Below are 92,669 nucleotides of genomic sequence, written 5' to 3' on the forward strand. Positions count from 1 at the left end.
CCATCAGTACCGTGGCGGTCGAGGCGCCGCTCAGTGTCAGCTGCCCGTCCGCGTAGCGCAGCTTGCCGTCGCCGATAACCTGGATGCGCAGTGCATAGCGCAAGCCGGCCGGGACGCCGTGCATCGCCTCGTTGCGGCCGGTGACCAGGATGGCATCCGGGCCGTCCGCGACGATGGCGGTATCGGGCGGCAGCGGCCCGGCTTCCTCGACCTGCAGCCAGTCGGTGGCCGGCGCATTGGCAAGATCGGTGGCCAGCCCGGGATGGTTCGACGCGATCGCCTTCACTTTGCGCGGCCCGCGCCAGGCCAGCGTGAAGCCCAGCTTGCCCTTCGGGGCCTGCAGGCGCATCGCGATCACCTGGTCCGGCGCCGAGACGAAGCTTTCCCGCGAGTGCATGCCGGACGGCGTGTGGTAGCGCGTGGCGGCGACGGCGCTGGCCAGGTCGAGCGAGCGCTGGTAGTCGCCCGGCGGCGCGGCATCCTGCATCGTCAGCAGCACGTCGCCCAGCGTGCCGTACGACATCTGGCGGATCGGCTTGCCCATCATGGCGGCCGCCACTTCATCCGTCGCTTCCGCGTACTTGCCGTCGGCGAGCAGTTTGCGCACCCTGGGCAGGGCCTCCCGTGCGGCGGGATTGTCCGGCGTGTATGGCGCGCCGGCCCACAGCGTGTCTTCGTTCAGCTGCAGGCGTTCCTGGCCGACGCGGCCGAACACCATCGCGCCCAGCCGGCCATTCCCCAGCGGCAGTGCCTCTTCCCAGCGCGCGGCGCTCTGGCGGTACCACAGCACGTTGTCGTGCTCACCGGTGCGCGCGGCAGCGCCCGTGCCTGCACGGCTGGCGGCAAGCTGCGCGGTCCAGCCGATGGCCGGCGCGGCAGCCAGGGCGCCCAGGCCCAGCATCAGGTGCCGCCGCTGGCGGTCGGGTACGGTAAATCGCTTCATGCTGTCTCCACGGTTCTGTGTGATGGCCCGGTCTGGGCGAGTGAATTGTATTGTTATATATAAAAAACCGCAACGCGTGGAACCTTGCACGGCGCCTGCGCCCCGCGTGCATTCCTTAGCGGTGGATAGCATGGACGCACGCCGTGACGAATCAACTTTGTGAGCATTTGCAGGTTGATGCAATTTCACAACGTTGATGCATGTTACCCGTGACTTCTCCCGTCCCGTGAGCGCATACTCGCATCAACTGGTCCGGCCAATCCGATGACTGGTCTACCAGTGCGAGCAAGTGATCTAGCCAATTTAAAAAAAGACAGGCGGAGGAGACACATGAAATACGCACCACAACCGGCCATGCGCCAACCCGCGCTGCGGCGCGCCACGATGGCCCTGGCCGTCGCCGTCGCCGTCTGCGAAATGAGTGGACTGGCCCACGCCCAAGACTTAGCCCAGGCCTCAGCCCAGGCCGAACCGGTGCAGTCGGTCGTCGTGACCGGTTCGCTGATCCGGCGCGTCGCCACCGAAGGCGCCACGCCGGTGACCACCATCAAGGCCACCGAACTGGAATCGCGCGGCCACACCGAACTGAAGGACCTGGTACTGGAACAGCCGCAGTCGCTGTCGCTGGGCACCAACTCCGGCGCTGCCGGCCCGATGACGAACCTGCGCGGCCTCGGCCCGATGCGCACCCTGACCCTGCTCAACGGCCGCCGCCTGGCCAACGAGCCGCTGCAGGACCAGTACGTATCCGTCAACGTGATCCCGCGCATGGCACTGGACCGCGTCGAGACCCTGTCCGGCGGCGCATCGTCCACCTATGGCGCCGATGCGATCGGCGGCGTGCAGAACTTCTGGACCAAGCGCGGCTACCAGGGCGTGAACCTGAAGGCCGAATATGCGCGGCCGGAAGAGAGCGGCGGCGGCAAGACCACCAGCTTCGGCGCCATTGCCGGTGTCGGCAACCTGGCCCGCGATGGCTGGAACGCCTACATCGCAGTCGATCACCAGAAAAAGACGCCGCTGTTCCAGGGCGAACGCGCCGAGCAGCACGATCCCGACGTGCTGCGCACGCTGGGCCTGGGCCTGTTGCCGGAAGGCCGCAACCCGAGCCCGACGGCTAACTTCGGCTTCACGCGCGCGGCGAACTCGAACTACAACCCGACCTATGCCAGCGGTTGCGTGGAACCGTACTCGCGCCCCACGCTGGGCAACCAGAGCGCCAACACGCCGCCCGTGTACGCGCCGGGCTGCTACCGCAACCCGCTGTACTACAACTCGGTGACCGACGGCAGCGAGATCCAGACCATCGCCGCGCGCTCCAGCTTCAATATCCCCGGCGGCCACAAGATCGACATCGACGTGCTGCACTCCAAGTTCACGGTGCAGAAGTTCCGCGGCATGCAGGTGCCGGGAACCACCAATCCGTTCACCACGTACTCGCTGCCATCGTCGAGCCGCTTCTATCCGGGCAACGGCATCACGCCGGCGGTGCAGGTGGTGGGCGACAATACCGGCGCCAACGCGCCGGCGATGTACATCGACCCGGCGCGCACGCCGGGCACGGTCAGCGACCTGAACATGAACGGCCGCACGCTGTACTTCCAGTGGGGCCCGGCCGAACTGGGCTCGGCCTACCGGAACGACGAGCAGACCAACGACCGCGTGGTGTTGACGGCCGAAGGCGAAGTGCTGGGCTGGGACTACCGCGCCGGCCTCAACTGGGGCATGAGCAAGCGCGACACGAAGGTGGGCGGCGGCTACATCCTGTATTCGAAGGCGCAGGAAGGCTTCAGCAACGGCACGCTGAATCCGTTCGGGCTGCAGGACGAGGCAGGGCTGGCCTACCTGCGCAGCATCGAGGCGGACAACTATACATACCGCCTGAACAAGGCCTACAACAAGAGCCTGGACGTGACGCTGTCGAAAGGCCTGATGGCACTCGGCGGCGGCGACCTGACGCTGGCGTTGGCGGCCGAACTGCGCCGCGATGCCGCGCGCACCTACGATGCGCCGCGCGATTTCGTCAACCAGAAGGCGGACGGCAGCTACAACCTCGATGCCGCCGGCAACGTGCTGCAGCACGACCTGGTCGGCGAAACGCCGCAGGGCGTGGGCCGCCGCCTGTCGCGCGACATCGCCTCGCTGCTGGCCGAGGTGGAAGCGCCGATCACCGAGACGATCACGGTCAACGGTGCCGTGCGTGCCGACTACTACGAAGACCTGAAGCAGACCACCGTCAATCCGCGCCTGGCGGCCAGCTGGCGCCCGATCGACAGCCTGCTGCTGCGCAGCTCCCTGTCGACCGGCTTCCGCGCGCCGTCGATCATGGATGTCCAGAACCCGACCGCGGAAGTGCGCACGATCGAGATGGACGACCCGGTGCTGTGCCCGAGCGCGCAGCCGACGGTGGCCGGCACCGGCTCGCCGGTGACGGGCTACACGGCGGACCAGGTCTGCAACGTGAACACGGAGTACTGGACCAAGTCGCCGGACAACAGCTTCCTGAAGCCGGAAAAATCGCGCGGCTTCTCGTTCGGCTTCGGCTACGAGCCGATCAGGAACCTGTCGATCACGGTCGACTACTGGGGCCTGAAGATCAAGGACGTACTGGGCGCCCTGACGATCGCCGAAGTGCAGCAGGATCCGGCCAAGTATGCGAGCTCGATCCTGCGGCGCGCGGACGGCACGATCGACCACATCGTGGCGAGCCAGGCGAACCGCGGCATGAGCCGCATCCGCGGTGCCGACGTCTCCGTGAGCTACCGCTTCCCGGCCACCACTTACGGCACGTTCGACACGAAGCTGGACGGCACCTGGTACCACAAGTACGAGTTCCAGTCGGAGAAGGATGGCCCGTGGTTCAGCAACATCGGCATCATCACCAACGATGGCCGCTATGGCGGCGCGGGTCCGAATGCGGGCCTGGCCGGCATGCCGCAGATTAACCCGCGCTGGAAGCACACGGCGTCGTTCAGCTGGGGCCAGGGACCGTGGCGCGCCACGCTGTCGCAGCGCTACCAGCGCGGCGTGACGGACCTGACGCCGCGCGCCGGCTCCACGCTGACGAAGGTGGACGACTACAGCCAGTTCAACGTGAACCTGCGCTACACGGGCATCAAGAACACCACCGTCAGCCTGGGTGTCAACAACATCACGGAAGAATGGCCGCCGCTCACCGCCAACAGCGTCTACGGCGGAGGCTATGTGACGAGCATGGCCGACATGCTGGGGCGCGTGGCGCGCCTGTCGGTCGAGTACAAGTTCTGATGTAGTGTGCGTTCGCGACAAAGCCGGCCGTGTGCCGGCTTTGTCGCATTGCCGATGGCGGCTGGCGCAGTGCGCCGGCTGCCCGATCAACCGAGACCGATATGACAGACAAAAGCTTCCTGCACCGCCGCCAGTGGCTCAAGGGGTCCGCCGCGCTGGGCACCGTGGCGTTGATGGGCCTTCCCGCAGCAGCGCGTGCCCAGGCCGCCGACCCGTGGGCGCGCGCGAAACAGATTGCCGACGTGTTCGCAAAACCGCTGCCGTTCCCGAAACGGGACTTCGTCATCACCGCGCATGGGGGCAAGCCATGCAAGGTGCACCAGGTGGCCGGCTATCCGACCATCCGTGCCAGGGGGCAGGTGACGACGCCGGTGCCGGGCTCGCACGACAGCCATCCGGCGCTGCGCGCCGCGATCGCCGCCGCGCACAAGGCCGGCGGCGGGCGCGTGCTGGTGCCGGCCGGCGACTGGTACCTGAAAGGGCCGATCGTGCTGCTGTCGAACGTGCACGTGCACCTGGCGAAAGGCGCGCACGTGTACTTCAGCGCCAGTCCGGCCGATTACGCGCGCGACTATCCCGAGGCGCAGACGGTCGATTGCGGCGCCAGCGGCAGGCTGGTGCTGTCGCGCTGGCAGGGCAACGACTGCTTCAATTTCGCGCCGCTGGTCTATGCGCGCGGGCAGAACAACATCGCCATCACCGGCGAGGACTGGACCAGCATCCTCGACGGCCAGGCCGGCGTGCCGTACGAAGACGGCAGCGGCCCGGGCTGGTGGAGCATGAACCAGAAAGGGGCGGAGACGGGCGCGCTGCACCAGGGCGTCGACAATCCGGCCAACCCGCCGCTGGCGGCGATGGCGCCGCACCTGGACGCGGCCGCGCTGGCGCGCATCCAGGGCGACCGCCCGAACGGCCGCGCCGACGAAAAATACCTGCCGGCGCTGTCCGAGGCCGGCGTGCCGGTCGACAAGCGCATTTTCGGCCTGGGCCACTACCTTCGTCCGTGCCTTGTCGAATTCATCGATTGCGAGGACGTGCTGATGCAGGGCTACCAGGCCGTCAACGCGCCGTTCTGGATCCACCACCCGGTCAAGTGCCGCAACGTGCATTTTTCAAAGGTGAAGATGGAATCGATCGGCCCGAACTCGGACGGCTTCGATCCGGAATCGTGCGACACCGTGCTGGTCGACGGCTGCTGGTTCAACACCGGCGACGACTGCATCGCCATCAAGGCGGGCAAGAATGCCGACACGGGCTATGGTCCGACGCGCAACGTGGTGATCCAGAATTCGGTGATGAACAGCGGCCACGGCGGCATCACGCTGGGCAGCGAGATGTCGGCCGGGATCGAGCACGTGTACGCCCAGAACATCGACGTGCGCAACATCCATTACGCCACCGATCCGATCAACACCGTGGTGCGGCTGAAAACCAACATGAACCGCGGCGGCTACCTGCGCCACTTCTACATCCGCAACCTGACGCTGCCGAACGGCGTGCGCCTGAAGCCCGGCTTCTACAAGCCGATCCCGGGTGGTCCGGTGCCGGCCGGCACGGTGCCGACCGGCGGCGGCGCCGTGATCACGTTCGACTGCGACTACACGCCGTCGTTCGACCTGGTGCGCAGCCGGCCGCCGGAAGTATCGGACGTGCACATCTCCGGCATCAGGGTGGCCAACGTGAACACGCCGGAAGGCGCGTTCGGCTGCTACCAGGCGTTCGTGGTGCTCGGGCCGGTGGCTCACAGCTACAACGGACCGGCGGACAGGCCGGTGCTGCCGGTGCGCAACGTGACGATCGCCGACTGCGACTTCGGCAACGCGGTGCGCGCCGATGCGCCGTGGTTCATCCACAATGCCCGCGACGTCACGTTGCGCAACGTGACGATCGGCGGCAAACGCTATAACGAAAAGCTGTCCGGCTGACGGCGGCACCGACTGGAGGAAACATGCAAGTCAAGAAGATGGGAATCGCGGTGGCGCTGGGGTTGGGATTGGGATTGGGCCTGGGCCTTGGGCTGCCCGCGGCGCAGGCCACCGTGATCGGCACGATGACGCGCGCGCAGCCGGTGACGGAAGCGCGCATCGACACGCTGGCCGCAACCGAGCGCGCCACGTGGCGCGATTACCTGGCCCGTTCGCGCGCGCTGATGGAGCGCGACAAGGCCGCGCTGGCGGCGGAGCGCAAGAGCGGCGCAGCGCCGGCGGAAGAGCAGGCCCGGCTGCATGGCGATTCGGGCATGCCGCTGAAGCAGCCGCCGGCGTGGTATGCGTCGCCCGAAGCAAGGCACGTGGCCGACAACATCGTCAGTTTCCAGACGCCGGCCGGCGGCTGGGGCAAGAACGTCAACCGCACCGGGCACCTGCGCCGGAAGGGCGAGCATTACGCGCCGATCGACGACGACCCGTCCGGCGGCGTGATCCTGGCCGCGAAAGGCTGGAACTACGTGGGCACGATCGACAACGATGCCACCACCACCGAGCTGGCGTTCCTGGCGCGCGTAGTAACGGCAGTACCGGGTGCCGCCGGGGATGCCGGCAATCCCTACCGCAAGGCCTTCGACCGCGGCGTGAACTACCTGCTCGATGCGCAGTATCCGAACGGCGGCTTCCCGCAGGTGTATCCGCTGCAGGGCGGCTACCACGATGCGGTCACGTACAACGACAATGCATTTGCCCAGGTTGCCGACCTGCTGGCCGCGGTGGCCGCGCGGCAGGGCGACTACGCGTTCGTGGCGCCGGAACTGGCCGCCAGGGCCCGCGCCGCGCATGAGCGGGCGATCAGGGTGCTGGTCGCCAGCCAGATCCGCGTGAACGGCCAGCTCACCGGCTGGTGCCAGCAGCACGATGCGCTGACGCTGGCGCCGGTGGGCGCGCGCAACTTCGAGCCGGTGGCGCTGTCGAGCTCCGAGACGTCGCGTTTGCTGACACTGCTGATGCGCCTGCCGCAGCCATCGCCGGACATCGTGGCGGCCATCGATGCCGGCGCCGCCTGGCTGAAGCGGGTGGCCGTGTACGACGTGGCCTGGACCGCCAAGGGCGAGAACGGCCGCTTCCTGGAAGCCCGGCCGGGTGCCGGGCCGATGTGGGCGCGCATGTACGACATCGGCACGATGAAGCCGATCTTCGGCGACCGCGACGGCACGATCCACACGGACGTCAACGAACTGAGCAAGGAACGGCGCGACGGCTACGGCTGGTACGGCACGGGCCCCGCGTCGGCGCTTGCCGCCTACGCGAAGTGGGCGGAGAAGCGCACCGCGGCGTCAAGGTAGCACTCGCCGGCTAACCGGCAACCAACACCGGTGACAAAAAACCGGTGACAGACACCAGTTATTTTGAAACGAATGTTTCTTCAAAACCGGTGACAGACACCAGTTATTTTGAAACGAATGTTTCTTCAAAACCCGTGTCTGTCACCGGTTTTTTGCATTGGTGCCGAGCCATGGACGCTATTGTTGCGCTTTTATACGATACGTATACAATACGTATATGAAGCGTATAGAGAGCGTGGGTATGGAACAGATGAAGCTGGATCGCATGGGGCAGGTGGTGGTGACGGGGAGCGGCAGGCCATGACGAAGCAACCGCACGAGGTGGCGCTGCTGGCCGAATCGGGCCGCCTGCTGGCGTCCGTGTTCGGTTTGCTGGACCGGACACCGCTGGCCGGCAAGTCGACGCTGGAAATCGATGCGATGGTCGAGCGCTTCATCGTCGACGAGCTGAAGGCGCGGCCGGCCAGCAAGGGCCAGTACGGCTTCCAGTTCGTCCTCAATTCCTCCGTGAACCAGGTGGTCTGCCATGGCGTGCCGTCGCCGTCGGACATCTTGGCGGACGGCGATATCGTCAACCTCGACATCACGCTGGAAAAAAATGGCTACATCGCCGATTCCAGCAAGACTTACCTCGTCGGCAACGTCGATGCGGCGGCCAGGCGGCTGGTGCAGACCACGTACGAAGCGATGTGGAAGGGTATCCGCGCGGTACGTCCCGGTGCCCGGCTCGGCGATATCGGCTGGGCGATCGAGCGCCATGCGAAACGCAACGGCTGCTCGGTGGTGCGCGAGTATTGTGGCCATGGCATCGGCCGCGAGATGCACGAGGCGCCGCAGGTGCGGCACTTCGGCGAGCGGGGCACGGGCCTGGAACTGCGCGAGGGCATGGTGTTCACCATCGAGCCGATGCTCAACCGCGGCGGGCGCAGCGTGAAAACGGAAGCGGATGGCTGGACGGTCGTGACGCGTGACGGCTCGCTTTCCGCGCAGTTCGAGCACACCGTGGCCGTAACGGCCACCGGCGTGGCCGTGCTGACCTTGCGGCCCGACGAACGCGGCATGATCGACAGCCCCGCCGCGCCAGCCTGAGCAGCCGCGGCATCCCGTGCCGCGGTGACCGCCGCTTCGCAGGCCAGTTTCCTACGGCAGCTTGTTACGGCAGCTTCCTGAACCCCTCGGCCTTGACGACCCATTTGCCGTTGTCCGGGAAGCCCGGGGCGGGGCGGTCGGGGCCGTTGTCCCAGCCGCCGGCCATCATGCCGACGGCAGCCAGCAGCGCGCCGTTGCCGGGCAGGTAGACGGGCAGGCCCGTGTTCGGGTTATGGCCGGCGGCCGTGTAGGCGTTGTTCGGGCCATCCGTCTTCAGCAGCACGTCGACCGCCAGTTCGGGCGCTTCGAGGCGGGCGGCGGTCATGGCCACCATCGGGTAATCCCAGCCCCAGATCTTGGTGGCCCAGTCCCAGCTGGCCAGCGTGGCGTCCAGCGTGCGGCGCATGACGGCGCGGTCGACGCCGTCGCCGGGCAGCTGGCCGAACGCCATCAGGAACGATGGATGGTCGTGGCGGCTGGCGATGTTGTCCCAGGTGTCCGGCGTGCTTTCGATGGCCACGTACTTGCCGTCCTTCTGCGGCAGGTCGGAGAGGTGGGTGCGGCGGTGTTCCCAGTCCGCGTCGCGCGGCAGGCCGAGGCGTTCGCGCCATTGCTGGGCGATTTCCAGGCCGCGCGCCCAGTAGCTCAGTTCATACGTGGGGTTCATGCTGGTGGCCTGGTCGTAGATCTCCTGGGCGATCCACATCGGCGGTCCCAGCACGTAGCGCTGGCGCGCCGCTTCCCAGTGCAGCATCGATGCCATGCCGGCCGCCGTCTCCATCACCAGCTCGCGGTAGCGTTCCAGCGTGGCCGGCGTCGGGTCCGCCCGGTACAGCATTTCGGCCAGGTGGATCGGATGCGGCTGGTTCCACATGATCATCGGGTTGCCGCCGGGGCTTTCGCGGCCTTCCGGGCCCGTCATCTTCATCCAGCGCGCACCCTTCAGCCCCCGTTCGGCAGCGACGGCGCGGGCCGAGGGCAGCGTGCGCTGGAACCAGGTGAGCGTGCGCGCGGTGTATTCCGGGCGGCCCCACAGAGCGAAGTGCGCCGTGTGCCACCACACCATTTCCGTGTGGTGCTTGCCGTACCAGGTGGACGTCGTCAGGCCGCTTTCCTGCGCGGGCAGCGTGTCGCCCAGCTGGATGCCGGCCAGGTACTGCGACAGCACCACGCGCCGTTCCAGTTCCTTGGCGCGCGGGTCCGTGCTGCCGGCGAAGTCGATCGCCGCACCGCTCTGCCAGTAGTTTTTCCAGTGTGCCGCGCTGGCGTCGAACACGTCGGCGCTGCGCGGGGCGGGGGCCCGGCCCTGCTGCGCGAACGACACCGTGATGTCCAGCGTATCGCCGCGCGCCGGGGCGATCACGAAGGCGTGCGGGTCGGGCCGGGTGATCGTCAGCGGCGCCGCGCTGGCCACCGTCATCGCATAGCGCGATGAATTGTGCAATCCGTCGCGCAGGTGCTCGACGGCCAGCAGCGCGGGCTTTTGTTCGAGCACATTGGTGCGGTGCGCCGCCGGCTGCGTCCAGTCCAGCGGCGGGTTGTGCTTGACCTTCAGGTCGTAGCCCAGCGGCAGCGCGATGCGCACCGCCAGCGCGCCGCGCGCCAGCAGGGGAGAGCGGATGCGCAGTGCCACGGTATCGGTGTTCGGATCGGCGGCGCTGGTCACCGACACCGGCTGGCCTTGCAGCGTGACGCGGCTGGACAGTTCGCCTTTCCACAAATCGAGGCGCTGGTCGACCGCGCCGACGTCGGCGGGCACCAGCGGCCGGGCGCCGGCGCCGGCCAGCACGAAGCCGATGCGCGGCAACGGCTGCGTGTGCGGATTCTCGCGCAGCCACTGGCCGGCCGGCGAGTTCTGGTTGGTGGGATAGCCGAGCGTGCGGCCGTGCGCGGTGTACGGGCGGTTGGCGTCGGCCAGCTTGTAGTTGTTGGGATTGGGGTTCGTATGCCAGCTCCAGCGCGCCTGCGTCTCGGTGGCGGTGCCGTGCCGCCAGTAATGGTCGGCGAAGGTCTGCAGGCCCGTCACGTCGGCCGTGAAGGCGAAGCGGCCGTTGCCGACCGACAGCGGGGACCATGCATCGACCTGCGTCAGCTGCGGGTTATGGCGGGAAACCACCGCCTGGCGATCGATCGGCGCGGCATGGGCCGCGCCGGCCAGCACGGCGGCGATTACAAAGTAAAAGGCATGGCGATGCGCGGTGCGTGGATGCGGCATGGGTGTCCCCGTTATTGGTATCGGGCCATGGTAAGTCGCAACCGCGAAGGCTGCCATCGCCGCCGGCCATTCGCTCAACAGGATGAGCGGTCGTGCCCGGCGGCGTTCCTTCGGCGTACACTGGCGCCATGAAAAAATACCTGTCCATTCTTGCCTGTGCGCTGCCATTGCATGCGCTGGCCGCCGCCTGCCTGCCCACCGATGCGCTGGTCGAGCGCGACCGCCAGTACGAGGCGGCGCTCGGCACCGGCAACGCGGCGTTCCTGCGCGAGGCGCTGGCCGACGACTATGTGTGGGTGCACACGCTGGGTTCGGAGATCGAAACCAAGCCGGTGCTGCTGGCCAGGATGGCGAAGCCCTCGCGGTTCAAGTCGCGCACGACGAGCGACGTGCAGGCGCGCACGCTGGGCGAGACGACCGTGCTGCACGGCATATCGACCGTCGAGCAGTGGAATGCGGATGGCCAGACGTTCAAGACCAACCGCTACCAGTTCATGCGCACCTGGGTAAACGTGGACGGGCAGTGCAGGCTGCTGGCGGTACAGACGATGAACCTGTCATCGAAATAGGAGGAGGCGATGCTGAGAGGAAGCTGCCTGTGCGGCGGCGTGGCCTACCGGGCCGACGGTCCGGTCCACCACGCCAGCCACTGTTATTGCACGATGTGCCAGAAGCAGCATGGCGCCGGAGCCGGGTCGTACGCGAACGTGCCCGCGGCCGGCTATGCGGTCGAGCGGGGACAGGAACTGGTGGTGGAATATGCGTCGTCCGAAGATGGCCGGCGCGGCTTTTGCCGTGTCTGCGGTTCGACGCTGACCTGGCGCAGCACGGCGTCGCCGGATACGATCGCGGTCACGCTGGGCACGCTGGAACCGCCATACGACGGCCCCGTCGAGCGTGAGTTGTATACGGAGACAAAACCGGCCTGGCTGCCGGTTCGGTAGGAAACCAAACCGCCATGGCTGCCGGTCCGGTAGAGACTAACCCGGCATGGCTGCCGGTGACAGGCGGGGCTTCGTCGGTCAGCGGTAGAACGCTTCGACCTTGCCCTTCAGCTTGATCAGCATCGGCTGGCCCTTGCGGTCCAGCGACTTGCCGGCCGGGACCTTGATCCAGCCTTCGCTGATGCAGTATTCGGACACGTCGAAACGTTCCTTGTCGTTGAAGCGGATGCCGATGTCGTGTTCGAACACGGCAGGCACGTGGAAGGAGCTGCGCGGGTCCGTGGACAGGTGGTCCGGCAGTTCTGGGCGTTGAGTGGTATCGTTCATGGGCGCCAATTATCCTTCAGATGGCGGCGCACGACAACACCATACCGCTGGAGAACCGCCACCGTGGCACATCAGTCCGTCCTTCACTTTTCCACCACCGGTCGCGGCACGCGCGACATCACCGATGCCGTCGCGGCGGCCGTGCGCGAGTCCGGTGTCACGTGCGGCGTGGCGCACGTCTTCGTCCAGCACACCAGCTGTTCGCTGACGATCACGGAAAACGCCGATCCGGACGTGCGGCGCGACCTGGAAACGGTCGTGGCGCGGCTGGCGCCGGACGGCGACCCGGCCTACCGGCACGATACGGAGGGGCCGGACGACATGGCGGCCCACGCCCGCACCATGCTGACCGACACGGCGCTGACGGTGCCGGTGGGCGGCGGCCGCCTGCTGCTGGGAACTTGGCAGGGCATCTACCTGTGGGAACACCGCACGGCGCCGCACCGGCGCAGCGTGGTCGTCACGGTGCTGGGCTGACTTCTCGCGCCTCTCCCGAATGGGGCGCTGCCATGGCGCCCGCGCGGCAGTAAGCTGGTGCATCGTTGAACGGAGAATGCGATGAGCAAGCAGTGCGAACATTTCAGCCAGATCCATACCCACCAGCCGCGCACCGACGGCTGCGAGGAATGCCTCAGGATGGGCGACACGTGGGTGCACCTGCGCACCTGCCTGGTCTGCGGCCACGTGGGCTGCTGCGACCAGTCGAAGAACCGGCACGCGACGAAGCATTTCCATGAGACGCGGCACGCGATGATGCGCTCGCAGCAGCCGGGCGAGACGTGGGGCTGGTGCTACGTCGACAAGCGGATGTTCGACCCGATCTGAGGTCCGGGCGTCAGGCTGTCAGGCGGTCCAGCGGCTGAACTGTTCGGCGTCGACGCCGTTCGGCACGTACCACTTCTTGCGCGTGGGGTCCCAGCGCGCACCGAGGCGCTTGGCTTCGTCCTTTTCCGCGAACGGCACGTTCAGGAAGACCTGCGCCTTGGCGGGCGCGCCGCCATTGCCGCCGCCACCATTACCGCCGCGTGGCGCGTTGTCCACGCGCGTGCCGGGCGGCGGCAGCGTGGTGGCCGGCGGGGTGGTGTCGACCCGGCTGCCGTCGGCCCGCACTTCGACCCAGCGTTTGCCTGCCGGCGAATCGATGGCGAGCTTGTAGGGCGGGTCGAAGGGGAGATCGGAAGACATGGCTGGACGGTTGAATGTAGCTGGGCCTGGATTATAGCAGCCGGGGCAGGCGGGCCGCGGTGGCGATGCGATGCGTTGACGGGGCAAGCAATGGAATGAATAAGGCTGAATTCCACATGGAATCTCACCGAATATCACCGAATTTCGCTTGAAAATATCGGATCAATATCACATCAGCCGGCGCTCACTATTTTATTGTCAATAAAATATCTTTGCGCATAAAATCCCGTATTCGACCAACTCCACCGGGATTACCATGCGCGTCCGAGCCATTTCCGCCCTGTTGTGCTGTGCCGCTGTTTCGCAAGCCGCTTTCGCCGAACTGAATTTCCGCGAAGTGAAGGGCGCGGAAGACCACCCGCTGCTGTCGCGGTTCGAGGGATCGAAGCTGATCGCCTACGACGTCAAGCAGTACGAGCAGGCGGAGCTGCCCGCAAGCGCGCCGTACCGCAAGAACAGCGCCCTGCAGGTCGATAACCTCTTGAAACCGGAGGGGAAATACACGCGCATCGGCTACGTTTTCGCAAAAGACCGTTCCGGTCTTGAAGTATTCCGTAATTACCAGGCGGCCATTGCGAAAGCGGGCCTGAAGGTTATTTATACGTGCGAAAAGGAGGCATGCGGCAATCTGCAGTCGTTTTACAACGCCAGCTACCTGCGGCGCGACGGTTTCCTGAAAGGCGCCGATTTCCAGAACGCCTTCAACGCGGGTCTGCGCGAGCCGCGCTACCTGGTGGCAAAGGGAACGCAGCCGGACGGCACCGCGATCCACGTCGCCGTGCTGGTTGCTGCGCCGTTGCGCAACTATTTCGGTGGCGTATCGCTGCAGATCGTCGAAGGCAAGCCGATGGAAACCGACAAGGTCAGCGCCGCGCTGAACGCCGGCGACATGGCGAAGAGCCTCGCCGCGGAAGGCAAGGTGGCCGTGTATGGCGTGTATTTCGACACGGACAAGACCACGGTCAAGCCCGAATCGAAGGAAGCGCTGGCCGAGATGGCCAAGCTGCTGCAGCAGGACAGGAACCTGAAGGTGCATATCGTCGGTCACACCGACAACCAGGGCTCCGCTGCCCACAATCTCGACCTGTCGCAGAAGCGCGCCGAATCCGTCGTGAAGACGCTGTCCACCGACTACAGGATCGATGCCAGGCGGCTGAGCGCGAAGGGCGTCGGCGCGTATGCCCCGGTGGCCTCGAACGATGCCGAGCCGGGCCGCGAGAAGAACCGGCGCGTGGAGCTGGTGAAACAATAGGCGCTGTTCGCGTAAAGTCGGTTTTGCCAGCAGGCATGGAACTTCCTCTTTTGTCGCTGTCGCGTGACGTTGGTACGCCAGCGATTTACACCACGGCAACTCGAAGCCAATCTCCGGGAGCTCTCAACGCAGCGGCGTCGAGCACCCTCTGCCACCCCGTGTAATTGGCAAGATAGCGGCTGGCGACGCCATTGAACCGGCGCAGCCAGGTCTTGAAGCGGCTATGCCATCCATTCACACCCTGGATATGGATCGCGCCGCGCGCCCTGATACCGGCCCGGACGTTGACCGCTTCGTGTGTGACGCCGGCCTGCCGTGCAAACGTTTTATAGGCATTGGCCCCATCGGTGACGAGCAGCACGTCCTTTGCCAGTACGGGCAGCAAGTGCCTGGCCAACTGGCTGGCGGTCACCGGGCCGCGGCCGGTAACGAAGTCGCAGGTTTGCCGATTGCGGTCGCGGGCGACAAGGATGCAGTCCAGTTCCGCGCTGACGCCGCGCCGGCGGGCCTTGCCGCCGCGCTTGCGGGGCGGGCGGTCCAGGTTTCGCGAGCCCTTTTGCGATTCGAGATGGTAGGTTTCATCCGCCTCGACGATGCCCGATAACCGCGGGTCCGGCGCTCGCCGGACGGCGGCGATGAAGCGGTGGCGCCACCGGAAGCTCGTCGACTTTGCCACCGCGACGCGCGCGGCGGCTTTTCGAACCGTGATCGAATCGATCAGGCATTGGAGGTAGGGCAGCCACTTGTCGCGCAGCCGCAGGCGCGCTAGCGGTGTGCCGGTCAAGGCATTGAAGCTGCGCCGGCAGGCGACGCAGCGGTACCGTTGCAGGCCGTTTGCCTGGCCAGAGCGATGGCACCGGTTGCCACCGCACTCAGGGCACGAGCGTTTCCCGGCGGCCTCCTCGATCAGGCGCAGGCTCTGGCCGGGCTGTACCAAGTTGGCGAGCAAGCCCTGCACGAGGGCGATTTCGTCATCGGAAAGCTGGACCTGTTCCAGCACCTTCAACACCACGCTGACATCGGCTGTGCCCATCGTGCCTCCCGATATACATGACGTATCACAACAGGAAGTCAGACAATGGTTCTGGAAGGAAGTTCACCCAGTTGCCGCGAACAGCGCCAAACAATAACGGAAGTCTGGTTCCGCAGCCGCGCGGCCGGTACGCCGCGCTTGCCGGGAATCGCCGATAATCCGCTCACCGGCACAGCGGATATTCCATGGAACTGCAATTTCTCGGCACCTCCTCGGGCACCCCCACCAGAACACGCAACGTGGCCGGCCTGGCTTTGCGCACGGCCGGCGGGTGGGTGCTGGTCGATTGCGGCGAGGGCACGCAGCACCGCATCCTGCGCACCAACCATTCGCCGCACGACCTGCGCGCCATCTTCATCACCCACCTGCACGGCGACCATTGCTATGGCTTGCCGGGATTGCTGGCCAGCGCGGGCCTGCTGAACCGCACGGCGCCGCTGGCCATCGTCGGACCCGCACCGCTGGAGCGCTACGTGCGCGGCGTGATGGAGACCACGGCATTGCAGCTGCCGTATCCGGTCGAGTTCATCGACGTGGAAGACGCCGCCCGGGATGGCCTGCTGTCCGACTTGGCCGTCTCCGCCACCCCGCTGTCGCACCGCATCCCGTCGTACGCCTACGGCTTCACCGAGAAAGCCGTCGAACGCCGGCTCGATGCGGACCGGCTGGCGGCGGCCGGCGTGCCGCGCGGCCCGCTGTGGGGGGCGCTGCAGGCCGGCAACGAGGTGACGCTGCCCGATGGCCGCGCGATACGTCCGGCCGACGTGCTGCAGCCGCCGCGCCGCCCGCGCCGCATCGTCATCGCCGGCGACAACGATACGCCGGCGCTGCTGGCCGACGCGGTGCGCGATGCCCACGTGCTGGTGCACGAAGCCACGTACACGGAGGCGATCCTGGCGAAGGTCGGTCCCGGCCCGCAGCACAGTTCCGCGCTGCGGGTGGCGCGCTTTGCCCGCGAGGCGGCCATCCCGAACCTGGTACTGACCCATTTCAGCCCCCGCTACCAGGATACGGCCGGGCCGCTGACGCTGGCCGACATCGAAGCCGAGGCCCGCACCGAGTACACGGGAAACCTATTCCTGGCACGCGACCTGGCCCGCCATGCGCTGGACCGGGAAGGAATGTTGTCGGAATCGCCGCGCAGCCAGGCTCCTGGTGCATAATGCCGGCTCAACCGCCAACGCCACCATGTCGCCGAACCTCCAGACCCGCTACAGCGTCATCGCTTCCTACCTGCTCATCGCCCTGTTCCTGCTGCTCGTGCTGAAGAACGGCCTGCTGGGTGCCCTGTTTGCCGGCCTGCTGATGTTCTCGCTGATCCATGCGATCGCGCCGGCGCTGGGCCGGCGCATCAGCGACGTGCGGGCGCGCATGGTGGCCGCGGCCGTCATCGGTGCGCTGATCGTCGGCCTGATCGGGCTCGCCGCCTGGGGCCTGGTGGTGCTGCTGCGCCTCGATTCGTACAGCGTGACCCACCTGTTCGTGAAGATGGCCGACATCATCGATGCGTCGCGCGACCAGATCCCGCCGTGGATCATGGAACACCTGCCCGTCGACGCCCACTCGCTGCGCGAAGCCGTCACCGCGTGGCTGCGCGAACATGCCGGCGCCGCGCAGGCGGCCGGTGCCGAAGTGGGCAAGACGCTGACGCGCATCCTGCTCGGCATGGTGATCGGGCTGATGGCGTCGCTGCACGATACCAACGAGGATGGCGCGCCACACCGCCCGTTCATGGAAGCGCTGCTGCAGCGCGCCCGGTTCCTTTCCTGCGCATTCCGCAACATCGTCTTCGCCCAGGTGTGGATCTCCGGGATCAACACGGTGATCACGGCGATCTTCGTGTTCGTCGTGCTGCCGCTGGCCGGCGTGCACCTGCCGCTGTCGAAGACGGTGGTGGCGATCACCTTCCTGGCCGGCCTGCTGCCGGTGATCGGCAACCTGATCTCGAACACGGTGCTGGTCGTCGTCAGCCTGTCCCATTCGCTGCACGTGGCCATTGCCGGGCTGGCGTTCATGGTCGTCGTGCACAAGCTCGAATACTTCCTGAACGCGCGCATCATCGGTTCGCACATCAATGCGCGCGCCTGGGAACTGCTGGCGGCCATGCTGTTCGCCGAGGCCGTGTTCGGCATCCCCGGCGTGATCGCCGCGCCGGTGTTCTATGCCTACATCAAGGATGAACTGAGGGCCCGCGAGCTGATCTGAAAAGGCGGTCGTAACGCTACAATACGGGGATGACCAAGACCATTCCCATCGTCCCCTACGACAAGCCGGCCGGCGGCTTCGGTTCGCTGCACGGCACGGCCAAGGCGCTGATCGGCAATCCCGGCGCCCAGGCATTGGCCACGCTGCCCCGGCTGAACCAGCCGCAGGGCGTCGATTGCCCCGGCTGCGCCTATCCCGATTCGCCGGACAGCAAATCGGTCGACTTCTGCGAGCAGGGCGCCTGGGCCATCGCCCATGAATCCGGCAAGGCCCGCGCCACGCCCGGGTTCTTCGCCGCCAATACGGTGACGGCGCTGCGCACGAAGGACCACGCGGAGCTGGAAGCGGCGGGACGCCTGACGGCGCCGATGCTGTACGACGCGGCCAGCGACACCTACCGGGAAATCGGCTGGGATGCCGCGTTCGCACTGGCCGGCGCGGAACTGCGCGCCCTCGGCGACCCGGACCGCGCCGTGTTCTACACCTCCGGCCGCAGCAGCAATGAAGCGGCCTTTGCCTACCAGCTGTTGGCCCGCGCGTTCGGCACCAACAACCTGCCGGATTCGTCCAACCTGTGCCACGAATCGTCCGGCCAGGCGCTGACCGAATCGATCGGCGTCGGCAAGTCCACCGTCACGCGCGCCGATTTCGCCCACGCGCAGCTGATCATGAGCTTCGGCCACAACCCCGGCTCGAACCACCCGCGCATGCTGGGCGACCTGCGCGAGGCGAAGAAGCGCGGCTGCCGCATCATCGTCTTCAACCCGCTGCGCGAGCGCGGACTGGAAGCGTTCGCCGATCCGCAATCGCCCGGAGAACTGCTGGGTGGCGGCGGCACGCAACTGGCCGACGCGTACTACCAGGTGCGCGTCGGCGGCGACCTGGCGGCCATTACCGGCATCGCCAGGGCGGTGGTGGAGCGCGGCGCCGTCGACCGCGCCTTCATCGACGCGCACACCGACGGCTACGCCGCCTTCCGCGACCTGGTCACCGGCCAGGCCTGGCCGGACATCGAGGAAGCCAGCGGCCTGACCCGCGCGCAGATGGAAGAGGCGGCCGGCTATTACATCGCTTCGCCGGCCACGATCGCCGCATGGTGCATGGGGCTGACGCAGAACGAATTCGCCATCGAAACGATCCAGTCGCTCGTCAACCTGATGCTGTTGCGCGGTAACGTCGGCAAGCCCGGCGCCGGCCTGATGCCGGTGCGCGGCCATTCGAACGTGCAGGGCGACCGCACGGTGGGCATCACCAGCCGGCCGAAAGCGGCCTGGCTGGCCGGCCTGCGGCGCGTGTTCGGCTTCACGCCGCCGGCGGCGCCGGGGCGCGATGCGGTCGGCACGATCGACGGCCTGCTGGACGGCAGCGTGCAGGCCTTCGTCGCGCTGGGCGGCAATTTCGCGGTGGCCGCGCCGGACACGCCGCGCGTGCTGGCAGCCCTGTCGGGCACGCGCCTGACGGTGCATGTCGCTACCAAGCTCAATCGCACGCACCTGTATCCCGGCAAGACCGGCCTGCTGTTGCCGTGCCTGGGCCGCACCGAGCTGGACCTGCAGCCGGCGGGGCCGCAATTCGTCAGCGTCGAGGATACGGCGTCGATGGTGCACGCGTCGATGGGCAGGAACCCGCCGGCCGGCGAACTGCTGCGCTCCGAGCCGTTCATCGTCAGCCGGCTGGCCAGGCACACCTTGCCTGAATCGGCGATCGACTGGGAAACCATCGGCACCGACTACGATGCCACGCGCCTGCTGATCGAGCGCGTGGCCGACGACGCGGTCGAGGGCTTCGCCGGTTATAACGAACAGATTCGCAGCGACAAGGGCTTCCACCTGCCGAACAGCGCGGCGCGGCGCGAGTGGCGCACTATAGCCGGCAAGGCGCGCTTCGTCGCGCACGCGCTGCCGGCGGACACCATCATGGCGCGAGCCCGGGCCCGATACGGCGACCGGGTACTGTGCCTGGCCACGATCCGCGCGCACCGGCAGTACAACACCACCGTCTACCGCGATCCGAAAGGGGAAGTGGACCGCTACCGCGGCGTGCACGGCACGCGGCACCTGCTGTTCGTGGGGCGCGGCACGCTCGACAGGCTGGGTTTGGCGGACGGCGAGACGGTGCGCGTGCGCGCGGCCTCGCCCGACGGCATCGAGCGGCATGTCGACGGCATCCGGCTGGTGGCGACCGCGCAACGGGGCGACGACGTGTTCGGCTACTTCCCCGAACTGACGCCGCTGCTGTCGCCGGCGCTGGTGGCGCGCGGGTCGAATACGCCCGCGTTCAAGCAGATTCCCGTGCTGCTGGAGCGGGCCGGCGCGGCCGGGTAAAGTCAGGCCGGTTCGCGCAAGGCCGCTCGCGGTGATTCAGGGCAGGCGGCGCAGCCGCCGCGCCTCGAACGCCTTGTCGAAGAACGTGGCCAGCATCTGTTCGAGGCGCTCGGCCGTCAGCTGGGCGCACGGGATCGTGCCGCCTTCCTTGCCGGATCCGTCGCGGGCGTGGCGGTCGAACGCGCTTTCCCATTCCAGCAGGCAGCTGTTTTCCAGCGCGGTGAAGGTCAGCGTGCAGGCATCGCGGCCGGCGTGCGCGGCCAGCCGGTTCTTGTCGGGCACGAACGTGAGGCGCACGAAATCGTTCCAGCCGTCGTTGCCTTCCTCGATCTTGCCGTCGTAGTCGTGTTCGTACATCTGCTTGCGCATCGCGGCAAGCTGCGGACGGATCACGTTCTCCAGCGTGTTGCGGTACTGTTCGCGAAAGTCGAGCCGGGCCTGGCGCGCAGCCTGTTCCTGCACGGCCTGCTGGGCGGCGGCCACGTCCGCCTCGTGCTTGATCGCGGCTTTGGAAAAGATGGACATCGGTAGCATGGTCGAAAAAATACCAGTGTACACGGGCCGCCACGCAAGCGATGCACGACCGTGCTTGTCCTGGGCAGCCGTAGCCCCGTCAGTTATAATGTTGGCTTCCGGCATCAACTCGACAGCCGATATCGATCTCTTCCGCAATCAACGACCGTCCTGGTCGCAACCCGCCGCCATGAAACTCTCCAACCTCAAAATAGGCGTTCGCCTGACGCTGCTGGCCGCCTTCTTCCTGCTGACCCTGCTGCTGGTAGGACTGACCGGCTGGAACGCGCTGCGCGACATGAACAGCCGCAACGCCGCCGGCTTCACCGAGGCCGAAGGATTGATGCGCGCGGTGGACGGCGCCCGCTCGGCCCAGGTCGACTTCAAGATCCAGGTGCAGGAATGGAAGAACATCCTGCTGCGCGGCCAGGATCCGGCGCAACGCGACAAATACACGAAAGCGTTCAACGCCGGCGGCAGGGCCACGGCGGCAAAGTTGACCGAACTGAAAGGTACCCTGGGGACGCTGGGCCTGGAGACGGGCGCCGTCGACGAAGCGCTGCGGCTACATGCCGAGCTGGTGGGACGCTACCTGGACGCACTGCGCCAGTTCGACGCCGCCGATCCGGCCGGGGCGCAGAAAGTCGATGTGCTGGTGCGCGGCATGGACCGCGCCGCCACCGAACGCATCGACGCCATCGTCGACACGATCCGCAAGGAAGCGGCGAGCCGGGTTGCCGCCGTGGCGGAGCGCAACGGCGAAATCTACCGCAACTCCGTGCTGACACTGCTGGCACTGCTGCTGGCGGCCGTGGCGATCGGCGCGCTGATCGTCGTGACGCTGGTGCGCGGCATTACCGTGCCGCTGTCGCACGCACTGGGCATCGCCAGGGACGTGGCGGCCGGCGACCTGCGCCACGACGTGCACAGCACCCGTGCCGACGAGATCGGCGACCTGCTGCGCGCGCTGGGCACGATGAGCGGCAACCTGTCGCGCATCGTGGCGCAGGTGCGTACCGGCACGCAGGCCATCGCCGTGGCGTCCGCCCAGATTGCCGCCGGCAATGCCGACCTGTCGGCCCGTACCGAGTCGCAGGCCGGCTCGCTGGAGGAAACGGCGGCATCGATGAGCGAACTGACGGGAACCGTGCGGCAAAACCGCGACAATGCCGAGGCCGCCGCCGGGCTGGCCGGCCAGGCCACCAGTGTCACCAACCGCGGCAGCCAGACCGTAGCCGAGGTGGTGCGCACGATGGGCACGATCGACGGCACGTCGGCCAGGATCGCCGACATCATCGGCGTCATCGACGGCATCGCCTTCCAGACCAATATCCTGGCGCTGAATGCGGCGGTCGAGGCGGCGCGCGCGGGCGAACAGGGCAGGGGATTTGCCGTCGTCGCCAGCGAGGTGCGTGGCCTGGCGCAGCGCTCGGCTGTCGCGGCGGCGGAAATCCGCGGGCTGATCACCGAGTCGCTGGCGGAAGTGGCCGAGGGCCGCGCGCTGGTGGACCGCGCCGGCGCCACGATGCGCGAAGTGCTGGACAGCGTGGCGCAGGTGGCGGAAATGGTGCAGCAGATTTCCCTCGCCAGCGGCGAGCAGCAGCAGGGCATCGAGCAGATCGACGAGGCGATCGCCCATATCGACAGCACCACCCAGCAGAATGCCGCGTTGGTCGAGCAGGCCGCCGCGGCCGCCGAGTCGCTGCGCCGGCAGGCCGGCCAGCTCGATGCATCGGTGGCCGTGTTCAAGCTGCGCGCCGCGTGACGGGCTGCCGCGGCCGCGCCGCCGATGCGCATCGCGCCGTCGTTGCTTTCGTTATTCCGATTAGCTAAAGTATCGGAATTGACCCATCGATAATAAACGAATGCCGGCCAGCGTCACCGCGGCGGCATCCGCGCTACGGCGCAGGAAAGCACACAAATGAATCCATCGGGACGTGCCGCCGTGGTGACCGGCGCCGCCAGCGGTTTGCGCCCTGGCCCGGGCTTCGGCCCCGGCCAGGGCCGCGCCATGGGCGAGGCGGAGTACTGATGCCGACGCTCGCGACGATCGCGGCCGCGGCGGCCGGGCTGGCCGTGCCCGCCGTCGCGGGCGGACTGGCGCTGTTTACCCGTCACGTGGAACGCAAGGTCGAGGCGGCGCTGCCGCCCCAGGGTATTTTCATCGACGTGCGCGGCGCCCGGCTGCACGTGCGCGAACAGGGGCAGGGGCCGGCGCTGCTGATGATCCACGGGCTGGGCGGGCACATGGCGCATTTCACCTACGAGGTGGCGCGGCAACTGGCACATCACCACCGCGTGGTGACGGTCGACCGGCCCGGTTCCGGTTATTCCGCGCGGCGGCACGGCACGCCGGCCGGATTGCGCGAACAGGCCGCCGCACTGGCCGAGCTGATCGACCGCCTGGAGCTGGAATGTCCACTCGTCGTCGGGCATTCGTTCGGCGGCGCCGTGGCTCTGGCGCTGGCGCTCGATTACCCGGAACGCGTGGCCGGCCTGTCGCTGCTGGCTCCGCTCACCCACCTGCCCGACGAAACCCCTGCCGCATTCCGTGTATTGGCGACGCAGTCGCCGCTGCTGCGCCGGCTGGTCGCCTGGACGGTGGCCACGCCGGGTGCGATCGCGCGTGGCGGCGCCGTCCTCGAGGACGTGTTCGGGCCGGATCCCGTGCCGCATGATTTCTCGACCCGGGGCGGCGGCCTGCTTGGTCTGCGGCCGAGCCAGTTCCTGGCGGCCGCCGATGACCTGGGAGCGCTACCTGGGCAACTGCCGGCCTACAGCAGCCGTTATGGGGAACTGCGCATGCCGGTCGCCGTGCTGTTCGGGCGCGACGACAGGATCCTGGGGTGGCGCGAGCATGGCGAGGCGCTGGCCTGCAAGGTGCCGCATGCGGTGCTCGAAGTGGTGGAGGGCGGGCATATGCTGCCCGTCGCGCAGCCGGACTTGACAGTGCAGTTCATCCGGGCAGCGGCGGCCCGGTAGGAATCCCCGAACGCCGGGCGTGGCGGCGGCGCAAACTTCCAGGCGTAAAAAAAGCCGGGCAATTGCCCGGCCAGACTGTAGGTTCCCACAGTGCGGTGGCGAACAGCCGCCGGCCGTGGCCGGCGGCAGGTTCATCAACGCTGCTTGCGGCGACGCAGTGCAGCCAGCGTCAGCAGGCCAGCACCCATCATCATGTACGTGCCTGGTTCCGGTACCGGCGACGTCATGCCGTAGAAGTTGCCCGTGCCGACGACGTGGTTCGTGGTGCCCGGGAACGGCTGCGTGAAGCTCGACGAGAACGACAGGTCCGAGCCATCGACTTGCGCGTTGGTGTCGAAGTAGGCAGCGGCAACGCCACCGACGACGTCCAGCTGGCCCAGGCCGCTCAGGTTCGGCGGCAGCGTCGAGTTGACCGTACCGCGCAGGGTAGCGCCTTCGTATTCGTGGCCAGCCAGGCTCAGCCACAGCGTGCCCAGACCGACGTTACCGTCGTTCATGCTCAGCGGGTCGGCCGGGTTGATCGTCGACGGGCCGTTGTTGACGAAGATGTTCACGAAACCGCCCGTGTACAGCGTGGTGTTGCCGGTCACGGTCGAAGGGGTGTAGCCGCCGTAGACGATGGTCAGTTCGCAGCCGGCGCAGAACTTGTCTTGCGCGGTGCCGTTCATCGTCGAGATGATGCCGTAGCCGCGTGCCGTACCGTCCTGCTCGAAGATCTGGTGCATCTGTACCGACGACGAGGAGAAGTCCAGGCCATACTCTGGATCCCAGGTGACGCCACCCACGGTTTGTGGGGCAGCGTAGGCGGCACCGATCGACGACATTGCTACTGCCAGGCCCAGCAGGGTAGTTTTCATTTTGCTCACGTATGGCTCCAAGTTGTTAAGGTTAAAAAGGTTCGCGTTTTTATTTTTTTCATAAGCATATGCAACTTGCATGCCAGCACTCGACCGTAGCAGCTAACGTGTTGATTTTGCTCAAATTGGCAATCTTATAAATTGGTTAAGGAAACATGACTTAATGTTACTGTAAAGATTTCCGACAGCCGTTGAGTGCCTTTTTTGCGTAGGCTTATGAATTCATTAAGAAAAGCAGCGCGCGTCACTGTAAAGTTTTCCGACAGTGCATCGGCCGGTGACGACGATTCTTATGAATTCGTTAAGCAAATACGCCACCGCGGACTGTAAGAATTTCCGACAGTCGAGCAAGCCGGCGCCTTTGCTCATGCGGCGACCAGGCCCGCGCCCGGCCTGCCGCCATCCGGAGCCGTGACCCCGCCGCCGGCGTCATCGTCCCCGGCGTCGCGCGCGCCGCTCTGCGCTTCGCCTTGCGCCATCGCCTGCGGCGACCCGTGAGCTTTTCCCGGTGCGCCATCCTGCGCTGCGTTTCGCGCAGCGCGACGCGGCAAGCCGGCTTGCAACAGGCCGCGGTCGTCCAGCACGCCGCCAGCCGTCCAGCGGGCCGTGCGGCCGGTGCGGAACATTCGCCCGTCCGGCGCCAGCGGGTGCCGGACGAAGCGGGCGGCCGTCATCTCGGGCCGGTGCAGGTAGCCGCGCGCCAGTCCGGGTCCACCAATGTAGAGTTCGCCCGGCACGCCGAGCGGTGCCGGCTGGCCCCAGGCATCCAGCACGTATGCCGACATGTCGGGCAGCGGATGGCCGATCATGCCTGCCGCCGCATCGCGACCCGCGCCGCCGCGGGCCGGGGCAAAGCAGGTGGCGTGCACGCCGGTTTCGGCGCTGCCGCGCGTCGCCAGCAGCCGCGGCCCTTCGGCATGCGCCGCCAGACTATCCAGCCGCGCTGCCACCCCCGGCGATTCGCCCCGCACGACGACATGACGCAGGCACGGTGCCAGGGTGGGCCAGGCGGCGTCCGCGAACGCCTGTGCCGGCAGTGTCAGGAGCGTCACCCGTTCGTCGCGCACCAGGCGGGCCAGCGCGTCCGGCGTCCGTTTCCCCGCCGGCACCACGACGGCACGGGCACCCGCCAGCAGCGCGCCCCACAGCTCCCACAGGAACAGGTCGGTGGCAGGGGAGGCGCAGACGGTCCACGCGTCGGCCGCGCCGCCATCGATCCAGGCGCCGGCGGCATCGAACAGCCGCGTGACGTTGCGGTGTTCCAGGGCCACGCCGGTCGTGCCGTCGCCATACACGATCCAGGCCAGGTCCGATGGGGACACGGCCGACGCGGGATTGGCGCGCGGCATCGCCTGCCAGGGGCCGGGTCCGTCCAGGTGCAGCACGGTGGCGATGCCGGCCGGCGCCTGCACCGTCCGCACCGTCAACAGCATCGATGCGCCGGCATCGGCCAGCACGGCGCCGATGCGGCCGGGGCCGGCCGCGGCGTCGAGCGGAAGGCAGGCGCCGCCAGCTTTCAGCACACCCAGCGCGGCCACCACCAGCGCGGTGCCGGCCGGCATGCACAGCCCCACCGGCACGTCCGGACCGATGCCGACCGATTGCAGGTAATGGGCCAGGCGGTTGGCCGCGTCGTTCAAAGTGCCATAGGTGACGGCGGCGCCGTCGTCCGACAGGGCGATGGCGTCGGGCGAGCGTGCGGCGACCGCTTCGACCAGGCGGTGCAGGCAGCCGCGCCCCGGCACTGGCGCCGTGGCCGACCAGCCGAGGAGCTGCGCCCGTTCGGCCGGCGGCAGCACGTCGAGCGCCGTGACGGGCGTGCCGGGGGCCTGCTCCAGCGCGTCCGCCAGCGCCGCCAGCGCGCACAGCATGAAGTCGCAGATCCGCGCCGGGCCGGCGGTCGCGGCGCATTGCGCGGTCAGCCGGAAACCATCGCCGAGGTCATCCACGGTCAGGGCCAGCGGGTGGTCGCGCCGTGGCGGTGCTTCGGCGCCGGCATGGCGGTAGTGCAGCAGGGCGGTGGTGCCGGCGGCCGCCCCGTGCGGCACGTGCCGGTGATCGACCAGCGTGGCGATCGCCAGGTGCGTGCGGTGCAGGGCGTCTTCGGTGCCGGTGCCTTCCAGCGCGATCCGCAGCGGCAGCAGGCACTCGCCGATACCGGTGGCGGTGTGCCAGGCCGGCAGCGCGGTGGCGAACAGGACGTCGCGACGGCCGGTGCCGCGCGCCAGCACGCAGGCCCATGCCAGGTGGAACAGGCTGGCCGGCATCAGGCCGCGCTGGCGCGCCGCGGCGCGCAGGCGCAGCGCCAGCGCCGGGTCGACGTGGCGCCGCGCCAGTTCCGGCATGCCCGTGCCATCGAGGCCGAACGGCGCGGGCAGGTCATCCGCACCATCGAGCATCGCGCGGAAGAATGCCTGGCCGCTTGCCACGGGAGCCGTCGCGGATGGGGTGGCAGGGAGGGCAGGAAGTGCAGGCAGCGCGGCCAGCGCAGCCACGGTCGGCCGCTCGCAGAAGGTGCGCATGTCGATACCCTGGCCGCGCTCGCGCAGCAGTTCCACCAGTCCGAGCGCCGTGGGCGCATCGCCGCCCAGCGCGAAGAAATCCTCGTGCCGGCCCACACGGGGCAGCTTCAGCAGCGCGCACCACAGCGCGGCCAGCTCGCGTTCCGCTTCGTCCTGCGGCGCGGCGTAGTCCTGCGCCGGGAAGGCCGCGGCATCGGGCGCCGGCAGCGCGTTCCGGTCGAGCTTGCCGTTCGCCATCAGCGGCAGCGTTTCGAGTCCCACGTAGGCGGCCGGCACCATATAGGGCGGCAGCGCGGCGCGCGCCAGCGCCTGCAGTTCGGCCGGGTCGGGTGCGTTTGCGCCATCGGCCGGCGTCACGTAGGCCAGCAGATGCCCGCCCGCTGCATCGGCCACCACCAGCGCGGCCGCCACGCCGGCGTGGCGCACCAGGCACGCTTCCACGTCGCCCGGCTCGACGCGCTGGCCATGGACCTTCAGCTGCCCGTCGATGCGGCCGAGGAAATCGAGGCTGCCGTCCGGCAGTTGCGCGACCAGGTCGCCGGTGCGGTACAGGCGCTCGCCGTTCACCTGCACGAAGCGCTCGGCCGTCAGGTCGGGGCGGTTCAGGTAGCCGCGCGCCAGGCGCGTGCCGCCGATATACAGCTCGCCCGGCTCGCCAGGCGCCACTGGCTCCCAGCCCGCATCGAGCACGCGCACCACCGAGCCGGCAAGCGGCCGGCCGATCGGCACGCGTGCCGCCCCGGGCGGCAGCATCGGCAACTGTTCCGCGGTGGCGGTGACCGTCGCTTCGGTCGGGCCGTAGGCATTGGCGATGGCGATCCGCATGCCGAAGCGGGCCTCCCACGCGCGCACGCTGCCCGGCTGCACGACTTCGCTGCCGACGACCAGCTGGCGCAGTGCCGGCAGCCGCACGTCGCCGCCGGCCGCCAGCACGTGGTCGCACCACGGATGCCAGAACGACGCCGGCAGGTTCAGCACCGTGATGCGGCGTGCCTCGACCTGGCTCGTGAAGGCCGCCAGCGCGTCGGCCGGGCCGGGGTCGCGCAGCACCAGCGTGGCGCCGTGCAGCAGCGTGGGCCAGACTTCCTCCGCCAGCACGTCGAACGCGGGAGCCGCGAATTGCAGCACCCGGTCGCGCGGCGACAGGCCGGCCAGCGCGCCGAACGCCTCGACGTGGCAGGCCAGCTGGCGGTGCTCGACCAGCACGCCCTTCGGCTCGCCGGTGGAGCCGGACGTGTAGATCACGTAGGCCAGGCTGCCGCCGTCGACGTCGCGCGGCAGGTTCGCGTCGTCCTCCGCAGCCCAGGGCGCGCCGTCCAGGCACAGCGCCGCGGTCCGCGGGCCCAGCATGCCGGCGCAGTCCTGCCGCGTGACCGTCACCGCCGGATCGGCATCGGCCAGCATGAACGCGATGCGTGCTGCCGGATAGGCCGGATCGACGGGCACGTAGGCGGCACCCGTCTTCAGCACGGCGAGCATTGCCATCACCAGCGGCGCGCCGCGCTCCAGGCACAGCGCCACCAGCGCGCCGGGCCGCGCGCCGCGCCGCTGCAGGTGCCGCGCCAGCCGGTTCGCCGCGGCGTTCAGGTCCGCGTACGTTACGCTGCCTTCCGGCCCCTGCAGTGCGATGGCATGCGGCGTCAGCGCGGCCTGGCGTTCGAATCGGCGGTGGATGCATGGCGGAAGGGAATGGGTCATCGTCCTGTCGGCGGCTACTCATGAGGAAGCGACGTATATTGCCTTCCATTTAATTCTTATATGTGAAGAAATTGTAAGAAAGTGTCAGCCGTCCTAGAATGGCCGTTCGTTCACTCATGAATAAATCTGCATGAAACCGGAAATCCTCGTGATGGCGGCCAGCCCGTCGGCGTCCGTGATGGCGCAGCTGGAACAGCATTTCACCTGCCACCACGTGTGGCAGGTTGCGCCGGAAGGCCGCGCCGCCTTCATTGCCGGCGTGGCGCCCGGCGTGCGCGGCGTGGCCACCACCGGCATGGCCGGCATCGGTGCCGCGCTGGCGGCGCAGTTGCCGCGGCTCGAGATCGTGGCCGTGAACGGCATCGGCGTCGATGCGGTGGATTTCGCCGCGCTGCGCCCGCGCGGCATCGCGGTGACGAATACGCCCGGCGTGCTGACGGACGACGTGGCCGACCTGGCGGTGGCGTTGCTGCTGGCGGTGTCGCGCCGCATCCCCGCGCTGGATACCTATGTGCGCGCCGGCCAGTGGCAGGCCGGCGTGCCGGTCAGGCCGGCGCGCGCATTGCGCGGCAAGGTCGCCGGCATCTATGGATTCGGCCGCATCGGCCAGGCGGTTGCCGCGCGGCTGGCGGCGTTCGGGCTGCAACTGCGCTACTGGCAGCCGAATGTGAAGGCGGGCGTGACGGTGCCGCGCGCCGCGTCGCTGCTGGAACTCGCGCGCGACAGCGATTACCTCGTCGTCTGCGCGCCGGGCGGCGCGGCCACGCGCAATACCGTGGATGTGGCGGTGCTGGAGGCGCTGGGGCCGGAAGGTACGCTGGTCAACATCGCGCGCGGCTCGCTGGTCGACGAGCCGGCGCTGGGCGCCGCGCTGGCCGACGGCCGCCTCGGCGCCGCCGCGCTGGACGTGTTCGCCGACGAGCCGTCGGTCCCCGCCGCGCTGGCCGCGCTGCCGAACGTGGTGCTGACGCCGCACGTGGGCAGCCTCACCGTCGAAACGCGCCACGCGATGGGGCAGCTGGTCGTCGACAACCTGCTCGCCCATTTCAGCGGGCAGCCGCTGCTGACGCGGGTGGAGTAACGCTGGCTGAAGTGTTGCTCCAAAACCGGTGGCGAAGCAGGGGTTTCGGGGAGCTTGCTCCTCGCCTGCGTAGCGGAGATAGCTTGCAAGCTATCTCTCCTTCCAGACACCAGTTAGTTTGAAATGTTTCTCTAAAACCCCTGCCACGTTTTTTGCAACTTATTGCTTGCCCGGATCCTTCAGGTCGGGGAACTTGTCGAACTCGATGTTGTAGACCTCGTTGCCGACCTTCTTCACTTCGCGCACATACACGGTCTGCACGATGTCGCGCGTGGCCGGGTCGATGGCGATCGGACCGCGCGGGCTGTTCAGCTTCATCGTCTTCAGCACGGCCATCGCCTGGTCGCCGTCGATCTTGCCGTTCAGCTTGCGCGACACGTCGTAGATCGCGGCCATGCCGTCATACGCGGCGACGGCCATGAAGTTGGGCCGGCCGCCCTTCGGATTGGCGGCGGCAAAGCTCTTCAGGAACGCCTTGTTCTCGGCCGAGTCGTGCGCGGCCGAGTAGTGGAACGTGGTGATCACGCCCAGCGTCGCATCGCCCATCGCCGGCAGCACGTGGTCGTCGGTCAGGTCGCCGGTGGCGATCACCTTGATGCCGGCCGCGGCCAGCCCCCGTTCGCGGTAGCCCTTCATGAACGCGATGCTTTGTTCGCCGGCCGGCACGAACACGAAGATCGCATCCGGCCTGGCATCCTTGATGCGCTGGATGTACGGGGCGAATTCCGGATTGCGCAGCGGCACGCGGATCGATTCCGTCACCTTGCCGCCGGCGCCTTCCAGCGTCTTCTTGAACGCCGCTTCGGCATCCAGGCCGGGGCCGTAGTCCGCCACCAGCGTGACGACCTTATTGAGCTTGTTCTTTGCCGCCCAGGTGCCCATCGGCGCCGAGATCTGCGGCAGCGTCATCGAGAAGCGCACGATGTAGTTCGATTTCGTCGTGATCGCCGACGTGGCCGCGTTCATGATGATCATCGGCTTCTTCGCCTGCTGTGCGATCGGCGCGACGGCCAGCGCTTCCGGTGTCAGGCCGAAACCGGCCAGGAAATCGACCTTGTCGCGCACCACCAGTTCCTGGGCCAGGCGCTTGGCGATTTCCGGCGAAGGGCCGGTGGTGTCCTTGAGGATCAGCTGGATCTTCTTGCCGGCCACCGTGTCGCCATGCTGCGCCATATAGGCCTTGATGCCGCCTTCCATCTGCTTGCCGTAGTCGGCGAACGGGCCGGAAAACGCGGCGATCACGCCGACCTTGATGGTGTCCTGCGCGTGAGCCGCCGGCAGGACGAAAAGCTGGGCGCCGGCCAGTACCGCGGCGATCGTGTATTTCATGGTTGTCTCCTTTGTTATGAACACCGCGCCAATCATCAGGCTCCTTGAGATTCTTGACAAGGCCCGGTAACGGTCATAGTATCGATTCAGCGTTCGATAAGCAATCTATTGTTCGATCACCGAACGACGAACCGAACCACCATAAAATCTACAGGAGACAGCATGAACGGAATCACTGGCGAACGGGCGCGCGGCCGCAGCATCGGCAACGGCGCGGGCAAGGGCGGGAGCATGGGGTTGGCGACGGCGGTGGCAGGCGCGCTGGCGCTGCTGGCGGCGGGCGCGGCGCAGGCGCAAAGCAACGTCACGATCTACGGCATCATCGATACGGCGGTGGCGCACGTGGACAACACGAACGCCGCCGGCGATTCGGTGACCAAGGTGGCATCGCTGACGGGATCGTTCCCATCGCGCATCGGCTTCCGCGGCACGGAAGACCTGGGCGGCGGCCTGTCCGCCATCTTCACGCTGGAAAGCGGCTTCGGGCCCGATACCGGCGCGATGGGGCAGGGCAACCGCCTGTTCGGCCGCGCCGCCAATGTGGGCCTGAAGGGCAAGTGGGGCACGCTGACGCTGGGCCGCCAGGTCAACATGACGTACATCGCCGGCCTGAAGGCCGACGTGCTGGGCCCGAACCTGTTCGCCATTGGCAGCATCGACCCTTACCTGCCGAACGCGCGCAGCGACAACGCGATCGGCTACCTCGGCAACTTCAACGGCATCGTGGCGGGTGCCACGTACAGCTTCGGGCGCGACACGTCGACCTCCGGCGGCCCGGCCGCCACCGGCTGCGCGGGCGAATCGCCGGCCGACTCGAAGGCCTGCCGCCAGGTCACCGCACTGCTCGGATATGAAGTCAAGGACTACGGCATCAACGCGTCGTTCGACAAGCTGTACGGGAACACCGGCGCGGCCAATGGCCTGACCAGCAGCAGCAACTACGACCGGCGCGTGACCGTCAACGGCTACTGGATGATCAAGGGCACCAAGCTGGGCGCCGGCGTCATCGACCGCAAGACCGATGCCGTCACCGGCATCACCGAATCGGCGCTGTACTACCTGGGCGTGAGCCACCCGGTCACCCCGCTGCTGACCTTCGATGCGCAGGTGGCGCGCAAGAACGTCAAGCGCAGCGACGACGACACCGACATGGTGGTCGCCAGGCTGACGTATTTCCTGTCGACGCGCACCGCCATCTACGGCGCGCTGGGGCTGATGAACAACGATGGCGTCGCCGCCGTCGCGCTCGATGCCGGCGGCAGTGTCGGCGCCGGCAAGCCGCAGCGGGGCCTGATGGCGGGGCTGCGGCACCACTTCTGATCGCGCTTCACGGCCGAGACCGTGGTCGAAGTTGACACGGACTCGGCAGTAGCGGGGCGATGCTTACGGCAGCAGCACGGCCAGTTCGCGGGCACCCTGCTGCAGCACGGGCAGGAACTGCTCTTCCATCTGCCGTGCGCTGACGCGGCCGGCCTGGGCGCCGACGTTCAGCGCGGCGAGCACGGTGCCGGAGGCGCCGCGCACGGGAACCGCGATGGAGCGCAGGCCCACTTCGAGTTCCTCGTTGTTGATCGCGAAGCCCTGCTCGCGCACCTGGGCCAGCACGGCGCGCAACTGTTTCTGGGTGGTGACCGTGTGCTCGGTCAGCGGTTTCAGCCGCACCTTGTCGAGGTAGGCCTGCAGCTCGGCTTCCGGCAGGTAGGCCAGCATCACGCGGCCCAGCGACGTGCAGTACGCGGGCAGCCGGCTGCCGGTGTTCAGCGCGACGGACATCACGCGGGAGGTGGCCGAGCGGGCCACGTACAGGATCTCGTTATCGTCGAGCACCGCCAGCGAGCACGATTCGTTCAGCGTGCGGCTGATCTGGTTCAGGTAAGGCTGGGCCGATACGGTGAGCGGCGTCGACGACAGGTAGGAATAGCCGAGCGTCAGCACCTTCGGCCGCAGCGAGTAATTGTTGACGTCCGATTCGGCATAGCCGAGCTGCTTCAGCGTGTACAGGCAGCGGCTGACGGCGGCGCGCGGAATGCCGGTCTTCTGGCTGATCTGCGCGATCGTCAGGCTGCGGCGCGAATCGGAAAACGCCTGCAGCACGGCAAGCCCGCGCGCCAGCGACGTCATGAAGCTGGGGTCGGCCAGCGCCTCGATCTGCTCGGCGATCGTGGCTTCGCGCTCGGCAGGGATGGTTTTATTGGTGGTTGTGGTCATCACGGTCTCTTGGAAGTGGAGCGAGTGTAAATGAACTGCGTGAACTGCGTGAACTGCGAAGGAACAGCCTGGGTCGACGGATTTTTCCTTGACCTCGGCGACCGGCGGTGCCACACTTAGGCTGTTCGATTAACAGATTATAGTTCGATTATCGAACACATGGTAACTAATTGAAGGCAGGAGGAAACACCCCGTGATTGACAAGACTATCGACACCATGGCGCAGGCCGTGGCCGGCATTCATGACGGCGCGACCGTGATGATCGGCGGCTTCGGCAACGCCGGCATGCCGGCGGCGCTGATCGACGCGCTGATCGCGCAGGGCGCGCGCGACCTCACCATCGTCAACAACAATGCCGGCAACGGCGAAACCGGCCTGGCCGCGCTGCTGAAGGCGAAGCGGGTGAGGAAGATCATCTGCTCGTTCCCGCGCCAGGCCGATTCGCAGGTGTTCGATGCGCTGTACCGCGCCGGCGAGATCGAGCTGGAACTGACGCCGCAGGGCAACCTGGCCGAGCGCATCCGCGCCGCCGGTGCCGGCATCGGCGGCTTCTTCTCGCCGACCGGCTACGGCACGCTGCTGGCCGAAGGCAAGGAAACGCGTACCATCAACGGCAAGAACTACGTGCTGGAGTCGCCGATCCACGCCGACTTCGCACTGATCAAGGCATTGCACGGCGACCGATGGGGCAACCTGGTCTACCGTAAAACGGCGCGCAACTTCGGCCCGATCATGGCCACCGCCGCCAAGGTCACCATCGCGCAGGTCACGCGCATCGTCGAACTGGGCGAGCTGGATCCCGAACACATCGTCACCCCGGGCATCTTCGTGCAGCGCGTGGTGCAGGAGGAAGCACAATGACTATTCAAAAGATGAGCCGCGACGCCATGGCGAAACGCGTCGCACAGGACATCCACGAAGGCGCCTACGTCAACCTGGGCATCGGCCTGCCGACGATGGTGGCGAACTACCTGCCGGCCGACCGCGAGATCTTCCTGCACAGCGAGAACGGCCTGCTGGGCATGGGCCCGGCCCCGGCGCCCGGCGAGGAAGACGAAGACCTGATCAACGCCGGCAAGCAGCCGGTCACCCTGCTGACGGGCGGTGCCTACTTCCACCATGGCGACTCGTTCGCGATGATGCGCGGCGGCCACCTGGACATCTGCGTGCTCGGCGCGTTCCAGGTGTCGGCGATCGGCGACCTGGCCAACTGGCATACTGGCGCTCCGGATGCGATCCCCGCCGTGGGCGGTGCGATGGACCTGGCCATCGGCGCGCGCCAGGTCTTCGTGATGACCGATCACCAGACCAAGTCCGGCGAGAGCAAGATCGTCGAACAGTGCAGCTACCCGCTGACGGGCATCGGCTGCGTCAACCGCATCTACACGGACCTCGCCGTGATCGACGTCACCTCCGACGGCCTCGTCGTGCGTGAAATGGTCGACGGCCTGACGTTCGAGGAACTGCAACAACGCACGGCGGCGCCCCTGATCGCTGCTTTCACTGGCGCCAACAAGGAGAACACGAAATGACCGAAGCATTCATCTGCGACGCGATCCGCACCCCGATCGGCCGCTACGGCGGTGCCCTGAAGGACCTGCGCGCCGACGACCTGGGCGCGCTGCCGCTGGCCGAACTGGTGCGCCGCAACCCCACCGTCGACTGGGAAGCGATCGACGACGTCATCTACGGCTGCGCCAACCAGGCCGGCGAGGACAACCGCAACGTGGCGCGCATGTCGACGCTGCTGGCCGGCCTGCCGCAGGGCGTGCCCGGCACCACCGTCAACCGGCTGTGCGGCTCCGGCATGGATGCCGTGGGCATCGCCGCGCGCTCGATCCGCTCCGGCGACACGTCGCTGATGCTGGCCGGCGGCGTCGAATCGATGACGCGCGCGCCGTTCGTGATGGGCAAGGCCGACAGCGCCTTCTCGCGCAACGCCGCCATCTACGACACGACGATCGGCTGGCGTTTCCCCAATCCGCTGATGAAGAAGCTGTACGGCACCGACTCGATGCCGGAAACGGCGGAGAACGTCGCCACGGACTACAACATCAGCCGGGAGGACCAGGACCGTTTCGCGCTGGCCAGCCAGCAGCGCGTGGCGGCGGCCCAGGACGCGGGCTGGTTCGATGCCGAGATCATGGCGGTGACGATCCCCGTCAAGAAAGGCGAGCCGATCGTGTTCGCGCGCGACGAACATCCGCGCGCCACGACCATCGAAGCGCTGGCCAAGCTGAAAGGCGTGGTCCGTCCGGACGGTACCGTCACGGCGGGTAACGCGTCCGGCGTCAACGACGGCGCCTGCGCCCTGTTGCTGGCCAATGAAAAGTCGGCGGCCGCGCATGGCCTGGTGCCGAAGGCCCGCATCGTCGGCATGGCCACGGCCGGCGTGGCGCCGCGCGTGATGGGCATCGGCCCGGCCCCGGCCACGAAGAAGCTGCTGGCCAACCTGGGCATGACGCTGGACCAGTTCGACGTGATCGAACTGAACGAAGCGTTCGCGTCGCAGGGCATCGCCGTGCTGCGCGAACTGGGCCTGTCGCAGGACGATCCGCGGGTGAACCCGTGGGGCGGCGGGATCGCGCTGGGCCACCCGCTCGGCATGAGCGGCGCGCGCCTGGTGACCACGGCCATGAACCAGTTGCACCGTGGCGGCGGGCGCTTTGCCCTGTGCACCATGTGCATCGGCGTGGGGCAGGGCATCGCCATCGTCATCGAGCGTGTGTAAATGCGCGTGTGTGATGAACGCGTAAAGCGCCTGTAAGCAAGCGGTAGTATCAGTAGCATGGCCAGCCGACAAAGAGCGGCGGCCTTGCGATCGATCTTGGAGAATCGAGGAGACAATTATGCATTTCCATGACGGAGGCCGGCGATGATCGGCGTCCTTTTCGACGGCGTGGCGTACGGCAGCCTGCTGTTCATGATCAGTGTCGGCCTGTCGGTAACGATGGGCATGATGAACTTCATTAACCTGGCCCACGGCGCGTTCGCGATGCTGGGCGGCTACGTCTGCGTGATGCTGCTCGATCGCGCCGGCGTGCCATTCCTGGCCACGCTGCCGCTGGCCTTCCTGGCCGCGGCATTCGTCGGCTTCATCCTCGAGCGCACGCTGTACCGCCGGCTGTACAAGGCCAGCCACCTGGACCAGGTGCTGTTCTCGATCGGCCTGACCTTCATGGCGGTCGCCGGCGCCACCTACTTCTTCGGCCCCACGCAGCAACCCGTCAGCCTGCCCGAATGGCTGCGCGGGCAGGTCTCGCTGTTCGGACTGGAAGTGGGCACGTACCGGCTGTTCCTGATCGGCGTCGTCATCGTCGTCACGGCACTGCTCGGGCTGCTGATCGAGCGCACCCGCTTCGGCGCGCAGATCCGCGCATCGGTCGACAACCATACCGCTTCCGAAGGGCTGGGCATCAACGTCAGCCGCGTGTTCAGCCTGACGTTCGCGCTGGGCTCCGGCCTGGCCGGCCTGGGCGGTGGCCTCGGCATCGACGTGCTGGGGCTGGACCCCAGCTTCCCCGTCAAGTACATGGTGTACTTCCTGCTGGTCGTCGCCGTCGGCGGCGCGGGCACGATCACCGGTCCGCTGCTGGCCGCCATCGTGCTGGGCGTGTTCGACGTGGCCGGCAAATACTATGTGCCGGAGATCGGCGCGTTCGTCATCTATGCGCTGATGGTGGTATTGCTGCTGGCATTCCCCGCAGGCCTGATCAGGAGGAAAGCATGAGTGCGATATCGAAACCGGCCATGTCGAAAATGGAAGTCGCCGACAAGGCGCCGGTACGTCCGGCAGCGGCGCTGCCCGTGCCGCGCCTGCCCGATGGCCGCTGGCACCCGCTGGAAATCGTCTTCTGGCTGCTGCCGGTCGCCAGCTGGTTCCTGTTCCCGCAGTACCTGGTGCTGACCAGCCAGATCATGATCGTCGGCCTGTTCGCGCTGTCGCTGGACCTGATCCTGGGTTACGCAGGCATCGTGTCGCTGGGGCATGCGGCGTTCTTCGGACTGGGTGCCTACACGGCCGGGCTGCTGTCCGTGCACGGCTGGGGCGAGCCGGTCACCGGGCTGCTGGCCGGTGCGGCCGTGGCCGGCATCTTCGGCTGGATCGTCAGCTTCCTCGTCGTGCGCGGCCAGGACCTGACGCGCCTGATGGTCACGCTGGGCATCGGCCTGATGCTGTTCGAAGCGGCCAACAAGGCATCGTGGCTGACCGGCGGCGTTGACGGCCTGTCCGGCATGATGGTCGGTAACCTGCTGGGCGTGTTCGAGTTCGACCTGGAAGGCAAAACCGGCTTCGTCTACAGCTACGTGGTGCTGTTCCTCGTGTTCCTCGTGCTGCGCCGGCTGGTGAACTCGCCGTTCGGCCTGGGCCTGCGCGGCATCCGCGAGGGCGGGCGCCGCATGCCGGCCATCGGCGCGGACGTCAATTCCCGGCTGCGCGCCATCTTCACGGTGGGCGCCGTGGTGGCGGGCATCGCCGGTGCGCTGCTGGCGCAGACCACGCAGTTCGTCGGCCTCGACATGCTGGGCTTCCCCCGCTCGGCGGAGCTGCTGATCATGCTGGTGCTGGGCGGTACCGGGCGGCTGTACGGCGCGCTGATCGGCGCGGCGGTCTTCATGATCGCCCAGGACAAGATCGCCGGCATCAATCCCACCTACTGGCAATTCTGGATCGGCCTGCTGCTGGTGTGCATCGTGATGTTCGCCAAGGGCGGCATCGTCGGCGGCTTCGCCAATCTGCTGGAACGCCTGCGCGAACGGAAGGAGAACAAATGAGCGGCATGGATACCACCTTGCGAACCGAGGGGCTGTCGAAAAGCTGGGGCGCCTTCAAGGCCAACAGCGACGTCTCGCTGACATTCACGCCGGGCGCCCGGCATGCGCTGATCGGCCCGAACGGGGCCGGCAAGACCACCTTCATCAACCTGCTGACGGGCGGCTTCGCGCCGACCAGTGGCCGCGTGTTCCTGGGCGGCGAAGACATCACCGGCCTGCCGCAGCACCAGCGTGTAAAACGCGGCATGACGCGCACGTTCCAGATCAACACGCTGTTCGCCGGCCTGACCGTGCTGGAATCGGTGGTGCTGGCCATCGGCGAGCGGCGCGGCGTGCAGAACGTGTGGTGGAAAACCGTCGCGCGGCATCACGACATGGTCGACGAGGCGATGGCGCTGCTGCATTCGCTGCGCCTGGCCGACCAGGCCAACAGCATCACGCGCAGCATGGCCTACGGCAAGCAGCGGCTCGTCGAGATCGCGCTGGCGCTGGCCACGCAGCCGAAGATCCTGCTGCTCGACGAACCGGCCGCCGGCATCCCGCAGGCGGAAAGCCGCGAGCTGTTCGAAGTGATCGCCGGCCTGCCGCGCGACGTGACGATCCTGTTCATCGAGCACGACATGGGCCTGGTGTTCAAGTTCGCCGAGCGCATCACGGTGCTGGTCGGCGGCAAGGTGCTGACCGAAGGAACGCCGGCGGAAATCGCCGCCGATCCGCGCGTGAAGGAAGTGTACCTGGGGGAGGGCGGCCATGACTGAACTGCTGGCGGTAGACCGCGTGACGGCAGGCTACGGCGAATCCATCGTGCTGGAAGACGTGTCGTTCGCCCTGAACGAGGGGGACAGCCTGGCGCTGCTGGGCCGCAACGGCGTCGGCAAGACCAGCCTGCTGACCACGCTGATGGGCCTGACGCGCCTGCACAAGGGCGCGATCCGGTGGGCCGGCAAGGACATCGCCCGCGTCGCACCGTACAAGCGGGCGCGCGCGGGGCTGGGCTGGGTACCGCAGGAGCGGCACATGTACCCGTCGCTGACGGTCGAGGAGCACCTGACGGTGGTCGCGCGGCCGGGGCGGTGGGACGTGAAGAAGATCTACGAGGTCTTCCCGCGGCTGCAGGAACGGCGCTCGAACATGGGCAACCAGCTGTCCGGCGGCGAGCAGCAGATGGTCGCCATCGCCCGGGCCCTGATGACGAACCCGCGCATGCTGCTGCTCGACGAGCCGATGGAAGGCCTGGCGCCGATCATCGTGCAGGAACTGCTGGCGGTGATCCGCAAGCTGGTGCGGGACGAAGGCCTGTCGGTGATCGTCGTCGAGCAGCATGCGCGGCTGGCCCTGTCGCTGACGCAGCGCGCCATCGTGCTGGACCGCGGATGCATCGTGCATGATTCGGACAGCCGCGAGCTGCTGGACGATGGCGCGAAGCTGGACCGGCTGGTGGCGGTGGCCTGAACGCGGCCAACAAGGCTGAGCTCGTGTTGCCGGACTATAGTCCGGCTGCCTGGCACCGGGACACGGGCTGAACCACGGCTAGCAAGGCTGAGCCCGTGTTGCCGGACTATAGTCCGGCTGCCTGGCACCGGGACACGAGCTGAACCACGGCTAGCAGGGCCGAGCTCGTGTTGCCGGACTATAGTCCGGCTGCCTGGCACCGGGACACGAGCTGAACCACGGCCAGCAAGGCCGAGCTCGTGTCAGCGTGCCTGGCACCGGGACACGAGCTGAACCACGGCCAGCAAGGCTGAGCTCGTGTCAGCGTGCCTGGCACCGAGACACGGGCTGAACCACGGCTAGCAAGGCTGAGCTCGGGTCAGCGTTCCCTGCACCCGGACACGAGCTGGGCAGTTGGCTCAGGCGGCATCCGGCCTTGCCAGCGGCGCCCGGCTCTGGGCGTTGTTCTCCAGTACGAGCTTGTCCAGCAGCCGCATGAACTGCGCCTGCTCGCGTGCCGTCAACGGTGCGAGCAGGCGGTCGCGCAGGCGGTGTACGGCCGGGTCGAGACGCTTCAGCAGGGCGGTGCCGCTGGCGGTGATCGTCAGCGCGCGCTGGCGGCGGTTGTGCGGGATGACCTTGCGCTCCAATAAGCCTTTTTCTTCCAGCCGCGCGCACACGCTGGCGCCGGTCGAGGTGTCGATCGCCACCAGGCCGGCCAGCGTCACCTGGTCGATGCCCGGGCTGGCCGCGAGGGTGCGCAGCAGCGCATACTGCACCGGCGTCAGCTCGCCCTGGATTTCATCGTGAAAGATCGATACCGAGATCTGCTGCGCGCGGCGCAGCAGGTGGCCCGGATGTTCGTGCAGGTCCAGCAGGTCGTGGTTGTCGTTGTCCATGGAGATCGATAAATATTTGTCGTGCCTAGTTTACTTCGGACGCCGTGTGCGCGAATATTCAGTGTACTGAATATCGAAGTTCAGCACCAAAAAAAAGGAGACCATATGAACGCCCCCGCACCTTCCGCCATCTACCCGAAGAATGCCTGGTATGTCGCCGCCACGCCGGACGAGATCGCCGACAAGCCCTTGGGCCGCCAAATCTGCGGCGAGAAGATCGTGTTCTACCGCGCCGCCCAGGGCGTGGCCGCCGTCGAGGATTTCTGCCCGCACCGCGGCGCGCCGCTGTCGCTGGGCTTCGTGCGCGACGGCACGCTGGTCTGCGGCTACCACGGCCTGCAGATGGGCTGCGACGGCAAGACGGTGGCGATGCCCGGCCAGCGCGTGCGCGGCTTCCCGTGCATCCGCAGCTATCCTGCCGTCGAGCGCTACGGCTTCATCTGGGTCTGGCCGGGCGATGCGGCACTGGCCGATGCCGCCACGATCCCGCACCTGCACTGGGCCGTGGACGAAGGCTGGGCCTACGGCGGGGGCCTGTATCACATCGGCTGCGAATACCGGCTGATGGTCGACAACCTGATGGACCTGACGCACGAGACCTATGTGCACGCGTCGTCGATCGGCCAGAAGGAAATCGACGAGGCGCCCGTCACCACGAAGACCGTCGGCGACGAGGTGATCACCAGCCGTTTCATGGAAAACGTGATGCCGCCGCCGTTCTGGCAGGCGGCGCTGCGCGGCAACGGCCTGCCCGACGACGTGCCGGTCGACCGCTGGCAGATCTGCCACTTCACGCCGCCCAGCCACGTGCTGATCGAGGTGGGCGTGGCGCTGGCGGGCAAGGGCGGGTACGACGCGCCGGCCGGGTTCAAGGCATCGTCGATCGTGGTCGACTTCATCACGCCGGAAACCGAGACCACGCACTGGTACTTCTGGGGCATGGCACGCAACTTCAAGGCCGACGACAAGGCGCTGACCGACACGATCCGCACCGGCCAGGGCAAGATCTTCAGCGAGGACCGCGCGATGCTGGAACAGCAGCAGGCGAACATCCTGCGCCATCCGGAGCGGCGCCTGCTGATGCTCAACATCGATGCGGGCGGCGTACAGTCGCGCAAGGTGATCGACCGCTGGCTGGCGCGCGAAGCACCAGCACCGGCACCGGCACCGGCACCAGCACCGGCACTAGCGCAGCCGCAGACGCAGGCAGGGCAGGTGGCGGCATGAGCACGCTGCGTGTGAAAGTCGCCCGGCGCGCCTGCGAGGCCGACGATGTGTGCAGCTACGAACTGGTCGCCGTGGATGGCGCAACTCTGCCGCCGTTCACGGCCGGGGCGCACATCGACGTCCACGTCGGCGGCGGCATCGTCCGCCAGTATTCGCTGTGCAATGCGCCGCATGAGACGCACCGCTACCTGATCGGCGTGCTGCGCGAGCCAACCTCGCGCGGCGGCTCCAGTGCGATGCACGAGCGGATCGCCGAGGGCATGGAACTGGACGTCAGCGTGCCGCGCAATCATTTCGGCCTGGCCGGCGGGACGCATCACAGCGTGCTGTTCGCCGGCGGCATCGGCATCACGCCGCTGCTGGCAATGGCCGAACACCTGCACGCGCAAGGCCTGCCGTTCACGCTGCACTACAGCGTGCGCAGCGCGGCGCGGGCCGCGTTTCGCGCACGGCTGGACGAAGCGCCGTTCGCCTCTGGCGTGCGCCTGCACCTCGACGAAGAAGGCACGCGCCTCGACGTGGCGGCCGCGCTGTCGGAATGTCCGCCGGGGACGCACCTGTACGTGTGCGGCCCGGCCGGCTACATCGACCACGTGCTGCGCGCGGCGCGCGCGCTGGGCTGGGGCGACGACCGCCTGCACCGCGAGTACTTCGGCGCCGCGCCCGTCGTGGAAGAGGCGGGCGAGCGGGCTTTCGACGTGCGCATCGCCAGCAGCGGCAATACCTATGCGATACCGCCCGGCCGCACGGTGGTGCAGGTGCTGGCCGAGCACGGGATCGACGTGCCGGTATCGTGCGAGCAGGGCGTCTGCGGCACCTGCCTGACGCGCGTGCTGGAGGGCATACCCGAGCACCGCGACCTGTACCAGACGGAGGAAGAGCAGGCAGCCAACGACCAGTTCACGCCGTGCTGCTCGCGTGCGAAGAGCGCGCTGCTGGTGCTCGATCTGTAGTGCAGTAGGTTTGTAGTCCCGTAGTTTACAACGACAAGGAGGAGACATGACACACCAACCGAAACGCCGTACCCTGCTGGCCGGTGCGGCCGCCGCCGCAGCGACGGCCTCGCTGCCATCGTTCGCATTCGCCGCCGAGCCGCTGAAGGTCGGGCTGATCGTACCGATGTCCGGCCCGTTCGCCTCGACCGGGCGGCAGATCGAGGCGGCCGTCAAGCTGTACCAGCAGAAGCATGGCGACAGCGTGGCGGGCCGCAGGATCGAGGTCGTGCTGAAGGATGACGGCGGCGTGGCGCCGGACGTGACGAAACGCATCGCGCAGGAGCTGGTGGCGCGCGACAAGGTGCGCGTGCTGGCCGGCTTCGGCCTGACGCCGCTGGCGCTGGCCGCGGCGCCGATCGCCACGCAGGCGAAGGTGCCGATGATCGTGATGGCCGCCGCCACGTCGATCATCCCACAGCGTTCGCCGTACATCGTGCGCACCGGCTTCACGCTGGCGCAGGTGACGGCGCCGCTGGCCGACTGGGCGGCGAAGAACAGGATCGGCCGCGTGATGACCTTCGTGGCCGATTACGGGCCGGGGCTCGATGCCGAGAAAGTGTTCGTGAAACGCTTCAGCGCCGGCGGCGGCAAGGTGGTCGATTCGCTGCGCGTGCCGCTGCGCAATCCCGACTACGCGCCTTTCCTCGCACGGGTGAAGGACGCCAAGCCGGATGCGCTGTTCGTGTTCGTGCCGTCCGGCGAGGGGCAGGCCGTGCTGAAACAGTTCAACGAGCGCGGCCTGGCCGCCGCTGGCATCCGGCTGATCTGCACCGGCGACGTGCTGGACGACGACCTGATGACCGGCATCGGCAGCGCCGCCAACGGCGTCGTCAGCAGCCACCATTACTCGGCCGCGCACCCGTCGGCCGACAACCAGGCCTACGTGCGCGCCTTCATGGCCGCCAACAAGGGCATGCGGCCGAACTTCCATTCGGTCGGCGCGTATGACGGCATGCACCTGCTGTACCAGGCGCTGGCGAAGACCGGGGGCGACGCCGATGGCGCAAAGCTGCTGGCGGCGATGAAGGGACTGGCATGGAACAGCGTGCGCGGCCCCGTCAGGATCGACGCCGCCAGCCGCGACATCGTGCAGACCGTGTACATCCGCAAGGCCCAGCAGGCCGACGGCGGCATGTTCAACGTCGAATTCGACCAGGTCGCCAACTTCGCCGACCCGGGCGTCTAGCCAAGTCACCGTCGGCAGAGACCTGGTGTCGGACACCGCAGGTGTCGGACACCGGTTTTTAGCGATATTCACGCAGAAACCGGTGTCTGACACCATTTCCGGTGGAAATAGTGTCAGACACCAGGGGCGTTTTGAAACATTCCAGGTTAATGGGTGTCTGTCACCGGTTTTCGAGAAACGCCTGTATCGCTCGGGCAAACGCGGCGGGCTGTTCGATGGCGGCGATGTGCGAGGCGTCCGGCAGCACGACCAGCTGCGCGCCGGGGATGGCGTCGGCGATGGTTTGCGACATCGCCACCGGTGCGCCCTGGTCGAGTTCGCCGGCGATGACCAGCACGGGAGCCGCGATCGCAGAGAGGCGCGCGGTCGTGTCGACGTTGCCGACCGCATGGCAGCAACCCGCATAGCCGACCGGGTCGGTGCTGGTCAGCCGCCGCCGCCAGCGGGCGACGGTGCCGCCGTGCGTGGCGCGGAAGGCGTCGTGGAAGTAGCGGCCCATGACGGTGTCGGCAATCGCCTCGATGCCCTGTTCGCGCACGGTGGCGATGCGCTGCTTCCAGGCGTCGCGCGCCGCTTCCGGGTAGCCGGACGACGAGTTGGCGATGACCAGCGCCTGCACCAGCGCCGGGTGGCGCAGCGCCAGTTCCTGGCCCACCATGCCGCCCATCGACAGGCCGATCCACGTGACGGGGCCGGTGTCCAGTTCCAGCAGCAGCCGGGCGGCGTCGTCGGCCAGCGCCGCCATGTCGTACGCGCCTTCGGGCGCCTCGGAACCGCCGTGGCCGCGATGGTCGTAGGCGATCACGCGGCTGTCCCCGGCCAGCAGCGTGGCCAGGCCGTCCCACATCGACAGGTCCATGCCCAGCGCATGGCTGAGTACCACGGTGCGGCGCGGCGGCTGGCCGTTGCGCGGCTCGCGGATCGTGTAGTGCAGGGCAGGGCGGCTGGCGGTACGGCGCTCGTGGCCGACGCCCGGATGGGGCACCGTGCCCGGCTGGGTCGGCGACAGTGGATGGTTCATCTCGCGCAGGATCGCCTGCGTGTGCGCGAACGCGGTGTTCGCGGCCGGCACGCCGGCATAGATGGCCGACTGCATCAGCACTTCCTTCAGTTCGTCCGGGGTCATGCCGCCGTCGGCGCCGGGGCGCAGCGCGGCGCGCACGTGCAGTTCGAATTCTTCCCAGCGGCCCAGCGCGATCGTGATCGACAGCACGATGGCGCGGCGCGTCTTGTACTCGAGGCCCGGGCGGCCCCAGATCTCGTTCCACGCGAAGCGCGTGATCAGGTTCTGGAAGTCGGCGTTGAAGGCGTTGGCGTTGTTCAGCGAACGGTCCACCCAGTCGTCGCCGAGAATGGTGCGGCGGTTCTGCAGGCCGCGTTCGAAATCGTGGTCGAAAGGATCGTAGGTCATGGGAGTCCGGGTTAATGGTCCTTGGTCAGTGAGGCGGCCTGCTCGCGGAGCTGGGGCAGGCGGCGGGCGGCCAGCCGGCGCGCGGCACCGGCGGCGGCGACGGGATCGAACAGCGCCTGCAGGCCGGACAGGGCCGCTGCATCGCAGCGTTCGCGCAGCGTGTCGTGCGATTGCACCGCCTCGGGCAACAGGTCGGCCAGGTGGCGGCCTTCCGCCACCGCGCGGCGCGTCAGGCCTTCGACGAATTCGTGGGCGGCCGGGCGGCCGATGAATTCGGCCAGCCGGATCGACAGCGCCTCGGCAAAGATCAGGCCCTGCAGCGCATCGATGTTGCGGCCCATGCGGCCCGTATCGACGGCCAGCGCGCCGAATGCGTCGTTCAGCGCCTGCAGCGCACCGTGCGCGCTGATGAACAGCTGCGGCCACTCGGCCAGTTCGGCCTGCCAGTTGCCGAGGCCCCGTTCGTGCTGCTGGCCCATCGTGTTCAGCAGCGACGCGGCATGCTGCGGCGTGCGCGCGGCGGCCGCCAGCGCGATCATCGCCGAGACGGGATTGCGCTTGTGCGGCATGGCCGACGAACCGCCGCGGCCGTTGCCGGACGGTTCGGCCAGTTCGCCGATCTCGCCCTGTGCCATCAGCGAAAGGTCGGTGGCGATCTTGCCCAGGCTGCCCGCCAGCACGGCCACTTCGAGGCCCAGGCGCACCCACTCGTCGCGCTGGGTATGCCATGGCGCGTCGGCCACCTTCAGGCCCAGGTCGTCCGCCAGGCGCTGCGCCACGGCGTCGGCATCGTCGCCCATCACGGCCAGCGTGCCGACCGCGCCGCCCAGCTGCAGCTGCAATGCGCGGCCGGCCGCCTCGCGCAGCCGTTCGCGGGCGCGCAGCAGCGGCGCCGTCCAGCCCAGCACTTTCCAGCCGAAGCTCGTCACCTGCGCCGGCTGCATCAGCGTGCGGGCCAGCACCGGCGTGTCGATGTGGGCTTCGGCCAGCGCCAGCAGCGTCTGCGCAAGCTGCGCCAGGCCGCTGTCGATCAGTTGCAAGGCCTCGCGCGTGGCCAGCACCAGCGCGGTGTCGACCACGTCCTGGCTGGTGCTGCCCCAGTGGACGAAGGCGGCGCTGTCCTTGTCGTACAGCGCGACGGTCCTGGTGAGCTCCTTGACCAGCGGAATGGCCAGGCTGCCGGCGCGGCGGCTCGCGGCGATCAGCGCCGGGATGTCATACAGCTGCGCGTTGCAGACGCCGGCAATGGCGCGTGCCGCCGCCGCCGGGATCAGGCCTTCCCCGGCCTGCGCGGCGGCCAGCGCCTGCTCGAAGCGGAACATGCCCTGGACGATCGCGGCATCGTCGAACACCGCGATCATGTCGGTCGTCGTGAGGAAGCTGTCGAAGATCGATACACTCATCCGTTTCTTCTCCCGTTTTTCCCGTTTTTCCCGTTCGTCACGTGTAGTCGAAGAAGACGGTCTCGCCTTCGCCCTGCATGTGGATGTCCCAGCGGTAGCTGCCGTCCGGCTGGCGGCGTGCCAGCAGCGTGCCGCGGCGCTCTTCCGGCACTTGCGCCAGCAGCGGCGACGGCGGCGCGTCGTCCAGGAACACGGCCGTGAACTGGTGTTTGACCAGGCCGCGCGCAAAGATCGTCACGAAGGCGGCGGGCGCGTCGGCCGGCGCATCGGCGGGGCGGGACAGCCGGAACTGGAATTCGCCCGCTTCGCCGCTGGGAATGCGGCGGAAGCCGGGGATGGCCTGCTGCGCCTCGGCCTGCGAGGCGTGCGGGTTCCAGGCTTCCAGCTGGGCGTCGTTGATGGGCGCGCCGTCGCCGTCGCAGATCACGCCGCGCACGGTCACGGTAGGCGCCGTCGTCTCGACGTTGGCGGTGGCATCGACGCTCCATTGCCACGCTTCGTGGGAGAACGGGCCGATGGTCTGCGAGGTGGTGATTTTGCTCGATTCGTTGCTCGAATTGGTCGTCATTATGGTCTCCTTACAGGCCCATCGGGGTGGCGTCGCGTCCGCGCAGGACGATGTCGAATTCATAGCCCAGCAGGTGTTCGTGCATGGTTTCCTCGATCGAGAACCGCGAGACCAGGCGCTGGCGCGCGGCGGCGTCGGGCACGCTGTTGAAGATCGGATCGTAGTCGAACAGCGGGTCGTTCGGGAAATACATCTGCGTCACCAGGCGCTGGGCATACACGTTGCCGAACAGCGAGAAGTGGATGTGCGCGGGGCGGAACGCCTTGTGGTGGTTGCCCCACGGGTAAGGGCCCGGACGGACCGTCACGAAGCGGTAGCGGCCTTCGTCGTCGGTCAGCATCTTGCCCCAGCCGTTGAAGTTCGGGTCGAGCGGGGCGTTGTGCTGGTCCTTCTTGTGGCGGTAGCGGCCCGCCGAGTTGCATTGCCAGACTTCGACCAGCGAGTTGCGCACGGGCTTGCCATCCTCGTCCGTCACGCGGCCGGTGACGACGATGCGTTCGCCGATCGCCTCGCCGGTGCAGCCTTCCGGCCGGGTCAGGTCGATCTCGCCCGGCAGCACCAGGCTCGACGGGGTGGCGATGTTGTCGCTGACGGGCAGCGCCGCGTCGAGGCGCAGCAGCGGCTGCAGGGGGCCGCGCTTGACGGTGGATTTGTATTCGGGATAAACGAGTTCCGGATACACGCCGGATGGGACGGAATCGAATTTCACTAAAGTCTCCTGGTGCGCTGTGCGCAGTGTTGTCGGATGCAGGCCATGGTAGGCGCCTCGCGCGTCCCCCTCAACGGGGTAATGTCGAGCTGCATCCGCAGTGCGCACACTTTGTGCGATACTCGCACAAACGGGAGGATTTCGCATGGAACAGGCAGAGCAGGTCGAAACGCATCCGCGCGACCTCGTCGCCGGGCTGGAAAAAGGCTTGCAGGTGATCGAGGCATTCGACCAGGAGCGTTCGCGCCTGACGATCGCCGAGGTGGCCGAGCGCACCGGCCTGACACGGGCGGCAGCGCGGCGCTACCTGATCACGCTGACGCACCTGGGCTATATGCGGCATGAAAACAAGCAGTTTTCGCTGACGCCGGCCGTGCTGCGGCTGGGGCAGTCGTACCTGCATTCGGCGCGCCTGCCGCGCATTGCCCAGCCTTTGCTGTACCGCCTCGCGTACTCGCTGGGCGAGGCGGCGTCGTGCGGCGTGCTGGACGACCGGGAGCTCGTCTGCGTGGCCGCGGTCAGCGCCGGGCGCCTGGTATCGACGACGCTGCAGCCCGGCACCCGGGTACCGGCCTACTGCACCGCCAACGGGCGCGTGCTGCTGGCGCACCTGCCGGCCGCCGCGGTGGAGCGCTACCTGGCCAGCGTGGAGCCGGAGCGCATCACCGCGCATACCATCGTGCACCGCGAGCGGCTGGCGCTGGAAATCGCCCGGGCGCGCGAGCAGGGCTATGCGCTGGTCGACCAGGAGCTGGAACTGGGGCTGCGGGCCATCGCCGTGCCGCTGCGCAATTTCCGCGGCGATATCGTGGCGGCGCTGAACGTCAGCGTCCACGAGGGCCGGATGCCGATCGAGGCGATGGTGGAGCGCTGCCTGCCGGCGATGGTAAAGATCCAGGCGGAACTGTCGGCATTATTATGAAACCGCGGATATTACCCGGCCGTGAGCGAATAATTGTTTTAATCGCGCTGCGGCTGCCGATAGAGTTTCAAATTTCAATAGCAGCATATAACCTTCGCGGATATTCATTCGATTGCGCGGAGATTGTCCGATCATTGTAGAAGTGTGACCCGGCAATCGACAATTGGCCCGGTCTTTCACGACAAACAAGTGACGGGCAATGACATCTTCCCCCGGAGCGCCGCCCTGGTGCTGCCAGCGGTATTTCCTGCGCGGCCCATCCATCCGGACCACTGATTCCTGTCGAATAAAAAGCCGCTTGTATTCGGACGTACGTTGTCTATGTTGAATAGCCATGACGGCGCCGATTGCCACTTCATAAAAAATCCAGCCGGCTCCGGCGCGTCATGTCTTCCGGTCGGATAACCGGCCGGGTTTATCACGCATGTCCAAGGAGATAATCGATGACCACCAATCTCATTCACCGCCCCGGCGCGTCCGGGGCCGGCCAGGAAGGCGACACGATGCTCGCTTCGTCGGCCAGGTCCGGCCCGTATGCGGAAGCGATCCACGAGGCCGACGGGCGGGCCGTCCAGCAGCTGTTCGGTGCCGCCGCCGATGGCGGGGGACCGCGCCAGGACGCCGGGTCGGGCAGCGGCCGCGGCGCGCCGTTCGGTATCAGCGAGCAGGAAGTGGACAAGGAAGCGGTGCGCCAGGTCATGGCAGCCGGGATGCCGGAGCCGGAACTGAGCGGCACGGGCTTCACGTACCGCCATAACTGGGGACCGCGGCGCGGCCAGTGGACGCTGCGCCTGAACTGGGGTTCCGTCAATCCGCGCTCGCGCATCCTGGTCTCGATCGGCGAAGGCACGCCGGCGGGGCCGGACGCCGGCAAGTTCCTGGGCTCGGCCCGGTACACCGTGCATAACGTGGCGCCGCGCGCGGGTGGCGTCGACATCTGGGTCAATATCGAGTGGGGTGCGGACATCCTGCTGTTCGCCGACTACATGGTGGTCAATCCGTAAGCACAACATGCACACGCGTGCAAAGGAGATCGGCCATGTCGTCAGATAACGTTATCGAAAACGATCCGGTGGAAGACACCGCCGGGTTGCGCAGCGAGAAGACGGGTACCCACCCGAACCGGAGTGCCGGGAAACCGGTCAACGAAGAACGTGCCGGGGCGGGCGCGCCGTCGCCCGCGCTGAGCGGAACGGGCTTCAGCTATCGCCACGACTGGGGCCCCCGTCGCGGCCAGTGGACGCTGCGGCTCAACTGGCCGGCCGTCGGCCCGCAGTCCCACGTGTTCGTGTCGATCGGCGAGGGCGCGGCCGGCGGGCCGGATGCGGGCAAGTTCCTCGGCGCGGCGCGCTACACGCTGCACAACGTCGCGCCGCGTCCCGGCGGTGTCGACATCTGGGTCAACGTCGACTGGAGCGCGGACATTCCGCTGTACGTCGACTACCTGGTGGTCAATCCGCCGTTCCTGGGCACCAGGACGGTGAGCGTGACGGTGCACCGCCACAGCGCCGTCGCGCTGACGGATGCCGAAGCGGATCGCATCCTGCGCGACATGGGCACCGTGCTGCAGGGCGCCGATTCGGGCAGCGATATCGCGACCCGGGTGCAGTTCGTCCGCAACGGGCCGGTGCGGCTGCTGCCCGCCACCGTGCCCGCCACGATCCAGACAGAGGCCGAGTGGAATACGCTGATGGGCGCCGGCACCGGCATCAAGGTCGTGCAGGCGATCCGCTGGTGCGGCGGACCTGGCGGCTCGATCATCGGCTGCGCTCCCGTCGGCAACGCGGTCACCAACTTGGCCGTGGTGCGCTTCACCGCCAACCAGGAAGGCATCCTGTGGGTGCACGAGTATGGCCACAACGCGGGCAACGGCCACCGCACGGATGACGCGAGGGCTGTCATGTTCCCCAGCATCGGTGCCGATCACAACGTCGTCGACGCCACCGAGTCGGGCCGCTACCTGGCCGGTCCGCTGGCCGGCACCGGCGCGCTGATGGCGGCGGGCGGCTGCTCGTGCCAGGGCCCGGCGTTCCAGCCGCCGGCCGACGTGCGGGCGTTCGTCTCGCAGCACTGGATCGAAGGCATTCCCTATGGCGCCGCTTCGCAGTACAAGGAGGACGATGCGCGCAAGCTGCTCGAATGGCTGGTCCAGGAGCCCGACAGGCACGAGGAATTCCTGCCGGAGATCGTCACCACGCTGTGCTTCATCGGCAGCGAGATCGCCGTGCAGCCGCTGATCGACTTCGTCGAAAGCCGGCACGCCGGGCAGGCGGCTTTCAATGCGAAGAATGCCGCGCTGATCCACCTCGGCGACCTGGTCAACGCTTCCGGCAGCCGGGCCGCACTGGACTTCCTGGTCGCCGTGGCCAGCGACATGGACAAGGCAAAGATGCTTGCGTCGCCCCAGGCATCGGCGGCGGCGGTCGATGCGACGATTGCCGGCGCTGCCGTGCCGACCGTCGAGGCGCTGGGAGCCGAACTGGCGGTGTCGGCCACGTTCGGGCTGTCGCTGGCGGGCCGGCCGGAAGCGGAGCAGGCGCTTGGCCGCCTCAGGAGCCATCCGGATGCCTATGCTGCCGTCAACCAGGCGGCGGTCGAGGCGGTGGAACTGGCCCGGACGGTGCGCGCCCGCGGCCAGAAGGAGTACTACCGGCTGAAGGCGGAACACGGCAGCGGGCGCTAGTGTCCGCGTAACGCAACAGCGGCAAGCATGTGCCGGCGGCACCCCCGCCGGCTGTCACGCCGCCTGCTGTTACTCCACCTGCTGTTACTCCACCATGCTGGCCGGCTGCGCGGCGCCGTTGCGCGACTGTTCGCGGTAGGCCTTCGGCGTCAGGCCGACGCGCTTGCGGAACAGCCGGCTGAAGTAGGCCGGGTCCTGGAAGCCCAGTTCGTAGCCGATGGTCGCGATCGGGGTCGGCACGTAGGTCAGCTTGCGGCAGGCTTCCAGCATCAGGCGGTCCTGGGCCATTTCAAAGGCCGACTTGCCGGCCAGTTTCACGCACAGGCGGTTCAGCCGCACCGGCGTCAGGCGCAGCTCTTCCGCGTACCGGCCCACCAGCCACTGTTCGCGGAAATGTTCCTCGACCAGCGCGCGGAAGCGGCTGAACAGTTCGAACTCGACATGGCCGGACTGGTCGGCCATGCGCCGCTCCGTTTCCAGCCGCACCAGCAGCAGCAGCACGCTGCGCGCCAGCCACTCGACCATCAGCGCCTGACCGTAGCGCGGACCGGCGGCCTCCTGTATCAGCTGGTGCAGCAGCGCGCCCAGGCGGTCCCGCACGATGGCATTCTCATGCAGCCGCAGCGCCTGCGGGCGCAGGAACAGCGGCGCGAACAGGTCGACCGACAGCACCACGTTCTGGTCCATCGTCAGCACGTAGCCCTGCGCTTCCTGGGAAAAATCAAATGCGTGCACGACGCTGGGGTGGATCGTGATGACGGTCGGCCCATCGCATTCCCACAGCATGTTTTCCACCTGCGCGCTGACATGGCCGGCCATCAGGAACAGTACCTGGAACAGCCCGCAGTGCGTGTGCGGGCCGATGTGCCAGTCGTGCAGGCGGCTGCGCGTTTCGATCAGCTCGATATGCACGAACTCGGCATTGTCGATCGGCGTATTCTCGCCATACAGCGCGAAGCGGGGAATTTCGTTGGGCAGGGTCTTCATGATGCGCGGAATCTGTGATGCACGGGATTTGTGACGCTCAGGACAAGGCGTTTGTAAAATAGTACAAGTCTTTTCACGCTTCATCCATTTTTTTATCGTGACCGCGGCATTACGATCCGTCTATCAAATCGAATTAATACCAGACGGAGACTCATCATGCGTACCCAGGCAGCCATCATCGGCGCCGGCCCAGCGGGCCTGCTGCTTTCCCACCTGCTGCACCTGCAGGGCATCGAATCGGTCGTGCTTGAAACGCGCAGCCGCGAAGACATCGAATCGACGATCCGCGCCGGCGTGCTCGAGCAGGGCACGATGGACATCCTCAACGATACCGGCGTGGGCGAACGGATGCGCCAGCTCGGCGCGCTGCACCACGGCATCGAGCTGGCATTCGGCGGCCGGCGTCACCGCATCGACCTCACCGAACTGACGGGCAAGGCGATCACCGTCTACCCGCAACACGAAGTGATCAAGGACCTCGTCGCGGCGCGGCTGGCCGCGCAGGGCCAGATCCTGTTCGAGGTGTCGGACACGCGCATCGGCGGCATCGACGGCGATGCGCCGTCGGTCACGTTTACGCACCGCGGCGAGCAGGTGCGCATCGATGCCGACTTCGTGATCGGCTGCGACGGCTTCCATGGCGTGTCGCGGAAGGCGTTGCCGGAAGCGTCGCGCACCGAGTTCCAGCGCACCTATCCGTTCGGCTGGTTCGGCATCCTCGTCGAATCGGCGCCGTCGTCGGAAGAACTGATCTATGCGCAGCACGAACGGGGCTTCGCGCTGATCTCGACGCGCACGCCGCAGGTGCAGCGGCTGTACTTCCAGTGCGACCCGGCCGACCACGTGGACAACTGGTCCGACGACCGCATCTGGGCCGAGCTGCACGCCCGCGTGGAAACCAGCGATGGCTGGCGGGTCAACGAAGGCCGCATCTTCCAGAAGGGCATCATCGGCATGCGCAGCTTCGTCTGCACGACGATGCGCCACAACCGGCTGTTCCTGGCCGGCGATGCGTCGCACATCGTGCCGCCCACCGGCGCGAAGGGCATGAACCTGGCCGTATCGGACGTCAAGTTCCTGGCCGAAGGGCTGGATGCGTTCTACCGGAAGGGCAGCAGCGAACTGCTGGACGGCTATGCCGAACGTGCGCTGAAACGCATCTGGCGCGCCGAGTATTTCTCGTGGTGGATGACGCGGATGCTGCACACCTTCGCCGAGGCCACGCCGTTCGAGCGGGAGATGCAGCGGGCGGAGCTGGAAAACGTGGTGGGTTCGCGCGCACTGGCGCAGGCGCTGGCGGAGAACTACGTCGGCGCGTTCTGAGGCACACGCCGGAACGAGTTTGTAAAAAAAGCCCTGTAGCGCATTGGCGTTGCAGGGCTTTTTTCAGTGACGCATCCTTGGAATCCGATGCGTCGAGCGGCGCTTGCGTTCCGGTGTCGGACACCGGCTGGTTGGTGTCGGACACCGGTTTTCCGCGGCGTTCATGACTTCTGTGCTTGAAAACCGGTGTCCGACACCTGGAAAGCGGTGTCCGACACCGGAACGCTGCTGCCTGCGACTGCATCGGACATCGCTGGCTGAACGGCATCAGGGCGGCTTCCTGTCCTTCACGCCGCCTGCTCGTGATGCCGGCCCTTCACCGGCGCGGCACTGGCCTTGCGCAGCCGCAGGTACTCGTCCTTCGGCATCGGCACGGCGTCCGGATTGCCCAGGTCTTCCATCCTGACCCGGTAGGTCTCGCGGGCCGACATGGCGGCCAGCGCGGCGATGACGGTGACGCCGAACGTGATTGCGCCGATCTTCAGCGGAATATCGTTGGCGCCGGGCGGTGCCACGAAGGCGAAGACGGCCGGCAGCATCGCGCTGACCAGCGTGCCGAGATTCTGCGAGATGGCCATCGCCGAGACGCGCGTGCGGGTCGGGAACAGCTCCGGGTAGAAGCTGGGGAACACGGCGTTGTAGCCCTGGTAGACAATGCCCCACATCAGCAGCGACATGGCGATCGCCAGCGGCACGTTGTGGATGCTGATCGCATACAGGTAGACGAACGACAGCAGGCCGGAAAGCAGGGCGCCGACGACGATCGGCGGCTTGCGCCCGACCTTGTCGGCCAGCGTGCCGACCAGCGGGATCACGAGCACGGCCAGGCAGTTGCCCAGCACGGGAATCCACAGGTACACGTCCTTCGAGAAGCCGATGCCATAGCCGGCCTGCACCGCGTAGGCGGCGCCGAAGACCGACGTCACCACCGGGATCACGTTCATGAAGGCCATGCACACCACGCGCAGCATGTCGCGCCAGCTTTCGGTGACCGCCTGGACCATCGGCGCCTTGGCGCGCTGGTTCTCCTGCGCGAACGCCGGCGTCTCGTGCACGTTGCGGCGGATCAGGTAGCCGGCCAGGATGACGAAGGCGCTGAGCAGGAACGGAATGCGCCAGCCCCAGGAGATGAACTGCTCCTCGGGCATGAAGTGGGCCAGTGGCAGGAACACGGCGGCGGCGAGGATCTGGCCGGCCTGCACGCCCTGCAGCGTGAAGCTGGCATAGAAGCCGCGGCGGCCGAACGGCGCATGCTCGAGGATCATCGAGCTGGCGCCGGAAATCTCGCCGGCCACGGCGAAGCCCTGCACCAGCCGCAGCACCACCAGCATGGCCGGCGCCAGCACGCCCACCTGTTCATAGGTGGGCAGCAGGCCGACGGCCATCGTCGAGATCCCCATCAGGAACATGCACATCAGCAGCACGTACTTGCGGCCGCGCGTGTCGCCCCAGTGGCCCAGCATGAACGCGCCGATCGGGCGCGCGATGTAGCCCACGCCGTAGGTGGCCAGCGACGCGACGATCGCCGTCTTCGGATCGGTGGACGGGAAGAAGATCTGCGGGAACACCAGCGTGGCGGCGGTGGCATAGATGAAGAAGTCGTAGTACTCCAGCACCGAGCCGATCCAGCCGCTCAGCGTGGCTTTGCGGGCTTGCGATTTCATGGCTGCCCTCCGTGGGTCCGGGCATTCTGCGTGTTCAAGGCTGTCGACATATCATCTCCGAGTATAGTTTGCGCCCCGAGGCGCGTTGTGGAAAACGTTCTCTTGGTGGAACTGGATGTGAAAAAAGGTGGTTAGAAGCGCGGGTGGCCAGAAGCGAAAGTGGCCATAACCGACGGTGGTCAGAACCTGTGCAAAATGCCCAGCTGCAGGCCGGTCAGGCGGCGGCCGTTGACGTCGTCGCCGGCCAGGTTGGCCGACGGTCCCGCCGAACTGCTGAAGCGGAAGCCGGCGGCCGGATCGTTCTTCAGCCAGGCGGCGAACCCGTACAGCAAGGTGCGCCGCGACAGGTCGTAGTAGCCGCCCACGCTGGCGCCGCGAGCGCCGCCCTGCGCGGCGCTGCCGAGCGTAACTCCATCCGACCTGGCTCCGTCCGACCTGGCGTCGATCACGCCGTACAGCGCGCCCACGCGCAGCCGCGCATCGATGCGGTAGTCGGCCGACACCTGCCAGATGTGGTAGTAGCGCCCGGCGTTCAGGTCGGTGCCGGGGAAGTGGTTGTTCGGCGTCGACACGTTGCTGAGGATCGTGCCGGCGTTGTTGCCGTTGGCATTCGCCGTCGAGTTATTGCTGCGCACGAATGCCGCGTACAGCGTGCCCTGGCCGTAGCGGTAGTTGGCATAAAGGTTGTGGTAGCGGATCTTCTCGCGCACCGTGGCCGTGGCGTCGTTCGGGCTGGCCTGCAGGCCCACGTAGCCGAAGCGGAATGGCGCGCGCGTGTAGTCCAGCGCCAGCTGCCAGATCGGATGATTGCCGCGGGCGGTGCCACCGTTTTCCGGCAGCGCGTAGTGCACCGTCGCTTCCACGCCGCCGATGCGCGGCGAGCGCCAGGACAGGTCGTTGTCGTAGCGCGAAGGAATGCCGAACGAGTTGATGACGGAGCCGAACGTGGTGCGCTCCGTGTAGTCGATGGCGCCGCCGATCATGAAGATCTCGGTGTTCTGCCGGCCGGCGCGCAATTCGCCGGCCTTGGTGGCCAGGCCGATCCAGGACTGGCGGTCGAACAGCCGGCTGCTGTCGGCGGCGGTGCCGGAATCGGCGTTCAGGCCCAGCTCCAGCAGGTACTTCAGCTGCAGGCCGCCGCCGAGGTCCTCGGCACCGCGCACGCCGAGGCGGCTGCGCAGAATCGCGCCGTCGTTCAGGCCCGTGACATGCGCGCCGCTGCTGCTGCGCACGTAACCGATGTACTCGTCGAAGTTGCCGTACAGCGTGACGCCTTGCGCGGCCGCGAAGGCAGGGCAGGCAACGGCCACGCAGGCGAACAGGTATTTCACTTTCATAGGTCTCCTTGGTTTTATTTGAACTGGATGTTCTGCATTACTTGTTCTGGACTACGGGTTCTGGACTACAGGTTCTGGATTACAGGTTCCGATTGGCGGCGTGTCCGGGCAGCGCTCTCTCGCGGCAGGCGAACGGCACGCACACCAGGGCGACCACCGCCAGCAGTGCCGTGATGCAGCCCATCGCCGCCACCAGCGTGTCCGATGCGGCGGCGCCGCTGGCGGTGGCCAGCTGGCCGCTGACGAAGCCGGTGCCCGTCAGCACGAAGCCGGAGACGGCCGCTGCGCGTCCGGCATGGGCCGGGAACGGCGCCACGGCGCCGGCCTGGCCGCACGGGTTGTGGAAACCGTGCCCCAGCATGTACACGCATTGCGGAATCACCAGCGCCCACACGGTGTGCACGCCGCCATGCCACAGCAGCACCTGGCCGCCGCCGCCGAGCAGCGACAGGCAGGCGCCCAGCCGCACCACGCCGGGCACGCTCCAGTGCCGCAGCAGCCGGCCGCACAGCACGGTGCCGAGCAGGAAGGCCAGCGAGCACAGGGCCGGCAGCGCGCCGTAGGCCATGCGCGACATGCCGAATTCGCCGATGAAGACGAAGGGCGACAGGATCAGGAAGCACAGCGCGCCCGAGAACGACAGGCCGGCCAGCAGAGCGCAGGCGACGAACTGGGGATGCGACAGGAAGGTCCACAGCCCCGCGCGGGCGGGCGATTCCGGCCGGCGCCAGGTTTCGCGGTAGCCGGTGTACACGGCCAGCCAGGCCAGCACGCCGAAACCGGCCACCATGGCCAGCGTGGCCTGCCAGCCCAGGTACTGGGCGGCGACACCGCCCGCCAGCGGGCAGGCCACGCCGATCGCGCTCTGCCCCGTCAGGCTGCGCGCCATGATGCGCATGCCGGCCGGGCCGGCGTGCTGGTCGCGGATGATGGCGCGCGCGGCGATCACCGCGGCCGCCGTGGCCACGCCCTGCACGGCGCGCGCGGCCAGCAATTGCGGCAGTGCCGTGGCCAGCGTGCCCGCCAGCGCGGCCAGCACGTACAGCGCCAGACCCCACAGCAGTACGCGGCGCCGGCCGTAATGGTCGACCAGCGGCCCGGCCGCCAGTTGCGCGATGCCGAACGCGAGGATGAATACCGTCAATGTCGCCTGCACCTGTCCCGCCCCCTTGCCGAGGCTTGCGGCGATGTGCGGCAGGGCGGGCAGGTACAGGTCGGTCGCGACCGGCTGCGCCGCCAGCAGCAGCATCAGGGCAACGGACAGCGGCGCGCGCGGCATCGTCAGGCGTCCTGCGGACAGGCCAGGGCCAGGTGTTCGATCGCCAGCGCATAGCCGCGCACGCCCAGGCCGGCGATCACGCCGATCGCCGCCGGGGCGATGAACGAGTGGTGCCGGAACGGCTCGCGGGCATGCACGTTCGAGATGTGCAGCTCGATCACGCGCACCGACGCGCCCTTGATCGCGTCGTGCAGCGCCACCGACGTGTGCGTGTAGGCGCCGGCATTGAGCACCACGCCGGCCAGCGTGCCGGCCGCCTGCGCGGCACCCGCTTCATGCAGCGCGTCGAGCAGCACGCCTTCGTGGTTCGACTGGCGGAAGTCGAGCGCGAAGCCGCGCCTTGCGCAGGCCTCGCGGCACAGGCCTTCCACGTCGGCCAGCGTGTGCGCGCCGTAGATGCCCGGTTCGCGCTTGCCCAGCAGGTTCAGGTTCGGGCCGTTCAGCACCATGATCGATTTCATCGATTGTTCCATCGGTCCGCGGTGCTCATGCCATGGCCGGGTGGCAGGGCGTGGCCTGGCGCACCGGCAGGCTGCGGCGCAGCACCTGGTCGGTCACCCACTTGGCGCCGGCGTGCGCGCGCCGGGCCACGAAAGCCTGGGGCAGCTGCACGTAATCGTCGTTGAACACCTCGAAGCTGTAGTCGCCCCGGTAGCCGGCGCGGTCGAGGCGGCGCAGCATGTCCGACAGTTCCTTCGAATGCGCGCCTTCGCCGGGGAACACGCGCAGGTGGCGCGCCGTTTCCAGCCGCTCCTCGGCGCTGCGCAGGTCGCGCCACATGTAGTCGGACAGCTGCACCAGTGCGATCTTGTCGCTGGGGATCTCGTCGAGCGCGTCGAGATCGGCGCCGTTGGCCAGCATGTGGTACGAGTCGAGGATCACGCCGAGGTTGGCATGATCGGCCAGCGCGACCGCATCCCACGACTGCGTGTAGCCGTTCACGTGCCGGCCCCACGACAGCGCCTCGTAGCCGATCCGCACGCCGAGCGGCACGGCCAGCGTGGCCAGCCTGGCCAGGTCGCGGGCGATGTGCGCCATGTCGCCGGTGGCGTGCTTGGACGTGCTGGAGCACACCATCAGCAGCGGCGCGCCGACCGCTCGCGCCACCAGCAGCATCTGCTTGGCGATCTCCAGCTTGTAGTCGTGCAGCGCGCCCGACAGGCCTTCGTAGTCGCGCATCACCTGGATGCCGGTGACGCGCACGCCGCTGCTTTTCACCAGCGCCACCGCGGCTTCCAGGCCGCCCGGATAATTGGCCAGGTCGCGTGCCCACAGCATCATCTGCGTGAAGCCGGCGGCGCGCGAGGCGGCCAGTTTCGATTCCAGCGATCCGCCCAGCGTGATCGTGTCCATGCCGAAGTTCGACAGATTCATAGTGCCCCCAGTGTGCGGAATGCATCCGCCGATATGCCGTGCCAGCCGAACAGTTCGAGGTACAGCGGCGATTGTTCGATCATCATTTCCTTGCCCTTCTGGATGCGGCAGCCCAGTTCCCGTGCCGCGTGCAGCAGCCGCGTCGTTTCGATCTTCATGCCGCAGTCGGCCACGATGGCAGTGGGCGCAATGCCGGCCAGGTCGACCGGCAGCGGATCGTCGGCGTGCATGCCGAGCGGCGTGCAGTTGACCACCAGGTCGTGGCCCGCCGCGTGCGGCGTGCCGACGGTCACCGCGACGGCGGGGAAGGCGGCCTGCAGCCGTTCGCGCAACGCCTCGGCCTGTGCCGGCCGCGTATCGCAGATGGCCAGCCGGGCGATGCCGCGCGACGCCAGCGCTTCGGCGACCGCGCAGCCGACGCCGCCGCTGCCGACCACCAGCGCACTGGCGCGCTGCCAGGGGAACGGCGTGTCGCCGCAGGTGCGGTCGAACGCGCGGATGAAGCCTTCGCCGTCGATCAGGTCGCCCAGGATGCGGCCGTCGGCGCCCTTGTAGATCGCGTTGCAGGCGCCGGCCAGCACGGCGCGCGGGCTGGCTTCGTCGACCGCCGTCACGCTCATCGGCTTGTGCGGGATCGACACGAAGATGCCGCCCACGTTCTCCATCGCCATCAGCGTGCGCACCGCCGCCGTGTACTGCTCGGGCCGGACTTTCAGCGGGATCACGCGCGCATCGATGCCATGGCGCTGGAAGAACGCGTTGAACAGCGTCGGCGCCTTGACCTGTTCGACGGGCCAGCCGATCACCGGGAAGATGCGGGTGGTGCCGGAGATCTCGATCATTGCGCCGCTCCTTCCTTGCCCTGGCTGGCGACCAGCTCGAAGCTGACGCCGCCCTTGTACAGCTGGGTGAGAGCGCCGCGCTGCGACGGCTCGCGGTCGAGGAAGACGATGCCGCGCTCCCTGAGCGCCTGCACCGCCGCGGCCACGTCCGGCACGCCGAGGCCGACGCGGATCATCTGCTCTTCCCACTGCAGGCCGCCGGCGCCTTCCGGCGGCTCGACCAGTTGCAGGTAGAAGCGGCGGCACGGGCTTTCCAGCAGCGTGCCTTTCGGTACCACGCCGAACCAGGTCCCTTCGGCCAGCGGCTGGAAGCCCAGCATCTGGCGGTAGAAATCGGTCCATTCCGGCGCGCGGCCGGCGCCGATCGCCTGCACGACACCGAAGAAATGCAGGCCGGCGATCGCCGGTACTTGCTGCGGCGCGTTGGGGATCGGCTTGAAGTCGACGTCGTAGATCGAGAAGTCGCCGACCCTGTCGACGAAGTACAGGATCGAATCGCCGGCGCAGTGCACGCCGGGGATATTCAGTTCCATCACGCCGGCGCGGGTGGGGATCGGCCAGGCGCCCATGTCGACGGCGCGGCGGTAGGCCGCATCGGCATCGCGCACCCGCAGGGCGATGGCGCCGATCACCGTGGCCTGCGGCTCGGTGTCGAGCAGGGGCATGGTGCGCGGGTCGGCGTTGACGATCACGTTCATGCCGCCTTGGGCGTACAGCGTGACTTCGCGCGAGCGGTGGCGGGCGATGGCGGCAAAGCCCAGCGATTCCAGCAGGGCGCCAAGGGCCTGCGGCTGGGTGGTGGCGTATTCGATGAATTCGATGCCGTCGATGCCCAGCGGATTGGGCTCGGCGGGCGATTGGGGCTGGTTCATGGCGTTCCTCGGGTGTGAATCAGTGCACTGAGTATAGGAAGAGCCCTCCAGCAAAAAAACACCGCGAAACCGCTGAAAATGCGACAATCGCTCAGGTTGCGCGATTAGCGCACAAAATGAAGTGTTTATGACATGAAAAAGCCTCCGCTGACCGACCTCGCCGTGGCCCCGCGCGACATCATCGAAGGGCTCGTCACAGGCATTGCCGTGATCACGGCGTTCAACGACGAGACCGCGCGCCTGACACCCAGCCTGCTTTCCGAACGGATCGGCATCAGCCGCAGCGCGGCGCGCCGTTACCTGCTGACGCTGGTCCATACCGGCATGGCGGCCACCGACGGGCGCCAGTTCTGGCTGACGCCGAAGGTGCTGACGCTGGGCCATTCGTACCTGGACTCGGCGCGCATGCCGCGCGCGATCGTGCCGTACCTGCAGCACCTGACGGCGCAGTTGCAGGAGTCGACGAACTATTCGGTGCTCGACGGCGACGACGTGGTGTACGTCAGCCGCGTCAATGCGCCGCGCCACCTGACGCCCGGCTTCGAACCCGGCACCCGGCTGCCGGCCTATACGTCGACGGCGGGCCGCGTGCTGCTGGCCGGCCTGCCCGACGCGGCGCTCGACGATTACCTGGCCCGCGTCGAGCTGGTGCCGTACACGCACCTGACGGTGCAGGACAAGGACGAGCTGCGGCGCGAGCTGCGCGCGATCCGCGAGCAGGGCTTCGGCGTCACCGAAAACCAGTACGAGATCGGCATGCGCGGCATTTCGGTGCCGCTGAAGAGCCGGCACGGCATGGTGATCGGCGCGCTGTCCGTTTCGATGATGATCTCGGGCAGTTCGCGCGCCGAGGTGATGGCGCGCTGCGTACCGGCACTGCAGGCCAGCGCGAACACGCTGATGCTGTGGGTGTGACGGTGCGCCGGGCCTGGCGGCACCGCGCTACACTGGCCTCCAACGTTTTCTTCACGAAGCAAACCTGAACGACGATGCGACAGCTGCTGATCATTCTCGGTGCCATCCTGCTGCTGGCCGGCCTGGCCTGGCCGTGGCTGAGCAAGCTGCCGCTGGGCCGGTTGCCCGGCGATGTGCACGTGGTGCGCGAAGGATTCAGTTTCCATTTTCCGATCGTCACCTGCGTCGTCATCTCGATCGTGGTGTCGCTGCTGGTCTGGTGGTTCCGCCGCTGACGGCTGGAAATGTTTTCAATTTGCTTGGGGCAGTTCCGACTGCCGCACGGCGTGTTCTCCTACGCGTCATGCATCGGCGCGGTGCCAGAATGGCAATTCACCGATTGCACCCACAAGCAAAAAAGGAGAGATGACATGAAGAGCAAACTCGCGGTAATCCTTGCAGCCCTGTTCGTCAGCGCGGGCGTCGCGGCCCAGACGACCAGCTCGCCCACCTCGGGCAGCGACCAGCACAAGTCGAGCGATACCAAGAAAGACAAATCCGCCAAGTCGAAGCAGCGCAGCACCGGCAGCCAGGACACCAGCACCTCCGGCGCCAGCGGCACGGCCGGTTCCAGCTCGACCGAAATGCGCACCAGCAGCGGAAGTAGCGGAACGAGTGGCAGCACGGGCGGCACCAGCACCAGCACCGGCACCGATACCTGGCGCGGGGCGAGCGGCACTGCCGGCATGAACAGCACGCCGCCAGGCTCATCCACGTCGGGCACCAGCGGCTCGGGCTCGACATCAGGTTCGTCGATGGGCACCAGCGGCTCGTCCTCGTCCGGCACGTCCGGCAGCAGCGCCACCGGCACCAGCGGCTCCAGCATGAGCGGTTCGGACACCTCCGGCACGGGCACCACGCGCTCGGGCGCGGGCTCGACCGGTACCGGCACCACCGGCACCACCGGTTCGGGCACCACGGGCACGACCACGCCGCCGCTGCCGACCCGCTAACGGGGTCACCGAAGCCGCCCGAGGGCGGCTTCTTGCATTATTGCTCGTCCACGGCATTGCCCGTCCACCGTGCGGGGCCCTGTCGGGCGAGCGCCACAACTCAACCATGCCGGCGCCCTGACGCGGGGCGCTGCGGCCCAACGACAGGAGTCACCATGCTGGCAATGAACTACCGCGGACCGTTCCGCGTCCGCGCTGACCACAAGCCCGATCCGGTCATCGAACATCCCGGCGACGCCATCGTGCGCGTCACCCGGTCCTGCATCTGCGGTTCCGACCTGCACCTGTATCACGGCCTGGTGCCGGATACGCGCGTGGGCACCACCTTCGGCCACGAATTCGTCGGCATCGTCGAGGAAGTCGGCTCGCAGGTCACGCGGCTGAAGGTCGGCGACCACGTGCTGGTACCGTTCAACGTGTTTTGTGGTTCATGCTTCTTTTGCCAGAAGGAGTTGTACGGCAATTGCCACAACACGAATCCCCAGGCGTCCGCCGTCGGCGGCATCTACGGCTACTCGCACACGGCGGGCGGCTATGACGGCGGCCAGGCCGAGTTCGTGCGCGTGCCGATGGCCGACGTGGGGCCCACCGTGATCCCGGCCGACATCCACGAGGATGATGCCGTTCTGCTGACGGACGCGCTGCCCACCGGCTACCAGGCCGCCGAGATGGGCGACATTTCGGAAGGCGACACGGTGGTGGTGTTCGGCGCCGGCCCGGTCGGCATCTTCGCCGCCAAGTCCGCGTGGCTGTTCGGCGCGGGACGCGTGATCGTCGTCGACCACGTCGATTACCGGCTCGATTTCGTGCGCCGCTATGCGCAGTGCGAGGTCGTCAATTTCCGCGAAGTGGACGACATGGCGCTGCACATCAAGAAGATGACGGACTGGCTGGGCGCCGACGTGTGCATCGACGCCGTCGGCTGCGAGGCCGCCGGCAGCGCGGCGCAGACCATCACCGGCGTGTATACGATGATGCAGGCCGGTTCGGCCACCGCGCTGCACTGGTGCATCAACTCGGTGCGCAAGGGCGGCAATGTGTCGATCGTCGGCGTGTACGGTCCCACATTCAACGCGGTGCCGATCGGCAATGCGCTGAACAAGGGGCTGACCTTGCGGATGAACCAGGCCAGCGTCAAGCGCCACCTGCCGCGGCTGATCGAGCACATCCAGGCCGGCCGCATCGATCCGAAACAGATCATCACGCACCGCGTGCCGCTGGAAGAGGTGTCGGACGCGTATCACATCTTCTCGTCGAAGCTGGACAACTGCATCAAGACGGTCCTGATCCCGCCATCGGCGAACCAGGTGCGCGCCATCGCGTCCACCGCGAACCATTGAGGAGAACAGCATGGCCCACCATCACGACCATGACCACACCCACGATCATACCCACGATCTGGCCGTGTTCCAGCACGGCCGCCCGCCGGTGGACCGCTCGGCGATCCAGGGCTGGGGCGCGGACCTCGACCGCAAGAACCGCCCCGGCGTGCCGATGGAACGCACGCCGCCCCGCATCGATGCGCCACTGACGCAGCCCGAGCCGCAGCGCCAGGACGTCGAAGTGCTGGTGTCGCCGGAACGGCCGGGTATCACGCCGCTGTTCGGCAGTCCCAACCCGCCGCGCGGCGTGTCGGGCATGGTGCGGCGCGCCGCCTTCAAGGAAACCGAGAACGACATCCGGCACTGGCTGCTGCTGCTGCTGGCCGACCGCATCGACGTGGTCGAAGGCCTGGTCGACGACCTGGCCCGCGGCCATGTGCCGAACATCCTCGGCGAGATGGGTATCAAGGCCGAGTGGCAGCACAACAAGAAGGGCCTGGCGCAGAAGGTCGCCATCGGCGCGGCCGTGGCCGGTGTCGCGTGGTACCTGCTGTCCCGCCGCGAAGACCGCTGACCGGAAAGGCCATGCTGTCGAACGCCGCCACGGTGTCGCTGTGGACGGACACCGCCCAGGTGCCGGCCTTTGCGCCCCTGGCCGGCGATACGTCGGCCGACGTGTGCGTGGTCGGCGGCGGCATCGCCGGCCTCACTTCGGCATGGCTGCTGCTCAGGGAGGGCAGGTCGGTGGTGCTGGTCGATGCGCTGCAGCCCGGCGCCGGCGAAACAGGCCGCACCACGGCGCACTTCTTTCCTCCCGACGAGCGCTATTTCAACATCGCCAGGCGCTTCGGCGACGGCCGCGCCCACCTGCTGCACGACAGCTACGAACGGGCCACCAGCCTGGTCGAATCCATCGTCCACGAAGAGCGGATCGCCTGCGATTTCCGCCGGCTGGACGGCTACCTGGTGCCGGCCGGCGCGCGTGGCGCGCGCGTGATCGCGTGCGAGCACGAATGCACGGGGCGCCTCGGCATCCCGACGACGCGCGTGCCGCGCGTGCCGGGCCTTGCCTGGGACACCGGCCAGGCGCTGTGCTTTCACAACCAGGCGCAGTTCCACCCGGTGAAGTACATGGCGGGGCTGGTACGCGCGATCGAGCGCCTTGGTGGGCGCATCCACGGCGACACGCGGGCGCGCGACGTCGACGGGTCGAATGTCGTCACGGAGAAAGGGACCGTGCATGCCGCCGCGGTGGTGGTGGCGACGAACACGCCGTTCAACAACCGTTTCGTGCTGCACACCAAGGTGGCGCCGTACCACAGCTACGTGGTCGGCCTGCAGGTGCCGCGCGGCGCGCTCGAGCCATTCCTGCTGTGGGATACCGGCGACCCCTATTACTATGTACGGCTCGACGATGCGCGGGCGGCGCGGCCGTTCGACATCCTCGTGGTGGGCGGCCAGGACCACAAGACGGGCCAGGAAAGCATGCCCCGGCACCGCTGGGACACGATCGAGGCATGGACGCGGGAGCGCTTTCCGCAGGCAGGGGAAGCGATGTACCGCTGGTCCGGCGAGGTGATGGAACCGGCCGACGGCGTGGCATACCTGGGCCGCAACCCGGCCGACCGCGGCAACGTGTTCGTCATCACGGGCGACTCCGGCAACGGCATGACGCATTGCACGGCCGGCGCGATGCTGATCGCCGACCTGGTCGCGGGCCGCGCCAATCCGTGGGTGCCGCTGTATGATCCGGGCCGCATGCCGCTGCACGGCCTCGGCGAATTCACCAGGGAACAGGCCAACGTGATGGCCCAGTACACGGACTGGCTGCAGGGCGGCGAACTCGCTTCGCCGGACCGCATACCGCCCGGCGAGGGGGCGCTGATCCGCGAGGGCCTGAAGCTGATGGCCGTGCACCGCGCCGAAGACGGCAAATTGACCTTCCTGTCGGCGGCCTGTCCGCACATGGGTTGCGCGGTGCACTGGAATTCGGCCGAGAAGTCGTGGGATTGCCCGTGCCACGGCTCGCGCTTCGACATTGCCGGGCAGGTGCTGCACGGACCGTCGAACGCGCCGCTGCCGCCGGCGCAGTTGGGCAGCAGCAAATAAGCGCTGCAATCAGGGGATGCAATCAGGAGCTGCAAACCGGGCTGCAAACCGGGCCGCAGACAAGGCGCGACCGCCAGCCGCGCGCTACCAGTCCAGCGCGAGCAGGCGCTCGGCCATCCTTGGCCAGCACAGCGTGCGCACGTCGTCGCGCGTGGCCCAGCGGTACCCGTCCGCTTCCGGTGTCGGCGCGCCCGTCACGTGGTGCGGGAAGAAGCTGGTGCAGGCGAGGTGGTCGAGCGTGCACAGTTCGTCGCCGGCATCGACGCGGAACAGGTGCAGCCGTTTGTCGCGGCGATAGTCGAACACGCCGAGGTCGGTGAACCGCGCCGCATCGATGCGCAGCCCGGCCTCCTCGAACAGCTCGCGCCGCGCCGCCTGCAGCGGCGACTCGCCGGCGTCCTGCAGGCCTTTCGGTATGTCCCAATGCCTCGTCCCGGTCACGTGGCACAGCAGCAGCCGGCCCGCCGCGTCGACGATCAAGGTGCCGCATGAGGTATCCATTCGGTTTTCCTTCCTGTACCCATATTGTCCAGCATGTCCTTCGGCGGGTTTCGACGGCCTGCATCGAGCGTCCGCGCGGTGCCTTGCGGTCCCTGCGCTCGTGCATCCGGCGGCTGCATTGTAGCCGCCACTGCCCGCACAATACGAAAGGGTGATACGATAAAAATTGCATCTTGTTAAAATATGCGGGCCGTAGGAGCGGCCTTCAACTATAAGAAAGATAGGGAAGATGAATTTTCAGCAGCAGAATTTTCTCGAGCCGCCGGCCACGCGCGGCGTGTCGAAGCGGATCGCCGCGGCCCGGCCGCTGGCCACCGCCGCGATGCACGAGCGCGTCGACCTGCTGAAGCTGCAGGGTGTCGAGGTGATCGACTTTTCGATCGCGATCTCGCACTTCCCGGCACCGGCGCCGGTGCGCGCCGCGGTGCGTGCCGCGCTCGACGAACCGCTGCTGCCCTATACCGCCGTCGGCGGCCTGCCGGTGCTGCGCGACAGGCTGGCCGCCAAGCTGCGCGATGAAAACCGCATCGGTGCCGCCGGGCGGCACGTGATCGTCACCAACGGCGCCAAGCAGGCGCTGTACCAGGCGCTGTACGTGATGACCGATCCGGGCGATACCGTGATCGTGCTGCGGCCGCACTGGCCCGCCTATGTGGCCACCGCGCAGTTGCTGGGACTGCACATCGTGCTGGCGGACCAGCCGGAGGTGGTCGACGAAGCGTTCCTCGCTGCGTTGCCGCCCGCGAAGCTGCTGATGCTCAACAATCCGCACAACCCCTCCGGCAAGGTGTACACCGCGGCCGAACTGGCGGCCATCCGCACCTGGCTGCGTGCGCGCGGCAGCGCGTGCATCGTCGACGAGAGTTACGAAAAGCTGATTTTCGATGGCGAGCACTGCAGCCTGGCGGCATGCCCGGACTGGGAAGCGCTGGGCATCGCGACGATCTTCTCGGCCTCGCAGAGTTACGCGATGATGGGCTGGCGCGCCGGTTTCGCCTGCGCCCCGGCGCCATGGATCAAGGCGATGGAGGCGTTGCAGGGACCGATCACGGCCGCGGTACCGGCGCTGACCCAGGTCGCGGCCGCGGCGGCGTTCGCGATCGGCGCGGTGCCCGACCTGCTGGCCGACTACCGCGCGCGGCGCGACCTGGTGGTGGCGCTGTTCGCGCCGGTGCCATGGATCGCCATGGCGGCGCCGGCTTCCGGCCCCTACCTGTGGGGCGACGTGTCGGCGTTGACGGTCGACACGGTGGCCTTTGCCGAGCGGCTGATCGATGAATACCGCGTGGCGGTGATGCCGGGCGAGGCGCTCGGCTGCCCCGGCTTCATCCGCATCGGCTACATCGCCGACGACGAAGCCACGCTGCGGCGCGGCGTGGCCGCCATCATCGCGCTGGGCGACCGGCTGGCGGCCGCCGGCGCCGCGGGCTGAGGGCAGCTTCGTGCCACGCCTGAACAGCCTGCGTGCGCGGTTGATCCTGCTGGTCGCGCTGGCGATCACGCCGATGGCGGCGATGACGGTGCTGACCGGCGTGCGCGAGCGCGAGCATGCGATCGACGTGGCGCGCGAGAACCTGCAGCGGCTGGCCAACCTGGCCGCGGCCAACGAGGCGCAGTCGCTGGAGGGCGCGCGGCAGATCCTGCGCGACCTGTCCAGCATCCCGGACCTGCTGGACAACCAGGACGACTGCAGCGTGCTGCTGTCGGACATCCTGTCGAAGAACACCGATTACGTCAATTTCGGCCTGATCCAGCTGAACGGCGACGTCACCTGCAGCGCGGTGGCCGCGACGCGGCTCGTCAACCTGAGCGACCGCGCGCATTTCCGGCGGGCGATCGCGGAGCGCCGCTTCATCGCCAGCAACTACGTGTTCGGCCGCGTGATCGGCAAGCACACGATCAACCTGACCTTCCCGGTGATCAAGAACGGCGAAGTCCGTGCGGTGCTGTTCGCCGCGATGGACCTGGCGGAACTGGACAAGTTCGTGCTCGACGTGCACCTGTCGCCCGGCTCCGTGCTGTGGACGGTCGATGGCCAGGGCACGGCCATTTCGCGCCGGCCCGATCCAGCCAGCTGGTTCGGCAAGCCGATCGCGCCGCACCTGCGGCAGGCGGTGGCGGCGCGGCCGGAAGTGCCGGTGCTGCTGACCGATACCGACGGCGTCGAGCGCCTGTATGCGTTCGCGCGCGTGGGCAAGCCCGACATTTCCGACTACACGGTGATCATCGGCATGCCCTACGACGAAATCGTCGCGAACGCCACGCGCGACCAACTGATCGCCGTCGTGGGCTTGGTCGCGACGGTCACGCTGGCCCTGCTGGCGGCATGGTTCGGTGGCGACATGCTGATCGTGCGGCGCGTGCAGGCCCTGGCGCGCACCGCCAACCGCATCGCCGGCGGCTCGCTCGACACGCGCACCGGGCTGCGCTACGAGGACGAGGAAATCGGCGCGCTGGCGCGCTCGCTGGACGAGATGGCGCAGGCGCTGCAGAAGAAGGAACAGGAACGCGACGTGGCGTCCGCTTCGCTGCAGGCGGCGGACCGGCGCAAGGACGAATTCCTGGCGATGCTGGCCCATGAGCTGCGCAACCCGCTGGCGCCGATCAGCTCCGGTGCCCAGGTGCTGAAGATGGCGCACGCGGACAATCCGGCGGTCGCCCGCACGGCCGACATCATCGCGCGCCAGGTCGAGCACATGACGCGGCTGATCGACGACCTGCTGGACGTCTCGCGCGTCACCCGCGGGCTGGTCAAGCTGAACCGGCAGCCGCTGGACCTGCGCACCGTGGTGGAGGACGCGGTGGAGCAGGCCTACCCGCTGTTCAAGTCGAAGCGCCAGCAGCTGGAACTGGACATTCCGCATGTGCCGATCGGGATCAACGCCGACCACAAGCGCATGGTGCAGGTGATCGTCAACCTGCTCAACAACGCGGCCAAGTACACGCAGGAATACGGTCACATCCGCGTAAAACTGCAGCGCGACGGCGCGCTCGTGCGGGTGGAGGTGGCGGACGACGGCATCGGCATGGCGCCGGAACTGGTGGCGCGCGTGTTCGAGCTGTTCACGCAGGCCGAGCGCACGTCCGACCGCTCGCAGGGCGGGCTGGGCCTCGGGCTGGCGCTGGCGCGCACGCTGGTGACGCTGCACGGCGGTACCGTGCGCGCCGCCAGCGCGGGGCCGCAGCAGGGCAGTACATTCACCGTGGAGCTGCCGTACGTGGAAGCGCCGGCGCTGCCGGACGCGGCCGGCATGCCCGCCGCCGGCAGCAAGGCGGCCCGGCCCGGCGCACTGCGCTGCCTGGTCGTCGACGACAACGTCGATGCGGCGCAGACCCTGGCACTGTTCCTCGAGGCGGCCGGCCATGCGGTGCAGGTGGCGCACCGCGCCGGCGAGGCGCTGGAACTGGCGCGCCGCCACGCGCCGGAGCTGTGCTTCCTCGACATCGGCCTGCCCGACATCGACGGCAACCAGCTGGCGCGGCAGCTGCGGGCGCTGCCGCAGACGAGCGGCGCGCAGCTGGTGGCGGTGACCGGCTACGGCCGCAAGGAAGACCAGGAAAAATCGATCGCCGCCGGTTTCGACCAGTATTTCGTCAAGCCGATGGATACCGCGAAGCTGGTGCAGCTGCTGTCGATGATGCGGCCGGAGGTCGTGAAATAGGCCGGCAGCCGCGCCGCAGCCGTGCGCGCGGGCGCGCGCCAGGCCACTATACTGGCGCCATGAAACGCTATCGCAATCTCGAAGGCCATTCCGGCGTGGTTGCCTACGACATCCTGCCGGAAGCGATCGCCGTGAAATTCGCCGGAGGCGACGTGTACGACTACACGTACCGCGCTACCGGCCGGGCCCGCGTGGAAACGATGAAGGCGCTGGCCGAGGCGGGCAGGGGACTGTCGACGTTCATCGCACGCTACGTGCGCGACGAATACGAGCGCAAGCACGAAGGCGGAGGCCGGAGCAAGCATTGAGCAGGCAATGAGCTGGTACTGAGCAGGTACAGGCGCAGGGGCAGGTACAGGGGCAGGTACAGGGGCAGGCAGCGGGCCGCCCCGCGGCATCGTTGCCGCGCGGGGGCTATAATTGGCGCTGCCGTTCTCCCCAGCGTTCGCCCCGCGTCCGCTTCCATTCGCCATGAGACTCACCACCTTCACCGACTACACGCTGCGTTCCCTGATGTACCTGGGCATGCATCGCGACCGCCTGGCCACGATCCAGGATATCGCGGACCTGCACGGCATTTCAAAGAACCACCTCACCAAGGTCATCCACCAGCTCGGCATGTCCGGCCTGGTCGAGACGGTGCGCGGCCGCAACGGCGGCCTGCGGCTGAAGGGCGAACCCGGCGACATCAATATCGGCGCCGTGGTGCGCGCCAGCGAATCGGACTTCCACATGGCCGAATGCTTCGATCCGGACGCGCGCGGCTGCGCGTTTGCCGGCGCCTGCGGCCTGCAGGGCAAGCTGCGCGAAGCCACCGAGGCCTTCCTGGGCGTGCTGGACGGCGTCACGCTGGCCGACCTGCTGCCCGGCGCACGCCGCCAGGAACAGGCGATCCTGCTGCACCTGCCGGAGCGCCGCCCGGGTTCCTGACCGGCACATCCATTGCTTCCATGACAGCTGGGACATTTTGTCCAGTTCTGCGGCCGGGTTTAAAGATGCAAAATGAATGCATCTTTAAACGAACACCGAAGCCAAAGGAGAACATCATGCTGTCCGCCGAACACCGCGCCATCGTTACCGCCACCGTGCCCATCCTCGAACAGGGCGGCGAGGCACTGACCCGCCATTTCTATCCGATCCTGTTCCGCGACTATCCGCAGGTGAAGCCCTACTTCAACCAGGCGCACCAGGCCGACGGCGCGCAACCGCGCGCGCTGGCGAACGCGGTGCTGATGTACGCCAAGAATATCGACCGGCTCGAGGCGCTGGGCCCGCTGGTGGGCCAGATCGTGGCCAAGCACGTGGCGTTGAACATCCTGCCAGAGCACTATCCGATGGTGGGCGTGAGCCTGCTGCAGGCGATCCGCGAGGTGCTGGGTGCCGAGGTGGCGACCGATGCCGTGATCGACGCCTGGGGCGCCGCGTATGGCCAGCTGGCCGACATCCTGATCGGTGCGGAAGGCAAGACCTACGCGGCGATGAAGGCCGCGCCGGGCGGCTGGAACGGCCTGCGCCGCTTCGTGGTGGCGGAAAAACGGCGCGAAAGCGACGAGATCACCACGTTCGTATTCCGCCCCGAGGATGGCGGCACCGTGCTGGACTTCCAGCCGGGCCAGTACATCGGCCTGCGCGCGGTGGTCGGCGGCATCGACCAGCGCCGCAACTATTCGCTGTCGGCCGCGCCGAACGGCAGCACTTACCAGATCAGCGTGAAGCGCGAGCCCGGCGGGGCCATGTCGAACCACCTGCACGACGCGGTGGGCGAAGGGCACGTGGTCGAGCTGCTGCCGCCGTCCGGCGTGTTCACGCTGGCGCCGCACGACAGCCGGCCGGTCGTGTTCATCAGCGGCGGTGTCGGTATCACGCCCACGCTGGCGATGCTGCCGGCGGCACTGGCAAGCGGGCGCGAGGTGCACTTCATCCATGCCGCGCGCCACGGCGGCGTGCATGCATTCCGCGCCCACGTCGACGAGCTGGCCAGCCGCCACCCGCAGCTGCGCCGCCGCTACGTGTATGCCGACGATGCCAACCGGGATGCAAGTCACCCCGCGCCGGACGCGGTGGGCCTGCTCGACAGCGCCACGCTGGCGGCGTGGCTGCCGGAGACGCGCGACGTGGACGCGTATTTCCTCGGCCCGCAGCCGTTCATGAAAGCGGTGAAGCGTTCGCTGCGCGAACTGGGCGTGCCGGAGCACCAGACGTACTACGAGTTCTTCGGGCCGGCTGCCACGCTGGAATAAGGGACGCTGGAGAACCAGCACGCTGAAACAGGGAAGCGGCCAGGCCGGCCGGCTGGCCGGGACGCGGCAGTCAGACCAGCAGCGCGGCGGTCATCGCCGTGGCGTCGCGCTCGGCCTCGTCCAGCATGCCGGCCGCCATTTCCTCGTCGATGAACAGATCGACGACGGATTCGGACTGCGGCATGTCTTCGCGCGGCTGCGCCAGCGGCGAGTCGACGGGAGCGAAGTGGTTCGCGAGCAGCAGCGTGTCGAGCAGGCTTTCCGGCGGCACGCCGAGGAAGCCGTCGCGCAGGCCTTCGATCGCGGCAGCCACTTCTTCCGGGATGGCCAGCTTGGTCATCACCTCGCGCGTGATGATTTCCTCGCTTGCAGGCTGCCAGTTATCGGGATCCGGATCGAGCAGGCCGGGAAATTCGTCGGCGCGCGACAACAGGTAGAAGCCGCCCACCTCGTGCACGATGCCGGCGAACAGCGCGGTATCGCCATTCACCTCGGTCACGTCGCGCGCGATGATGCGCGCCAGGCATGCCACGTAGACGCAGTGCTGCCACAGCTGCTCGGCCTTGGCGCGCACGCCGGGGTCGACGATCTTGCTGCCGAACTGGCGCACCACCATCGCGGCGGCCAGCGCATACAGGTTGTGGTAACCCACGCGCGTGATCGCCGCGCGCACATTGGTGACGGTACTGCCGGAGCGGTTGAACATGGCCGAGTTGGCGAGCGCAACGGTGCGAGCCGCCAGCTGCGGCTCGGCCAGGACGAGGCGGATCGCCTCGTCGATCGGTGTATCGGGGTTATCGAGGGCCAGCTGCACCCGCAACGCTGCGTTGACGCTTGTCGGGAAGACCAGGTCTCCCCGGATCGCCAGCGCGGCGATATGCCCGAAGGCTTCCAGTTTGTTCATGGCGGAATTATACGCACGCGCTACATCCCGCACAATCGAGCCCGGGAGTGTTGCGTTCCCGCCGTTCGCTTGTATGCCCGCTTATAAGCCCGCTCATGTGCTCGCTTATGTGCTCGCTTATGTGCTTGCGTATGTGCCCGTTTATGTGCCCGCCTATCTCCCGCGTATATTCCGCTGATGTGCCCGCTGATGTGCCCGCTTATATCCCACTATCCCGCTCATGCGCCGGCGAGTTGCGGCTGGCGCATGCCGCCGGCGCGCTGGTAGCGCTCCACCGACAGGTCGCCGGCACGGATCGCCGGGCGCCTGGCCGACATGATGTCGGCCAGCAGTTGCGCCGACCCGCAGGACATGGTCCAGCCCAGCGTGCCATGGCCCGTGTTGACGAACAGGTTCGGCAGGGGCGTGCGGCCGACCACCGGCGTGCCGTCCGGCGTCATCGGGCGCAGGCCGGTCCAGAACGAGGCGCGGGCCGTGTCGCCGGCGCCCGGGAACAGGTCGTTCACCACCATCTCCAGCGTGGCGCGGCGGCGCGGGTTCAGGCGCTTGTCGTAGCCCGCGATCTCGGCCATGCCGCCGACGCGGATCCGGTCGTCGAAACGGGTCACGGCGATCTTGTAGGTTTCATCCAGGATGGTCGACGCAGGAGCCCGCTCCGCGTCGACGATCGGTACCGTGATCGAGTAACCCTTCAGCGGATAGACGGGAATGTCGAGGATGCCGCGCAGCAGCGGCGTCGAGTACGCGCCCAGCGCGACCACGTACGAATCGGCCGTCACTGTTTCCGTACCGCAGCGTACCCCGCGGATTTCGCCGCCGGCCACGTCGAGGCCGTCGATGTCGACGTTATAGCGGAATTGCACGCCCAGCTCGCGCGCCATGTCGGTCAGCCGCGTGGTGAACAGCTGGCAGTCGCCCGTCTCGTCGTTCGGCAGTCGCAGGCCGCCCACCAGCCGTTCGCTGGCGATGCCCGGCTCGGCCGACAGCAGCTGGCGCGCATCCAGCAGTTCGTAGGGCACGCCGGTTTCTTCGAGCACGGCGATATCCTTGGCCGCGTCGTCCAGCTGCCGCTGGGTGCGGAACAGCTGGGTCGTGCCCTGCTGGCGGCCTTCGTAGGCGATGCCGGTGGCGCTCCGAAGGGCCTTGAAACAGTCGCGGCTGTATTCGGCCAGCCGCACCATGCGTTCCTTGTTGACGGCATAACTGTCGGCATTGCAGTTCCTCAGCATCTGCCACATCCACTGCAGCTGGAACAGCGTACCGTCGGGCGAGACCGACAGCGGCGCATGGCGCTGCATCATCCATTTCAAGGCCTTCAGCGGAATGCCGGGGGCGGCCCACGGCGAGGCATAGCCGGGCGAAATCTGCCCCGCGTTGGCGAAGCTCGTTTCCAGGGCGGGACCGGGCTGGCGGTCCAGCACGGTCACGGAATGGCCGGCCTGCGCCAGGTAATACGCCGTGGTGACGCCGATGACGCCGCTACCGAGAATGACTACGCGCATGCTTGCCTCGAATATAAAAATAGGTATGGATATTTGCTTGGGTGTTTCGCCTATGGTAAGTTTTGTTCCGTAGTGGTTGTTACTGTATATGCCGGCAAAAACAGGAAAAAATAATGCGAACCCAAATACAGTCCGTGCGTGCCCTGGACAAGCTCGACCGCAAGATCCTGCAGATCCTGCAACACGATGGCCGTATTTCGATGAAGGACCTGTCGGAACAGGTGGGCCTGTCGGTCACGCCCGCCATCGAGCGCGTCAAGCGCATGGAGCGCGATGGCGTCATCACCGGCTACCATGCCCGGCTCGATCCGGCCGCCATCGGCGCCACGCTGCTGGTGTTCGTGGAAATCACGCTGAACCAGAAATCGGCCAGTCACTTCGAGCAGTTCCGGCGCGAAGTGCTGCGCATTCCGGAGGTGCAGGAGTGCCATCTGGTGTCGGGCGATTTCGACTACCTGATCAAGGCGCGCATCCACCAGATGGCCGAGTACCGCAAGCTGCTGGGCGACATGCTGCTGAATTTGCCCGGTGCCGCCCAGTCGAAGAGCTATGTGGTGATGGAAGAGATCAAGGAAACGCTGGTGCTGGCCACCGACGCCGCCTGACCGGTCTCGCCCGCGGGCAGCCTGCCGGTGGACGCGCTGGCGAATCTGCTTCCATCTTGCCCTTCGCAGATAATGTTCTGAGGAAACTCAACTTTCTGTTTGACGCGACGCAAGCGTGCCGGGCGCGGCTGGCTTCCGCTAAAATGCCGAAAAGGCATCGCAGACCACCAGGGGAGTACCGTGAATCACATTGCAACGTCGCAAGTCACGGCCGCCGCGCCGGCGTACACGCTGAAATTGCGCACCCTCGACGAGCATTTGTGCACGGACCAGAGCTTTGCCTCCGGGCTGGCGCGCCTGCTCGGCGCGCTGGCGGTGGACGAGGAAGGCGCGATGACGCTGGCGCAGTTCGCCGCGGTGACCGATCTTTCCGGTGAAGGCAAGGCATCGGCCGTGTTCACCGCACTGGTGCTGAATGCGATCGAGTCCGGCGTCACGGTCGACTGGGCCGTCAATGCGCTGTCGCGCAGCAGCGGGTCGGTCGAGCCTTCCGCGCGGGAAGCGGCATTCGCGATGATGAAACCGCTGCTGGCGCTGCAGGGCCGGCGCGCCCGTCCGCTGGCCGTGAAGGCGGCGCGCGCGCTCGGTATCCGCCTCGTGCCGGACCATTATTACGGCCTGCCGCCGGAAGAGGAGCGCCGGCTGCTGAACAACCTGGGTACCCAGGCGCGCAAGCTGGTCAGGGGCAGGGGCCTGGTCGACGCGGTGGCCGATTTCGGCCGCAGCACCGGCCAGGTCGAGCTGCTGAACCATGCGCGCGGCTTCAATGGCGGCCTGATGACGCAGGAGCAGCTGCGCGACGTGGTGCAGGGCGCCGTGGACACGATCGCGCAGGGCATCGCCGCGTACCAGGAGAAGTCGGCACCTGCCCAGCAGGTCGATGCGGAAGCGGGGGCGCTGTCGGCCACCGCCGAGCAGTTGCGCCAGCAGGTGCTGCAGCGCCTGGCGCTGGTCGATGCGCGCATCGCCTACGAGCGCCGCATGCTGTGGCAGGACATCGACGATGCCGTGCACGATGCCGGCAACGCCATCGAGGTGGCGATCGCCGAGCGGCTCGACAGCGAGCCGTGGAAGGACGAACAGGTCTGGTCCGGCATCGCGCGCGACCAGTTCGCCCGCGAGATGGAGCACCGGCTCGACCGGGTCGCACGGCGCAAGCAGGAAGCGCTGGACCTGCTGCACCACGACCTGAAACTGTTCCAGGCCGACATGCGGATCACCCAGGCGGACGCCTTCAAGCGCCAGCACCATGCGGCGCTGGCCCGGCTGATGCCGCGGCTGCGGCTCGGCACGCGGCTGGTCAACGGCGTCGACACGGCCGCCAATTTCACGCTGATGGGCAGCGCGGTGGCGGCCGCCGGCACCAGCACCGCGGTGTACCTGTTCGGCGTGGCCGTCGTGGTGCCGGTGGTGGCGCCGGTAGTGCCGTTCGTCGGCGGTGCCGTGCTGCTGGCATCCGCGTTCAAGTGGGCCACCGATACCAACAAGCGCAAGCGCGAGGAGATCCGCGACAAGCGCCGCGTGTTCGAGGGACAGTTGCGCCAGCGGCTGAAGGAGGCGGAAGAAGGTTTCGTCGTGCAGCTTGATCGCATCGGCAGCGCGTTCTACGAATCGGCCAGCGCGCTGCTGACACCGCTGATGCTGGAAGCCGAGGCGGCCGCCCGCATCCAGGGCGTACGCAAGCGCATCGCCGACAAGGTGATCGCGCAGGCGCAGGGCGCCATCGGGCAGTTGCAGGCCGCACTGACGGCCGCGGCGTGATCCGGCATGCTGACGAACGTAGTGCTGCCGGTCGCACCGGGTAGAATGGCCCCGGCCGCGAATCTCTTGCGGCGCTTCTCTTGCCGGTAACGTATCCATGATTAACACGACCAAGTCACTTCTCGCCGCCAGCCTGCTGTCCTGCTGCGGTTTCGCCTCTTCCCAGGTATCGATCACCGTGGGCCAGCCCGGCTTCTACGGCCGCATCGATATCGGCCACGCCGCCCCGCCGCCCCTGCTTTACGACGAGCCGATCATCGTCGAGCGTCCCGTCCGCGTGATCCGCGAGCCGCTGTACCTGCGCGTGCCGCCCGGCCATGCGAAGAACTGGCGCAAGCATTGCAGCAAGTACCGCGCATGCGGCCGCCGCGTGCTGTTCGTGCGCGACGACTGGTATCTGAACGACTACGCGCCGCGCTATCGTGCGGAACACCGCGACCGCCAGGACCGCCACGACGGCCGCGATCGCAACGACAGCCATCAGCGCCATGAGCGCCAGGACCATGACCGCGGCCATCCCGGCAAGGGACATGGCCACGGCAACGGCAACGGAAACGGAAACGGAAACGGCAAGGGGCACGGCCGCGACTGACGTACTTGCCCGGCCCATGCCATTCATTTCAAGGAGAACCATTTGCAGAGCAAATACGTGATCGTCGGAGGTGGGGCAGGTGGCCTGGAGCTGGCCTGCAAACTGGGCCGCAAGCTGGGGCCGGGCAAGGTGGCGCTGGTGGACAGCCGGTTGTACCACATCTGGAAGCCGTCGCTGCACGAGGTGGCGGCCGGCACGCTGGACATCCACGCCGAAGGCCTGTCGTACCAGATGCTGGCGCACGACAACGGCTTTACATTCGTGTACGGCACACTGGAAGCGCTCGATGCGCAGGCGCGCACGATCACCGTGGGGCCGATCGAGACCGCGGCCGGCGAGACCGTGCTGCCGGCGCGCGCGATCGGCTATGGCACGCTGGTGCTGGCGGTGGGCAGCACGTCGAACTATTTCGGCGTGCCAGGGGCTGCCGAGCACACGATTTCGCTGAACGGCACCGAGGACGCGGAACGCTTCCGCCTCACGCTGCTGAAACTGCTGGCCAAGGCGGCCACGGAAAAGGCCGGGGAGGGCGTGGATATCGTCATCATCGGCGGTGGTGCCACCGGCGTCGAACTGGCGGCCGAATTGCGCGAGGCCAGCGGCGTGTACGCGGCCTATGGCTTCGGCGACCTGAAGCCGCTGCGCGACGTGCGCATCACGATCATCGAAGGGGCGCCGCGCATCCTGGCGCCGCTGCCGGAACGGGTATCGGCCGCCGCCGCGGGCCTGCTGGCCGAGCGGGGCGTGCGCGTGCTGACGGACACGCGCGTGACGCAGATCGACCCGGACAAGGTCACGGTGCTGAAGGGCGACGTCTACCCGTCCGACATCGTGGTCTGGGCGGCCGGCATCAAGGCACCGGATCTGCTGAAGAACCTGGGCTTGCCGACCGTGAAGGGCGGCCAGCTCGACGTGACCGGCGAACTGGCCGTCAAAGGTTTTTCCGATATATATGCGCTGGGCGACTGTGCGCTGTGCATCGGCGCCGACGGCAAACCGGTGCCGCCGCGCGCGCAGGCCGCGCACCAGCAGGCCGACTACCTGCTCGCGGCGCTGCTGCGGCGCGAGCGCGGCCAGCCGCCGCTGGGCAAGCCCTACGAGTACCGCGACTACGGCTCGCTGGTGTCGTTCGGCCAGCGCGACTCGGTCGGCAGCCTGATGGGCTCGCTGCAGGGCAGGAACTGGTTCGTGGAAGGCTTTTTCGCACGCATGATGTACACCAGCCTGCACCTGATGCACCACCAGGCGATCATGGGCACGCTGCGCACCGGCGTGCTGGCGCTGGCGCGCTTCCTGATCAAGCGCACCACGCCGATGGTCAAGCTGCATTGAGGGCGCCGCAGGGCGAAGCCTTGCTGGCCGCCGCCTTCCGCATCGTGGTTGCCGACGGCCTGGCGGGGCTGACGCTGCGCCCGCTGGCACAGGCGCTGGGGGTTTCCGTCACCGTGCTGACCAATCGTTACGGCGGACGTGCCGACATCATGGCGGCCATCTGCGGCGCGGCCGCCGCGCACGATGCGGTGCTGCTCGATGGCTGGCGCGAAACGCTGGCGGCGCTGGGGCCGCTGCCGCCGGTCGTCGCCGCCGGCCTGGCCGAGGCCATCCTGGAAGAACAATCGACGAGCGGGCGTGCACTGTCGGCGCTGTACCTGGAATTCCTGCATGCCTGCACGTGGGACGAGACGCTGCGGCCGGCGTTCGCCGGATGGGCGGGACAGCGGCGTGCTTTCTGGGATGACTTTGCCGGCCGCGCCGCCCTGGCGCCGCCACTGGTGGCGTGCGGCTGGTGGAGCGGCTACGTGATCGCGGAACTGGCCTACGGCCTGGCGCTCGAAGGTGATGCGTCGTACCGGATGCTGCGCCGCCTCGGCGTGCAGCGCCTGTTTGCCGGCGCCGTGGCGGGGCTGGAGGCGGCGGATTCCATCCTGTTCGGACTGCTGCGCGAACGGATGGGCGCTGCCGAGGAAGCGGACACGGAAGCAGGCGCAGAGGCAGAGGCGGGAGCGGAGACGGGAACAAGCAAGGGGCGGGCGCCGGCCTGGTCCGCACAGGCGGCGCGGGCCTGCGGCCTGCGGCTGGCGGCGCGCGGCATCGATGGCCTGACGCACCGCGCCATTGCCGCCGATATCGGTATCGCGCACACGACTCTCAGCTACCGGTTCCCCACGCAGCGCGACCTGGTGATCGCGGGCCTCGCGTGCATCGCCGGCCATATCCGCGCCGCGGTGGAGGCCGACAGCCTGGCCGGGCTGCAGCGGCGGCGCGCCGAGGCGGACGGGCTCGATCCGGCGCGGGCCAGCTTCGCCGTGGCGCTTGCCGCGGTACGCCTGCCGGAACTGGCGCGGCAGACGGCCTACATGCGGGCCTGGCGCGGCAGCAACCTGGTGAACGTGTTTGCCCGCTACCTGCCGGAGGCACGCGGCATCGACGCGCTGTGCGCCCAGGTGATTTCCCTGGGCCTTACCGGCCTGACGAACACGATGCCGCCCGGCGCCGATGCGGAAGAGGCGGTCGCCACGGCCTACGCCGCCGCCGGCAGGTGGCTGCGCGGCGCAGGCTGACCTCACGCCGCGGCCAGGCCGGTCGCCTGGGCCACGGTGGCGCGCCTTACTCCCGGAACGCCCACAGGTCGACCGGCGCCGCCTTGCCGGGTACGACGAGGCGGAAGGCGGCAGGCGCGTGGTCGGCGTCCGCTACCAGATAGCCGTCCGACTGCGCCGGCAGGTCGGCGCAGCCCGCCGTGGCCAGCGCCAGCTTCAGCGTGTTGGGCAATGCCGCAGGCGCCACCTTGCCGGTCAGCCTGCAGCCGGTGCTTCCGGCCACGATGTCGCCGGCGGCGTTCACCGAGAACAGCGCGACCGACCGGTCGGCCAGGCGCACCGCATAGTTGCCGGCGAAGGGCGCCACGGCGAGCGTCGTCGCCGCGACGGCATTGCTGCCCAGCAGAGCCACCGACGTGGCCGTGGTGGCGCCGGGTGCGGCTTGCCAGGCACCGTTGCCGTCGCGCCGGTACATGGCGGCAGCCTGGCCGGCGCTGTCGTCGAGCACGAGCAGGCGGCTGCCGTCGGCTGCCGCGTAGTACGTGCCACTGGACGGGTTGGCCGCGTCGCCTGCGGCGACGGCGTACGCGCCCGGTGCCAGCTCGGTGACCGTGATGGCGGGCGAGCCGTTGCCACTGCCGTTGTCGTCGTTGTCGTTGCTGCCGCACGCGGCCAGCAGCAATGGCAACAGCAGGGCCGGCAGCAGCGCCGTCAGGTTCGTGTGTGGGCGAGTCATGGCGCGCCTCATTGCGCGAACAGGTCGCGCAGGCGCAGGCGCAGCCACTGCTGGCCGGCCGGACGCTGCTCGTAACCCACCTGCATCGCGGTGACGGCGATTCTGCTCTTGTAGACCAGCGCTTCGTCCTCTGCCTGGTCGGCCGTCGGCGCGCCCGGGGCGGCACCGGACAGGCCCCATGGCGCGGCCTTGCTGAATTTCAGCTGGTACGTGTCGTAGGTTCCCTGCCGTGCAAACGCCCAGCCGGTGCTGGCCGTCGGCGTGTCCGGGAAGTTGACGTTCAGCGCAACGCCCGCGGGCAGCAGCGCGGCGCTGCCGGCCTTGGCCTGCAATGTGGCGAGCAGCCTGGTGGCCAGCTGGGCGACGACGCGCGACGCGGGGTTGGCAAGCCCGGTGTTATCGGCGGTATTGCTGCCGGCGCTGAGCGCGATCGCCGGCAGGCCACGGCCCGCGGCAAACTGCACATTGCCGATCGTGCCGGAATTGATCACCACCTTGCCGACATTCTGGCCCTCGTTGGGGCCGGACAGCACCAGGTCCGGCGCCTTGCCCCAGCGCGCCGGCGCCAGCACGTCGAGGCCGTACATCAGGGCCATCACCGGGGTGCCGTGCACGTAGTGGTAGTCGCCATTGGTATAGCCATTTTTGGTGAACGGGCCCACGGCCGGCGCGCCCAGCGGCGCGGCGCCGTTATGGCAGCCGCCTTCGGCTTCGATCTGCGTCTTGTCGTTGTCGGCCACGATGGTGGTCGTGCTGTACATGACGATGGCGGAGCTGCGGCCGCTCTGGCCGGTGCACGGCACCGACACGATGACGGAATGGCCGGCCGCCTTCAGTTCATCGTAGAGCGCTTTCAGGTTGCTGGTGAGTCCATCGTCGTTGGCGAGCACGATGTTGAGAGCCAGCGCGGGGCTGGCGCAGAGGGCGAGGGCGGCGCCGATGGTGAAACGGTTCATGACTTCCTTTTCCATGATTGGCTGATGTAGGAAGCCGCGATGCTAACGGTCGTTTGTGACGGGGTAATGACAGTTGTACGAACGATTGATATCAGGAGGGGCGATTTTTGGGTGAAAAATTCGTTTGGCGTCTCGTGGAAAAACACCTGTACGAATCAAAGCCCGCGTGTTGGCCTGCCTTGCGCCGCCGGCCGCCGGCCGCTCGGGCGAAGTGGCCAAGGACGAAAAGTGCCGCGGACGCGGGTCAGGCGGCGGGCGGCTTCGGCAGCACGACCGTCAGGACGGCGCCGCCTTCGGGGTGGGTTGCCAGCGTCAGCACGCCGCCGAGCAGGCGGGCCCGTTCGCGCAGCAGGCGCAGGCCGTACTGGCCGGTACCGGCCGGCGCATCGGGGGCCAGGCCCCGGCCGCCGCCCTTGCCGTTGTCCCTGACCGTCAGCATGATCTCGTCTTCGTTGTCGTCGACGATCACGTCGACTTCCGTCGCGCCGGAGTGCGCCGTGACGTTCGACAGGCCCTGTTCCAGCACCCGCAGCAGTACCACGCCGTACTCGCGCGGGCATACCGGTTCTTCCTCGGGCAGGCTGCAGCGGGCGACCAGCGCATATTGCTGGGCAAACTGCGTGACGAGTTCGGCGAACGCGACCTTCATGCCGAGGAACTCGAGCTTGTCGTTCCACAGCTTGTGCTGCATCTGCCGGTTGTTTTCGATGATCGTGTGCAGCAGGTTCTTCATCTGGGCCGCGCGGTCGCGCAGCGGCTGCTGGTCCGGCTGCAGCTTGGCCGTCAGCAGGCCGAGGTGCATCGTCAGCGCCGTCAGCGACGAGCCCAGGCTGTCGTGCAGCTGCCGCGCCAGGGCACGGCGGTCGTTGTCCCAGTTGGTGACCACGTGGCCCAGCAGGTCGGACAGTTCGGCGGCGCGCTCGTCGCCAGGGGTGATTTTGTCGGGCATGATTGGTATAGGTATTGGCCGCTTTAACAGCCGGATCATACCTGAGGTTTTCTGGAAATGTCGCACAGGCATTATCGTGTGTTGTCGCACAGTCAGCAGCCGCGGCACAGGGCAAACTGGCTTCACGTTGTCAAACCATTACAAGGAGCAGCCATGAGTGCCACAGCCAAGCCGCGTGATGCAGTCGCCCTGTTGAAGCAGGACCACGACGAAGTCAAGGCCATGTTCAAGCAATATGAAGAGCTGGGCGACCGCGCGTTCGCCAGCAAGCAGAAACTGGCCGAGAAGATCTGCCTGGAGCTGACGAAGCACGCGATCGCCGAGGAAGAGATTTTCTATCCGGCCGTGCGCGCCGACGTGGAAGACGCGGATGACCTGGTCGACGAAGCAACCGTCGAGCATGCTTCGGCAAAGGACCTGATCGCGCAGATCCATGCGATGGATCCGCACGACGACCTGTACGACGCCAAGGTCAAGGTGCTGGGCGAGTATATCGACCACCACGTCAAGGAAGAGGAAGAGGAAATGTTCCCTGCCGCTAAGGAAGCGGCGAAGGACAGCAAGCTGGACCTCGTGGCGCTGGGCGAGCGGATCCAGGCCCGCAAGGACGAGATCGAGGAAATCCCGCCGATGCCGGTACCGGGCAAGGTGCTGTATTCGAACCAGCCGGCGGCCTGACGGGGCGCCGGCCCGGGACATGATCGCGAGGCATTGCCGCAGCGATCAGGTCTCCGGAACGCCCGCTACGATCGCACTGCGGCCGTAGTGGCTGCTGTGGCCGTCGCGGGCGCGGCGGCGGCGCCGGCTGTCAGGCTGGCGATCGCCTTCATCAGGCTGTCGATGTCGACCGGTTTCACCAGGTGCATGTCGAATCCCGCTTCCAGCACGCGGCGCTGGTCTTCGGCCAGGCCGTAGCCGGTCAGCGCGATGAGCCGGATGTTCTGCATGTCCGGGTCGGCGCGCAGGCGGCGCGCCACTTCGTAGCCGTCGATGCCTGGCAGGCCGATGTCGACCAGTGCCACGCCGGGACGGTATTCGCGCGCCACGGCAAGACCTTCGAGTCCGTCGGCGGCATGGCGCACCTCGTAGCCGTAGCAGGAGAGCATCATCGCCATCATTTCGCGGCCGTCGTCGTTATCTTCGATCAGCAAAACATTGGGCTTGGCCTGTTCGTTTGTTTCCATGATTTGCAAGGTTGGTTCAGTGATTCGTTCGGTGCGCGGGAGGCGGATCAGGAAGGTGCTGCCTTCGCCGGGGCCGGCGCTGTCGGCTTCCACGCCGCCGCCATGCAATTCGACCAGGCGCCGCACCAGCGCCAGGCCGATGCCGAGCCCACCCTGGGCCCGGTCAAGCGTGCTCGTGCCCTGCACGAACACGTCGAACACGTGCGGCAGCAGGTCGGCATTGATGCCGACACCGGTATCGTGCACGGTCAGTATGACGTCTTCCTCGTCCACTTCGAGCAGCACGTCGATCGCGCCGCCGGGCGGCGTGTATTTGAGGGCATTGTCGAGCAGGTTCGAGAAGATCTGTTCCAGCCGTGTCACGTCGCCGTCGACCCAGCCGGTTTCCAGTTCCACATGGACTTCGTAGTCGGCCGTGCGCCCCGTGGTGCGATAGGTTTCCAGGCAGTTGCGGATCAGCGCGGCCATGTCCACCGGCGCGCGGTTCAGCAGGATCTTGCCGGACATTGCGCGCGACAGGTCGAGCAGGTCGTCGACGATGCGGCCCAGGTGCTGGCTCTGGCGCTGGATGATCTTCCTGGCGCGGATGGTCGCATCGGCCCCCACCGCCGGCAGCCCCAGCAGCGAAGCGGCGCTGCTGATCGCCGACAGCGGATTGCGCAGCTCGTGACCCAGCATCGCCAGGAACTCGTCCTTGGCATGGTTCTGCCGCTCCGCCACCTTGCGTTCCTCGATCTCCTGCAGCAACCGCCGGTTGCTGCTGATGAGATCCGTGGTGCGCTGGTTCAGCTGGCGAGCCTGCCGCTTCAGTTCCTCGTTCTTCATCGCCAGTGCCACGAACACGGAAATCTTCGCGTGCAGGATCTGCGGGATGACCGGTGTGAACAGGAAGTCGGCCGCGCCCCGCTGGTAAGCCTTCAGGCGATCGAGCTCGTCCGCTACAAAGGCGGTGATGAAAATGATCGGGATGTTGGCCGAACGGGCCCGCTGGTGGATCGCCTCGGCGGTCTCGAAGCCGTCCATGCCCGGCATGTTCACGTCCAGCAGGATGACGGCGAAGTCGTGCATCAGGACCTGCCGCAACGCTTCTTCGCCACTGCGCGCGGCGATGACCTCGTACGACTCCTGCTCGGCCCACTGCGCCAGCAAACTCGTCAGTGCAAACAGGCTGTTGGCGTCGTCGTTCACGACGAGAATTTTTGGTTTGTCTACTTTGGCCACGGGTGCGTATCGTTGGGATGCACTGCTGAAAATAATTCTGTTAGACAAACATCTGATCGATGATATCAACAGCCCTATGCGCTGTCAAAAGTCCTGCGTGCAACAGGACGGAGGGTCGAATTGTTCGATTGCGCACATACATCGGTAAGCCGCCATGCCATAGTGAAAGCGTTGAACGAGCTATCAAAAAACGAAAGGATGCAAACATGAATATCGATACCGTCGTAGGTAAGGATTATCTGGGCAAATGTTTCCGCGACCTGGCCGATGCGCCGGTCAGCGCGCTGAACGGTGTCGGTGACGAGGGCGCCAAAGCCCTGCAGCAGGCATTCGGCGTGACCACCGTGCGCGAGCTGGCCAACCTGAACTTCATCAAGTGGGCCTCGGCCATCGCCACGCTGGCTGCGGAAGAGCAGATGCTGCCCCACGACAAAGCCAAGGAAGAGCTGCTGGACGACGCCGTCGAAATGACCTTCCCCGCCAGCGATCCGATTTCGGTCGATGCCGGCATCACGCGCATCGAGGTGTCGCCGGACAAGGTGGACGCGCACTCCGACCACCAGCACGCCAACAAGGTCGACGAATGCACGGCCACCGGCAAGGAAAAGGAAACCGCCCAGTAAGCCCGCCGCTCCGGTCCGCAGTTGGTGGACCGGCTCAGCCGCTACGATAGCGTTTCCTGCCTCGGTGATCGCTGCGGTGATCACTGAGGCTTCTCATCGTAGGTTATCACTGCGGCCGTCATTGCGGTCATCACTGCGCTCGTCACTACGGTTATCGCCGGGCTCGTCGCCGCGATCATCACTGCGCTTGTTACTGCGACTGTTACTGCGACTATTACTGCGATCATCATTGCGGGTGTCTGTGCTGAGGTCAACGCACGGCGACGTGTCGATGCCGATATCGCAGCAGGCATCAGGCACGAGGCATCGGGCATCAGGCATCAGGCACAAGGCATCAGGCGCCATTCCCGGGCTGTGGGTATTCCCAAGCTGCCGGCATGGTGCCTGCCGCCTTTTTTTGCCGTTGCGCGCGCCATGCGCACGCTCCAGCAATCACATGGTGGTTGCCACGCTCTTGAGCTGGTGGGGCATTGCGGCGGCGGCAGCGGCCAGGGCCGTACTGTCCGGCGCGGAGCAGAAGCGGTTCTTGCCCGAGCGCTTTGCGTCGTACAAGGCATTGTCGGCCGCGTGGATCAGGTCGCCAACGGAGCCGGCGTCGTCCGGGAACAGCGCAATGCCGATCGACGTGGACAGCCGCAGTGTGATGCCATTGACGACGTAGGGTTCGGACACCACGTCGATCAGTTTCGATGCCGGTTCGCGCGCGTCGTTCAGGCCGTTCACGTCGCCCAGCACGATGACGAATTCGTCGCCGCCCACGCGCGCGACCGTATCTTCCTTGCGCGACGAGCCGACCAGCCGCTGGGCAGCCAGTTTCAGGATCTCGTCGCCATAGGCGTGGCCGTGGGTATCGTTGATGGGCTTGAAACCGTCGAGGTCGAGGTACATCACAGCGGCCTTGCGGCCATTGCGCAGCGCGTGCTGGACGGTGGTTTCGATACGGTCCTCGAGCAGGCGGCGGTTCGGCAGGCCCGTCAGCGGGTCGTGCAGCGCCAGTTCCTGCTGCCGCTTGCTGTACTGCGCCAGTTCCTTGTAGAGCAGGCGCACTTCCAGCATGTTGTGGATGCGCTTGTGCACTTCGAGCAGGTCGAACGGTTTGCTGATGAAGTCGCGGGCGCCCGCTTCCAGCGCGGCGATCTTGAAGCTCGGCTGGGCCGTCAGCGCCAGTACGGGCAGATAGCCTTCCTGTTCGATTTCCTTCAGGCCTTTCATGACCTGGAAACCATTCAGGCCCGGCATCTGCAGGTCCAGCAGGATCAGATCGTAATTATGTTGCCGGTGCAAGGCGCAGACCTGGTCGGGCAGCATGGTGGCCGTCACGTTGGCGTAGCCGGCTTCGCGGAGGATCTCGAGCATCAGATCGACGTTATCCGCACAGTCGTCTACGACCAGTATCTTGGCATTCAGGATCTCATCCGGGCTGGGCATAGTTGTCTCGCAATACTGGGCTTCGGCAAATTCGTGGCCAAAGCGGAATACTCAGTGTAGCGCCGAAGAATTTGCTGCGGCGCACGTCAAGGAAAATTCTTATCCTGAGGAAGAATTTTCAAGCTTCGCAGTGTACCAAACCGCAGACATGTTTCTTGTAGGACATTGCCGCGTCATGCAGTAGGACACTTTTTTTTGCATTATAAATTAATTAATACGCATCGACTATTTTCTTGAGCAAATGTGTGGCATACACACACGTAGTTGATGTATATGCGAAAAACGTATATGGATCACGATTGCATGCTGCGGCTTCGCGCTGCCGCCAACGCCACCGCGGCCACCAGCTCGGGCGGCTCGACCGGCTTGGCGATGTGATCCGTAAAGCCGGCCGCCAGCGTGCGCAACCGGTCTTCCGAGCGGGCGAAGGCGGTCAGTGCAATCGCCGGGACGTTACCGCCCGCTTCCGGCCCCAGCGCGCGCACCCGGGCCAGCAATTCGAAGCCATCCATTTCGGGCATGCCGATGTCGGACAGCAGCAGGTCGGGCAGCCAGCGCGGCAGCAGCGACAGCGCGGCCGGCGCACTGTCGGCGGTGACGACGTCGGCATTGCAATCCGACAATACCCGCTTGATCAGCTCGCGCGTGTCCGGCTCGTCGTCGACGATCAGCACGCGCAGGCCGCCCAGGTCGCGGAGGTCGTCCGTGACGGCTGCGCGCGGCTCGCCGTCCGGCAGCGCCGGGCGGGCAGGGCGCTCGGCACCGGGCACGCGTGCCGCCAGCGGCAGCCGCACGGTGAACGTGGCGCCGCGGCCTTCGCCGGCGCTGTCGACCGTGACGGTGCCGCCGTGCTGCTCGACCAGGTGCTTGACGATCGACAGGCCAAGCCCCAGCCCGCCGTGACGGCGCGTCGACGAGGCATCGGCCTGGCGGAAATGCTCGAACACGTGGGCCAGGAAGCTGGCACCGATGCCGATGCCGGTATCGGCGACCACGAGTTCGGCCTGGCCGTCCGCCTCGCGCACGCCGATGCGCACCGAGCCGTCCTGCGGCGTGAACTTGATCGCGTTCGAGAGCAGGTTCCACACCACCTGCTGCAGGCGGCCCTGGTCCGCCGCGACCAGGCCGCAGGGCTGGAAGTCGCGCTCGATGCGGATATTCCTGGCCGCCGCGGCCGGACGGACCGTCTCGATCGCCGCCTCGGCCACGGCGGCGGGCGCGATGGCTTCGATGTCCAGCAGGACCTTGCCGGACATGATGCGGCTCATGTCCAGCAAGTCTTCGATCAGCTGGGCCTGGGCGCGGGCGTTGCGCTCGATCGTCTGCAGCCCCTTCTGCAGGTCCGCCTCGCCGCGGCCGCCGCGCCGCAGGACCTGCGACCAGCCGAGGATCGCCGTCAGCGGCGTGCGCAGTTCATGCGACAGCGTGGCCAGGAATTCATCCTTCATCTGGCTCGTGCGCTCGGCTTCGGCGCGCGCATTGCGTTCGCTGTCGAGCAGAGCGATGCGCTCTTCGGCGGCACGGCGCGCCGCTTCGTTCAGGCGCGCATTGTCGATCGCCACGCCGGCCTGGGCGGCAATGCCGCCGATGATGCGCTCGGTGCGGTCGCTGAACATGCCCGGTTCCGGGTGGCCGAACAGCAGCGTGCCGATGACGCTGCCGTCGCGCGACATCACGGGCGCGGCCAGGTAGCTGCGCAGCAGCGTTGCATGCTGGGCCGGCAGCACCGGCGCGCATTCCGGCTGGCGCAGCAGGTCGCTGCAGCGCGTGATGCCGGTGCCCCTCAGCGTATCGCCGAACAGCGCGGCGGCATCGGCCAGCGCCAGCGCCTCGAACTGCGGCGGTACCTGGCCGGACAGCGTAAACGGCGTCAGCGCATGGTTGCCCTGGCTGCTGCCTGCCGCATCGTCGCCGGTGGCGCTGCGCGAGCCATGGTAGAAAAAGGCGCCAAAGCGTGCGCCGCTGATCCGGGTGGCCGCATCGGTCACTTCCTGCAGCAGCGGCTGCAGGTCACGGTGCCGGGCCAGCGCGTTGCCGGTACTGTTCAACAGTTCCAGCACGGCCGTTTCGTCGCGCAGCGCTTCCTGGGCGCGCTTGACCTGGTCGACGTCCGTGCTGGTGCCGAACCAGCGCAGCGTGCGGCCATCGGCGCCACGCACCGGATTGGCGCGGGTCAGGAACCAGCGGTACTGGCCGTCCACGCCGCGGATCGGAAATTCCATTTCGAATGGCCGGCCCGATTCGATCGCCCGCTTCCAGTGCTGCGTCATCGCCGGAATGCATTCGGGGTCGTAGACCTCGCTCCACGCGTCGCCGCGCAGGGCGTCGCTCGTCAGGCCGGTGTACTCGAACCAGCGCCGGTTGTACCAGGTCATGCGGCCATCGTGGTGGGCGATCCATGCCAGCTGCGGGATCGAATCGGCCAGCGCACGCAACTGGGCTTCGCTGTCCTTCAGCGCTTCCTCGGTGGCGCGCCGCGTCGTGATGTCCTGCACCATGCCGGTCATGCCGAGCAGGCGGTCGCCATCGCCATAGTTGCCGTGGCCAACGACGGAGATCCAGCGCACGGTGCCGCTGCCACCATCGGCGGCATTGCCGGCGTCGATGCGGCATTCGATATCGAAGTCGCGCTGCGCCGTGAAGGCGTCGATGAATGCCTGCCGCGCCGCCGCGCGGTCCTCGGGGGCGATGCGCTCCTGCAGTGCGTGCCGCGAGATGGGCGAACTATCCGGCAGTTCGAGGATGTCGGCGGCGCGGCGGCCCAGCGTGACGAGATCGGTGGCGGCATCCCACGTCCAGTCGCCCAGCCTGCCGGCCGCCATCGCCACCTGGAGCCGGTTGCTGCTTTCGCGCAGCGCCCGTTCGCCGCGCTTGCGCCCGTCGATATCGAACAGCGTGCAGGTTAGGCCCTGCGGCGACGGGCAGGCCCGCACTTCGATCCAGCGGCGGCAGGGCGCGTGGAACAGTTCGCTGACGACGGCCGTGCGATCGGCCATCGCCTGGCGCAACTGCGCTTCGAGCGCGCTGCCCGGCAGGCCCGGGAATGCCTGCCACAGGTTGCGGCCCGCGGCGGCCTCGGCGGTGCCCAGCAAAACGGCAGCGCGGCTGTTGATATACGTGATCGTCCAGTCGCTGCCGATGATGGCCAGGCCGTCGGCAATGCTCTCCAGCACGTCGTCCGTCCACGCGCGCGTGCGGCGCAACTCTTCCTGCGCTTCCAGCATGGCGCGCCGCAGGTCGGCTTCGGAAGGGGCAGCCCCGTTGGAAGGAATCATTGGTGGAGGTTCAGGACAGTTGTTTGTAGCCGGCTTACCGTGCGGACACCGCAGCGGATTGTAGCGCTGCGACAGCGCATGTGCCCGCACCGTTGGCCCATCGGTGCCAGCCGGTCAGCCGCGTGGAATGCGCTCAAGGATCGCTTGCAACTGTTCGATATCGTAAGGTTTCTGGATCGCGTCGGCGGGGAAGTCGAGCTGCTGGGTCAGCGTGCCGCTGTAGCCGGACGCGAAGATCACGCGCAGCCCGGGCCGGAGCGCCACGGCGCGGCGGGCTACCTCGACACCGGAAATGCCGGGCAGGCTGACATCGGTGAACAGCACGTCGTATGCACGGGCGTCCAGGTACTGCAGCGCACGTTCGCCGTCGGCCACCGCATCGACGTCGTGGCCGATCGCGCGCAGCATTTCGCAGACCAGGTATTGCGCGTCGAGATTGTCCTCGACCACCAGCATCTTCAGTGCGCGCGCGCTGTCGGCGGCGGGCGCGGCCACGGCGCTCGGCGGGGCCAGCGTGCACAGGATGCCGAGCACGACGCCGTCGCCGTCGCACAGCGGCGTGTAGTACAGGTCGAATCGCTGCTCGCTGACACCGTCGGCGCGCCACATCTGCAATGCCTGGCCGGGGAAGGCCAGCGATTCGCCGCTCCATGCCCGTTCCAGCGCGGCCGGGTTCCAGCTCCAGGCGGAAGGCTGCATTGCCGGGATGCGGCCGCCGGGCGGTTGCGTGGGCAGGCCGGACAGGGCCGTGTAGGCGCCATTGAGCAGCATGACTTGCCGGCGCCCCCACATCACCAGGGTAGGCAGCGGCGAGTTCAGCATGAGGTCGGCCGCGACGCGCAGTGTCAGCGGCCAGCTGTCCGGGTGGCCCACATCGGTGCGGGACCAGTCGACCTCCAGCGTGGACAGGCTGTTCGCGGGGCAAGCACTCATGCAGGGGTCTCCATTGTCATGTGTATAGGTGGAAGCATGCTACACCAAACGGCCATCGATGGCGGACCCTCCTGGCGCTGGACAAACGGAAAACTTATACCTATAATCCTGCCTCCTTCGCAACGAACGCTGCGGAGGGCGGCGGAAGACAGGGCCTTTACGGCTGCGGGAAGCCAGGCAGCAGGATGAAGTAAAGACGGCGAAGTAATCAGGTGAAGTAATACCGGACTGAGCTGTACGAAAAATCAAGCTTTCCCAATCGTAATGAGTTGTGTAAAATGCCGAACGCTGTAGATTGCGGCTGTAGCTCAGCTGGATAGAGTACTTGGCTACGAACCAAGGGGTCGTGGGTTCGATTCCTGCCAGCCGCACCAGATTTTCGTACCGATGGCCGGAAGGTCGGCGGGAGCAGTAAAGAAGTACACAGCAGGCGTGCGCTCGGCGTTGCGCCGGTTGTTATAATGCAGTAAGAAGATGCATTGAATGAGTTTTGCGGCTGTAGCTCAGCTGGATAGAGTACTTGGCTACGAACCAAGGGGTCGTGGGTTCGATTCCTGCCAGCCGCACCAGTTTTACCGGTGG

General features: G+C 67.4%; 83 protein-coding genes and 2 tRNA genes (1 of these 85 only partly in view). 50 read left to right on the top strand and 35 right to left on the bottom strand.

The window, feature by feature from the left end; translation table 11 throughout:
• Positions 1-943, bottom strand: partial view of a glycoside hydrolase family 95 protein gene (locus tag FHS02_RS31285; RefSeq protein WP_217496883.1) — the start only. The gene continues 1,547 nt to the left of window position 1, outside the view; 943 of the gene's 2,490 nt are visible here — the first part of the coding sequence; its start codon is at positions 941-943; its stop codon lies beyond the left edge, outside the window.
• Between the two features lie 330 nt (positions 944-1,273).
• On the opposite strand from FHS02_RS31285, the gene FHS02_RS00210 reads away from it, so the two are divergent.
• From FHS02_RS00210 to map, 4 genes are all read left to right on the top strand, one after another.
• Entirely contained in the window at positions 1,274-4,210 is a 2,937-nt protein-coding gene (locus FHS02_RS00210) for a TonB-dependent receptor domain-containing protein (protein WP_175424683.1), read from the top strand.
• Between the two features lie 101 nt (positions 4,211-4,311).
• Positions 4,312-6,135 carry a glycoside hydrolase family 28 protein gene (locus tag FHS02_RS00215; RefSeq protein ID WP_137312258.1) on the top strand — a complete coding sequence of 608 codons (1,824 nt, stop codon included), beginning with the start codon at positions 4,312-4,314 and terminating at the stop codon, positions 6,133-6,135.
• A gap of 23 nt (positions 6,136-6,158) precedes the next feature.
• Complete coding sequence (gene pelA, locus FHS02_RS00220; protein ID WP_229422481.1) at positions 6,159-7,484, top strand: pectate lyase; 1,326 nt, start codon at positions 6,159-6,161, stop codon at positions 7,482-7,484.
• Between the two features lie 300 nt (positions 7,485-7,784).
• Entirely contained in the window at positions 7,785-8,573 is a 789-nt protein-coding gene (gene map, locus FHS02_RS00225) for a type I methionyl aminopeptidase (protein ID WP_137312259.1), read from the top strand.
• A 64-nt stretch (positions 8,574-8,637) separates the two neighbouring features.
• Here map and FHS02_RS00230 read toward each other — a convergent pair whose 3' ends face one another.
• On the bottom strand, positions 8,638-10,788 hold the full coding sequence (locus FHS02_RS00230; protein ID WP_217496884.1) for a hypothetical protein: 2,151 nt from the start codon (positions 10,786-10,788) through the stop codon (positions 8,638-8,640).
• Between the two features lie 128 nt (positions 10,789-10,916).
• Between FHS02_RS00230 and FHS02_RS00235 the strand changes: the two genes are divergently transcribed.
• On the top strand, positions 10,917-11,357 hold the full coding sequence (locus FHS02_RS00235; protein WP_137312260.1) for a nuclear transport factor 2 family protein: 441 nt from the start codon (positions 10,917-10,919) through the stop codon (positions 11,355-11,357).
• 9 nt (positions 11,358-11,366) lie between these two features.
• Complete coding sequence (locus FHS02_RS00240) at positions 11,367-11,732, top strand: GFA family protein (RefSeq protein WP_137312261.1); 366 nt, start codon at positions 11,367-11,369, stop codon at positions 11,730-11,732.
• A 78-nt stretch (positions 11,733-11,810) separates the two neighbouring features.
• On the opposite strand, the gene FHS02_RS00245 is transcribed toward FHS02_RS00240, so the two are convergent.
• Positions 11,811-12,059, bottom strand: a complete 249-nt coding sequence (locus FHS02_RS00245; protein ID WP_131146330.1) for a DUF3297 family protein — start codon at positions 12,057-12,059, stop codon at positions 11,811-11,813.
• Positions 12,060-12,122: 63 nt separating this feature from the next.
• Here FHS02_RS00245 and FHS02_RS00250 point away from each other — a divergent pair, with 63 nt between their 5' ends.
• Positions 12,123-12,536 (top strand): secondary thiamine-phosphate synthase enzyme YjbQ, encoded by a 414-nt coding sequence (locus FHS02_RS00250; protein ID WP_137312262.1) that lies wholly within the window; start codon positions 12,123-12,125, stop codon positions 12,534-12,536.
• Positions 12,537-12,617: 81 nt separating this feature from the next.
• Positions 12,618-12,884, top strand: coding sequence for a UBP-type zinc finger domain-containing protein (locus tag FHS02_RS00255; RefSeq protein WP_137312263.1), 267 nt, complete (start codon positions 12,618-12,620; stop codon positions 12,882-12,884).
• Between the two features lie 18 nt (positions 12,885-12,902).
• On the opposite strand, the gene FHS02_RS31165 is transcribed toward FHS02_RS00255, so the two are convergent.
• Positions 12,903-13,244: a DUF5710 domain-containing protein gene (locus tag FHS02_RS31165; RefSeq protein ID WP_217497010.1), complete on the bottom strand. Its 342-nt coding sequence runs from the start codon at positions 13,242-13,244 to the stop codon at positions 12,903-12,905.
• Positions 13,245-13,500: 256 nt separating this feature from the next.
• Between FHS02_RS31165 and FHS02_RS00265 the strand changes: the two genes are divergently transcribed.
• Complete coding sequence (locus FHS02_RS00265; protein WP_137312264.1) at positions 13,501-14,496, top strand: OmpA family protein; 996 nt, start codon at positions 13,501-13,503, stop codon at positions 14,494-14,496.
• A gap of 85 nt (positions 14,497-14,581) precedes the next feature.
• On the opposite strand, the gene FHS02_RS00270 is transcribed toward FHS02_RS00265, so the two are convergent.
• Positions 14,582-15,529 (bottom strand): IS1595 family transposase, encoded by a 948-nt coding sequence (locus FHS02_RS00270; RefSeq protein ID WP_137312265.1) that lies wholly within the window; start codon positions 15,527-15,529, stop codon positions 14,582-14,584.
• Between the two features lie 185 nt (positions 15,530-15,714).
• Here FHS02_RS00270 and FHS02_RS00275 point away from each other — a divergent pair, with 185 nt between their 5' ends.
• Genes FHS02_RS00275 through FHS02_RS00285 form a run of 3 tightly spaced genes read left to right on the top strand, consistent with a single transcriptional unit; the run spans position 15,715 to position 20,058 of the window.
• Positions 15,715-16,692: a ribonuclease Z gene (locus FHS02_RS00275; protein ID WP_137312266.1), complete on the top strand. Its 978-nt coding sequence runs from the start codon at positions 15,715-15,717 to the stop codon at positions 16,690-16,692.
• 25 nt (positions 16,693-16,717) lie between these two features.
• Positions 16,718-17,734 (top strand): AI-2E family transporter, encoded by a 1,017-nt coding sequence (locus tag FHS02_RS00280; protein ID WP_137312267.1) that lies wholly within the window; start codon positions 16,718-16,720, stop codon positions 17,732-17,734.
• 29 nt (positions 17,735-17,763) lie between these two features.
• Complete coding sequence (locus FHS02_RS00285) at positions 17,764-20,058, top strand: FdhF/YdeP family oxidoreductase (protein ID WP_137312268.1); 2,295 nt, start codon at positions 17,764-17,766, stop codon at positions 20,056-20,058.
• A 36-nt stretch (positions 20,059-20,094) separates the two neighbouring features.
• Here FHS02_RS00285 and FHS02_RS00290 read toward each other — a convergent pair whose 3' ends face one another.
• Positions 20,095-20,583, bottom strand: a complete 489-nt coding sequence (locus tag FHS02_RS00290) for a hypothetical protein (RefSeq protein ID WP_137312269.1) — start codon at positions 20,581-20,583, stop codon at positions 20,095-20,097.
• 178 nt (positions 20,584-20,761) lie between these two features.
• Between FHS02_RS00290 and FHS02_RS00295 the strand changes: the two genes are divergently transcribed.
• Together FHS02_RS00295 and FHS02_RS00300 are read left to right on the top strand one after the other, a co-directional pair.
• Positions 20,762-22,336 carry a methyl-accepting chemotaxis protein gene (locus FHS02_RS00295; RefSeq protein WP_137312270.1) on the top strand — a complete coding sequence of 525 codons (1,575 nt, stop codon included), beginning with the start codon at positions 20,762-20,764 and terminating at the stop codon, positions 22,334-22,336.
• Positions 22,337-22,602: 266 nt separating this feature from the next.
• Entirely contained in the window at positions 22,603-23,553 is a 951-nt protein-coding gene (locus FHS02_RS00300; RefSeq protein ID WP_137312271.1) for an alpha/beta fold hydrolase, read from the top strand.
• A 134-nt stretch (positions 23,554-23,687) separates the two neighbouring features.
• Here FHS02_RS00300 and FHS02_RS00305 read toward each other — a convergent pair whose 3' ends face one another.
• Positions 23,688-24,410, bottom strand: coding sequence for a PEP-CTERM sorting domain-containing protein (locus FHS02_RS00305; RefSeq protein ID WP_175424684.1), 723 nt, complete (start codon positions 24,408-24,410; stop codon positions 23,688-23,690).
• A 365-nt stretch (positions 24,411-24,775) separates the two neighbouring features.
• Positions 24,776-28,630, bottom strand: coding sequence for an amino acid adenylation domain-containing protein (locus tag FHS02_RS00310; RefSeq protein WP_137312273.1), 3,855 nt, complete (start codon positions 28,628-28,630; stop codon positions 24,776-24,778).
• A 130-nt stretch (positions 28,631-28,760) separates the two neighbouring features.
• Between FHS02_RS00310 and FHS02_RS00315 the strand changes: the two genes are divergently transcribed.
• Complete coding sequence (locus FHS02_RS00315) at positions 28,761-29,711, top strand: 2-hydroxyacid dehydrogenase (RefSeq protein WP_137312274.1); 951 nt, start codon at positions 28,761-28,763, stop codon at positions 29,709-29,711.
• A gap of 159 nt (positions 29,712-29,870) precedes the next feature.
• Here the strand turns inward: FHS02_RS00315 and FHS02_RS00320 are convergent, their stop codons facing one another.
• Positions 29,871-31,040 carry an ABC transporter substrate-binding protein gene (locus tag FHS02_RS00320; RefSeq protein ID WP_137312275.1) on the bottom strand — a complete coding sequence of 390 codons (1,170 nt, stop codon included), beginning with the start codon at positions 31,038-31,040 and terminating at the stop codon, positions 29,871-29,873.
• 231 nt (positions 31,041-31,271) lie between these two features.
• On the opposite strand from FHS02_RS00320, the gene FHS02_RS00325 reads away from it, so the two are divergent.
• Positions 31,272-32,360: a porin gene (locus FHS02_RS00325; RefSeq protein ID WP_137317219.1), complete on the top strand. Its 1,089-nt coding sequence runs from the start codon at positions 31,272-31,274 to the stop codon at positions 32,358-32,360.
• A gap of 63 nt (positions 32,361-32,423) precedes the next feature.
• Here the strand turns inward: FHS02_RS00325 and FHS02_RS00330 are convergent, their stop codons facing one another.
• Positions 32,424-33,248, bottom strand: coding sequence for an IclR family transcriptional regulator domain-containing protein (locus tag FHS02_RS00330; protein ID WP_137312276.1), 825 nt, complete (start codon positions 33,246-33,248; stop codon positions 32,424-32,426).
• 193 nt (positions 33,249-33,441) lie between these two features.
• Here FHS02_RS00330 and FHS02_RS00335 point away from each other — a divergent pair, with 193 nt between their 5' ends.
• The 7 genes from FHS02_RS00335 (at position 33,442) to FHS02_RS00365 (ending at position 39,477) form a co-directional block, all read left to right on the top strand.
• Positions 33,442-34,110, top strand: coding sequence for a 3-oxoacid CoA-transferase subunit A (locus FHS02_RS00335; RefSeq protein ID WP_137312277.1), 669 nt, complete (start codon positions 33,442-33,444; stop codon positions 34,108-34,110).
• Complete coding sequence (locus tag FHS02_RS00340; protein WP_217496885.1) at positions 34,107-34,781, top strand: CoA transferase subunit B; 675 nt, start codon at positions 34,107-34,109, stop codon at positions 34,779-34,781. Before FHS02_RS00335 ends, FHS02_RS00340 begins: the two co-directional genes overlap by 4 nt.
• Positions 34,778-35,980, top strand: a complete 1,203-nt coding sequence (gene pcaF, locus FHS02_RS00345; RefSeq protein WP_137312278.1) for a 3-oxoadipyl-CoA thiolase — start codon at positions 34,778-34,780, stop codon at positions 35,978-35,980. The genes FHS02_RS00340 and pcaF overlap by 4 nt, the downstream gene beginning before the upstream one ends.
• A gap of 144 nt (positions 35,981-36,124) precedes the next feature.
• Entirely contained in the window at positions 36,125-36,979 is an 855-nt protein-coding gene (locus tag FHS02_RS00350) for a branched-chain amino acid ABC transporter permease (RefSeq protein WP_137312279.1), read from the top strand.
• A gap of 29 nt (positions 36,980-37,008) precedes the next feature.
• Positions 37,009-38,025: a branched-chain amino acid ABC transporter permease gene (locus tag FHS02_RS00355; RefSeq protein ID WP_137317221.1), complete on the top strand. Its 1,017-nt coding sequence runs from the start codon at positions 37,009-37,011 to the stop codon at positions 38,023-38,025.
• A gap of 5 nt (positions 38,026-38,030) precedes the next feature.
• On the top strand, positions 38,031-38,783 hold the full coding sequence (locus FHS02_RS00360; protein ID WP_175424971.1) for an ABC transporter ATP-binding protein: 753 nt from the start codon (positions 38,031-38,033) through the stop codon (positions 38,781-38,783).
• Positions 38,776-39,477 (top strand): ABC transporter ATP-binding protein, encoded by a 702-nt coding sequence (locus FHS02_RS00365; protein ID WP_137312281.1) that lies wholly within the window; start codon positions 38,776-38,778, stop codon positions 39,475-39,477. Before FHS02_RS00360 ends, FHS02_RS00365 begins: the two co-directional genes overlap by 8 nt.
• Positions 39,478-39,875: 398 nt before the next feature.
• On the opposite strand, the gene FHS02_RS00370 is transcribed toward FHS02_RS00365, so the two are convergent.
• Positions 39,876-40,355, bottom strand: coding sequence for a MarR family winged helix-turn-helix transcriptional regulator (locus FHS02_RS00370; protein ID WP_137312282.1), 480 nt, complete (start codon positions 40,353-40,355; stop codon positions 39,876-39,878).
• Between the two features lie 129 nt (positions 40,356-40,484).
• Between FHS02_RS00370 and FHS02_RS00375 the strand changes: the two genes are divergently transcribed.
• From FHS02_RS00375 to FHS02_RS00385, 3 genes are read left to right on the top strand one after another with little or no spacing between them, the layout of a single operon-like run.
• On the top strand, positions 40,485-41,582 hold the full coding sequence (locus FHS02_RS00375; protein WP_137317222.1) for a Rieske 2Fe-2S domain-containing protein: 1,098 nt from the start codon (positions 40,485-40,487) through the stop codon (positions 41,580-41,582).
• Positions 41,579-42,535, top strand: coding sequence for a PDR/VanB family oxidoreductase (locus FHS02_RS00380; protein ID WP_137312283.1), 957 nt, complete (start codon positions 41,579-41,581; stop codon positions 42,533-42,535). The genes FHS02_RS00375 and FHS02_RS00380 overlap by 4 nt, the downstream gene beginning before the upstream one ends.
• 46 nt (positions 42,536-42,581) lie before the next feature.
• Complete coding sequence (locus FHS02_RS00385; protein ID WP_137312284.1) at positions 42,582-43,763, top strand: ABC transporter substrate-binding protein; 1,182 nt, start codon at positions 42,582-42,584, stop codon at positions 43,761-43,763.
• A gap of 160 nt (positions 43,764-43,923) precedes the next feature.
• Here the strand turns inward: FHS02_RS00385 and pcaCD are convergent, their stop codons facing one another.
• From pcaCD to pcaH, 4 genes are read right to left on the bottom strand one after another with little or no spacing between them, the layout of a single operon-like run.
• A complete protein-coding gene (gene pcaCD / locus FHS02_RS00390) occupies positions 43,924-45,174 on the bottom strand; it encodes a bifunctional 4-carboxymuconolactone decarboxylase/3-oxoadipate enol-lactonase PcaCD (protein WP_137312285.1) in 1,251 nt (416 codons plus the stop codon).
• Positions 45,175-45,185: 11 nt separating this feature from the next.
• Positions 45,186-46,577 (bottom strand): 3-carboxy-cis,cis-muconate cycloisomerase, encoded by a 1,392-nt coding sequence (gene pcaB, locus FHS02_RS00395; RefSeq protein WP_137312286.1) that lies wholly within the window; start codon positions 46,575-46,577, stop codon positions 45,186-45,188.
• 37 nt (positions 46,578-46,614) lie between these two features.
• Positions 46,615-47,145: a peptidase associated/transthyretin-like domain-containing protein gene (locus tag FHS02_RS00400; protein WP_137312287.1), complete on the bottom strand. Its 531-nt coding sequence runs from the start codon at positions 47,143-47,145 to the stop codon at positions 46,615-46,617.
• 10 nt (positions 47,146-47,155) lie between these two features.
• The gene (pcaH, locus tag FHS02_RS00405) at positions 47,156-47,854 is read right to left on the bottom strand and encodes a protocatechuate 3,4-dioxygenase subunit beta (RefSeq protein ID WP_229422482.1); all 699 of its coding nucleotides are present in this window, start codon (positions 47,852-47,854) and stop codon (positions 47,156-47,158) included.
• A 145-nt stretch (positions 47,855-47,999) separates the two neighbouring features.
• Between pcaH and FHS02_RS00410 the strand changes: the two genes are divergently transcribed.
• Positions 48,000-48,776: an IclR family transcriptional regulator domain-containing protein gene (locus FHS02_RS00410; RefSeq protein ID WP_137312289.1), complete on the top strand. Its 777-nt coding sequence runs from the start codon at positions 48,000-48,002 to the stop codon at positions 48,774-48,776.
• On the opposite strand, the gene FHS02_RS00415 is transcribed toward FHS02_RS00410, so the two are convergent.
• On the bottom strand, positions 48,771-49,112 hold the full coding sequence (locus FHS02_RS00415) for a hypothetical protein (RefSeq protein ID WP_137312290.1): 342 nt from the start codon (positions 49,110-49,112) through the stop codon (positions 48,771-48,773). The genes FHS02_RS00410 and FHS02_RS00415 overlap by 6 nt on opposite strands.
• Before the next feature lie 107 nt (positions 49,113-49,219).
• On the opposite strand from FHS02_RS00415, the gene FHS02_RS00420 reads away from it, so the two are divergent.
• Both FHS02_RS00420 and FHS02_RS00425 read left to right on the top strand, forming a co-directional pair.
• Positions 49,220-49,780 (top strand): hypothetical protein, encoded by a 561-nt coding sequence (locus FHS02_RS00420; protein ID WP_137312291.1) that lies wholly within the window; start codon positions 49,220-49,222, stop codon positions 49,778-49,780.
• Positions 49,781-49,815: 35 nt separating this feature from the next.
• On the top strand, positions 49,816-51,459 hold the full coding sequence (locus FHS02_RS00425) for a hypothetical protein (protein ID WP_137312292.1): 1,644 nt from the start codon (positions 49,816-49,818) through the stop codon (positions 51,457-51,459).
• 84 nt (positions 51,460-51,543) lie between these two features.
• Here the strand turns inward: FHS02_RS00425 and FHS02_RS00430 are convergent, their stop codons facing one another.
• Complete coding sequence (locus FHS02_RS00430) at positions 51,544-52,446, bottom strand: helix-turn-helix domain-containing protein (protein WP_137312293.1); 903 nt, start codon at positions 52,444-52,446, stop codon at positions 51,544-51,546.
• Between the two features lie 156 nt (positions 52,447-52,602).
• Here FHS02_RS00430 and FHS02_RS00435 point away from each other — a divergent pair, with 156 nt between their 5' ends.
• Positions 52,603-53,769: a 4-hydroxybenzoate 3-monooxygenase gene (locus FHS02_RS00435; RefSeq protein WP_137312294.1), complete on the top strand. Its 1,167-nt coding sequence runs from the start codon at positions 52,603-52,605 to the stop codon at positions 53,767-53,769.
• 287 nt (positions 53,770-54,056) lie between these two features.
• On the opposite strand, the gene FHS02_RS00440 is transcribed toward FHS02_RS00435, so the two are convergent.
• The 7 genes from FHS02_RS00440 to FHS02_RS00470 all read right to left on the bottom strand — a co-directional run bounded on the left by FHS02_RS00440 (position 54,057) and on the right by FHS02_RS00470 (position 61,137).
• On the bottom strand, positions 54,057-55,433 hold the full coding sequence (locus FHS02_RS00440; RefSeq protein WP_137312295.1) for an MFS transporter: 1,377 nt from the start codon (positions 55,431-55,433) through the stop codon (positions 54,057-54,059).
• Positions 55,434-55,612: 179 nt separating this feature from the next.
• Positions 55,613-56,770 carry a porin gene (locus FHS02_RS00445; RefSeq protein ID WP_137312296.1) on the bottom strand — a complete coding sequence of 386 codons (1,158 nt, stop codon included), beginning with the start codon at positions 56,768-56,770 and terminating at the stop codon, positions 55,613-55,615.
• A gap of 79 nt (positions 56,771-56,849) precedes the next feature.
• Positions 56,850-58,049 (bottom strand): MFS transporter, encoded by a 1,200-nt coding sequence (locus tag FHS02_RS00450; RefSeq protein WP_137312297.1) that lies wholly within the window; start codon positions 58,047-58,049, stop codon positions 56,850-56,852.
• 2 nt (positions 58,050-58,051) lie between these two features.
• Complete coding sequence (aroQ, locus tag FHS02_RS00455; protein ID WP_137312298.1) at positions 58,052-58,510, bottom strand: type II 3-dehydroquinate dehydratase; 459 nt, start codon at positions 58,508-58,510, stop codon at positions 58,052-58,054.
• A gap of 25 nt (positions 58,511-58,535) precedes the next feature.
• On the bottom strand, positions 58,536-59,423 hold the full coding sequence (locus tag FHS02_RS00460) for a sugar phosphate isomerase/epimerase family protein (protein ID WP_137312299.1): 888 nt from the start codon (positions 59,421-59,423) through the stop codon (positions 58,536-58,538).
• Positions 59,420-60,265: a shikimate dehydrogenase family protein gene (locus FHS02_RS00465; RefSeq protein ID WP_137312300.1), complete on the bottom strand. Its 846-nt coding sequence runs from the start codon at positions 60,263-60,265 to the stop codon at positions 59,420-59,422. Before FHS02_RS00465 ends, FHS02_RS00460 begins: the two co-directional genes overlap by 4 nt.
• On the bottom strand, positions 60,262-61,137 hold the full coding sequence (locus FHS02_RS00470; RefSeq protein WP_137312301.1) for a VOC family protein: 876 nt from the start codon (positions 61,135-61,137) through the stop codon (positions 60,262-60,264). The genes FHS02_RS00465 and FHS02_RS00470 overlap by 4 nt, the downstream gene beginning before the upstream one ends.
• A 132-nt stretch (positions 61,138-61,269) precedes the next feature.
• On the opposite strand from FHS02_RS00470, the gene FHS02_RS00475 reads away from it, so the two are divergent.
• Both FHS02_RS00475 and FHS02_RS00480 read left to right on the top strand, forming a co-directional pair.
• Positions 61,270-62,052 (top strand): IclR family transcriptional regulator domain-containing protein, encoded by a 783-nt coding sequence (locus FHS02_RS00475; protein ID WP_137312302.1) that lies wholly within the window; start codon positions 61,270-61,272, stop codon positions 62,050-62,052.
• Positions 62,053-62,126: 74 nt separating this feature from the next.
• Positions 62,127-62,327 (top strand): DUF2905 domain-containing protein, encoded by a 201-nt coding sequence (locus FHS02_RS00480; protein ID WP_137312303.1) that lies wholly within the window; start codon positions 62,127-62,129, stop codon positions 62,325-62,327.
• A 59-nt stretch (positions 62,328-62,386) separates the two neighbouring features.
• Here FHS02_RS00480 and FHS02_RS00485 read toward each other — a convergent pair whose 3' ends face one another.
• The gene (locus tag FHS02_RS00485; protein ID WP_183444242.1) at positions 62,387-62,917 is read right to left on the bottom strand and encodes a hypothetical protein; all 531 of its coding nucleotides are present in this window, start codon (positions 62,915-62,917) and stop codon (positions 62,387-62,389) included.
• Between FHS02_RS00485 and FHS02_RS31780 the strand changes: the two genes are divergently transcribed.
• From FHS02_RS31780 to FHS02_RS00500, 4 genes are all read left to right on the top strand, one after another.
• Positions 62,916-63,044 carry a hypothetical protein gene (locus tag FHS02_RS31780; protein WP_260115616.1) on the top strand — a complete coding sequence of 43 codons (129 nt, stop codon included), beginning with the start codon at positions 62,916-62,918 and terminating at the stop codon, positions 63,042-63,044. The two genes, FHS02_RS00485 and FHS02_RS31780, sit on opposite strands and share 2 nt — an antisense overlap.
• A gap of 155 nt (positions 63,045-63,199) precedes the next feature.
• On the top strand, positions 63,200-64,384 hold the full coding sequence (locus FHS02_RS00490) for a zinc-dependent alcohol dehydrogenase (RefSeq protein WP_137312305.1): 1,185 nt from the start codon (positions 63,200-63,202) through the stop codon (positions 64,382-64,384).
• Between the two features lie 10 nt (positions 64,385-64,394).
• Positions 64,395-64,940 (top strand): hypothetical protein, encoded by a 546-nt coding sequence (locus tag FHS02_RS00495; RefSeq protein WP_229422483.1) that lies wholly within the window; start codon positions 64,395-64,397, stop codon positions 64,938-64,940.
• Between the two features lie 11 nt (positions 64,941-64,951).
• Positions 64,952-66,475 (top strand): FAD-dependent oxidoreductase, encoded by a 1,524-nt coding sequence (locus FHS02_RS00500; protein ID WP_137312306.1) that lies wholly within the window; start codon positions 64,952-64,954, stop codon positions 66,473-66,475.
• Between the two features lie 84 nt (positions 66,476-66,559).
• On the opposite strand, the gene FHS02_RS00505 is transcribed toward FHS02_RS00500, so the two are convergent.
• Complete coding sequence (locus tag FHS02_RS00505; RefSeq protein ID WP_137312307.1) at positions 66,560-66,976, bottom strand: NUDIX hydrolase; 417 nt, start codon at positions 66,974-66,976, stop codon at positions 66,560-66,562.
• Between the two features lie 229 nt (positions 66,977-67,205).
• Here FHS02_RS00505 and FHS02_RS00510 point away from each other — a divergent pair, with 229 nt between their 5' ends.
• From FHS02_RS00510 to hmpA, 5 genes are all read left to right on the top strand, one after another.
• The gene (locus tag FHS02_RS00510) at positions 67,206-68,408 is read left to right on the top strand and encodes a pyridoxal phosphate-dependent aminotransferase (RefSeq protein WP_229422484.1); all 1,203 of its coding nucleotides are present in this window, start codon (positions 67,206-67,208) and stop codon (positions 68,406-68,408) included.
• 10 nt (positions 68,409-68,418) lie between these two features.
• The gene (locus FHS02_RS00515) at positions 68,419-70,638 is read left to right on the top strand and encodes a hybrid sensor histidine kinase/response regulator (protein WP_229422485.1); all 2,220 of its coding nucleotides are present in this window, start codon (positions 68,419-68,421) and stop codon (positions 70,636-70,638) included.
• 59 nt (positions 70,639-70,697) lie between these two features.
• Positions 70,698-70,946 carry a hypothetical protein gene (locus FHS02_RS00520; RefSeq protein WP_137312308.1) on the top strand — a complete coding sequence of 83 codons (249 nt, stop codon included), beginning with the start codon at positions 70,698-70,700 and terminating at the stop codon, positions 70,944-70,946.
• 163 nt (positions 70,947-71,109) lie between these two features.
• Complete coding sequence (locus FHS02_RS00525) at positions 71,110-71,568, top strand: RrF2 family transcriptional regulator (protein WP_137312309.1); 459 nt, start codon at positions 71,110-71,112, stop codon at positions 71,566-71,568.
• A 116-nt stretch (positions 71,569-71,684) separates the two neighbouring features.
• Positions 71,685-72,878 (top strand): NO-inducible flavohemoprotein, encoded by a 1,194-nt coding sequence (gene hmpA, locus FHS02_RS00530; RefSeq protein ID WP_137312310.1) that lies wholly within the window; start codon positions 71,685-71,687, stop codon positions 72,876-72,878.
• Positions 72,879-72,948: 70 nt separating this feature from the next.
• On the opposite strand, the gene FHS02_RS00535 is transcribed toward hmpA, so the two are convergent.
• Together FHS02_RS00535 and FHS02_RS00540 are read right to left on the bottom strand one after the other, a co-directional pair.
• Positions 72,949-73,782: an HDOD domain-containing protein gene (locus FHS02_RS00535; protein WP_137312311.1), complete on the bottom strand. Its 834-nt coding sequence runs from the start codon at positions 73,780-73,782 to the stop codon at positions 72,949-72,951.
• Positions 73,783-74,000: 218 nt separating this feature from the next.
• Positions 74,001-75,284, bottom strand: a complete 1,284-nt coding sequence (locus tag FHS02_RS00540) for a D-amino acid dehydrogenase (protein ID WP_137312312.1) — start codon at positions 75,282-75,284, stop codon at positions 74,001-74,003.
• Positions 75,285-75,397: 113 nt separating this feature from the next.
• Here FHS02_RS00540 and FHS02_RS00545 point away from each other — a divergent pair, with 113 nt between their 5' ends.
• From FHS02_RS00545 to FHS02_RS00565, 5 genes are all read left to right on the top strand, one after another.
• Positions 75,398-75,889 (top strand): Lrp/AsnC ligand binding domain-containing protein, encoded by a 492-nt coding sequence (locus FHS02_RS00545; RefSeq protein WP_137312313.1) that lies wholly within the window; start codon positions 75,398-75,400, stop codon positions 75,887-75,889.
• A gap of 180 nt (positions 75,890-76,069) precedes the next feature.
• Positions 76,070-77,650, top strand: a complete 1,581-nt coding sequence (locus tag FHS02_RS00550; protein ID WP_229422486.1) for a hypothetical protein — start codon at positions 76,070-76,072, stop codon at positions 77,648-77,650.
• Between the two features lie 97 nt (positions 77,651-77,747).
• Positions 77,748-78,242, top strand: coding sequence for a hypothetical protein (locus FHS02_RS00555; RefSeq protein WP_137312314.1), 495 nt, complete (start codon positions 77,748-77,750; stop codon positions 78,240-78,242).
• 42 nt (positions 78,243-78,284) lie between these two features.
• Complete coding sequence (locus FHS02_RS00560; protein WP_137312315.1) at positions 78,285-79,574, top strand: NAD(P)/FAD-dependent oxidoreductase; 1,290 nt, start codon at positions 78,285-78,287, stop codon at positions 79,572-79,574.
• Positions 79,571-80,803, top strand: a complete 1,233-nt coding sequence (locus tag FHS02_RS00565; protein ID WP_137312316.1) for a TetR/AcrR family transcriptional regulator — start codon at positions 79,571-79,573, stop codon at positions 80,801-80,803. Before FHS02_RS00560 ends, FHS02_RS00565 begins: the two co-directional genes overlap by 4 nt.
• Positions 80,804-80,849: 46 nt before the next feature.
• On the opposite strand, the gene FHS02_RS00570 is transcribed toward FHS02_RS00565, so the two are convergent.
• From FHS02_RS00570 to FHS02_RS00580, 3 genes are all read right to left on the bottom strand, one after another.
• Positions 80,850-81,518 (bottom strand): hypothetical protein, encoded by a 669-nt coding sequence (locus FHS02_RS00570; protein WP_137312317.1) that lies wholly within the window; start codon positions 81,516-81,518, stop codon positions 80,850-80,852.
• 8 nt (positions 81,519-81,526) lie between these two features.
• Positions 81,527-82,474, bottom strand: a complete 948-nt coding sequence (gene surE, locus FHS02_RS00575; RefSeq protein ID WP_217496886.1) for a 5'/3'-nucleotidase SurE — start codon at positions 82,472-82,474, stop codon at positions 81,527-81,529.
• A 244-nt stretch (positions 82,475-82,718) separates the two neighbouring features.
• Positions 82,719-83,423, bottom strand: a complete 705-nt coding sequence (locus tag FHS02_RS00580; protein WP_137312319.1) for a sensor histidine kinase — start codon at positions 83,421-83,423, stop codon at positions 82,719-82,721.
• Between the two features lie 153 nt (positions 83,424-83,576).
• Here FHS02_RS00580 and FHS02_RS00585 point away from each other — a divergent pair, with 153 nt between their 5' ends.
• Complete coding sequence (locus FHS02_RS00585) at positions 83,577-84,101, top strand: hemerythrin domain-containing protein (RefSeq protein WP_137312320.1); 525 nt, start codon at positions 83,577-83,579, stop codon at positions 84,099-84,101.
• A gap of 65 nt (positions 84,102-84,166) precedes the next feature.
• On the opposite strand, the gene FHS02_RS00590 is transcribed toward FHS02_RS00585, so the two are convergent.
• The gene (locus tag FHS02_RS00590; RefSeq protein WP_137312321.1) at positions 84,167-85,828 is read right to left on the bottom strand and encodes a response regulator; all 1,662 of its coding nucleotides are present in this window, start codon (positions 85,826-85,828) and stop codon (positions 84,167-84,169) included.
• A gap of 206 nt (positions 85,829-86,034) precedes the next feature.
• Between FHS02_RS00590 and FHS02_RS00595 the strand changes: the two genes are divergently transcribed.
• Complete coding sequence (locus tag FHS02_RS00595) at positions 86,035-86,451, top strand: hypothetical protein (RefSeq protein ID WP_137312322.1); 417 nt, start codon at positions 86,035-86,037, stop codon at positions 86,449-86,451.
• Positions 86,452-86,883: 432 nt separating this feature from the next.
• Here FHS02_RS00595 and FHS02_RS00600 read toward each other — a convergent pair whose 3' ends face one another.
• From FHS02_RS00600 to FHS02_RS00610, 3 genes are all read right to left on the bottom strand, one after another.
• Positions 86,884-87,879 (bottom strand): diguanylate cyclase domain-containing protein, encoded by a 996-nt coding sequence (locus tag FHS02_RS00600; protein WP_137312323.1) that lies wholly within the window; start codon positions 87,877-87,879, stop codon positions 86,884-86,886.
• Between the two features lie 293 nt (positions 87,880-88,172).
• On the bottom strand, positions 88,173-91,154 hold the full coding sequence (locus FHS02_RS00605) for a hybrid sensor histidine kinase/response regulator (protein ID WP_229422487.1): 2,982 nt from the start codon (positions 91,152-91,154) through the stop codon (positions 88,173-88,175).
• Between the two features lie 114 nt (positions 91,155-91,268).
• Positions 91,269-92,087 (bottom strand): response regulator, encoded by an 819-nt coding sequence (locus tag FHS02_RS00610; protein ID WP_137312324.1) that lies wholly within the window; start codon positions 92,085-92,087, stop codon positions 91,269-91,271.
• A gap of 297 nt (positions 92,088-92,384) precedes the next feature.
• Between FHS02_RS00610 and FHS02_RS00615 the strand changes: the two genes are divergently transcribed.
• A tRNA-Arg gene (locus FHS02_RS00615) sits at positions 92,385-92,461 on the top strand.
• Positions 92,462-92,579: 118 nt separating this feature from the next.
• Positions 92,580-92,656 (top strand) — tRNA-Arg (locus FHS02_RS00620).
• Positions 92,657-92,669: the final 13 nt, after the last annotated feature.

This window comes from Pseudoduganella umbonata (assembly GCF_014192225.1).
In the GTDB taxonomy this organism is placed as follows: Bacteria; Pseudomonadota; Gammaproteobacteria; order Burkholderiales; family Burkholderiaceae_D; genus Rugamonas; species Rugamonas umbonata.

Excerpts from the sequence above, each read along its gene's own strand:
- FHS02_RS00460 (WP_137312299.1), bottom strand. The coding sequence starts at position 59,423 with ATGAATCTGTCGAACTTCGGCATGGACACGATCACGCTGGGCGGATCG.
- hmpA (WP_137312310.1), top strand. The coding sequence starts at position 71,685 with ATGCTGTCCGCCGAACACCGCGCCATCGTTACCGCCACCGTGCCCATC.
- pcaCD (WP_137312285.1), bottom strand. The coding sequence starts at position 45,174 with ATGACCTACGATCCTTTCGACCACGATTTCGAACGCGGCCTGCAGAAC.
- FHS02_RS00275 (WP_137312266.1), top strand. The coding sequence starts at position 15,715 with ATGGAACTGCAATTTCTCGGCACCTCCTCGGGCACCCCCACCAGAACA.
- FHS02_RS00320 (WP_137312275.1), bottom strand. The coding sequence starts at position 31,040 with ATGAAATACACGATCGCCGCGGTACTGGCCGGCGCCCAGCTTTTCGTC.
- FHS02_RS00400 (WP_137312287.1), bottom strand. The coding sequence starts at position 47,145 with ATGACGACCAATTCGAGCAACGAATCGAGCAAAATCACCACCTCGCAG.
- FHS02_RS00445 (WP_137312296.1), bottom strand. The coding sequence starts at position 56,770 with ATGAAAGTGAAATACCTGTTCGCCTGCGTGGCCGTTGCCTGCCCTGCC.
- FHS02_RS00370 (WP_137312282.1), bottom strand. The coding sequence starts at position 40,355 with ATGGACAACGACAACCACGACCTGCTGGACCTGCACGAACATCCGGGC.
- FHS02_RS00265 (WP_137312264.1), top strand. The coding sequence starts at position 13,501 with ATGCGCGTCCGAGCCATTTCCGCCCTGTTGTGCTGTGCCGCTGTTTCG.
- FHS02_RS00235 (WP_137312260.1), top strand. The coding sequence starts at position 10,917 with ATGAAAAAATACCTGTCCATTCTTGCCTGTGCGCTGCCATTGCATGCG.
- FHS02_RS00465 (WP_137312300.1), bottom strand. The coding sequence starts at position 60,265 with ATGATCGAGATCTCCGGCACCACCCGCATCTTCCCGGTGATCGGCTGG.
- FHS02_RS00580 (WP_137312319.1), bottom strand. The coding sequence starts at position 83,423 with ATGCCCGACAAAATCACCCCTGGCGACGAGCGCGCCGCCGAACTGTCC.
- FHS02_RS00510 (WP_229422484.1), top strand. The coding sequence starts at position 67,206 with ATGAATTTTCAGCAGCAGAATTTTCTCGAGCCGCCGGCCACGCGCGGC.
- FHS02_RS00330 (WP_137312276.1), bottom strand. The coding sequence starts at position 33,248 with ATGACCACAACCACCAATAAAACCATCCCTGCCGAGCGCGAAGCCACG.
- FHS02_RS00440 (WP_137312295.1), bottom strand. The coding sequence starts at position 55,433 with ATGAAATCGCAAGCCCGCAAAGCCACGCTGAGCGGCTGGATCGGCTCG.
- FHS02_RS00430 (WP_137312293.1), bottom strand. The coding sequence starts at position 52,446 with ATGAAGACCCTGCCCAACGAAATTCCCCGCTTCGCGCTGTATGGCGAG.
- aroQ (WP_137312298.1), bottom strand. The coding sequence starts at position 58,510 with ATGAAATCGATCATGGTGCTGAACGGCCCGAACCTGAACCTGCTGGGC.
- FHS02_RS00490 (WP_137312305.1), top strand. The coding sequence starts at position 63,200 with ATGCTGGCAATGAACTACCGCGGACCGTTCCGCGTCCGCGCTGACCAC.
- FHS02_RS00470 (WP_137312301.1), bottom strand. The coding sequence starts at position 61,137 with ATGAACCAGCCCCAATCGCCCGCCGAGCCCAATCCGCTGGGCATCGAC.
- FHS02_RS00545 (WP_137312313.1), top strand. The coding sequence starts at position 75,398 with ATGCGAACCCAAATACAGTCCGTGCGTGCCCTGGACAAGCTCGACCGC.
- FHS02_RS00365 (WP_137312281.1), top strand. The coding sequence starts at position 38,776 with ATGACTGAACTGCTGGCGGTAGACCGCGTGACGGCAGGCTACGGCGAA.
- FHS02_RS00295 (WP_137312270.1), top strand. The coding sequence starts at position 20,762 with ATGAAACTCTCCAACCTCAAAATAGGCGTTCGCCTGACGCTGCTGGCC.
- map (WP_137312259.1), top strand. The coding sequence starts at position 7,785 with ATGACGAAGCAACCGCACGAGGTGGCGCTGCTGGCCGAATCGGGCCGC.
- FHS02_RS00505 (WP_137312307.1), bottom strand. The coding sequence starts at position 66,976 with ATGGATACCTCATGCGGCACCTTGATCGTCGACGCGGCGGGCCGGCTG.
- FHS02_RS00215 (WP_137312258.1), top strand. The coding sequence starts at position 4,312 with ATGACAGACAAAAGCTTCCTGCACCGCCGCCAGTGGCTCAAGGGGTCC.
- FHS02_RS00410 (WP_137312289.1), top strand. The coding sequence starts at position 48,000 with ATGGAACAGGCAGAGCAGGTCGAAACGCATCCGCGCGACCTCGTCGCC.
- surE (WP_217496886.1), bottom strand. The coding sequence starts at position 82,474 with ATGAACCGTTTCACCATCGGCGCCGCCCTCGCCCTCTGCGCCAGCCCC.
- FHS02_RS00495 (WP_229422483.1), top strand. The coding sequence starts at position 64,395 with ATGGCCCACCATCACGACCATGACCACACCCACGATCATACCCACGAT.
- FHS02_RS00305 (WP_175424684.1), bottom strand. The coding sequence starts at position 24,410 with ATGAAAACTACCCTGCTGGGCCTGGCAGTAGCAATGTCGTCGATCGGT.
- FHS02_RS00350 (WP_137312279.1), top strand. The coding sequence starts at position 36,125 with ATGATCGGCGTCCTTTTCGACGGCGTGGCGTACGGCAGCCTGCTGTTC.
- FHS02_RS00280 (WP_137312267.1), top strand. The coding sequence starts at position 16,718 with ATGTCGCCGAACCTCCAGACCCGCTACAGCGTCATCGCTTCCTACCTG.
- FHS02_RS00595 (WP_137312322.1), top strand. The coding sequence starts at position 86,035 with ATGAATATCGATACCGTCGTAGGTAAGGATTATCTGGGCAAATGTTTC.
- FHS02_RS00500 (WP_137312306.1), top strand. The coding sequence starts at position 64,952 with ATGCTGTCGAACGCCGCCACGGTGTCGCTGTGGACGGACACCGCCCAG.
- FHS02_RS00315 (WP_137312274.1), top strand. The coding sequence starts at position 28,761 with ATGAAACCGGAAATCCTCGTGATGGCGGCCAGCCCGTCGGCGTCCGTG.
- FHS02_RS00570 (WP_137312317.1), bottom strand. The coding sequence starts at position 81,518 with ATGACTCGCCCACACACGAACCTGACGGCGCTGCTGCCGGCCCTGCTG.
- FHS02_RS00415 (WP_137312290.1), bottom strand. The coding sequence starts at position 49,112 with ATGGCTATTCAACATAGACAACGTACGTCCGAATACAAGCGGCTTTTT.
- FHS02_RS00210 (WP_175424683.1), top strand. The coding sequence starts at position 1,274 with ATGAAATACGCACCACAACCGGCCATGCGCCAACCCGCGCTGCGGCGC.
- FHS02_RS00480 (WP_137312303.1), top strand. The coding sequence starts at position 62,127 with ATGCGACAGCTGCTGATCATTCTCGGTGCCATCCTGCTGCTGGCCGGC.
- FHS02_RS00585 (WP_137312320.1), top strand. The coding sequence starts at position 83,577 with ATGAGTGCCACAGCCAAGCCGCGTGATGCAGTCGCCCTGTTGAAGCAG.
- FHS02_RS31165 (WP_217497010.1), bottom strand. The coding sequence starts at position 13,244 with ATGTCTTCCGATCTCCCCTTCGACCCGCCCTACAAGCTCGCCATCGAT.
- FHS02_RS00450 (WP_137312297.1), bottom strand. The coding sequence starts at position 58,049 with ATGCCGCGCGCGCCGCTGTCCGTTGCCCTGATGCTGCTGCTGGCGGCG.
- FHS02_RS00475 (WP_137312302.1), top strand. The coding sequence starts at position 61,270 with ATGAAAAAGCCTCCGCTGACCGACCTCGCCGTGGCCCCGCGCGACATC.
- FHS02_RS00360 (WP_175424971.1), top strand. The coding sequence starts at position 38,031 with ATGGATACCACCTTGCGAACCGAGGGGCTGTCGAAAAGCTGGGGCGCC.
- FHS02_RS00300 (WP_137312271.1), top strand. The coding sequence starts at position 22,603 with ATGCCGACGCTCGCGACGATCGCGGCCGCGGCGGCCGGGCTGGCCGTG.
- FHS02_RS00425 (WP_137312292.1), top strand. The coding sequence starts at position 49,816 with ATGTCGTCAGATAACGTTATCGAAAACGATCCGGTGGAAGACACCGCC.
- FHS02_RS00420 (WP_137312291.1), top strand. The coding sequence starts at position 49,220 with ATGACCACCAATCTCATTCACCGCCCCGGCGCGTCCGGGGCCGGCCAG.
- FHS02_RS00230 (WP_217496884.1), bottom strand. The coding sequence starts at position 10,788 with ATGCCGCATCCACGCACCGCGCATCGCCATGCCTTTTACTTTGTAATC.
- FHS02_RS00290 (WP_137312269.1), bottom strand. The coding sequence starts at position 20,583 with ATGTCCATCTTTTCCAAAGCCGCGATCAAGCACGAGGCGGACGTGGCC.
- FHS02_RS00325 (WP_137317219.1), top strand. The coding sequence starts at position 31,272 with ATGGGGTTGGCGACGGCGGTGGCAGGCGCGCTGGCGCTGCTGGCGGCG.
- FHS02_RS00525 (WP_137312309.1), top strand. The coding sequence starts at position 71,110 with ATGAGACTCACCACCTTCACCGACTACACGCTGCGTTCCCTGATGTAC.
- FHS02_RS00520 (WP_137312308.1), top strand. The coding sequence starts at position 70,698 with ATGAAACGCTATCGCAATCTCGAAGGCCATTCCGGCGTGGTTGCCTAC.
- FHS02_RS00435 (WP_137312294.1), top strand. The coding sequence starts at position 52,603 with ATGCGTACCCAGGCAGCCATCATCGGCGCCGGCCCAGCGGGCCTGCTG.
- FHS02_RS00600 (WP_137312323.1), bottom strand. The coding sequence starts at position 87,879 with ATGCCCAGCCCGGATGAGATCCTGAATGCCAAGATACTGGTCGTAGAC.
- FHS02_RS00270 (WP_137312265.1), bottom strand. The coding sequence starts at position 15,529 with ATGGGCACAGCCGATGTCAGCGTGGTGTTGAAGGTGCTGGAACAGGTC.
- FHS02_RS00540 (WP_137312312.1), bottom strand. The coding sequence starts at position 75,284 with ATGCGCGTAGTCATTCTCGGTAGCGGCGTCATCGGCGTCACCACGGCG.
- FHS02_RS00285 (WP_137312268.1), top strand. The coding sequence starts at position 17,764 with ATGACCAAGACCATTCCCATCGTCCCCTACGACAAGCCGGCCGGCGGC.
- FHS02_RS00605 (WP_229422487.1), bottom strand. The coding sequence starts at position 91,154 with ATGATTCCTTCCAACGGGGCTGCCCCTTCCGAAGCCGACCTGCGGCGC.
- FHS02_RS00485 (WP_183444242.1), bottom strand. The coding sequence starts at position 62,917 with ATGCTGGAGCCGCTGGTGCCGGTGGCGCTGCTGCCGGACGTGCCGGAC.
- FHS02_RS00535 (WP_137312311.1), bottom strand. The coding sequence starts at position 73,782 with ATGAACAAACTGGAAGCCTTCGGGCATATCGCCGCGCTGGCGATCCGG.
- pcaB (WP_137312286.1), bottom strand. The coding sequence starts at position 46,577 with ATGAGTGTATCGATCTTCGACAGCTTCCTCACGACGACCGACATGATC.
- pcaF (WP_137312278.1), top strand. The coding sequence starts at position 34,778 with ATGACCGAAGCATTCATCTGCGACGCGATCCGCACCCCGATCGGCCGC.
- FHS02_RS31780 (WP_260115616.1), top strand. The coding sequence starts at position 62,916 with ATGAGCGGTTCGGACACCTCCGGCACGGGCACCACGCGCTCGGGCGCG.
- FHS02_RS00310 (WP_137312273.1), bottom strand. The coding sequence starts at position 28,630 with ATGACCCATTCCCTTCCGCCATGCATCCACCGCCGATTCGAACGCCAG.
- FHS02_RS00610 (WP_137312324.1), bottom strand. The coding sequence starts at position 92,087 with ATGAGTGCTTGCCCCGCGAACAGCCTGTCCACGCTGGAGGTCGACTGG.
- FHS02_RS00555 (WP_137312314.1), top strand. The coding sequence starts at position 77,748 with ATGATTAACACGACCAAGTCACTTCTCGCCGCCAGCCTGCTGTCCTGC.
- FHS02_RS00245 (WP_131146330.1), bottom strand. The coding sequence starts at position 12,059 with ATGAACGATACCACTCAACGCCCAGAACTGCCGGACCACCTGTCCACG.
- FHS02_RS00340 (WP_217496885.1), top strand. The coding sequence starts at position 34,107 with ATGACTATTCAAAAGATGAGCCGCGACGCCATGGCGAAACGCGTCGCA.
- FHS02_RS00355 (WP_137317221.1), top strand. The coding sequence starts at position 37,009 with ATGGAAGTCGCCGACAAGGCGCCGGTACGTCCGGCAGCGGCGCTGCCC.
- pelA (WP_229422481.1), top strand. The coding sequence starts at position 6,159 with ATGCAAGTCAAGAAGATGGGAATCGCGGTGGCGCTGGGGTTGGGATTG.
- FHS02_RS00255 (WP_137312263.1), top strand. The coding sequence starts at position 12,618 with ATGAGCAAGCAGTGCGAACATTTCAGCCAGATCCATACCCACCAGCCG.
- FHS02_RS00240 (WP_137312261.1), top strand. The coding sequence starts at position 11,367 with ATGCTGAGAGGAAGCTGCCTGTGCGGCGGCGTGGCCTACCGGGCCGAC.
- FHS02_RS00380 (WP_137312283.1), top strand. The coding sequence starts at position 41,579 with ATGAGCACGCTGCGTGTGAAAGTCGCCCGGCGCGCCTGCGAGGCCGAC.
- FHS02_RS00385 (WP_137312284.1), top strand. The coding sequence starts at position 42,582 with ATGACACACCAACCGAAACGCCGTACCCTGCTGGCCGGTGCGGCCGCC.